Source organism: Streptomyces sp. NPDC006372 (assembly GCF_040612515.1).
Lineage (GTDB): Bacteria > Actinomycetota > Actinomycetes > Streptomycetales > Streptomycetaceae > Streptomyces.
Window position 1 is genome coordinate 1 of record NZ_JBEXQJ010000023.1, and the last position, 113,557, is coordinate 113,557.

A 113,557-nucleotide genomic window follows, 5' to 3' on the forward strand; every position below is an offset into this window, starting at 1 on the left:
GGGCGGCGGGCTGTCCGCCGTCCACCCGGCCGACCTCGGCGCCCACGTGCTGAGCGCGCTGATGGAACGCTCCGGCGGATCCGCGCACCCCGGGTCACGACTACTTCGCCTCGGAGTCGCCGTCGGTCTTCTTCGGCTCTTCGTCCGTCTTCGCCTCGCCGGCCGGAGCGTCCTCGGCGGGCTCGTCGGCCGCGTCCTTCTTACCGAGGTCGACGGCCTTGTCGTCAGCGGTGGCGTCGGCGGCGGAGTCACCGGTCTCGGTGAGGGAGGAGGCGTCGTCCGGGACGAGGTCGGCGTCGGACTTCAGGTCGTGCTCGACGCCGTGGACGATGCGGTTGTACTCGTCGTCGGTGAGGACGGCACCGATGGAGTTCTTGGCGAAGAGGAGCTCGACGCCCGGACCGGCGTCGAGGAGGACGGTGTCGTCGTTCACCTCCTTGACCGTGGCGTACATGCCCCCGATGGTGCGGACACCGCTGCCGGGCTGCATTTGGTTCCGCATGTCCACGGCCTGCTGCTGCTTCTTCTTGGCCGACCTGGTCATCAGGAACATGGCCCCGATGAGCACGATGAACGGGAGGAGGGTCAGGAGACTCACGGGTCGGTACTTCCTTCACACGACCGCGCTGTGAGCGGCCAGATGGTTGGGGGTATGTACGCCGCCGACAAAGGCGGCATCGGCGGAGTCTAAGCGAGTCCGCGCGCATGGAACAACGCTCAGCATGGCACCGGGGTTCCTGCTCCGGCCACTGACGTCGCCGTCTCGAACCGGTGACGGTGCCGTCACGCCCCGAACAGGTCCTGTTGTCCGGTTCCCGCCGTCTGGGAGCGGGGCGGGGTGAGGCCGAGATGCGCCCATGCGGCGGGGGTGGCGACCCGGCCGCGCGGGGTGCGGGCCAGCAGTCCCTCCCTCACCAGGAAGGGCTCGGCCACCTCTTCCACAGTCTCACGTTCCTCCCCCACCGCGACGGCGAGCGTGGACAGACCGACGGGACCGCCGCTGAACAGCTTGAGCAGGGCTTCGAGCACGCCCCGGTCGAGGCGGTCGAGGCCGCGCTCGTCCACCTCGTAGACGGCGAGGGCGGCCGCCGCGATGTCCCGGGTGATCAGCCCGTCGGCCTTGACCTGCGCGTAGTCCCGGACGCGGCGCAGCAGGCGGTTGGCGATGCGGGGCGTGCCCCGGGACCGGCCGGCGATCTCGGCGGCGCCGTCCGGCTCGATCCCGACCTCGAGGAGGCTCGCCGAGCGGTGGATGACGCGCTCCAGTTCGGCCGGTTCGTAGAACTCCATGTGGGCGGTGAAGCCGAACCGGTCGCGCAGCGGCGGCGGCAGCAGGCCCGCGCGTGTGGTGGCGCCGACCAGGGTGAACGGGGGCAGCTCCAGCGGGATGGCGGTGGCTCCCGGGCCCTTGCCGACGATGACGTCGACGCGGAAGTCCTCCATCGCCATGTACAGCATCTCCTCGGCGGGCCGGGACATGCGGTGGATCTCGTCGAGGAAGAGGACCTCGCCCTCCTGGAGGGAGGAGAGTATCGCTGCGAGGTCGCCGGCGTGCTGGATGGCGGGGCCCGAGGTGATGCGGATGGGGGCGCCCATCTCGGCCGCGATGATCATGGACAGGGTGGTCTTGCCGAGGCCGGGGGCGCCGGACAGAAGCACGTGGTCGGCGGTCGCGCCACGCGCGCGTGCGGCCCGCAGAACGAGGTCGAGCTGCTCGCGGACCTTTTCCTGGCCGATGAACTCGTCCAGGTCCTTGGGGCGCAGGGCGGCCTCGACGGCCTGGTCCTCACCGTCGGCGACAGAGTCCACCAGCCGCTCCGCGGAGGGGCCGGCCAGCCCCTCGCCGGCGGAGGTGTCGGTCGTGTCGTCCCAGTTCATTGATGTGCCTCAGAGGGTCGTGGATCGGCAGGCTCGGTTCAGCGGGCTCGGTTCAGCGTCTGCAGGGCCGCCTTCAGAAGCTGCCCCACCTGGGGCGTGCCCTCGGCGGCCTCGGCCTGTGGGGTCACGGCGGCGACGGCCTCGTCGGCCTCCCGGGTCGCGTAGCCGAGGCCGATCAGGGCCGCGTGCAGCTGGTCGCGCCAGCCGTTGCTCACGGGCGCGCCGACCGCGGCCGCTCCGATCGGCTCGCCGAGCCGGTCCTTCAGCTCCAGGAGCAGCTTCTGGGCGCCCTTCTTGCCGATGCCGGGGACGGCGGTGAGTGCCTTTTCGTCGCCGGTGGCGACGGCCCGGCGCAGCGCGTCCGGGGTGTGCACGGCCAGCATCGCCTGGGCGAGTCTCGGCCCCACGCCGCTCGCGGTCTGGAGCAGCTCGAAGACCTGCCGCTCGTCGTCGTCCGCGAAGCCGTACAGGGTCAGCGAGTCCTCCCGTACGACGAGGGAGGTGTGCAGCTTGGCGGGCTGTCCCGTGCGGAGCGTGGACAGCGTGTTCGGCGTGCACTGCACGGCCATGCCGACGCCGCCGACCTCGACGACCGCGGCGTCGGGGGCGAGCGCGGCGACCGTGCCGCTGACGAAGGCGATCATGCCGTACGGCCTTTCGATGTGTGCAGGGCGACGGCCTGCTGGAGTCGGTTCTGGGCGGGGGCGCGCCAGATGTGGCAGATGGCGAGGGCGAGGGCGTCCGCCGCGTCGGCGGGCTTGGGGGGTGCGCTGAGCCGGAGCAGCCGGGTCACCATCGCGCCGACCTGGGCCTTGTCGGCCCGGCCGCTGCCGGTGACGGCGGCCTTGACCTCGCTCGGGGTGTGCAGCGCCACGGGGATCCCGCGGCGGGCCGCACAGAGCATGGCGACAGCGCTGGCCTGGGCCGTGCCCATCACCGTACGCACGTTGTGCTGGCTGAAGACGCGTTCCACGGCGACGAACTCCGGTCGGTGCTCGTCGAGCCACTGCTCGATGCCCTGCTCGACGGCGACGAGGCGGTGACCGAGGTCCGCGTCGGCGGGCGTCCGGACGACGCCGACGCCGATCATGGTGAGCGGCCGTCCGGCGACGCCCTCGACCACCCCGACACCACACCGGGTCAGTCCCGGGTCCACCCCCAGTACGCGCACGCGCCCTCCCTGTCGCTCACCTGTTTGTGCAGGCTATCGGGTGCCACCGACAACGCGACGGGCCGACGGGGTGTGTCCCGTCGGCCCGTTGGCGCTGTGGAGCCCGGCGTTACGCGTCGACCTTCTCCATGACCTCGTCGCTGACGTCGAAGTTGGCGAAGACGTTCTGCACGTCGTCGCTGTCCTCGAGCGCGTCGATCAGCTTGAAGATCTTCTTGGCGCCCTCCTCGTCCAGCTCGACCTGGACGGACGGCACGAAGCTGGAGTCGGCGGAGTCGTAGTCGATGCCGGCGTCCTGGAGAGCGGTGCGGACCGCGACCAGGTCGGTGGCCTCGCTGATGACCTCGAAGGACTCGCCGAGGTCGTTGACCTCCTCGGCGCCCGCGTCCAGGACGGCCGTGAGGACGTCGTCCTCGGTCAGCTCGCCCTTGGGGACGATGATGACGCCCTTGCGGCTGAACATGTAGGACACCGAGCCCGGGTCGGCCATCGAGCCGCCGTTGCGGGTCATGGCGACGCGGACGTCGGAGGCCGCGCGGTTGCGGTTGTCGGTGAGGCACTCGATGAGCACGGCCACGCCGTTCGGCCCGTAGCCCTCGTACATGATCGTCTCGTAGTCGGCGCCGCCGGCCTCGAGACCGCCACCGCGCTTGATCGCGGAGTCGATGTTCTTGTTCGGGACCGACTGCTTCTTGGCCTTCTGGACGGCGTCGTAGAGCGTCGGGTTGCCGTCGAGGTCCACGCCGCCCATCCGCGCCGCGACCTCGATGTTCTTGATCAGCTTCGCGAAGAGCTTGCCGCGCTTGGCATCGATGACGGCCTTCTTGTGCTTCGTCGTGGCCCATTTAGAGTGGCCGGACATCTGCCTGTCTCCTTCGCGTAACCCATCTCAGCAACGAACGCAGGAATCCTACTAGGACTCGGCCGTCCGGTTCGCGCGCACCATCTCGACGAACAGGGCGTGCACGCGGTGGTCGCCGGTCAGTTCCGGGTGGAACGACGTGGCCAGAGCGTTGCCCTGGCGGACGGCGACGATGTGGCCGTCGTGCTCGGCGAGCACCTCGGCACCGGCGCCGACGGACTCCACCCAGGGGGCGCGGATGAAGACGCCCTCCACGGGGTCGCCCTCGACGCCCTCGACGTCGACGGCCGCCTCGAAGGACTCGTTCTGCCGGCCGAAGGCGTTGCGGCGCACGATCATGTCGATGCCGCCGATGGTCTCCTGGCCCGAGCGCGGGTCGAGGATCTTGTCCGCGAGCATGATCATGCCGGCGCAGGTGCCGTAGACGGGCAGCCCGTCCCGCACGCGCGCGCGGAGGGGTTCCATCACTTCGAACAGGACGGCCAGCTTGGAGATGGTGGTGGACTCGCCGCCGGGGATGACGAGGCCGTCGACCTCGGCGAGTTCTTCGGGGCGCCGCACCGGCCTGGCCACGGCGTCGGCCGCGGCCAGGGCGACGAGGTGCTCCCGTACGTCGCCCTGGAGGGCCAGGACGCCGATCACAGGTGCTTCGGTCATGGGTGTTACCAGCCGCGGTTGGCGTAGCGCTCGGTCTCGGGGAGGGTGTCGCAGTTGATGCCGACCATGGCCTCGCCGAGGTTGCGGGACGCGTCCGCGACGATCTTCGGGTCGTCGTAGAAGGTGGTCGCCTTGACGATGGCGGCGGCGCGCTTGGCCGGGTCGCCGGACTTGAAGATGCCGGAGCCCACGAAGACGCCCTCGGCGCCGAGCTGGCGCATCAGGGCCGCGTCGGCCGGGGTGGCGACACCGCCGGCGGAGAACAGCACCACCGGGAGCTTGCCGAGCTCGGCGACTTCCTGGACCAGCTCGAACGGGGCGCGCAGCTCCTTGGCGGCGGCGTAGATCTCGTTGTTGTCGCAGCCGCGCAGCTTGGCGATCTCGCCCTTGATCTGGCGCAGGTGGCGGACGGCCTCGACGACGTTGCCGGTGCCGGCCTCGCCCTTGGAGCGGATCATCGCGGCACCCTCGGCGATGCGGCGCAGGGCCTCGCCCAGGTTGGTGGCGCCACAGACGAACGGGGTGGTGAAGGCCCACTTGTCGGAGTGGTTGACCTCGTCGGCCGGGGTGAGGACCTCGGACTCGTCGATGTAGTCGACGCCGAGGGACTGCAGCACCTGGGCCTCGACGAAGTGGCCGATGCGGGACTTGGCCATCACCGGGATGGAGACGGCCTCGATGATGCCCTCGATCATGTCCGGGTCGGACATGCGGGCCACGCCACCGTCCTTGCGGATGTCGGCCGGGACCCGCTCCAGGGCCATGACCGCGACGGCTCCCGCGTCCTCGGCGATCTTCGCCTGCTCCGGCGTGACGACGTCCATGATGACGCCGCCCTTCAGCTGCTCGGCCATGCCGCGCTTCACACGGGCGGTGCCGGTTGCGGGAGCCTGGTTTTCGGAGATGGACACGGGTGACCTCGCTGAGGGGAAGGGGGGTTTCTGCAGCAACGAGGAAACGTGAGGGGGGCAGGCCACAGCAAGGGCCAATGGGAGGCCGGTGGATCGTTTTCTGTCCCGAGACGCATGCGGAAGGCCCGCCGAACGTGGTGTTCGGCGGGCCTTCCGCCCGGAGGCCGTCGCGGTCACGGACCGGACGGGTGTCAGAGCGGACGAGCGGGAGAGAGCAGGGTCAGGCCTGCTCCGGCCTCCTCACTCCTCAGCTCCGGCGACGACCTGAGGAGCTTCCCCTTGAGCGGTTCGCGCACCAGCACCCGGTCGCGGACGACCGGCAACCCCTCCCCCTCGTAGAGCACGGCCGAGTCCCATTCATCAGGGTCGCCCACTCCCCGCCGATCGACGATCACGGCGCGGGTCGGCGTCGGAAGTCCCGTCGCCGCCGCGACGACGGCTGCCTCGACCGTGTCGGCCTGTTCCTGTGTGAGGCCGTCCAGCCAGAGCGTCTGGATCTCGCAACCGAGCGGTTCATAGGAGTAGGAGTCGACGACGTCGATGTCCGCGGAGAACCACCAGTCCATGGTGATGGACGAGATGCGCAGCCCCAGGAGGCGGCCCACCTCCTCCGGAGGCATCAGGACCTGTCCCCCCTCGACGTCGAGCACCACGGCCGCACCTCTCACCGGGTGCACGAGCCCGATGCCGTGTTCCTCGAAGAGCTGCACCTGCTCGGCGAAGACCGACGTGGCCCCCGACTCCCTGTACCAGCGAATGAATCCGTCAGCCATGGCTAGCAGCTCGGCAGCGTGAAGATGTGCACATTCTCTTCTCCGAAGACCTTCTTGGCCTGTTTGATAGCGGATTCCGGGGTGTTGTCGGCCAGGTAGTAGATCGCCTTCACACCGGCCTGGTCGGCCGCGTACTTGTTGATCTTGAGGGCCGTTCCGAACTTGGACGGGTTCGCGGCCTTGGCGCCGCCGCCGACGAAGACGTACTCGCCGTTCGGCCCGATGACGTCGAGGCCACTGGATCCCACGTTGGGCATGACGATCGGGATGTCTTGCCCGTTTTCGCCCTTGGCCACCTTTCCGCCGATCAGCTTAGCGATGTACTCCTCGCGGGCGAGGCCCAGATCACCCGCGCCACTACCGCCGCCGGCCATGACCGAGGAGCTGTGCGCACCGTCCACCGACCGCGCGGGACGCTGTGCCGCGGGACCGTTCTTCTTCCTGTCGGTTACGCAGGCGGGAAGCTTTTTCCAGACGTCGTCGAGGATCTTCTCGCCCTTGTCGACCAACTTCCTCGCCTTGGCTGATTTGTCGAGGAAGTCGTTGATGCCCCAGATGACCTTGGCGATCTTCGGGAGCTTGCCGACGAGCTTGGCGGCCTTGCCCCAGGGCAGGTTGGTGACCACCGCCCACAGACAGGTCGGGATGTCGGGGTCGTTCCAGCATTCCTTGATCTCCTCGGCGGCGAGTTCGACGAGGAGTTCGGCGCCGTTCTCCTTCAGATAGTCCAGCAGGTCCTTCTGCGCGAGCGCCCGGGCCGCCTCGTACTCCGCCTCGCTGATGCCGGCGGCTTCGAGCGCCTTGCGCTCAGCCTCCTCAAGGGAGTACGCGTCGCCCTTCTCCTTGCTCCGGGCAGCCTCCTCGCGCTCCTTGCGCTCCAGTTCGCGCTGGTACTCCTCGGCCTTCTTGGCGGCCTCGTCGGCTTCCTTCGCGTAGGTGCCGGCGTTCTTGGCGGCGGTCTCGGCCGACTTGGCGTGCTCCTCGGCCGAGGTGGCGAGCTTGTCGGCGTCGGCGGCGTCCTTCTCCGCCTGGGTGGCCGCGCTCTGGGCGACGCTCGCTTCCTTCTCGGCCAGGGTGGCGGCGCTGCTCGCGGCCGCGGCGTGGTTCTCCGCGTCCGTGGCGGCTCCACGGGCGCGTGCGGCCTCGGCCTCGGCCTGGGTGGCGGCGTTGCGTGCCGCCGCCGCGTCCGCGAACGCCTCGTTGGCGGCCTGCCGGGCGAGTTTCGCGTCGGCCTGGGCCTGCGCGTCGGCCTCGTTGGCCCGTGCCGCGGCGGCTCGGGCCTTGGCTCCGTCCTCGGCTGCCTGGGCCGCCGACTTCATCGCGGCCACGGAGGAGCGCGCCGCGTCCGCGGAGGAACGCGCCGCTGCTGCTGCCGCCTTGAACGCGGGGCCCACCTCGGCGTTGGCGCGTGCGGCGGCGGCTTCGGCCGCATCGGCGGCCTTGACCGCCTCCGTCGCCCTGGCCTCGGCCTTGGTCACCTCCGCCTGCCCCATCGCCAGGGCGGCCTGCGCCACCTCCGCGGCGAAGTCGGCGTTCACGTCCGTGCCGGTGAACGGCGCTGTGAGCTGGAGGGCCGTGTTCGCCGGGTCGGCGATACCTGCGGCGGTGGTACGGGCCGAGGTGGCGGCCTGGACGGCGATGGTGGACTGGAGGCGGGCCATCGCCGCTTCCCTGGTGGCGCCGTCGGCTTCATCCCGGGTGCGGCCCGCCGCCTGAAGGGACTGGTTGGCATGGATGGCGGCCAGCCCGGCGAGCCGGGAGGCCTCGTGGGCGGCGATACCGGCCCGGGCTTCCTGCGCGGTGGCCTCGGCTGCCTTGGCATTGGCCCGCTGCGTCGCCGCGTGCGTGGCCGCGGCCTCGGACTCCGCCTTGCTCGCCGCCGCGTTCGCCGCGAACGCGGCGGCTTCGGCCTTGTTGGCGGCGGCGTTGGCCCGGGCGGCGTGCGCGGTGGCTTCACTGGCCGCCGCCCGCGCCCGCGCGGCCGCACCGGCGGCCTCGATGGCCGCGGAACGCGAGCGCACCGCCGCCGAGGACGCCTGATCGGCTGCACCACGAGCCGCGCCGGCGGCTGTCCCGGCCGCGTCCGCGGCGGACCGTGCCTCGGTGGCGGCCGTACGCGCGGTCTCGGCGTGCTCGGTGCCCTTCGCCTTGGCGGCCAGCGCTTCGGTCGCCTTGGCCCGGGCCTCCTCCGCCTTGTGGACGCGTTCGGCCTCCACCGCCTTGTTCCGGGCGTTGCGGGCCTTGGTCTCCTCGCCTCTGGCCAGGTCGTCGGCCTTGGCGGCGATGCCCTCCTGGGTCTGCGCGGTGGCCCGTTTCTCGGCCGCTTCGGCCGCGGCGGCCTGCGCGTCGGCCCGCTTGGCCGAGGCAGTCCGTGCTTCGGCCTCGGCACGCGCCCGTGCCTGAGAGGCCACGTCGCGTTCCCGTTCGGCACGCGCCCGTGCGGCCGCCGCCAGGTCGCGCTCGCGTTCGGCGATCTTCCGCTGCTCGGCTGCGATCTTGGCCTGGCGCTGTGCTTCGATCCGCGCGTCGCGCGTCTTCTGGGCGTGGTCCCACGCCTGCTTCTCGGCCTGCTCGGCATCGATCCTGGCCTGGCGGGACTTGGCCGCCGCGTCCGCCGCGATCTTCGCCTGCTTGGCCGCCGCCTCGGCGAGCCGGGCCGCCGCCTTCGCGTGCTCCTCGGCGTTCTCCCGCCACTTGGCAGCCTGCCGCGCGTGCAGTTCGGCCTGATTCTTGGAGTTCAGCCCGGCGGCGTCGGCGGCCGACGCGTCCACCGCATGCTGCGCGGTGGCCGCCGCCTTGGCCGCCGCGTCCGCCGCACCCGCGATACCGGAGGCGACCTCCGACCACTGGACACCGTGGGTGAGGCCCGTCTCGACCAGGACATCGGCCTGTACCTTGGCCTGGCCCGCCGCCACCTGCGCCTGCTTGGCCGCGTCCTCGGCGATACCGACCTGCCGGGCGATCTCGGTCTTGACCGGCCCGTAGTCGGACAGGCGCTTGCCGGCCCGGTCCGCGGCGAGCATCCGGTCGGCCTCGCGGGACTGCGCGCCCGCCGCGCTCATCGCGTTCGACGCGGTCTTGAGCGCCTTGACCGCTCTGCCGTGCGCGGCGATCAGCTTGGTACGGGCATCGGCGGCGGTGGCCGCCTTCTCCGCCAGCTCGCGCAGCCGCTCCGCCGCCTCCAGGGCCTCCTTCTGCGCCTTCTCGTGCGCGGCCCGGTCATCCGCGTCCTTCTGCGCGGCGACCAGATAACCCTTGTCCAGGAACTCGGCGATCACCTTGTCGTCGCCCGTGGCCAAGGCGGCCTGCGCGGCGCTCTTCACCGCGGGGCCGCCGACCGCGACGAGCATCTCGACCCGCTTGCGGTTCTCCGCCGCGCGGTCCTTGTCGTTCTGCTCCGTCGCCTTGTCCCGCTGCCGCGCGATCTCGGCGCCGAAGGCCAGGAAATCGGCGCGGTCGCGCGCCGTGCCCTTCAGGACCCGCTCGACCTCCGCGTTGAAGAACGGACCGCCCGTCCCCCGCATCGCCTCGATCTGGCGGCGGTTGGCGACATCGGCCGCGTCCCTCTTGTCCTTGGCGCGCTGCCGCGCCTCGGCCTCTCCCCGCTCCAGGAAGTCCCGGATCGCGTTTGGATCCGTACTCTCCAACGCCTTCCTGGCGGCCTCGCGGACTTCCTCCTCCTCGTCGAACTCCGCGAAGTCCTCCACCAATTGGCGGTCGCGGTCCGCGCTGATCTCGTCCAGTGCGGAATGGGGCGGCGCCGGGTCGGTCGCCGCTTTCGGTAAGTCGGCCAGAATCCGGGTCAGTTCGACTCTGCCCGGCTCCTCCGGTGCGACGGCGGCGGCTTCCCCGGTCACAGTGGCGAGGACGGCCAGGGCCATGACGGTCGACACCGCTTTGCCCAGCATGCCGGGCGCACGCCGGCGTAATGGCCCGGGTCTCGGCCGGTATCTCTTTCTCACGGGAACTCCTTCTGAAAAGTGGCCAGGCCAAAGGGATTCGGCAAAAACAAGCCCCTGCCCCCATACGCGGGCAGGGGTGATCTGGGCCTCGGCCGCGAAGCACGGCAGCGGTACGGAGCTGCCGTGCGGCCGTAGGCCCGGTGGGCCGGCCCGGCGTGGCGTGCGCCGGGCCGGCGCGGCGGCGTCAGCCCTTGACGCGGTTCTCGCTGTCGCGGGCCCGGTCGGCCATGTCCTTCCAGAAGGCGGCCGTCTCGGCGGCCTCCGCCTGCTCCGCGGCCCAGTCGCCCTGCCGGGCCTCGGCCGGCGCGGCGATCTTCTCCCAGACGGCGTCCGCGCTCTCCTTGGACAGACGGGCGATGTTCTGCCAGCTCTCCGCCTGTACCCTGGCCGCCTCCTGCTCGGCCAGCCAGGCCGTCTGCGCGCCGTCCGCGTGATCGGCGACCGCCCTCCAGGCCAGCTCGGCCTCGGCACGCGCCTTCGCGGCGTCGGCCGACGACTTCAACGCCTCCTCGGCGGCCACCGCCTGGGCGATCAGCGACGACAGCACGTGCTGGCGCCGCACCTCCCCGTCCGCCACCCGAAGCCGGTACGCCTCGACGTCCAACGCCGCGCCCGTCGCCCAGCCGTAGCCGAAGAACTCCGCGACGTCCGCGTCCGTGGAGCCGGACCGCAGCGCCCACTGTGCCGCCACCCGCACCTGCTCGCCCGGATCGCTCTCCGCGATCACCCGCACGAAGGCACGGTCCTTCTCGGCCACCTCCAGACGGCGCTGCGCGTCAGCCTCCCGCATCACACGGTCAGCCTGTTGGGCCTCGGCGTAACCGGTCTTCACAAACGCGGCCCGATCGGCGTCGGTGCCCCTCAGCGCCCGCTCAGCGGCCGATCGCACCTGCGGGGAGAACGCCACCGGATGCGTGCTCACCACCCGCTCGCAGAACGCCCGGTTGCGTGACCGCGCGTCACGCAGGCGCTGCTTCGCCGCGTCGTAACCGCCCCCGGGGGCCAGCCACTCCGAGATCGCCGCGTCGCCCCGCGTACTGCGCAGCGCGTTCCACGCCGAGGTGCGGATCTCCGCGGGCAGGCCCGACTTGGCCAGCCGCAGCACACGCGCCCGCGCCTCGTCCGCCGCGGCGGCGACCACCAGCGACGCCGGGTCGGCCGGGTCGACGGCCTGCACCGCGGTGTGCGCGCGGGCGGGCGCCGCCGGCACGAGCGCGCCGCCACCGGCCAGCACCCCGGCCACCAGCGCGGACACGACCCATCTCTGACGTCTCACGCCGTGACCGGCGGAATCTGCCACCACTGCTGTTCTCTCCACTGGGCCGGTGTCTCGTCAGGGCGCCAGCGGTGCGGCGATGCGCCAGGCCGCCGGGCGCACCGGCTGGGCTTCGCCCGGCTTCCCACCGGGCAGCGGGAAGGAGAATTCGGATCGGGCGTAGACCTCGGTCGTCGTGGGAGCGAGCCAGTTCACGCCGCTACCGGCGGCCTGTGTGAAAGACACACCGTTGAGCGGGCCGGGCAGCGGTCGCACAGGGAACGGCTTGCTGCACCACGTGGCACTCTTCCGGAACGCAGCGCTCCGGTCGTCCGCGGCGATCTCCACGCGCAGTCCGTTCGTCTCGGCCTTGCCGCTCCTGATGTAGTAGCCGGGCTTGCGCACGGACTCGAAGGAGTAGCAGCCGGGCCGGCTCGCGAGGGAGGGCACGATGACCCAGGTGGCGTCCTCGCGGTCGGCCAGTGCACTGGTGCTCTTGAGCGTGTCGTTGAGGACGACCTTCCCCCGGTCCGCGCTGGACTGGCGCGCGTACTCACTGCCGCTCATCGCCCTGAGGGACTGGCGCTTGAGCCGGTACTGGGTGTCCGCCTTCAGGAAGACCGCGACGTCGTCATCGCTGCCGGCGAGGGCCTTCTTGGCAGCGGCGACCAGGTGGGGGTTGACTCCGCCGTTCTCGGCGGCGGCCTGTATCTGGAGGGCGAGCTTGCGGTTCGCCTCGGCGAGCTTCTTGCGCCGGTTCTCGTCGTCGCGCTTGTACGCGGCGTCGGCGCCGGTGTGGATGTACGCCTTCCACACCGCCGGGTCGGAACTGAGGGTGGCCCGCTGCCCTTCGGTGTACAGCTCGGTGCCGTGCAGGTCGGCGGCGGCCAGGCGCAGCAGCTCGCGGATGAAATTGTCGTCGCTCAGCCCGAGCATGGCCTCGGAGGGCGTGATACGGAACAGGGCCGCCACGTTCTTGCGGGCGGCGATCTCCTTGCGGCGCTCGGCCTCCAGACGGTCCTTCTCGGCGAGGTCCTCGAGTTCCTTGGCCACGTCCCGCTTGTGCGCCTCGCGGGCGCCGTTGACGATGAACTCCCGCCAGTCCGCCGGCTCACCGAGCAGCGCCTGCAGTGCCGCGGCCCGCACCTCGGGACCGGACGCCTCGTGCCTGGCGACGGCCCGGATGAAATTGTCGTCGCTGAGGGCCAGCAGCTCGGGGGTGCTGGGGATGCCGATGGTGAGCAGGACCTGGGACTTGGCCAACCGGGCCGCCCGCTCGGCCTCGGCCTTCTCCCGCTCCCGCTGCTGGTCGAGCCGGTACGCCTCGTGGACGCCGGTCACGATGAAGCGCACGTGGTCCTCGTCGGCCGTGCTGGCCATCGCCTGCTCGGCGGCGGTGCGCACGGTGTCCAGCTTCTCGCCCGCCTCGCTGGCCTTCTGCCACAGCGCGTGGATGAAGTCGTAGTCGCTGAGCAGGAGCACCTCGGCGGTCGGGTCGAGACGCACCACCGCCGCGGCCTCGACACGCTCGGCGTCGGTCGTCCCGATGCCCGCCGCACGGGGCGCGACATCCGCTGCCGCGACGTCCGGAGCACTGTCGGCGACCGCTCCCGGCGCGACAGCTCCGGCGACGGCCGCGAGAGCGGTTGCGGTCACGAGGCCGCGCGTCATGATCCGCCCCATACGTGCGGAAGCAATGGGCTTGCTGTTCATGGTTGTGGTGAAACCTTTCCGCCGCCTCTTACGGGCAGCTCGCCAAATGAGCAGGGCGAAGGGGGAGGGTGGCTGCCGGCGCGATGCGGGGCGGCAGCCACGGCGAAGCAGGCGCAGGACAAGGGGGTACGTCGCCGGCGTGGCGGCACCCGCACTCGTACGCGCCGTTCAGTGATACGCAGATGCGAAGTCTGGGATTCTGAATGAGGCAGCGGCCTCAGGAACCCTGAAATACGAAGAAGAAGGCGAGAGAAATCAGCCAGTCCGAAAGACGCTGAAGCGTCACAGGGAAAGGCGTACGCCTACCGTGCCATGGGACGAAGACGCACTTGGTGGCGCAGCAAGACAGACGTCCGCATTTTTGATATCCCCCCGCACGAGTAAGCGCCTCGGGGAGTGTCGGGTCCGCCGAAGCATCACTGCCTTAGGGCCAAGCTGGTCAGGCCGGCCGCCAAGACGCTAACCCACATTCACAGAGCCGTGCAATCTTTTTCGTGCCGATACGAATGCGGGCGGTTCGGTTGACCAGAAAAGGCCGGTGCCGGTCTACGCGGCCCGGTCCACCAGAGCCGCCGGAGGCTCGTCGTCCATTTCGAAGGCCATCGGGAAGGGGGCGTGACCGGCCAGGCGGAACCAGCGCACCTTGCGGTGCCGGCGCAGGGCCCGGGCGGCGCGTACGGCGTCGTTGTGGAAGCGCCGGGCCATCGGGACCCTGCGGACGGCCTCGGTGAGCTCCCGGGCCGCCTCCTCTCCCCCGGGCGCCTCGCGTACCGCCTCCACCTGGGCGGCCTCGGCGAACACGGCGCGCAGGGCCTGGCTCAGCTCGCTCTCGGAGACCTCACGCTGCTCCTCCTCGGCCTGCCGGGCGGCGTGGGCGGCCTCGTAGAGGACGATCGAGGCGGCCGGATCCAGGACCCCGGACGTGGCCAGTTCCTGCGCCACCGAGGCCCGGCGCAGCAACTGCGCGTCCAGGGCGGCCCGGGCGGCGTCGATCCGGGCGTGGAGGCGGTCGAGGCGCCCGGCGGTCCAGCTCAGGTACAGCCCGATCGCGACCAGGGCGACGGCGATCCAGATGAGAGTGGTGGTCACGGGCGGCAAGGCTAGCGTCAGGGCCGGTCCGCCCGTGCACTGCGCCCCGTCGTACCACCGACGCGGGACCGTCCGAGCCTTGGTTCGAAGTGGCTCGGAACGCGCCCGCGGCCAGGCGTCGGATCGTCAGTCCCGGGTCAGCCCCAGCCGTCCCCACAGCCCCGTCGCCCGCTCGTCCTCGGCCACGGCCGCCGCTCCCGCCGTCACCGTCTCGTACACGGACAGGATGTCCGCGCCGACGGTCGACCAGTCGAAGCGCCGTACGTGGACGCTGCCCCGCTCGCGCAGTTCCGCGCGGCGCACCGGGTCCGCCAGCAGCCGTACCGCCGCGTCGGCCAGGGCGTCGGCGTCCTCGTTGGGGAACAGTTCGCCGGCCTCGCCCCGGTCCAGGACCTGCGCGAAGGCGTCCAGGTCGGAGGCGAGGACGGGGGCCCCGGCGGACATGGCCTCGACCAGGATGATGCCGAAGCTCTCCCCGCCGGTGTTGGGCGCGACGTACAGGTCGACGCTGCGCAGGAAGCGGGCCTTGTCCTCGTCGCTGACCATGCCGAGGAACTCGACGCGGGAGCGCAGCTCGGCCGGGAGCGTCTCCACCGCCTCCTCCTCGTCACCGCGTCCGGCGACCAGCAACCGGGCCTCCGGGCGCGCGGCGAGGATCTTCGGCAGGGCCCTCATCAGCACCGGCAGGCCTTTGCGAGGCTCGTCGATGCGCCCTATGAAGCCGATCGTCTCGCCCTGCCACTCGGCCTTGGGCTCGGCCCCGGCGAAGAAGTCGACGTCGACGCCGTTCGGGATCACCACCGCGTCCCCGCCGAGGTGCTCCACGAGGGTGCGGCGGGCGTACTCGCTGACCGCGATCCGCGCGCTGATCTTCTCCAGCGCGGCCTGGAGGATCGCGTAGGCGGCGATCATCGCCCGCGAGCGCGGGTTGGAGGTGTGGAAGGTGGCCACGATCGGGCCCTGGGCCGCCCAGCAGGTCAGCAGGCCGAGCGACGGCGAGGTCGGCTCGTGGATGTGGATCACGTCGAACGCGCCGTCGTGCAGCCAGCGGCGTACCCGGGCGGCGCTCAGGAAGCCGAAGTTCAGCCGGGCCACCGAGCCGTTGTACGGCACCGGCACCGCGCGCCCGGCGGAGACGACGTACGGCGGGAGGGGCGTGTCGTCGTCGGCCGGGGCGAGGACGGACACCTCGTGGCCGAGGCGGATGAAGTACTCGGCCAGGTCCCGGATGTGGAACTGGACGCCGCCCGGTACGTCCCAGGAGTACGGGCAGACGATGCCGATCCTCACGAGGTCCCCTTCGCAGGGTCGAGGTCCGCGAGCCACAAGCGCTGCAGCATGTGCCAGTCCTCCGGGTGGTCGGCGATGCCCGTGGCGAAGGCGTCGGCCAGCGCCTGTGTCATGACAGACGTCTTCTCGGCGCGCGTGCCTGACTCGGGCACCTCGACCGGCGGATGGACCCGGCCCCGCATCACGGGCGAGTCGTCGTACCAGAGCGTGACGGGCAGCAGCAGGGCGCCCGTCTGCTGGGCGAGCAGGGCCGGTCCGGCCGGCATCCGGGCCGTGTCGCCGAAGAAGCCGACCTCGACGCCGGAGGCGGACAGGTCACGGTCGGCGACCAGGCAGACCAGGCCGCCGTCGCGCAGCCGCCGGGCCAGGGTGCCGAAGGCGGTGCCGCCGCTGTGCGGCAGGACCTCCATGCCGAGGCCCTCGCGGTAGGCGACGAACCGGTCGTACAGCGTCTCCGGCTTCAGGCGCTCGGCGACCGTGGTGAACCGGATGCCCAGCTCGGTGGTGACCCAGGCGCCGGCGAGGTCCCAGTTGGCCAGGTGCGGGAGGGCGAGTATGACGCCCTTGCCGGTGGCCATGCCCTCGGTGAGGTAGTGCAGGTCCTTGGGGTCGAAGCCGCCCCTGATGCGCTCCTTGCTCCAGGCGGGCAGCCGGAACGACTCCATCCAGTAGCGCAGGTAGGACCGCATGCCCGCGCGCGAGAGCTCGGCGAGACGTTCGGGGCTCGCGCCGGGCACCACGCGCGCGTAGTTGCTCTCCAGCCGCCGTACGCCCTTGCCGCGCTGCTTCCAGGCGAGATCGGCGATGGTGTGCCCGAGCCGCACGGCGACCGGCTCGGGGAGCTTCTTGACCGTGCCCCAGCCGAGGCCGTACAGCGCGTCCGTCAGCCGGTCCTGTGCGCTCACGTGGCTGCCTCGCTCCCGTGAGAGGCGTTGTGCTGCTCGTCGCCATTGTCCTGCGCGGCCTCGGCCTCCTCGGCCTCGGCGGACTCCCGGCGGACCGTGACGACCCGCTGGATCAGGGTGACGAGGCTGCCCACGGCGACGATCCACAGGGCGATGGGCAGCAGGTACTGGATGCCGGGTACACCGAACTTGTGCAGGCCCGCGAACCCGGCCGCGACCAGCGAGATCACCAGCCGCTCGGCACGCTCGACGAGCCCGTTGACGGCGACCGGCAGGCCGATCGACTCGCCGCGGGCCTTGGTGTACGACACGACCTGCCCGCTGGCCAGGCAGAAGATCGAGACGGCGCACAGGACGAGGTCGTCGCCCCCACCGGCGTACCAGAGGATGAAGCCGCCGAAGATCGCTCCGTCGGCGACCCGGTCGAGCGTGGAGTCCAGGAAGGCGCCCCAGCGGCTGGAGCGGCCGAGCTGACGGGCCATGTTGCCGTCGACGAGGTCGGAGAACACGAACAGCGTGATCACGACCGTGCCCCAGAAGAACTCGCCCATGGGGTAGAAGACCAGCGCGCCCGCGACCACACCGGCGGTACCGATGAGTGTGACGGTGTCGGGGCTGACGCCCCGCCGGATCAGAAACGCGGCGAACGGTGTGAGGACACGCGTGAAGAATGCACGCGCGTACTTGTTCAGCATGGCCTTCCCGAGGGTCGGTGTCGCCGTCTGGCCCCTGCTGGCCACCGGCTGGCCCATCGTAGCCACGCGGGCGGGCACGCGACGGCCGGGACCCGAGGCCCGTGTCACGGCCCGGCGGAGCGTGGCGCGGGGCGGGGTGCGGGGCGCGATCACGTCGTTCGTATGGACGCACCGTGACAGGAGTGGAAAGCTCGAATAACCGCGGGCGTCGCCGGAGCCGCACCGCACGCGGATCCCGCGTCTCCGCGCCCACAGTGACCTCACCGTGCACGGGAGGCAGGATCATGGGCGACAAGGCACAGACACACCCTGGGGCCGCCGGCAGGGCACAGGCGGCCGACCACCCTCAGTCCGTACGGAATGTGGTGCTGGTCGGCCACTCCGGATCGGGCAAGACCACGTTGGTGGAAGCCCTCGCACTCACGGCGGGGGCGGTGAACCGGGCGGGCCGTGTGGAGGACGGCGGCACCGTCTCCGACTTCGACGAGATCGAGCACCGGCAGCAGCGCTCGGTGCAGCTCTCCCTGGTGCCCGTCGAGTGGGACGGCATCAAGGTCAACCTTCTCGACACCCCCGGATACGCCGACTTCGTCGGTGAGCTCAGGGCCGGTCTGCGAGCCGCGGACGCGGCCCTCTTCGTCGTCTCGGCCTCGGACGGCGTGGACGGCTCGACCCGCATGGTGTGGGACGAGTGCGCGGCCGTGGGCATGCCGCGCGCCATCGTCGTCACGCACCTGGAGGCGGCGCGCTCCGACTTCGAGGGGATGACACGGGTCTGCGCGGAGGCCTTCGGCGCGGACGACCCCGACGCGGTCCTGCCGCTCTACCTGCCGCTGCACGGCCCCCAGGCACCCGACGGGCACGCGCCGGTGACCGGTCTGATCGGGCTGCTGTCGCAGAAGCTGTTCGACTACTCGACCGGCGAGCGCAAGGAGTCCGAGCCGGGCGAGGACCAGCTGCCGCTGATCGAGGAGGCCCGCAACCGGCTGATCGAGGGGATCATCTCGGAGAGCGAGGACGAGACCCTCATGGACCGCTACCTCGGCGGGGAGCCGGTCGACGTCAGGACGCTGATCGAGGACCTGGAGCGGGCCGTCGCACGTGGTGTCTTCTTCCCCGTCCTGGCCGCCGCCCCCGCGGCCGAGGGCGCCCGGCAGGGACTCGGCACGGTGGAACTGCTGGAGCTCGTCACCCGTGGGTTCCCGACACCGCTGGAGCACGAGACGGTGCGGGTCACCACCATCGACGGCAAGCCGCGCGAGCTCAAGCCGTGCGACCCGGACGCGCCGCTGGTCGCGGAGGTCGTGAAGACGTCCTCCGACCCGTACGTCGGCCGGCTGTCGCTGATCCGTCTGTTCTCCGGCACCCTGCGCGCCGACCAGACCGTCCACGTCTCCGGGCACGGGCTGGCCGACCGCGGGCACGAGGACCACGACGTCGACGAGCGCATCGGCGCCCTGTCCACGCCGTTCGGCAAACAGCAGCGCCCGGTGTCGCACGTCATCGCGGGCGATCTCGCGTGCGTGGCCAAGCTCGGCCGCGCCGAGACCGGCGACACGCTGTCCGCCAAGGACGACCCGCTGCTCATGGAACCGTGGCAGATGCCCGATCCGCTGCTGCCGCTGGCCATCCAGGCGCACAGCAAACCGGACGAGGACAAGCTCTCGCAGGGCCTGGCCCGGCTGGTGGCCGAGGACCCGACCATGCGGCTCGAACAGAACCAGGACACCCACCAGGTCGTCCTGTGGTGCCTCGGCGAGGCACACGCGGACGTCGCCCTGGAGCGGCTGCGCAGCCGGTACGGCGTCCAGGTCGACGTCGTGCCGCACAAGGTCTCCCTGCGCGAGACCTTCGCGAGCAAGTCGGCAGGACGCGGCCGGCACGTCAAACAGTCGGGCGGGCACGGCCAGTTCGCCATCTGCGAGATCGAAGTGGAGCCGCTGCCGGGCGGTTCGGGCATCGAGTTCGTGGACAAGGTCGTCGGCGGCGCGGTGCCACGGCAGTTCATCCCGTCGGTGGAGAAGGGCGTACGGGCCCAGGCCGCCAGGGGAGTCGCCGCCGGGTATCCGCTCATCGACGTGCGCGTGACCCTCCTGGACGGCAAGGCGCACTCGGTGGACTCCTCCGACGCCGCGTTCCAGACCGCCGGCGCGCTCGCCCTGCGGGAGGCGGCCACCGACGCGAAGATCCATCTGCTGGAGCCGGTGGCAGAGGTGTCGGTGCTGATCGGTGACGACTTCGTCGGTGTCGTGATGAGCGACCTGTCGGGACGGCGCGGCCGGCTGCTCGGCACCGAGCAGACACCCGGGGGGCGCACCCTGATCCGGGCCGAGGTGCCCGAGATCGAGATCGGCCGGTACGCGGTCGACCTGCGGTCGTTGTCGCACGGCACGGCACACTTCAGCCGCCGGTACGCGCGGCACGAACCGATGCCGCCACAGGTCGCGGACCGGGTCCGCGAAGAGGAGCGCAAGGCCTCGTAACGAGCGCCGGGCGCCACCAACTGCCCCGTGAGGGCTTCTGTGCGCGTCGGCGGGCGGCTTGCGTGGCCGTCCGCCGACGGACGCCGGTGCGTGCCGATACGCTGATGACCTGATCAACAGGTGTGCGGAGCGCGGAAGTCGGGAAGGCCGCAATGCAGATGCGGCAGCGATGGGGGCGGCAGTGACGGACGGATTCGACTTCAGTCCAGGGGCCCAGGTGCCTTTGGCGGGTGCGACTGGCCAGACGGCGGCGACCTACGCTCTGGCCGCCGCGGCCTACCGTGACGACGAGGTCACCAAGATCCTGAACGCGGACAACGAGTGGCACCAGTCGAAGGTGACACCGCCGCGTTCCTGGGCGAAGATCTTCCGCCCCCGGTTCGGTGAGGCCTTCTCCCGTGCCGTCATCGACCGGATGCTGGGTGCCGGGCGCAATCCGTTGATCCAGTCCTTCGGTATCGAGCCCCAGGTCGTCGTGGAGCACTGCCTGGCGGCCCACCGCATCCGCCGCGACCGCGACAACTGGCTGTCGGCGATCACGGTGCTCTGCGGGGTGCTCTTCCTGCCGGGCTTCCTCGTGTGGCTGCTGGTGTTCACGCTGCGCACCACCATGGCCAAGCGCGAGGACAAGCGGACCGGCGCCCTCGCCACGACGCTGCTGGTCGCGGTGGGCGCGCTCGCCGTGCTGTTCCTGATCCGCATGCCGTTCACGGGTTTCTGGGCCCTGTACGGGCGCGCGGCGGTCGTCATGCCGGTCGTCGGCTGGTTCTGGGCCAAGCTGATCTGCGAGCGGACCGCCCGTGACCTGCGGGAGCGCTGGTCGGGCCTGCTGTCGGGCGGCGGTGTGGGGGCCAAGATCCCCGAGGCGGTCCCGGGCAACCCCGGCGACGCGGCCGAGCAGGTGCGCAAGGAACTGGCCCGCCTCGGCGCGGAGCAGCGATCCAACTCCGTCTTCTACGCCGGTCCCAAGGGCATACTCGGCATGGGTACGCGGTGGGGCAGCTGGCAACTGGCCGAGGAGCTGGTCTCCGCCGAGCCCGGCAAGGAGTTCCATCCCTTCCGCAGTTGGGACGTCATCGTGGCGATCCAGGGCGGACTGGCCATGCTGGAGCGCACGTCCATCAACACCGGCGGCTTCCCCAAGCCGTCCATCACCCACTGGATCGTCACGCCGATCGGCGAGAAGGCGACGGAGGTGTCCCGGCCGAGCGGCACGGACGTCGACGCGTACACGATCCGGACGCACGCCGTACAGGACATCTGCAACAAGCAGCAGTTCGGCAGCGGCGACCGGCACTACCTCGGTGTGCAGTGGACCCTGTGGGACGGCCATCTGGTGATCACGATGCTGATCACGGTGACGGTGCTGCACGACACCCTGCGCATCGAGGTCACCGGGCACGCGCTGGGGCCGGTCAACGCCTTGTTCAACGAGAAGCCCGCGGCCAAGGAGAAGACGGTCCAGAAGTCGTTGCGGTTCTGGGAGACCCGCACGGTGAAGCTCCCGCTGATCGACGCCGACGAGGTGGTACGGCTGGCCGCGCGCGCCCCGCTGACGTGGTACCCGCCGCTGCTGAACTGGCTCGGCGGCAGTCTGACGCTGCCGGAGCCGTTCGGTCTGCGGCACGCGTGGGCGGATCAGCCGTGGCGGCACCGGTTCATGGCGGACGACGCGCTGCGGGCTGCGACTCCTGTGCTGCGTGTGGTGCATGCGGCGGCGTTGAAGGTGCTGCGGGAGAACGGGGTGGATGTGGAGAAGTTCGGGTCGCGGTCTGCTGTGCTCAGTGGGGCGGTGCAGGAGGCTTCGCCGAAGAAGGCGGATGTGTACGACGCCTAGTTGGTGGGGTGCTGGCGTTTCGGCTGAGGCGCGGGTGGGTGCGCAACTCGGCGCTACGAGGTGCCGCCTGCGCCGCAGGCTAAGAGGACGGCCAGGCGTCCGCCAGCATCTTCCTCGTGTCGGCCAGGAGCTGGGGCAGGACCCGCGTGTGGCCCACCACCGGCATGAAGTTCGTGTCCCCGCCCCACCGCGGCACGATGTGCTGGTGCAGGTGCGCCGCGATGCCCGCGCCGGCGACCGAGCCCTGGTTCATGCCGATGTTGAAGCCGTGCGCGCCGGAGGCCGTGCGCAGGGCCGTCATCGCCTGCTTGGTGAGTTCGCCGAGTTCGGCGGTCTCCCCCGCCGTGAGGTCGGTGTAGTCGGCGACATGGCGGTAGGGCACGGTCATGAGGTGCCCGCCGTTGTACGGGTACAGGTTGAGCACCGCGTAGACCTGCTCGCCGCGCCGGACGACCAGCCCGTCCTCGTCGGACTTGGCCGGGATCGAGCAGAAGGGGCAGCCGTCGCCCGAGCCCGGGCCGGTCGGCTTGTTCTCGCCCTGGATGTAGGCCATCCGATGGGGCGTCCACAGGCGCTGGAACGCGTCCTGCGTCCCCACTCCCAGCTGCTGCTCCGGCTCACTCGTCATGCAGTGCAGCATATGGCGTCGAGCTGGGGGGACGGCAAAGGCCCCCGGGATCTCCCGGGGGCCCGTGCACCCTGTGATCAGACCTGCGCGCGCTCCTCGACGACCTTCTGGATCTTCGCGATGGCCTCGTCGAACGGGATGCCGTTCTCCTGCGAGCCGTCGCGATAGCGGAAGGACACGGACCCGTGGGACATGTCCTCGTCGCCCGCGATGACCATGAAGGGCACCTTCTGCTTCTGGGCGTTGCGGATCTTCTTCTGCATGCGGTCGGAGGAGGAGTCCACCTCGACGCGCAGGCCCTTCCGCTTCGCCGCCGCCGCGAACTTCTCCAGGTACTCGACGTGCGCGTCGCCGATGGGGATGCCGACCGCCTGGACCGGGGCGAGCCAGGCTGGGAACGCACCGGCGTAGTGCTCCAGGAGCACCGCGAAGAACCGCTCGATGGAGCCGAACAGCGCACGGTGGATCATGACGGGACGCTGCTTCGCGCCGTCCGCGCCGGTGTACTCGAGGTCGAAGCGCTCCGGCAGGTTGAAGTCGAGCTGGATGGTCGACATCTGCCAGGTGCGGCCGATGGCGTCCTTGGCCTGGACGGAGATCTTCGGCCCGTAGAAGGCGGCGCCGCCCGGGTCCGGGACCAGCGGAAGGCCCTGCTTCTCGGCGACCTGGCGCAGGGTCTCGGTCGCCTCCTGCCAGGCCTCGTCCGAGCCGACGAACTTCTCCGGGTCCTTGGTCGACAGCTCCAGGTAGAAGTCGGTGAGGCCGTAGTCGCGGAGCAGGTTCAGGACGAAGGTGAGCGTCTTGTCGAGCTCCACCGACATCTGCTCACGGGTGCAGTAGATGTGCGCGTCGTCCTGGGTGAAGCCGCGGGCGCGGGTCAGGCCGTGCACGACACCGGACTTCTCGTACCGGTACACCGTCCCGAACTCGAACAGGCGCAGCGGCAACTCACGGTAGGAGCGCCCGCGGGCGTCGAAGATCAGGTTGTGCATCGGGCAGTTCATGGGCTTGAGGTAGTAGTCCACGCCCTCGTCGAGCTGCATGGGCGGGTACATGCCGTCGGCGTACCAGTCCAGGTGGCCCGAGGTCTCGAAGAGCTTCCCCTTGGTGGCGTGCGGGGTGTAGACGAACTCGTAGCCCTCTTCCTCGTGGCGGCGCCGCGAGTAGTCCTCCATGACCCGGCGGATGATGCCGCCCTTGGGGTGGAAGACGGCGAGGCCGGAGCCGATCTGCTCGGGGATCGAGAACAGGTCGAGCTCGTTGCCGAGCTTGCGGTGATCGCGCTTCTCGGCCTCGGCGAGGAACTCCAGGTGCGCCTTCAGCTCGTCCTTCGTCGGCCAGGCGGTGCCGTAGATGCGCTGGAGCATGGGGTTCTTCTCGCTGGCGCGCCAGTAGGCGGCCGCGTTGCGCATCAGCTTGAACGCCGGGATGGCCCGGGTCGACGGCAGGTGGGGGCCGCGGCACAGGTCCTTCCAGCACAGCTCGCCGGTCTTGGCGTCCAGGTTGTCGTAGATCGTCAGCTCGCCGGCGCCGACCTCGACGTCCGCGCCGTCGTCGCTGGACGCGGAACCCTTGAGGCCGATCAGCTCCAGCTTGTACGGCTCGTTCGCGAGCTCCTCGCGAGCGGCCTCGTCGGTGACGGCGCGGCGGGCGAACCTCTGCCCGCGCTTCTGGATCTCCTGCATCTTCTTCTCGATGGCCTTGAGATCCTCGGGCGTGAACGGCTTCTCGACGTCGAAGTCGTAGTAGAAGCCGTCCTTGACGGGCGGGCCGATGCCGAGCTTGGCCTCGGGGAAGAGCTCCTGCACGGCCTGCGCCATGACGTGCGCGGTGGAGTGGCGCAGGATGTTCAGGCCGTCCTCGGAGGAGATCTCGACGCCCTCGACCTCGTCGCCCTCGGCCAGGGCGTACGACAGGTCCTTGAGCTCGCCGCCGACGCGGGCGGCGATGATGGAACGCTCGCCGGCGAAGAGCTCGGCGGCCGTAGTGCCCGTCGTCACCACGCGTTCTTCCCGCTCGGAATCGCGCTGGATGATCACACGGACGTCTGACACCGGTCTCTCCTGACTGAAGGTGGGGTCGCGTGCGCCATACCGGAGCGCGCGCACGAGTATGGATCGTACCGACCCCTGACCGTTCACCGCGAAATCAGTCCCCGCGGTCCCCGCCCTCCTCGCCGTCCGCCGCGCAGGCGTCCCCTCCGCAGGCCTCCTCGAAGAAGGCCGCGATCCCGGCGTTCTCCTGGAGCGACTTCATCAGCCGGTCCCGCTCGGCGTCGTCGACCTGCACCGGTGCGACGCCGTGGGCGCCGGTGAGGCGACGGAAGCCACCCCGGCTCTCCAGCCGGCCCTGGACCCGCACCGGCAGCCCTACGAGGTGGGCGTGCCCGGCGATCCGGTAGGCCTCCTCGTCCAGGGTGACCCGGACGTTCGGTACGTCGGCCCCGGCCAGCACGCGCAGCCGTACGGTGCCCTCGCCGCGCGGCCCGGACCTGCGCAGCCGCACCACCGAGCCCGTGATCCGCACCGGCACGGAGGGTTCCGCGCTCAGGTAGCGGACGCTCGCCTCGCGCAGCACGGGCAGGTCGCCGGGTGAGAACTCGACGGGCTCGGCGGAGGGGGCGCAGCCCTCGGGTACACCGGCCGCGGGTGCCCACTCGACGGCGATCCGGGCGCCCTCCGTCCCCCGGACCAGGGCGACGAGGGCCTCGGTGAGCTCGTGGCTCACGCCGGCCTCGACCGCGGTGTCGAAGGCGTCCATGCCGCCCGTGGCGCGCCGGTAGTCGATGGCCTCACGGGCGGCGTACAGCGCCTGGTGCAGGCGCACGGCCAAGGTGCGGCCGCCGGTGACGGGCACGAAGGCCGTGAGGTGGTTGTCCGTGGTGGAGCCCACCAGCACGTTCTCCAGGGACGCGGCCGCGGAGCCCCGGTGGCGGGTGCCGTGGTAGCCGGCCCGCGCACGGGCGGCGAGGGCCGCGGCGAGCAGCATCCGGCGGGCGGCGGTGCGCAGCCGGTCCTCGACGACCCAGGGTGCCGCACCGGCGGGCCCGGCGGGTACGTCGTGCCACCAGTGGATCTCGTCTCCGGCCACGGTGAGGGAGACGAGAACGTCGCGTGCGGAGGGCGAGCCGCTGCGGGACAGGGCGAGCAGGGCCTCGCCGAGCAGGTCGTCGCTGTCGGGGAAGGCGCGGCTCTCGGGCACCAGCAGACTGGTGCCGCTGCCGCTGCCGCTGCCGCCGGGGCCGGGCGGGGTCCAGCGTCCGTAGCGCCCGGGGGCGCCGCCGCGCCGCTGCCAGCCGTGCCGGCGCAGCAGGGCGGTCAGCACGGCCGGGTCGACGTCGGCGGGCTCGGGCGGGCGGCCGTGCCGGCTCGTCGTCTCGACGGGGTGCGGCCGGACCTGCCTCACCGGCTCCTCGGTGGGGCGGTGCGTCACGGTGTTCCTCCCGTCCCGACCCGCGTCATGATCTCGCACAGCGCCCGGTCGTCGAAGATGCGTGAGGTCGGTATCCGCACGGTGGTGCGGCGGCGGCCGGTGATCGGGTGGCCGGCGAGGTTGGTCCAGTAGCAGCAGTGCCTGAGGTCGAGCCGGTCGTGGCCGGCGCGCAGCCAGTCGTCCTGGGAGCGCGGCACCAGCATCACCACGAGGATCTTGTGCACGGAGACGGGCGTGCGGGCGAGTTTCGCCAGGTGGTCGTTGTCCAGCGTGAAGGCGAAGGTGCGGCCCGGCGGGTGGGGCGGCACCTGGTAGGTGGCCTTGAGCTGCACCTTGATGGTGACCTCGTCGTCGACCGTGTGCCCCGGGGCGCTGTGGCTGACGTGCCAGTCGATGCCGTTGTCGGGGAACGGCTGGGACAGCGAGCAGCCGGCCGCCGCCGCGACGGCGTGCAGATAGCCGACCTGCAGCGTCTCCATGCAGGCGGTGGTGGCGAGAGTGCCGCGAGAGGGAGCCGTGCGCTCGGGCAGCAGCCCGCCCCGTTCGGGCTGCGCAATGGCCATGGCCGACAGCCTTCCAGAACAAGTGATTCCCCGTGCGGGCCGCTGAACTGCACCGACCCGTACTCCTGTTGTCTCCTCCCGGCGTACGGCGCAAACAGCCCGGGTATTACCGAATCGGGCAGCGGACGGTGCGTCAACTGCCGAAGGTGAACGAGGGGTTGTGTGGCTATGACGACGTGCTGGTACGAGGGGCCGCTGGCCGCCTTCGACACGGAGACGACGGGCGTGGACGTCGAGACCGACCGGATCGTGTCGGCTGCCGTCGTCGTCCAGGACGCCCCGGGCGTCCGGCCGCGGGTCAGCCGCTGGCTGGTGAACCCGGGGATACCGGTGCCCGCCGAGGCGACGGCGGTGCACGGGCTGACGGAGGAACACCTGCAGCGCAACGGCCGGTGGCCGGCGCCGGTGATGTACGAGATAGCGCAGGCGCTGGCCGAGCAGGCCCACGCCGGACGTCCGGTCGTGGTGATGAACGCGCCGTTCGATCTGACCCTGCTCGACCGGGAGTTGCGCCGCCACCGCGCCTCGGCCCTGGGCCGCTGGTTCGAGTCGGAGCCGCTGTGCGTGCTCGACCCGAGGGTGCTGGACAAGCACCTGGACCGGTACCGCAAGGGCCGCCGCACCCTGACGGACCTGTGCGCGCACTACGGCGTCGCCCTGGAGGGAGCGCACGACGCGGCGGCCGACGCGGTGGCGGCACTGGAGGTCACCCGGGCGGTGGGCCGACGTTTCGCGTCCCGGCTGGAGCGGCTCGCACCCGGTGAGCTGCACACCCTCCAGGCGGTGTGGCACGCGGCGCAGGCCCGGGGGCTCCAGGCGTGGTTCGCGCGCAGCGGTGTGGAGGAGGCCGTCGACCCGGCCTGGCCGCTGCGTCCGGAGATGCCGGCGGCGGCCTGAGCCCGGGCACACAAAAGCCGGTCCGTCTGAGACGGACCGGCTGTTTCCGGTGGGCGATACTGGGTTCGAACCAGTGACCTCTTCGGTGTGAACGAAGCGCTCTCCCACTGAGCTAATCGCCCGGGAACGCACTGAACCATACAGGTCCCGGCACGCTTCCTTCAAACCGCTTCGAGGTGCCTGGCCAGTCCGCGCTCTCCCGCCCGCATCATCAGGCGGTGATTGACCCGGAAGACGGGCCGGCACGGCACCGCGAGCCGCCGCAGCAACGGCTTGCGGACGTCGACGACCTGGTCGTACCGCGCGCGAGTGCCCGTCCCGAGCGGGGTGACCGTCCAGCGCGCCCAGCCCTCGATGTCCCCGGACATCGCGATCTCCAGCACACCGGATGCGGGGTCGCGCCGCACCTCCCGTGCGGTGAAGGTCATGTCGTACGGCAGGACGGAGCGGATCCGGATCACCCCGGTCGTGTCGTCGAGGCGGGTCACCTCCCGGACCTGGCGCCACCACCGGGGATAGTCCTCGGCGCTCTCCAGCGCCGCGTACACGGTGGCGGGCGGCGCGGGCAGGGCCCAGAGACTGCGGAAGCGGTAATGGTTCCAGTCCATGACGGCAGTCTGCCCTCCTGGCCATGGGGACGGTCTGAGTACGCGCCTGAGTATCCGCACTCATGCCGTGCGAGGTGACGCGCACCACACTGCGAGGCATGACGCACCTTCCGCCCCCGGCCGAGGAGTTGCGGCTCCTCGACGCCGAACTCCGGCAACTGGAGGCCCGGCGCGGCCAGTTGCTGGCTCGTCGCGCCTGGCTGCTCGCGGCCCTGCGACAGCCGCAGACGCAGCCGCCGCAGCCACCGCAGGCGCCGCCCACCGCACCGCCCCGCCCGGAGACCGCCGCGCCCAGTGTGCAGAACGTGCTCCTGGTCCTCGGCGGTGTTCTCCTCACCCTCGCCGCCGCGGTGTTCACGCTGGTCAGCTGGGGCCATCTGGGGATCACCGGGCGGGCGCTGGTGCTCGGCGCGGTCACGCTGGCCGCGCTCGCCGCACCGGTGCCGCTGCTGAAGCGCGGGCTGCGGTCGACGGCCGAGTCCGTGGCGGGGCTCGGGCTGGCGCTGACGGTGCTGGACGCCTACGCGCTGCACGCGGCCGCCCTGGCCGGGACGGACGGCACCGGGTACGCGGCACTCGCGTCGGCGGTACTGGCGGCGGGCTGGTCGGCGTACGGTCTGCTGCCGGCCACGGCCGTGCTGCGGCTGCCCCTCCCCTGCGCCCTGTCGGCGGGCCAGTTCCCGCTGCTGCTGTGGGCCCTGGCCGGCGACGCCGGTCCGTACGTGATCACAGCCGCGCTGCTGGTGACGGCCGGACTCGACGCGGCGGTGGCGCTGCGCGTCACGAATGCTTCCGTGCGGATCACCGCCCTGGTCGCCGCGTACGCCGTGGGTGGCGGGGGCGCCCTGGCCGCCGGCTGGCTGTCCCTGGCGGCCGACGGCCCGGGCGCCGCCGCTCGTGCCGGGGCTCTCCTTCTGTTCGCGGCAGGGATCGCGCTGGCAGCGGCCTGGCGGACGCCGGGCGAGCAGCACCCCCTCGGCCTCACGATCGCCGCGGGGCTGCTCACGGTCGCCGCGCTCGGCGGAGTGGCCCGGTCCCTGCTGCCGGGGGCATGGACGGTTCCCGCCCATCTGGTCTTCGGTGTCGCCCTGTTGACGGCGGGTCGCGCCGGGCGGCTGCCGGGCCCGGTGCGGGCGGGCTTCGCCTGGGCCTGCGGTGCCGTACAGGCGCTGGCCGTGCTGTGGGCGCTGCCCGTCGTCGCCGTGGCGGTGCTGGGGCCGGCCGGGTGGCTGGGCGGGGTGTGGAGCGGTGCGCCGGTGGACGCGCGTGCGGCGGTCGCCGTCGAGGTCCCCTGGCCACCGGACGCGGCGGGAGTCCCTGTCGTACTGGCGGCCGTGGCGGCGGTTCTCGCTCTGGCGGTCCGTGCGGAGCAGTGGCGTGCGCGGGCGCGGATCGGCGCGCTGGGCCTGGTGGCGGCCACGGCGCTGGTCCTTCCGGCGGTCCTGGGGATCCCGTATGTCGCGGGGATGCTGGTTCTGGGGGTGATCACAGCGGCCTCCCTGTACGTCTCCCGGGCCGCGGTGTCCGCCGTACGGCTCGCCGCTCACGTCCTGGCCCTGGTCACCTCGGTCGGCCTTGCCCTGACGTCCCTCGCCTCGCAGACCGCGACCCTCGTCACGCTGTCTGCGCTGATCGCGATGTTCGCGGCGGCGTCGTGGCGGGCGCGCCTCGCCTCCGTCACGGCCCCGGCCGCCCTGGCGTACGCCACCGCCCTGGCCGCTGCGACGGGTGCCGCCGCGGACTGGCCGCCGGCCCGTGTCGCGCTGCTGGTCCTGGTCGTCCCCGCGGCCGCCGCCCTGCTCGCGGCGCGTCTCGGAGAGTCCCGGGCGACGGTGCCGGTCGAGGTCGCGGGAGCCGCCGCCGGCCTGCTCGCCGTGGGCCTCGCCGTCACGGACCCGCCGCTGCTCGCCCTGGTGCTGGCGCTGTGCGGCGTGATCGCCGCGGGCACGGCGGTGCGTCCGGGCCGCCGTCCCGTCGGTCACGCGGCCACGGCCCTCTTCGTGCTGGCGGCCTGGGTACGCCTGGCCGCCTGGGACGTCGGCACGCCCGAGGCGTACACCCTGCCGGTGACCGTGCCGGCGCTGCTGCTCGGCGCCCTGCGCCGGCGTCGCGACCCAGAAACCTCGTCCTGGACGGCGTACGGCGCCGGGCTCACGGCCACGCTCGTGCCGAGTCTGGTCGCGGCCTGGGCCGACCCGCACTGGACGCGCCCGCTGCTGCTGGGCACGGCCGCACTGCTGGTGACCCTGCTGGGCGCCCGGCACCGTCTCCAGGCCCCGCTGACGCTCGGCGGGTCGGTACTGGCCCTGGTCACCCTGCACGAACTCGCCCCGTACGTCGTGCAGGTGACCGGGGCGCTCCCCCGCTGGGCGCCGCCCGCCCTCGCCGGACTCCTGCTGCTCGCACTCGGGGCGACGTACGAGCAGCGGATCCGGGACGTCCGGAGGGTGCGGGAGGTGCTGGGGCGGATGAACTAGTGCCGCGGCAGGCAACGTTTGCCCGACGGGGCGGACGTTGCCTGTTTGCGGCACCAGCCGTCGGCTAGGGCATCTTGTCGCCGAGCAGCGCCAGGTTCTCGATGGCGGCGAGGCCGTACAGGGCGGTGTCGTTGGTGGACACCCAGGTGGCCTCGCTGCCCGGCACCAGCGCGACGGGGCCGCCGAGCTTCTCGGTCTTCCAGGGCGCCGACTCCTTGTAGCCGTCGGAGTTGTAGAACTTCTCCCAGGCCCGCTTGGCGAGTTTCTCGTCGCCGGTCTTGACGGCCGTGTAGGCGTCGAGGCGCGAGTGGCCCTGGAAGAGCAGCAGGCTGCCGAAGTCGGAGCCGTAGCGGGCCTTCTGCTCGGCCTTGGTGGCGTTGAAGTAGCGGCAGTAGTCGAAGTAGGCCTCGTTGAACTTCGGCATGTCGACGAGGTCGATGAGCTCGGCGCACAGCTCGTTCAGGCCGAAGACGGCCGACAGGTGGGAGACGCTCACCACGGGTTTGTCCGCGACGGCGAACTTGCCGGTGTCGAGGTCGTACAGCCCGTTGCCCTGCACGAAGCCGTTGGGCTGGGCGGCGATCGTCTCCATGGTGGACAGCACGCGCGCCTTGGCCTTCTCCCACTTCGGGCCCTTGCGTTCCCACTCTGTCAGCCACGCCGAGACGAGCCCGCTCCAGTCCGTGCCGAAGCCGATCGACAGGGCGTGCCGGTCGGGGGTGTACGGCTCGGTGCGGATCTTGCGGATGGGGTCGAGGACGAGGAACGTCTCGTCGGAGTCGACGTTGGCGTGCATGAGGTCACCGACGCGCTCGTCGGCGGTGAGGAAGTAGTAGTAGCGCCGGTAGGTGGTGTTGGCGATGCGCTGCTGCTTGGCACTGTCGGCGAAGTGCTGCACGCCGTGCCGGGTGCCGAGGCCCGCCCACTTGCCCAGGTGGTAGACGTCGACCTCGCCGGTGTGCCGGGTCATCGCCTCGGCGAAGCGGAAGATGTCGGCGCGGCCGGAGCGCAGGTAGGCGTACCAGAGCCACAGGTCCGGCGAGAGTTCGGAGTTGTCCCAGGCGTAGCCGCCGATGTCGTACCGCCACTGGTGCCGGAACGTGTCGTAGGTGTGCATGATGTCGCCGTAGTCCCAGAAGCCGTACCAGCGGCGCTGCTCCACCTGGTCCTTGTAGTAGGTGAAGAGGAAGTCGAGGTGGTCCTCGATCTTCGCCTTGGCCGGTGTGGAACGGTCGGGCTCGGAGTACAGGCCCGGTCCGAAGACCCCCGCCTCGATGAGCTGCTTGGGCGGGGCGGCGAGCTGCGGGAGCACGCGGACGGCCTCGACCTGCCGGGCGAGCGTCTCGCCGCTCGGGGTGGATTCGTTGGCCCAGAACATCAGCTCCGAGGTCCGGGCGATGCCGTACGGGGTGCCGAACTCCGGCTCGTAGTCCTCGTAGGTGATGTTGAGGCCCTCGAGCTGTTCGGCGTAGGTGTCCTGGCCCATGCCGTCGTGGTAGAAGCGCATGTCCATGGGCTGCGCCTCGGGTGACCACAGCCAGAGGGTGACCTCGGCCTCGTCGGTCTGGGCGCCCCGGATGTCGAGCTGGGCGGGGAACTTCTCCCAGAAGTCACGCAGTCCGAAGGAGAAGCCGCCGCTCGCGCCGCCGACGTAGCCGAAGCCGGAGGCGCGCCGGCCGCCGCCCGCGGCGACCCAGCCGTGCCCCTTCTTGGTGCGCTTGCGCAGCGTGAAGCCGTCGGCGGAGAGCTGGGAGAGGGTGTAGTCGCCCCACTCGGGGATGTACTGGAGGCGGGTGGTGACGCGCTGGTCCCAGGTGGCGGGATCGGGCAGCTTCTTGCCTTCGAACTGGGCCGTCTGCACGGCCGCGCCCGGGTCCCGGCGCAGTCCGGTGATGCCCTTGACGGCCTCGCGCAGCAGACCGGTGCCGTCACCGCCGATGCGGATGTGGCGGTCGTACGCCTCGTCCCGCAGGGGCACGGTGAAGCGGACTCCGAGGCCGCGGATGAAGTCGCCACTGGCCTTGCCCGGTTCCTGCTTGCCGTCGTAGGTGATGGTGTGCACCATCCGGAACGAGTCGGCGCCCGCGTAGAAGTACAGCCTGATCGAGAAGGGCAGCCAGCTGCGGCCGCCCTTGCGGTGCTTGCCGTCGATGCGGACGACCGCGCGGACCGGGCCCTCCTGCTCGACGGTGACCTTGGAGACGGCGCCGTCGAAGCGCTCGGTCTTCACCGCCCCCTGGTCCTCGTCCTCGATCTCGGGCTGGCGGATCAGGACGAGCCGGCCGTTCCTGGCGATCTCCGTCGAGCCCCGGCTGACCGACTTGACGATCGTCGAACCGGACGTGCCGATCTTCGCGGTGATGACGCCGGTCGAGATGTCGATGGTGCCGCCGCGCTGGTCGACGGTGACCTTCTTCTCGGGGGCGGCGGGCGTCCCGGCCTTGAGGGTGAGCTTGCCGTCGCCGGAACCGACCGCGTGCGCGGTCCACTTGAGGGAGCCGTCGGGCCAGTAGGCGATCGGCCACGACTGCACGGGGACGGCCTTGCCGCCCGCGTCCGTCAGCGCGAAGGTCTGGTCCTTCTGGTAGGCGCCCTTGGGCCAGGGGACGCCGACCGTGGAGCCGGGGGCCGCGCCGAGGCCGCCGTCCTCCAGCCAGTCGAGGGTCACCGGGTCGGGCTCGGCGGTCTCGGCTCCGGGGGCGGCCTGCGCGTCCTGCGCCCCCAGCGCCCAGCTGAACTGGGCGGCTGCTCCGGCGACGGCGGCCGCCTTCAGGAGGGATCTGCGGGGGATGGGAGACATAGAGATGCTGCCTTTCCTTGTCCGTGCGGAAAGCGATTCCGTGCGCTGGTCAGGGGCATGACAGTGAAGGGTGCGGCACCCGGGGGCGCCGACCCAGCGAGTGGGCACCGCCGGTCAGCGGTGCCGGTACCGCTCCTCCACGGCGACGGCCGCCGCCGCGACGGCCCCGAGGACGGGGACCGCCAGCGGCGCGGCGAACCAGGCGGACAGGGCCACGACGGCCAGCCCGGCGATGATCAGAAAAGACCCGGCCGGGTCGAGGAGGGTCCGGCGCCAGGCGACCGCGAGCAGCGTGCGCCAGCGCGCGTCCGGTTCCCAGACCGCCGCCGCGCGCAGTCCCGCCACCACGAGGGCGATCAGCGCGACGACCCCGACGGCCCCGACGAGCGGCCCGCCGGGAATCCCTGCCCGGGCCGCCTGGACGTCCACCCAGACCGCGGCGACCGCCGCCCACCCGGCGAGTCCGGCGAGCCACCCGCCGCGCAGAGCCGTACGGAAGTCGGCGACGAACTCGCGCCACCCGCCGCCCTCGTGCGCGGTACGGCGCCGCAGGTGCCGGGCCCCGGCGGCGAACGCGGCGGGATACGTGACGACACCCAGCGCGGCCACCGCGATCCAGACACCGGTGAGCAGACACTCGGCGAACACGGCGAAGCGCTCGGCGAGCGCCGACTCGCCACGTGCCTTCACCCTGGCTCCGGCCATGCCCGCCTCAGCCCTTCAGACCCGACGTGGCCATGCCGTCGATCAGATAACGCTGGAAGGCGAGGAAGAAGGCCAGCACCGGCAGCAGCGCGATCAGTGACATGGCGATCATGCCACCGTAGTTGGCCAGCCCTTCCTGGTCGACGAACATCTTCAGGCCGAGCGAGACCGTGTACTTGTCGGGCTCGTTGAGGTAGATCAGCGGGCCCATGAAGTCGTTCCAGGAGTTGATGAAGGTGAAGATCGCACTGGTGATCAGGGCCGGGCGGCTCAGCGGCAGCACGATCGACCAGTAGATGCGCAGGTGCCCGCAGCCGTCGAGGCGGGCCGCCTCGTCGAGCTCCTTGGGCATGTTCCGCATGAACTGCACCATCAGGAAGACGAAGAAGGCCTCGGTGGCAAGGTACTTCCCGAGCAGCAGCGGTGTGTAGGTGTTGATCAGCTCCATGTTGCGGAACAGCACGTACTGCGGGATCAGCAGCACGTGGTACGGCAGCAGGAGCGTGCCGATCATCAGCGTGAACAGCAGGTTGCGGCCCGCGAACCGGATCCTCGCGAAGGCGTAGGCCGTCAGCGAGCAGGACACCAGGATGCCGACGACCGACCCGACGGCGAGGAAGAGCGAGTTGAAGAAGAACGTCGAGATCGAGATGTCGGCGATGCCGTCGGCGAGGCTCGTGTAGTTGCCGAGGACCGGATCGCCCGGGAAGAGGTCCAGGCTGCCGACGATGTCCTCGCTCTTCTTGAAGGACCCGCCGATGACCCAGATCACCGGGTAGAGGATCACCGCGAGGATCAGCAGGGATCCGAGGTGCCAGGCGAGGGAGCCGGGCAGCTTGTGCCGCAGTCCGCCCGCTCGCGGGGTGACGTCGGTGGCCTGCGCACTCATCGGGCGCCCTCCTCGTAGTGCACCCAGCGCTTCTGGGACCAGAACAGCACCGCCGTGACCAGGGCGACCGCTACGAGCAGCATCCAGGCCATGGCGGAGGCCAGGCCCATGCGGCTGTTCTCGAAGCCCTGGACGTAGAGGTAGCAGGTGTAGACCATGGAGCCGTCCGCGGGGCCGCAGGCGTTGCCTCCGGCGCCGCCGCCGACGATGTACGCCGAGCTGAAGATCTGGAACGAGTGGATCGTCTCCAGCAGGACGTTGAAGAAGAGCACCGGGGAGATCATCGGCAGGGTGATGTTCCAGAACCGCCGCAGCTTGCCCGCCCCGTCGACCTCGGCCGCCTCGTACAGCTCGCGCGGGACCTGCTTGAGGCCGGCCAGGAAGATGACCATGGGGGCGCCGAACTGCCAGACGGTGAGCGCCACCAGGCTGTAGATGATCATGTCGGGGTCGCCGGTCCAGCCGCCGACGTCCATGCCGAAGAGCTTCTGCGTGCGGTCGACGATCGCGTCGTCCGAGAAGATCGCCTTCCACACGATCGCGACGGAGACGCTCGCGCCGATCAGCGACGGCGCGTAGAAGGCGGCCCGGTAGAACGCCTGCCCGCGCCGGCTCTGGGCCAGCAGCAGGGCGACTCCGAGGGCCGCGAGCAGCTTCAGCGGCGTACCGACGACGACGTACCACAGCGTGACCTGCACCGAGTGGCGCCAGCGCGGATCTCCGAACATCTCGGAGAAGTTGTCGAGGCCGATCCACCGGGGCGCGTCGAACAGGTTGTAGTCGGTGAACGCGAAGTACAGCGAGGCGACCATCGGGCCCGCGGTGAGCAGCAGGAACCCGGCGATCCACGGGGACATGAAGAGATAGCCGGCCAGGTTCTCCCGGCGCCGCCGCCGCTTGAGGGCGGCGGGGCGCTCGGGCTTCACCGGACCGTGCCGCGGCTCGGAGTCCTTGGACAGGCCCTCCGTCGCAGGGGCGTGTGTCACGGTGGTTCCCATCAGCCGGCGAGAGCCGTCTTCGACTCGGTGAAGAACTGCTTGACGGCCTCGTCCACCGAGCGCTTGCCCAGGGCGAGTTCCTCGGCGATGCGCAGGAACGCGGACTCGCAGATGTCCGCGCCGTTCGGGTGCGGCGTGATGGGCTCGAGAACGCCCGCCTTCACGAGGGACTCCTCGTAGGCGGCGATCGCCTTGTTGACCTCGTCGGTCGGCTTGTACGCGTCGTACTGGGCCTGGGTCGCGGGCACGCCCCGGTCGTAGCCCATGATCTTGGCGACCTCGGGGTCGTGCACCATGAAGTCGATGAACTGGGCGACTTCCTTGGGGTGCTGGGTGCGCTTGGAGGCGCTCAGCATGAGGGAGCCGAGGTACTGGCCGGTCTTCTTGCCGTCCGTGGTCGGGATGGGGGCGAGGCCGTACTCGCTCTTGCCCTCGCTGGTGTAGCGGACGGTGAAGTTGTCCCAGGTGAACTCGCCGCCGGCGAGCTCGGCGGCGACCGCCGACTTGGGCTTGATCTGCGCGACCTTCTTGGCGTCGGTGTAGATGCCGTCCTTCACGCCCTTCTCGGCCTTCGTCCACCAGTCCGTCAGGTCCGACTCGGTGAAGCCGAGCCCGTCCTCGGTGAAGAACGCCTTGCCGTTCTGCCGCAGGTACAGGTCGTAGAGGTACATGACGCCGTACATGCCGCTGTCGCCGGCGCGGCCCGCCTTGTCGCGGATCTTCTTCATCGCCGCGTCGAAGTCGTCCCAGGTCCAGCCCTGTTCCGGCTTCACTCCGGCACGCGTGTAGACGGGCTTGTCGATGACCAGGGCCATCGAGTTCGAACCGACCGGAACACCGAGGAGCTTGCCGTCGATCTCGCCGAACTTGTCGAGATCGGCCCGGAATCCGTCCATCGACAGGTTGCCGGCCTTCACCTGCTCACCGAGATCGAGCAGCACGTTCTTCGCGTCGTATTTACGCAGGAAGCCGATGGCATTCTGGAAGACGTCCGGCGGATTTCCGCCGGAGGCCTGGGTGTTGAACTTCTTCCAGAAGTCGAGATAGGGCTGGAAGTCCGTTTTCACCTTGATCTTCGGGTACTTCTTCTCGAAGAGCGCGATGGTCTTGTTGATGCGCTGGGCACGGTCCTCCGCACCCCACCACGCGTAACGGATCGTCACCGTCCCGTCCGCGGAAGCCCCTCCGTCGCCACCGCAGCCGGTGGTCGCGGCCAGCCCCAGTGTGGCCGCCGTGGCGCCGGCCGCCTTCAGGATCGTACGTCTCTCAACATTCCTGCCGTTCACCACGGTTGGCCTCCCCGCACGTCGTCCCGCTCGCATGAATCGTTTCAAGTAAGCGCTTGCTGGCACAAGTTACGGAGGGGCTGAGGGTGCGTCAATGATTCGGACAAGATTTTCTCACCGAGCGACCGGCGGGCGGGCGGAGGTGGTGCCGGTCCGGCGAGGCTTCCGCTCGGCGATGTCACTGGTGAGACGGGTGTGACCGGAGGGCCGAACAAGGCGGTGCGGGCCACGGGGGTTTCGGTCGCGACCGAAAGCCGAGGGCAGGATGGAGAGCGTGGGGCGGGGCGACCGGTGTCCGGTTTCCGACCGGCGATGACGGCCTGCGAGGCGCTCCGGAGTCGGACGGCGGACACCCGGAGAAGCTGGCCCTGGTACACGACGACGGCGGCCCACCCGCACATGCGTGCAGATGGGCCGCCGATCCGGGGTGGGCGATACTGGGTTCGAACCAGTGACCTCTTCGGTGTGAACGAAGCGCTCTCCCACTGAGCTAATCGCCCGGGCGCAGGAAGAACATTACCCCATGTCAGAGGGTGCCCGTGACCGGACGGCCGCCGTCGGCACCCGCGCTGCGGCTCACTGGTCCTCGATCTTCCACGGCATGACCATGCCGAACTTCCACAGGTAGAAACCGACCAGTACGCCCACGATCACCAGCCCGATCGACGTCAGGATGATGTTCCGGCGCCGCACCCTGGGATCGAGGGCGCGCTGCGCCGCCTCGGTGACCTTCCGCTTGGTCCAGCGGAGCACCAGCTGGGCCCAGACGAACTCGGTCGCCCAGATCGCCATGCCGCCGAAGATCACCACCCAGCCCGGCCCGGGCAGGGGCAGCATGATGATGCCCGCCACGACCACCGCGAGCCCGATGATGAAGACCCCGACCTGCCAGCTCACGTGCAGCGCGCGGCGCGCTTTGATGAATTCCGGAGCACGCGAGCCGAGCGCCCGCTCCGGCTCGCTGTGCACCTCGTCAGTCCCCGTCTCGTCCGACGCCACGGCCACCTCGCCCGGCTCGTTACTCCCCGTATTCATACGGACAAACACTACCCGAGCGAAACCAGTCACTGGAATGGACGCACGACGCGAACGATCTCTCGGCCGGAAGAGTTACGTAAAGGCACGCAAAACACTCAGAGGGGTTTACAACGGCACCGTAGGTGGCATGTCGATTTCGCCGACGTGCGAATCCCCGAGCGCACACTGAGCGAAAGGCCCTGGCGCTTATGAACACCACGGTCAGCTGCGAGCTGCACCTGCGCCTCGTTGTGTCGAGCGAGTCCTCCCTGCCTGTCCCCGCAGGCCTGCGGTACGACACGGCCGACCCCTACGCCGTGCACGCCACCTTCCACACCGGAGCCGAGGAAACCGTCGAGTGGGTGTTCGCCCGCGATCTGCTCGCCGAAGGACTTCACCGCCCTACGGGCACCGGAGACGTCCGCGTCTGGCCGTCGCGCAGCCACGGTCAGGGCGTCGTGTGCATCGCCCTGAGCTCACCGGAGGGCGAGGCCCTGCTCGAGGCCCCGGCGAGGGCCCTGGAGTCCTTCCTGAAGCGCACCGACGCCGCTGTGCCGCCCGGCACGGAGCACCGGCACTTCGACCTCGATCAGGAGCTCTCGCACATCCTGGCGGAAAGCTAGGGCGAGGCCCTCACAAGGCCGCCCGGCGCCGTCGACTCGGGGAGACGGCTCGGGCTCGGACAACCGCACACGGGACACACCGGCGTCGGCACCGCGCATCTCGCGGGGCGGCGCCGGTTCTCGTGCGCCCGCTCCCACCTCCGGTCGGCCGGTACCGGCCGACCGGGAACCATGACGCGCCAGGAGGCGTTGTATTCGAAGCCATGTGCGGGCATGAGGGCGGTCCGGCAGCAGTGGAGCCGTTACCATCGGCCAGCATCGGCGGGCGCCCGCCCGACCCCCCAGGCCAGGGAGCGAATCGTGCTGATCACCCACGACACCCGGTGTGCCCTCGACACCGTGGTCGATCTGGTGAACACCGCACCGGAGGACGACACGGCGTCCGACGGGCTGCCCGACGTGGCGACCCTCGCGGACTTCGTACGGAACCACGAGATCAGCGATGTCGGAGTGCTCTCGGAGTTCGACCTCTCGGCGGTGCGCAAGATCCGCGGCCGGTTCGCCTCCGTCTTCGCCGCCCCCGACCCCCGGACCGCCGCCGGCCTGATCAACGAGCTGGTCGCGGCCGCCGGCACCACCCCCCGGCTCACGGACCACGACGGCTACGACTGGCATGTGCACTACTTCGCGCCCGGTGCCTCCGTCGCCGACCACCTGGCCGCCGACTGCGGAATGGCCCTGGCCTTCTTCGTGGTCGCCGGGGAGCAGGAGCGGCTTCGGCGCTGCGAGGCGCCCGACTGCCGGCGCGCCTTCGTCGATCTGTCCCGCAACCGTTCGCGGCGGTACTGCGACAGCCGCACCTGCGGAAACCGCCTGCACGTGGCCGCGTACCGGGCGCGCCGCAAGGAGGCGGCGGGCTGAGCACGGCTGTCCTGCCGAGCGGCCTGGCCGGCGGGACTCCGGAGGGACATCGATGCCGACGCGGTCCCGGCGGATGGCGCCGGGTACCGCGGGTGAGGCTCACAGCAGCAGCAGGTCGTGCAACGAGGCCATGAGCAGCAGGCTCCCGATCACCGCAAGGAAGATCATCAGCGGTGGCTGGGAAAGGGCGAAAAGGCAACCGCGGGGCTCGTCCTGCGGTGGCGCGGGGTCGCTCTGTGTCGTGTCCAGCATCTCGCGGCGATGATGACGCAGTCGGCCGACCGGGCGCGATCAGCGCCCCTGTTCAGAGCGGGAGTGCGCCGAATCCGTGAGGTCCGGTTCGGGTTGTGATCATTTCCGCGCGTCCTCGGACCCACTGTGACGATTCAGCCGACGCGGGCCCGTCAGATGCCGTGCTTCTTGAGGATGGCCTCGATGTCGGTGAAGTCGTCGTCCCCCTTGGGAGCCGCCGCGGGGCGGGAAGCGGGGCGGGAGCCCGTGGCCAGGGAGGGCGCCGAGGCCGCCGGGGCCACCGCGTCGGGCTGGTCGGCCGCACGGGCGGCTCTGCGCTCCTTGCGGGTGCCGCCGCGGCGGCGCTCCACGACGCGCGTGGTCATGAAGAGCACCCATGCGACGCCGAGCACGCCGAAGCCGGCCCAGGCCGTCGGACTGAAGGCGGTGTCGGCCAGCCATTCGACGACTCCGGTCATCACCAGGCCGATCGGCACCAGCGAGTAGGCCGCGATGCGCGTGGCCGCGAGGAAACGCTTGCGGTACGCCGTGACGACCGCAATGCCCAGGCCTGCCGCGGACACGGCGGAGCAGACGGTCTCGGCAATCATCCGGTCCTCCAGCATGGCGCGGTCGAGCAGGGGCTTCGTCCCTTCCATCCTGCACCCGCCGCACCCCGGCGGGCCACGCCCCGGGCGGACATCAGGGACATCTCCGGGTCGTCTCCTCCGCAGGTGCCGGTGGACCCGGCCCCGGTACGTCCGATTGGGGTACGAGCCCCGAGGGCTGGAAGACTGTCGGCATGAGCGACTCCTCCCCCGCCCGTCCCGCCGCCCCCGTGCTCGAGGTCTGGTGCGACCTCCAGTGCCCGGACTGCCGTACCGCCCTGGGCGACCTCGGTGCCCTGCGCGCCCGCTACGGCGACCGTCTGGAGGTGCGGCTGCGCCACTTCCCGCTGGACAAGAACAAGCACGCCTTCGCCGCCGCCCAGGCCGCAGAGGAGGCGTGGGAGCAGGGCCGGGGCTGGCCGTACGTCGAGGCCCTGCTCGGGCGGGTCGAGGAACTGGGCCGTGCGGGAGAGCCCTTCCTGGTCGAGCTGGCCCGCGAACTTGGCCTGGACGCGGAGGAGTTCGACACCGCGCTGATCGACGGCCGGCACATCCTGTTCGTGGACGCGGACCAGGCCGAGGGCAAGGCGATCGGCGTGACCGGTACTCCGACGTACGTCATCGGCGGTGAGCGGCTGGACGGGGGCAAGAGCCAGGAGGGGCTGCGCGAGCGGATCGAGGAGATCGCGGACCGGCTGCTGGCGGGGCAGGAGCAGCAGGACTGACCGTCCGCCCCTGACCCGTGTCCCGCGCCGGGCCCTACAGGAGCGGCTTGTACATGGCGTACAGCCGGTTCTCGTAGCCCAGCGACGCGTAGAGCCGTTCCGCCGGGGCGTTGCCGGCGAAGACGTTGAGGCCGATGGTCCGCCGGCCCTCGACGATCGTCTGGGCCTCGGCCAGCAGCATGAGGGTGCGGCCGTGTCCCCTGCCCCGGTGGGCGGCGTGGGTCTCGACGTCGAAGACGAAGGCGTTGTCCTCGCGCAGCGCGAGCCACAGCGTGCCCACCGGTGTCCCCTCGTGTTCCACGATGCTGATGAGCATGCCGGGGGTGGCGAGGCCGTCGGGCAGCAGGGTGGCGTGGTCGCGTTCCGACTTGGCCCGGGCCTCGGCCTCCGGAACACCCCGTTCGATCCAGCTCTGCGCGTAGTCCTCCGTGCCCTTCTCCAGCCAGGGGCCGAACTCCGCCTCGGTCATGGGACGGGCGCGGCTGCCCTCCGGCAGGTCCGGCGGGGTGTCGCCGAGGGCCTTGTCCATGCCGCGGTTGCGCACGACGTAGCCGAGCGCCGTGGCGAGCCGGAACGCCGGCTCGGAGTCGGCGGGCACCGCCGCCTCGATACGGCGGCACCCCCAGCCGCGCACCACCTCCTCGGCGGCGAGCGCGGCCACCGTGCCCCGGCCGCGTCTGCGGTCCGGCTCCTCGATGCGCAGGCTCCGGACCTGGGCCACGGCGTCGCCGAACACGGGATGCGTGCCGAGGTGTATCGCCCCTACGGGACGGCTGTTCACGCACACCTGGTAGCGGCGTGAGCGCGTCCCGTCGGCGTTCTGCTGAAGCGGCTCGGTCGGCCGCAGGGTCGTGGTCATCAGGGGTGTTCTACCCCCGGGCCACGGCCTCGGTCAGCCGAATATCCGAGGGCTGTCAGGGGTCGAGGTCGTTCCCGGACCGCTCCTCGAAGATCCGCATGGCCTTGGCGGTCACCGGGCCCGGCGCACCCGGCAGCTCACGGTCGTCGACCCGGTGCACGGCCTGCACGTCCCGCAGCGTGGACGTGAGGAACACCTCGTCGGCCCGCTGAAGGACGTCCAGCGGCAGGTCCGTCTCCTCGGCGCCGGTCCACTCGATCGCCAGCGCGCGCGTGATGCCGGCGAGACAGCCCGAAGCGAGCGGCGGTGTGTACAGCTCGCCGTCGAGGACCACGAAGACGTTGGAGCCGGTGCCCTCGCAGAGCTGTCCCACCGTGTTGGCGAACAGGGCCTCGGACGCGTCCCGTTCGCGGGCCCGGGCGAGGGCGACCACGTTCTCGGCGTACGAGGTGGTCTTCAGGCCGGTGAGGGCGCCGCGTTCGTTGCGGGTCCAGGGGACCGTGATCACGGCGGTGGAGTCGGGGCGGCGGGTGGTGGCGCCGAGGGCGACCACGAGGGTCGGGCCGTGCTCGCCGCGGTCGGAACCCAGGGGGCCGTGGCCGCCGGTGTAGGTGATGCGCAGCCGGCCGAGCGGCGCCGGGTTGGCCTCCAGGACGGCGGCACAGGCCCGGCGTACCTCGTCGTGGTCCGGGTCCGGCAGACCGAGGCCGCGTGCCGACCGGGTCAGCCGGTCGAGGTGCCGGGTGAGCGCGAACGCCTGGCCGTGCACGGCCTTCACCGTCTCGAAGATGCCGTCGCCCACGGTCAGCCCGTGGTCGAAGACGGAGACGCGGGCGGACTCGATGTCCTGCAACCCGCCGTCGAGCCAGATCTTCACGTCAGGTCCTCTCCACTCACGTCGTACGCTCCCGACGCTATCGCGAGCAGCCGGTCCGCCTTCAGCTCGGTCTCCCGCCACTCCCCCTCGGGGTCCGAGCCCCAGGTGATGCCGGCGCCGGTGCCGAAGCGCAGCATGCCGTCGGCCCGGTCGATCCAGAAGGTACGGATGCCGACGGCCAGCTCGCCGGCCTTCCGGTCGGCGTCGACCCAGCCGATGCCGCCGCAGTACGGGCCCCTGGGCGCGGTCTCCAGCGTGTCGATGATCCGCAGGGCGCTCGACTTGGGCGCACCGGTGACCGATCCGGGCGGGAACGCGGCGCCGAGCAGGTCGGCCCAGCCGGCCCCGTCGCCCAGTTCACCGCGGACCGTCGACACGAGGTGGACCAGCCCGGGATGCTTCTCGACGGCGCACAGGTCGGGCACCGTCACGCTGCCGGTGGCGCAGACCCGCCCGATGTCGTTGCGGACCAGGTCCACGATCATCACGTTCTCGGCGTAGTCCTTCTGCAGCAGGTCCGCCTCGGTGCGGCCGGTGCCCTTGATCGGCCCGGACTCGACGACCCGGCCCTCGCGTCGCAGGAACAGTTCGGGGGACGCGGTGGCGATCTCCACGCCGTGACCGGGTAGGCGGATCGTTCCTGCATAGGGTGCCGGGTTGCCGCGGGCCAGCAGTGCGGTGAGGGCGTCCACGTCGGCGCCGGGCGGGACGGGCGCCGACAGCACCCGGCACAGGTTGGCCTGGTAGACCTCGCCGGCCGCGATGTGCTCGCGGATCCGCCGTACCGCCGCCGTGTACGCGGCGCGGTCGAGCGAGGACGTCCACTCACCCGCCGCCGGTCCGCGCCATGCCCCCGGCACGGGAGCGGGCACCCGGGCTTTCCGCACCTCGCGGAAGCGGGCGCAGGTCAGACGGCCCTCGAAGTCGGCGCAGACGGCCCAGAAGCCACTGGATTCCAGGGCCTCGGGGTCGTCGGTGACGTCGAGGAGCCCGGTGGCGACGCGGTCGCCGAAGCGGGCGAGAGGAGGGTGGTGGAGCACGCGGTCGAGTCTATGGCGGGTGTCCCGCGAGTGACCGGGGCGTGTCCCGTCGGGGGGCTCCGCGACACGCCTGAGCAGGGGAAGCGCAGCACGCTGCACAAACGCGTTTTTGTACTGGCCCCGGAATCCGCTAGAGTTCAACACGTCGCCGGGCCGCGAGAGCGGGTCGAAACGACAAGCGGACGTAGCTCAGTTGGTAGAGCGCAACCTTGCCAAGGTTGAGGTCGCGAGTTCGAGCCTCGTCGTCCGCTCGAAGGAACAGGGGGCTTCCGGGCCCCCTACACTCCTGGTGGAGTGGCCGAGAGGCGAGGCAACGGCCTGCAAAGCCGTCTACACGGGTTCAAATCCCGTCTCCACCTCCAAGGACGATTAGCTCAGCGGGAGAGCGCTTCCCTGACACGGAAGAGGTCACTGGTTCAATCCCAGTATCGTCCACTGGATCTCGTCGAAGATCCGAACCCGCGCGATTAGCTCAGCGGGAGAGCGCTTCCCTGACACGGAAGAGGTCACTGGTTCAATCCCAGTATCGCGCACGCAGTGCCCATGATCCGACGCACAGCGTGGTCATGACCCCGAGGACGATTAGCTCAGCGGGAGAGCGCTTCCCTGACACGGAAGAGGTCACTGGTTCAATCCCAGTATCGTCCACATCACACCGGAGCCCCCGGCCGAGCGAATCGGCCGGGGGCTTCTTGGCGATCACGCTCGTTGTGTCACGACGCGTGTCACGACACCTGTCACAAAACGTGTCACGACGAGAACAGCATGTGCCCGAAGCTCTTGTGGCGGTGGTGTCCGTGATGGCCGTGGTGACCGTGGCCACCGTGCGGGGCTCCCCAGGCGGGGGCCGGAGGAGCGGGGTAGGCCTGCGGGGCCGGAGGGGGCGGCGGGGCCCCCTGGGACCACTGGGACTCCAGGCGCGTCAGCGACTCCAGCTCGCCGTAGTCGAGAAAGATGCCGCGGCAGCCGCTGCACTGCTCGATCTGGACACCGTTGCGGTTGTACGTGTGCATCGGCGCATGGCACTTCGGACACTGCATGGGCGTTCAACTCCTCGCCGGTCGGTCCTGCTTCATGTGTCGCCAGGACAGACTCTGTCCGGCTGTGGTCGGTTGCACCCTACTTCGCACACTCCCGTGCCAACTGCGCGGGGACGGCAGCCATTCGGTCACAGGCCTCCACCACCGACTGCTCCACCTCGTCCAGCGGCCGGCCGGCCACGACCGCCTTGGCGACGGCCCGGGCCGCGGTCTGGACGGTGAGAGCACGGGCGGGGACGTCCAGGGCCGGCCAGGGGTCCCCCTCGGCGGGGACCGCGGGACCCCCGGCCGCCCGGTAGGCGGTGAGGAACCGGGTCCATTCGTCGGGCGGGAGCAACCCGCAGGCGTACCAGGCGGCGGGGCGGGCGAGGTCCCAGGCCGGGACGCCGACGCCGAGATCGTCCACGTCGATCAGCAGCCAGGGGCCTTCCGGGGCGGGGTGGCGTACGAGCTGGCCGAGGTGGAGGTCGCCGTGGCACAGCGTGGTGGTGTCCGGCATCGGGGCCTCGGCCCGGGCCCAGGCGGGGAGGGTGCTCCAGGCCCGGAGGACGGGGGCGGCAGCGGGATGCGGGCCGGCCTCGCGGAGCCGGACGAGGGCGCGGGCCGCCTTGGTGGGGCCCCGCATGGCGGGCAGGGCGTCCGGGGCCGGTGCGCGGTGCAGCCGGGCGAGGAGTGTGGCGGCGGCTTCCCAAGGGGCCGCGTCAGGGTCGTCCGGGTCCACGGGGGTGCCGTACGGCCAGAGCGTCACGAGCCGGTCGTGCAGGGGCGCCGGGGTCGGGGCGAGCGGGGGCAGGAGGATGTCGGGGTGGCGGGTGGCGGTGGTGAGGCGGTGGATCAGTTCGGTGGGGTCGGTGTCCGGGGGGTGGGCCTTCGCGACCGTGTCGGCGTGGCGGACGACGGTGCCGTCGGGGCGGTCGGCCAGGGTTTCTGCTCCGCAGGGGCAGGTTGGGGAGCGGGTGTGGGCGGTGGATCGGGCCTTGGTGGTGAGGGCGTGTAGGAGGGGGGCGGGGGTCACGGGGTGAGGGTACGTGTGGAGGGGGCGAGCTGTACGGGACTGTTGGGGGCAGGTGCTCTGCGTTGGGGCTGAGGGCGGGGCGTTGCGCAGCCCGGCGGAGCGGGGTGCCGCTGCGCCCACCCTCCCCCAAGCTCTCGGCTTCGCTCGAGCAGGGGGGACCCCCATCGCCCCAGCGGCACGACTGCCCGCAGCTCGGGTGGCACGACTGCCCGCAGCTCGGGTGGCACGACTGCCCGCAGCTCAGCGGGAGCGCGCCCGCGGCGATGGCGTAAGCGCTGGAGGCAAAGCAATGCCGGCGCAGCTCCCCAGCTGCGCCGGCATTTTTGCCGTCCGCCGCACCCCCGTCCCCACGGGGTTTCATGGGTGGATGTCCCCGCCCGGACCGCTCTTCCGGGCCTGGGGTCGCCGCTCAGCGCCCCAGCATCTCTCCCACGGACGACGCCTGTGTGGCCACTGTCTCCCACCCGTCGAAGACGAGGAGGAGCAGGACCGCCAGGGGAAGGGCCATCAGCGTCGCCACCACGGGGTGGCGACGGCCCTGGCGGCGGGAGCGGAACGCGGCGGCGTACGCCTTGCGTCCCTCCTCGCGGATCATCGTCCGCGGCGCCGTGTGGGCCATGGTCCCTCTCCTGACCGTTCTCAGTTGTCATGGGTAGCGGCGGGTGTCTGACCTCGGGGGACGAGTGCTGCCACCCGCCGCTTGACCTCAAATCTAGGCGTCCGGCCCATCCTGGGCGTCATGCCCTCGTACCGATTGGCGGGCCTCCGGGAGGATGAGCCGTCGCCTGCGATGTACTCCCCTGGGTGGAGACGCGGACCCGGGTCTCAGGGTGTTCCCCGAGGGGACGCCCGAGTCACCCCGCTTTGCACTGACATTTCTTCCGCAGAGTCGGCCGCTCCGCCGGCCCCGGCACCCAGTTCGCCATAAAGCGTGCCGTACGCACCACTGTCCCCGTACGCGTGACTTCGCTCACTTCCATGACACCTCGGCGTACCGCCGCCTCCCCCTTGCGGCACGTCGTGCCGCCCGCGTCCGCGACTGATTCCACACGATCACCCTGCATGGCGCCAATCTCCCTTCTGCGGCGCGCGGTTGGGGCACACCGCCGTGCGAACGCGACCTGTCCGCACGCCCCGTGACCACCTTTCACATCTCCCACCCGCCACTGACAATCCATCGCCCCGAGAGGGCGCGGCCTCTGCGCGCGGGCGGTCGTGGAAACGTAAGCTGTGGCTCGTCACAGGACCGGGCAGCGGGGATGAACATGGCGATGATGCGCCTGAGGCGCGAGGACCCGCGCGTCGTCGGCTCGTTCAGGCTTCACAGACGGCTCGGCGCGGGCGGGATGGGCGTGGTCTACCTGGGCTCAGACAAGAAGGGGCAGCGGGTCGCGCTGAAGGTCATCCGTCCCGACCTGGCGGAGGATCAGGAGTTCCGCTCGCGGTTCGCCCGCGAGGTCTCGGCGGCGCGGCGGATCCGGGGCGGCTGTACGGCCCGGCTCGTGGCCGCCGACCTCGACGCGGAGCGGCCCTGGTTCGCCACCCAGTACGTACCCGGCCCCTCTCTGCACGACAAGATCGCCGCCGAGGGACCGCTCGGGGCGGCCGACGTCGCCGCCGTCGGTGCCGCGCTGTCGGAGGGTCTGGTCGCCGTGCACGAGGCCGGGGTCGTGCATCGGGACCTCAAGCCGTCCAACATCCTGCTGTCCCCCAAGGGGCCGCGGATCATCGACTTCGGCATCGCCTGGGCCACCGGCGCCTCGACGCTCACCCATGTCGGTACGGCGGTCGGCTCGCCGGGCTTCCTCGCGCCGGAGCAGGTGCGCGGGGCCGCCGTCACGCCGGCCACGGACGTTTTCTCGCTCGGTGCCACGCTCGCGTACGCCTCGATGGGCGACTCGCCCTTCGGGCACGGCAGTTCCGAAGTGATGCTGTACCGCGTCGTGCACGAGGAGGCACAGCTGCACGGCGTGCCGGACGCGCTGGCCCCGCTCGTCCGGGCGTGCCTGGCCAAGGACCCCGAGGAGCGGCCGAGCACGCTCCAACTGTCGCTGCGGCTGAAGGAGATCGCGGCCCGCGAGTCGCAAGGCCTCACGGGTGTACGGCCGCCCGCGCCACGCGGTGCCGAGACCGAGCGGCCCGCCGACACCTACCCCGAGCGCGCCCGGCGGCCGCAGGGACAGCAGGGTGCGGGAGCGTCCGGCCTACAGCGGGGCCGGGGCACTCCCCCGCCACGGGGTTCGGCTGCCGCCGGGGACGGGTCTCCCCGGCGCGGGAACGGCGCGCAGGGCAACGGCCAACAGGCCGGACGCGGTGCCCGCGGTGGAACTCCGGCGGGCGGCGGCCCTCGCGGCGGCGCCCCCTCACGGTCCGGGTCGAGGCCGACGCCCACCGGGCGCAACGGGACACGGTCGAACAGCGGCAGCCGTCCTGCTCCGCACAGCGGGACCGGGCGCCCGGCGTCCAGGAACACGGGGACCCGGCTGCGGCCCGCCAATCCGCGGTTGCTGCGGCAGCGGCTGTTCGTGTTCGTCGTCGTCACGCTGGTCGTGGCGCTCGGCATCGCTCTCGTCCAGGGCTGCCAGGGACCGGCGCGGGGACTCGGCGGCGACGGGGGCGGCGTGCGGCAGGAGCGTGTACAGCAGGGTCACACGCCGGACGACTTCGGACCGTAGGGCATCGGCGCCGGATGTTCGGCGGGCCGTCACAGCCCGGGCAGGAGCCGTTCGGAGGTTCCCCGTCAGGCCGGGGCGGGTGGCCGTCGGCTCGCGCTGCTCCCCCGCACCTCCTACGCCTGGGGGCGGCCGGTGGCGACGGCGTAGAAGGCGACGGCGGCCGCGGCGCCCACGTTGAGGGAGTCGACGCCGTGGGACATGGGGATGCGGACCCACTCGTCGGCGGCGACCAGGGCCTGGGTGGACAGGCCGTCGCCCTCGGCTCCGAGCATCAGGGCCACCCGGTCCATGGTGTGCGGGGCGGCCTCGTCGAGGGAGCGGGCCTTCTCGTCGGGGGTGAGGGCCAGGAGCGTGAAGCCGGCCTCGCGGACCGACTCCAGACCCTTCGGCCAGCTGTCCAGCCGGGCGTACGGAACGGAGAAGACCGCGCCCATGGAGACCTTCACGCTGCGGCGGTAGAGGGGGTCGGCGCAGTCCGGGGAGAGCAGGACGGCGTCCATGCCGAGGGCGGCGGCCGAGCGGAAGATCGCGCCGATGTTGGTGTGATCGTTGACCGACTCCATGATCACGACGCGGCGGGCCGTGCGGAGGAGGTCGGCCGCCGTGGGGAGGGGCTTGCGCTGCATGGAGGCGAGCGCCCCCCGGTGCACGTGGTAGCCGGTGACCCGTTCGGCGAGCTCCGGGCTGACGGCGTAGACCGGGGCGGGGAGCTCGTCGATGACGTCGCGCATGACGTCGACCCACTTGGCCGAGAGCAGCATGGAGCGCATCTCGTAGCCGGCTTCCTTGGCCCTTCGGATGACCTTCTCGCCCTCGGCGATGAAGAGGCCCTCGGCGGGTTCGCGCTTGCGGCGCAGCTCCACGTCGGTCAGGCCGGTGTAGTCGCGCAGACGCGGGTCGTCGGGATCCTCGACGGTGATGAGATCGGCCACAGGGTGATACTGCCTTGTCCTGGGTACGGTGCCAACGGCTTGGGACGGGTTGGTTACCCGGGGTTACTCGCTCGGTGCGGTGACCGTGGGGCCGATCTTCACGACCTCGCCGATGACGATGACCGCCGGGGGCTTCACGTCCTTCGCCCGTACGGTCTCGGCGACCGTCGCGAGGGTCGCGTCGACCCGGCGCTGAGCGGCCGTGGTGCCCTCCTGGACGAGGGCGACGGGAGTGTCGGCGGGCTTTCCGTGCGCGACGAGCGTCTCGGCGATCTTTCCGATCTTGTCGACGCCCATGAGGATGACCAGCGTGCCGGTCAGCCTGGCCAGGGACGGCCAGTCGACCAGGGAGCGCTCGTCGTCGGGCGCGACATGGCCGCTGACCACGGTGAACTCATGGGCGACCCCGCGGTGGGTGACCGGGATGCCCGCGGCACTCGGGACCGAGATCGAGCTGGAGATCCCGGGAACGACCGTGCAGGCGATGCCGACCTCGGCGAGGGCCTGGAGCTCCTCCATGCCACGGCCGAAGACGTACGGGTCGCCGCCCTTCAGGCGGACGACCGACTTGCCCTGCTTCGCATGCTCGATCAGCGCGTTGTTGATGGCCTCCTGGGCCATGAAGCGACCGTAGGGGATCTTCGCCGCGTCGATCACCTCGACGTGCGGCGGGAGTTCGGCGAGGAGGTCGCGCGGGCCGAGGCGGTCCGCGATGACGACGTCCGCCTCGGCGAGCAGGCGCCGGCCGCGGACCGTGATCAGGTCCGGGTCACCGGGGCCGCCCCCGACCAGGGCGACGCCGGGGGTGCGGGTGCGGTGGTGCGGGGCGACCAGCGTGCCGTCGCGCAGGCCCTCGACGACGGCGTCCCGGATGGCGGCGGTGTGGCGGGGGTCGCGGCCACGGGCGTCCGTGGTGAGGACGGCGACCGTGACGCCCTCGCTGTGGCCGGTGGCCGGGGTCCAGGCCGTCGCCTCGTCGGCGTCGTCCGAGCGGACGCACCAGACGCGGCGGCGCTCCGCCTCCGCGGAGGCCCGGGTGTTGGCGTCAAGGTCGCCGGTGGCGATCAGGGCGTACCAGGCGTCGGTGAGGTCGCCTTCCTCGTAGGGGCGTCGGCGCCAGGTGATTTCCCCGGCGTCCGCCATGGCCTCCACGGAGGGGGTGACCTCGGGGGAGACGAGGAGGACGTCCGCGCCGGCCGCGATGAGGGCGGGCAGGCGGCGCTGGGCGACCTGACCGCCGCCGAGGACGACCACGCGGCGGCCGGTGAGGCGGAGGCCTACGGGGTAGGCGGGGTGTTCGGCCATGAGGGTGTGGCTCCTGTTGTGGCGGTGTTCGGTGCCCTGACGTGCGGATTTTAAGGCGCGAGGGGTTTCGGGGGCGAGGGTGTCCGATGGCTGGGCATCGTGGCCGGGTGCGGGTGCGTGGGTCCGTGCCCACCCGTTCCGCCCTGCGGAACGACTGCCCACAGACCCACGGACCCGTGAGCCCACGAGCCCACGAGGGCAACGGACCCGCGGGCGGCCCGGCCCGCGGGAGCCCTACTTCTCGGTGACTCCCGCCGAATCGAACGTCGCCACCTCGTGCATCGCCCTGGCCGTGCTCTGGACGAGCGGAAGGGCCAGGAGGGCGCCCGTGCCCTCGCCCAGCCTGAGGTCCAGGTCGACCAGGGGGCGCAGGCCCAGCTTGTTCAGGGCCGCCACGTGGCCCGGCTCGGCGCTGCGGTGCCCGGCGATGCAGGCCGCGAGGACCTCCGGGGCGATGGCGCGCGCCACCAGGGCGGCGGCACCGGCGCTGACGCCGTCCAGGATGACCGGCGTCCGCAGGGACGCGCCGCCGAGCAGGAGCCCGACGATGGCGGCGTGCTCGAACCCGCCGACCGCGGCCAGCACGCCGATCGGGTCGGCCGGGTCCGGCTGGTGGAGCTCCAGGGCGCGGCGGACGACCTCGGTCTTGCGGGCGAGGGTCTCGTCGTTGATGCCGGTACCCCGGCCCGTGACCTCGGCCGGGTCCGCACCCGTGAACACGGAGATCAGCGCGGCCGACGCGGTCGTGTTGGCGATGCCCATCTCGCCGGTGAGCAGGGCCTTGTTGCCGGCGGCGACCAGGTCGCGGGCGGTCTCGATGCCCACCTCGATGGCCTGCTTGGCCTCCTCGCGGGTCATCGCGGGGCCGGTGGTCAGGTCGGACGTGCCGGCACGGACCTTGCGGGGCAGCAGGCCCGGGGTCGCCGGGAGGTCGGCGGCCACGCCCACGTCGACGATGCAGACCTCGGCGCCCACCTGGGTGGCGAAGGCGTTGCAGACGGCTCCGCCGCCGAGGAAGTTGGCCACCATCTGGGCCGTGACCTCCTGCGGCCAGGGGGTGACGCCCTGGGCGTGGACCCCGTGGTCACCGGCGAAGATCGCGACGGCGGCGGGCTCCGGGATGGGCGGCGGGCACTGGCGGGACAGGCCGGACAGCTGGGCGGAGATGATCTCCAGCATGCCCAGCGCACCGGCCGGCTTGGTCATACGCTTCTGGCGCTCCCACGCCTCGCCGAGCGCCTTGGCGTCCAGCGGGCGGATCTGCGCCACGGTCTCGGCGAGCAGGTCGTGCGGTTCCTCTCCGGGCAGGGCGCGACGGCCGTACGTCTCCTCGTGCACGACCCACGACAGTGGGCGGCGCTTGGACCAGCCCGCCTGCAGCAGCTCGGGCTCGTCCGGGAACTCGTCGACGTATCCGACGCACAGGTAGGCGATGACTTCGAGGTGCTCGGGCAGGCCGAGGGCGCGGACCATCTCGCGCTCGTCGAAGAAGCTGACCCAGCCGACGCCGAGGCCTTCGGCGCGGGCGGCGAGCCAGAGGTTCTCCACGGCCAGGGCTGCCGAGTACGGCGCCATCTGGGGCTGGGTGTGACGGCCGAGGGTGTGACGGCCGCCGCGGGTCGGGTCGGCGGTGACCACGATGTTCACCGGGGTGTCGAGGATGGCCTCGATCTTCAGTTCCTTGAACTGCTTCGCCCGGCCCTTGGGGAGGGACTTGGCGTACGCGTCGCGCTGACGCATCGCCAGTTCGTGCATCGCGCGCCGGGTGTCGGCGGAGCGGATGACGACGAAGTCCCAGGGCTGCGAGTGGCCGACGGAGGGCGCGTGGTGGGCGGCCTCCAGGACACGGAGCAGCACCTCGTGCGGGATCGGGTCGCTGCGGAAGCCGTTGCGGATGTCGCGGCGTTCGCGCATCACCTTCAGCACGGCCTCGCGCTCGGCGGGGTCGTAGCCGGGTGCGGCGGGGCCGGTGGACTCTCGTGGTTCTGCCACTGCGGCCGCGCCCTCTCCCTCGTGACGTTCCTGGTCCGCCAGGTCTTCCTGTTCGGCGGCCCGGGTGTCCAGGTCGTCGGCGTTCTGTACGAGTTCGGCGTCACCCTCGCGGGGCGCGGGGACCATGACGACGGTGTCCGCCTCGACGGCGGACGGGGACTGCTGCGGGCCCTGCGGGACGGGCTGTGCGTGCTGCTCGTCGGTGGTCGGCACGGTGACGTCCTCGGCGGGGGCCGGTGGGGAGGCGACCTGCTCGGGGGCGGGCTGTGCCGTCTCCGGGGCTTCCTCGTCCGCCGGGGCGGCGGCGATCGGCTCGGGTGCCTGAGCGGGCACGGGGGTCTCCGCCGGGGAGTCGGGGGTGACCGTACCGGCGGGCTGGACGGGCACGGTTTCAGCGGTGGGCTGCGCCGGTGCGTCGGCGGGTGCCTCGGGTGCGGGCGCCTCGGCCGGCGCGGCGGGGGCCTGCGTTCCGGGGGCCGGGACGGCAGTGGCGTCGGCGGGTGCTTCGGGAGCGGCGGCGGCCTGTGCAGCCGCCCCCTCGGGGGCGTGAGCGGTTGTCCCGGCGTCAGTTGCCTCAGCGGCCTGGGGGTCGGCCTGCTGGGCGGTCTCCTCGGCAGGCTGCGTGGCAGGCTCGGTGCCGGTGGTGTCCGGCTCCTGCACTACGGGCTCGGGGGCGGGCGCGTCGGGCGCCTGCACGGCAGGGTCGGGGCCCGCGGGTGCGGCGGCCTCGGGGGCGGCAACCGTCTCCCCGGGACCGGGCTCGGGTGCCGCGACGGCGTGCTCGGGCATGACGGGAGCCTCCGGGAAGGGGACCGCTTCGGGGGCCGGTGCGGCCTCGGGGACGGGAGCGGGCGCCACGCCCTGCTCCGTGGCAGCGGCCACCGGGGCCTGTTCGGCGCCGTCGGCGGAGTCGCCTGCGGGGGCCGGGCCGGGGGCTGCGGGAGCAGCGGCGGCAAGCTCCTGCTCACCGGCCTGACCGGCACCGTCCATGACCGGCGCGGGCTCCTCGGCCTGCGCCGGTACGGCACCCGCCTCGGCGGGACCGCCTACGACGGCAGCGTCTTGGGCCGGCGGGGCCTGCTCGGTCGCGGGAGCATCGAGAGGCTCCGCTTCCGGATCGGCGCCCGTACCGGCGGCATCCGCCACCCCAGGCACGGGAACGGCCTGCCCGGCCTCGGCACCGGCCACGTCACTCGCGGGTACGGCCTGTCCCGCCTCGGCACCAGCCACGTCACTCGCGGGTACGGCCTGCCCCGCCTCGGCATCGGCAGCCTGGTCGGCTTCTGGGGCGACGCCCGTCGCATCCGGCTCGTCGGCAACTTCCGTGCCCTGTACCGGCACTGCCTGTCCGGCCTGGGCGGTCACCGCCTGACCCGCGTCGGGGCCGACGGTCTCCGTGCCCTCCGCGGGCACCGCCTGTCCGGCCTCGGCGACGGCCACCTGATCGGCGTCCGGAGCGACCCCGGGCTCACCGACGGCCTCCGTGCCCTCCGTCGGGACCGCCTGCCCGGCCTCAGGGGCAACCGCCTGGGCTGCGTCCGGGCCGGCACCCGGCTCGCCGGCGGCTTCCGTGCTCTGCACCGGCATCGCCTGCCCTGCCTCGGCGGCCACCGCCTGACCCTCGTCGGGGCCGGGGGCGGTCGCAGGGTCCGGGGACTGGGCGGGCGCCGGGAGTTGTCCGGACTCGGCGGGGTGAGCCAACGCCGGCTCGCCCGTCTCCGTCGCCCCGCCGGTCGCGACGGCCTGGGCCGTGCCCGTCGGTTGCGGAGCCGGAACAACCGTTTCCGCAGGTGCGGCCCCGGTGCCCACCGGGCCCTGGGGCACGGCCTGTGCGACCCAGGGAGCCGCCGGGGGCGAGAGGGGCTCGGCGGCGCGCGGTGCGTCGAGGTACTCGGGACCCGCCGACGCGGGTGCGGGCTGGCGTACCGGTGCGTCGGCGGGGCCGCGGTCGGCCAGGGAGCGGACCGGGCTCGCGGAGCTGTCGGGCAGCGGCGGGCCGAGGTGCAGCGGCCGGCGCGGGGTGATGGGCGGGATCGGCGGCGGGTCGGGCAGGCGGACGCCGCCGAGGTCGACCGAGCCGCTGTCGCGGCCGGAGATCTCGTGCGGGCCCGGCTGGTGCACGGTCTCGACGACCGGCTCCGGCACGGGCGGGGCGACCTCGTTGCCCCAGGCACCCTGGGAACCCGGCAGCAACAGGTCCTCTTCCTCGACGGTGTCCTCGGAGACGTAGGCGTACGCACCGTGCGCGGAGGCGCCCGGCTGCTCCACCATGCCTGCGCTCTCCGGCAGTCCCTCGCCCGGGACCTGGCCGGTGTCGGTCATGCGTACCCCTCGCCCATCGGTTAGTGCTCCTACGACCAGCTCACCCGGAACGGCGCACCGACCGCCCCGCAGTGAAGAACGAGCGTGCGTCCCCAGCGGCACGAACGGCCCGCCCGGAAAAGGCGACAAAGCCACTCACTGGCATTGTTGCGGCCGAACCGCCGTCACGGCACGTTGATCCGCGACGGTTCCTCTGTGGACTGCGCCACGTTGCGCGTCCTTCGGTTCTGCCGTACCGCACCCAGCCCAAAACGGGCGGGTTTTCCGGACATTGACCGACGAACCGTCGGGCGTCCTGGTGCGGTGCAGCGATCGGCCAGCCTACCGCGCGCAGTACGACAACCCGATCACGGGGACGGTCGCGGGGTCAGGCACCGCGGCGTGGCAGGACGCCGCTGAGCAGGAACGCGACGCTCCGTTCCTTCTCCGTCCAGGCCCGGGTGTCGAGTTCGACGGACTGGAGCAGGGCGCACTCGACGCCGTATCCGTGCTCCGTCAGGTCCCGGCCGATGAGTTCGGCGGCGTCACGGGTGGCGGCGTGGGTGACGATGCGCTGCGGGCGACGGTCGGCTACGGCGGAGACCACGGCCGCTCCCCCGCCACCGACGCGTACGACGTCGGGTTCGGGGAGGTTCTCCAGGATGTGCGGGGCGCTGCCGTGCACGATCTGGAGTTGGGCGCCGAAGCGGCGGGCGGTGGCGTCGGTGCGCGCGCACGCCGTCCGGTCGCTGTCGACGGCGATGACGGCGGCGCCGGCGCGTGCGGCCTCGACGGCGAAGGCTCCGCTGCCGCAGCCGATGTCCCACACGAGGTCGCCGATGCGCGGTCCGAGGCGGGCGAGTTGGGAGGCGCGCAGCAGGTGGGTCTCGCCCTCGCCGAACTCGCCGCCGTAGGCCTCGGCGGGCAGGGACCAGTCGCGTGGCCCGGCGGACGGGTCGCGGCCGGCGATCCAGCCGCCGGTCTCGCCCGCGGTGCCGGGACGGGCCGGGCCGCCGAGGACGATGACGACGTTGGGGTCGCGCCAGGTGTGGTCGGCTGCCTTGTCGGAGGTGACGACGGTGACGCGCTCGCGATCGGTGCCGAGTTCCTCGCAGATGACGAAGGAGCGGTGGACTCCTTCGAGGAGCAGGCCGAGTTCGGCCGGCCCGGCACCGGGCGAGGTGAGCACAGCCACCTTGGTGTGGGCTCGGCATACGTTGACCGCACGGCGCAGGGTGCGGCGGTGTGCGACGACCACCTGTGCGTCGTCCCAGGGCATACCGGCACGGGCGAAGGCGGCGGCGACCGAGGAGACGGCGGGGACGACCTCGACCTCGAGGCCGAACTCGGGGGCCCGCAGGGTGCGTACGACGCCGAAGAATCCGGGGTCGCCGTCGGCGAGCACGACGGCCGTGCCGCGGTGGGCGGCTATGCGGCGGGCGGCGAGGGCGACGCTGCCGAGGCGGATGCGCTCGGCGCCGGCGGGGACCTCCGGGAGCGCCAGGTGGTGGGCGGCACCCGCCACGAGCGTGGCGGCACCCAGGGCGGAGCGCGCCGCGTCGGTCAGCGGCGAACCGTCCCAGCCGATCACCGTGACCCGGTCGGCCATCGTCGTCAGTCTCCAGAGGGTTTCGCAGGGGGTCTGCGTGTCGTGTCGTGAGGGACCCGCGAGCGGGCTTGGTGAGAGTACCCGGTGGAGGCGACGGAGCGGGTGGCGGTGCTGCGGCGCAGGTGGCCGTCGCGGTCAGTTCCAGTCGCCGTAGGACGTGGAACCGCCGGACAGCCGGCCGCCGACGCCCTCCAGGTCCTCGGGGAGCAGGCTCCAGACGATGAAGTCGGTGCGTACGTCCGTCCACGTGCCGTCCTCGGCACGACTGCGGGCTATACAGGCGTTGCGCAGCACGCCCTCGCTGATACAGCCGATCTTCTGGGCGACCTGCTGGGAGGCGGTGTTGCCGGCCGCCGTGCGCAGTTCGATGCGTTCGAACTTCTGGTCGGAGAAGAGCCACCGGGCGGTGACGAGCGCGGCCTCGGAGGCGTAGCCCTCGCCGCGGGCCCAGGGGGCGATGATGTACGACAGTTCGGTGGAGCGTACCCGCCAGTTGGTCTTGCCGAGCTGGATGACGCCGACCAGGCGCTGGGTGAGGAACTCGGTGACCGCGAAGTCGAGGCCGCGTCCCTCGGAGCGCTCCGCGGGGGCGTACTCGGTGATCCAGGTGCGGGCGCCGTCCTCCGTGAAGGGCTGGGGGACGGAGGTCCAGGCCGCCACCTGTTCGTCGTTCATCATCGCGGCCAGGGCGGCGACGTCGTCTTCGTCAAGAGGACGCAGCACCAACCGCTCCGTGCTGATGGAGACGTTGGGAAAGGTGCTCGTCATGCGCCGCTCCGTAACCTTCGGTGAACCTTCGGTGCCTGCTGAACTGCCCAGCATGCAGCATGCAAGCACCGATCCGCACCACGGGGCCCTCCCCCGCCGGGTGAGGGAGGACGCCGTGCGTGGCGGGTGCCGGGCGTGGGCTCAGAAGGAGGCGACGACGGAGCCGGCGTACTTGTCCTGAATGAACTTCTTCACCTCGGGCGAGGTGAGGAGCTTCGCGAGCTTCTTCACCCGCGGGTCGTCCTCGTTGCCCTTCTTCACGGCGAGGAAGTTGCCGTACGGGTTGTTCTTCGGGGACTCCAGGACGAGGGCGTCCTTCGACGGCTTGAGGTCGGACTCGATGGCGTAGTTGCCGTTGACCACGGCGGCGTCCACGTCGTCGAGGGAGCGCGGGGTCTGGGCCGCCTCCAGCTCCTTGAACTTGAGCTTCTTCGGGTTCTTGGTGATGTCGGAGGGGGTCGCCTCGCTGCCGACGCCGTCCTTGAGGGTGATGAGCCCGTTGGTGGCGAGGAGCTTGAGGGCACGGGCCTCGTTGACGGTGTCGTTGGGGATGGCGACGGTCGCACCGCTCTTCAGGTCGTCGGCCTTCTTGACCTTGTGGGAGTAGAGGCCGAGCGGCTCCAGGTGGACCGTGACGACGGGCACGATGTCGGTGCCGTTCTTCTTGTTGAAGTCGTCGAGGTACGGCTTGTTCTGGAAGTAGTTGGCGCCGACGGAGCCGTCCTGCGTCGCCGTGTTCGGCGTGACGTAGTCGGTGAACTCCTTGACCTGGAGGTCGAGGCCTTCCTTCTTGGCGAGGTTGTCCTTGACGTAGTTCAGGATCTCGGCGTGCGGGACGGGGCTGGCGGCGACGATCAGGGGGCCGTCGGTGCCGGAGCTGCCCGCGCCGCAGGCGCTGAGCCCGAGGGTGAGGGCTCCGGCGGCGAGTACGGCGGTGGTGATCTTGGCGGTGTTACGCACGAAAAGTGCCTTTCCTTATGACCTTGCGGGTGGTGCGGTCCCGTCGTGGGTGAACGGGAGGTTCAGGAGGCTGCCTTGAGCAGCCTCAGCTTGGGCGCGGGGCCCGAGTGGGCGCCGCGGCGGTGCAGGGAGCGGGCCGCGTAGTCGCCGGCGAACTGGATGACCGAGATGACGACGGCGAGGATCGCGACGGTGATCCACATCAGCTGCGTCTCGAAGCGCTGGTAGCCGTAGCGGATGGCGATGTCCCCGAGGCCGCCGGCTCCGACCGTGCCCGCCATCGCCGAGTAGCCGATGAGGGCGACGATCGTGGTGGTGGTGCTGGAGATCAGCGACGGCAGGGACTCGGGCACGAGGACCTTGCGGACGACGGTCCAGGTGTTGCCGCCCATGGCCTGCACGGCCTCGACGAGCCCGTGGTCCACTTCGCGGACGGCCGTCTCCACCAGGCGCGCGAAGAAGGGGATGGCGCCGACGGCGAGCGGCACGATGGCGGCCTGAACGCCGATGGTCGTACCGGTGATCGAGCGGGTGAAGCCCATCAGCGCGACCATCAGGATGATGAACGGCAGGGAGCGGGCGATGTTCACGATCTGCCCGATGACCTTGTTGGCGGCGAGGTTCTGCAGCAGGCCGCCGCGGTCGGTGAGGACCAGCAGGATGCCGAGCGGCAGTCCGCCGACGACGGCGATGAGCGTGGACCAGCCGACCATGTAGAGCGTGTCCCAACACGCCTGTGCCAGCAGGGGCTGCATCTCGGACCAGGTCACTTGGCACTCTCCTTCACCAGCGCGGCCTTCTCCGCGGCGCCCACCACGTCGATCTGGAGGCCGTGTTCGCGCAGGAAGCCGATCGGCACGACGTTGTCCTCGTAGCGGCCGGGCAGTTCGATGCGCATGCGGCCGACCTGGAGGCCGCCGACGGTGTCGATGGCGGCGCCGAGGATCGATATGTCGATGTTGTAGGTGCGGGCGAGCTGCGAGATGACGGGCTGGGTCGCGCTCTCGCCCTGGAAGGTCACGTCGATGACGGTGCGGTCCTCGCCGGAGGCCTCGCCGCCGAGCGGGAACAGTGCGGCGGCCAGCTCGGAGCCCGGGGTCGCCAGCAGCTCGCTGACCGTCCCCGACTCGACGATGCGGCCGTTCTCCATGAGCGCGGCCGAGTCGCAGACCGACTTCACGACGTCCATCTCGTGGGTGATGAGCAGGACGGTCAGGCCGAGCTGCCGGTTCAGGTCGCGCAGCAGGGCCAGGATCGACCGGGTGGTCTCCGGGTCGAGGGCGCTGGTGGCCTCGTCGGAGAGCAGCACCTTCGGGTCGCCGGCGAGTGCGCGGGCGATGCCGACGCGCTGCTTCTGGCCACCGGAGAGCTGGGCCGGGTAGGACTTCGCCTTGTCGGCGAGGCCGACCAGGTCGAGCAGCTCCAGCGCCTTGCGGGAGCGCTCCTTGCCGGACTTGCCGAGGATCTCCAGCGGCAGTTCGACGTTGTCCTGGACGGTGCGCGAGGACAGCAGGTTGAAGTGCTGGAAGACCATGCCGATCCGGCTGCGCGCCTGCCGCAGTTCCTTCCCGGCGCGCGGGCCGCGGCCGGCCAGGGCGGTGAGGTCGTCTCCGGCGACGGTCACGGTGCCGGAGGTGGGGCGTTCCAGCAGGTTGACGCAGCGGATGAGGGAGGACTTGCCGGCGCCGGACTGGCCGATGACGCCGTACACCTCGCCTTCGCGGACGTGCAGGTCGACGCCGTCCAGGGCGGTGACCTCGCGGCCGCGTGAACGGTAGACCTTGGTCAGGTCCGTTGTGGTGATCACGTGGGTTTCCGTCACTGTCGAGTGCGCGGGCGTGGGTGTGCCCGGGCACAGCTGCATTCGTTCAGGGACGCGACACGGTTCTCGCAGGGGCGTGGAACCGGAGAGAACATGTGCGCGGGCGGCTGGGCGTCACGCACCGCTCAGGGCGCGCGGACATGCCGCGGTCTCGCTTCGGGGCGCGAGCTCAGGGGGTCGTGCGGGGGCCCTCTAGAAGGCGCACATTCGACACGTACAACGAGCACCGGGCGGCATGGTCGCCTCGGTCGCGGGGATGCGGTCGCTCGTCGTGGTCATGCGGTCAGTAAAACACGCGTACGGTCCTGACAGGCCGCCGCTGTCCGGATGGTGGACAGTGGTGGACAGGGGCCGGGACGGGTCAGCCACGGAGGGAGATCTCCACACCCTGCCGGGTGACCAGTGCGGACAGGGCCGACAGGTCCTCGACGACGAGGTCGGCCTGGAGTTCGTGTGCCTGGTGGGTTGTGGTCAACGCCACGGTGGTCATTCCGGCGGCGCGTCCGGCCGCGAGGCCGGCGGGGGCGTCCTCGAAGACGACGCAGTGGGAGGGGTCGACGCCGAGGGTACGGGCGGCGAGCAGGTAGGGCTCGGGGTCGGGCTTGCCGCGGGTGATGTCGTCGGCGGCGACGAGCGTCTTGGGCAGGATGCCGACGGCGTCCAGCCGGGCCTCGGCCAGCCGGCGGGTGGCGGAGGTGACGACGGCCCAGCGCTCGGCGGGCAGGGCGTCGAGGAACGCGAGGGTCCCGGGCAGCAGGTGCACCCCGCCGTTGGGGACGTCCTCCACTTCCAGGTCCTCGATCCGCGCGACTGCGGCCGGCACGACCTCGGCGGGCAGCAGGTCGGCGACTATCTCGGCGGCCGGCCGGCCGTGCAGCTCGACCCGGGCGAAGTCCTCGGCCGTGATCCCGTACTCGGCGGCCCACCGCGTCCAGCAGCGGTCCACGGAGGCGAGGGAGGAGACGAGGGTCCCGTCGTTGTCGAACAGCAGGGCGTGCGCGTGGATCTTCATGCCCTCGACCCTACGGGGCGGGCCAGGGCCGGGAGCATCGGGCCTTTTCGGCCGTAATAAGGTCGCAGCATGCTTGATGTCCTGACGCTGGTGACCGGGGTCGCCGCGCTGCTGCTGGCCGCCTGGTGCGGCTGGGCGGCCTACCGTGACCAGCCGACGAAGGACTGGCACTTCATCGGGATGGCCGTCGTCAGCCTGCTGTCGCTGATCCAGCTGGTGGTGGGGATCGTGCAGCTGGCGCGGGGCGAGAAGCCGGAGCAGGGCACGACGATCTTCGTGGCTTATCTGCTGGGGGCGTTCGCGTGCGTCCCGGCGGCGGGGTTCATGTCACTGGCCGAGCGCTCACGGTGGGGCTCGGTGACGGTCGCCGCGGGCGGTGTGGTGCTGGCTGTGCTGGAGGTGCGGCTCTATGACATCTGGGGAGGCTGAGGTGGGCCGGCAGCGGCTGATCAGCGGGCCGGGCACGCTGCTGGTGTGGCTGTACGGCGTGATGGTCGTGGGGGCGGTGTCGCGCTCGGTTTATCAGATCGCGACGGAGTTCGACCGGGCACCGCTGGCGTACTCGCTGTCGGCGGTGGCCGGTGTCGTGTACGGGTTCATCACGTACTCGTTGGTGCGGGGCGGGGAGACGGCGCGGAAAGCTGCGCTGGCCTGCTGTGTCGCCGAGTTGGTGGGGGTCTTGACGGTGGGGACCTGGACGTTGATCGAGCCGTCGGCGTTTCCTGATGCGACCGTGTGGTCGGATTTCGGGATGGGGTACGTGTTCATCCCGATTCTCTTGCCGGTGTCCGCCATTTACTGGCTGCGGTCTTCGCGTTCGCGGGATGAGGATGCCGCCTGAGATTCGTCAGGCGGCCGCGGGCCGTGTGTGGTTGCTCGCGCAGTTCCCCGCGCCCCTGAAAGAGGGGCGACGTCAAGCCGTCGCCGCGTAGGTGCCGGCCGGTTTCTCCAGGACGATCATCGGGACGCCGTCGGGGCCCTGGGACGTGCCCACCGTTTCGTAGCCGACCCGGCGGTAGAGGCGGAGGTTGCCCTCGCTGCGGTGGCCGGTGTGGAGGCGGAAGCGGGTGGCGCCGTGCTGGTCGGCGAGGGCCGATTCGGCCGCGCGGAGGAGGCGGGCGCCGATGCCGTGGCCCTGGAGGCGGGGGTGGACGCAGAGCTTGCCGATCGCGGCGGCGCCGCCCTCGGTGAGCGAGCCGCGGACCGAGCCCACGACCTCGTCGCCGAGCCGGGCCACGAAGACGCAGTCGCGGCCGACTTCCTCGCGGACCGAGTCGAGGGTTTGGACGAGCGGGTCGATGCGGTAGTTCCCGTACAGGGCCGCCTCCGTCTGGAAGCACAGGTACTGCAGTCTGAAGATCTGCTCCGCGTCCTGCTCGGTCGCCGCAGAGATGGTCACGCTCATGCCCATGTGCGCACGCCTCCCGCTCATCTGATCATCGGTCGTCCCCCACTCCTATCCCCGCCCTCAGTGGGCCGCAACCTCCGGTGTGAGCAATCTGCGCAGACATCCCAGGCATCTGGAACGTTCCGGGCCGAGACTGCCCTGTGAGATACCCAACTCCCCTGCGATTTCCCGGTATGTCAGGTCCTCGGGAGAGAGCAGTGCCGCCATGAGCCGCGGACAGCGGCCCGGGAGGCGGCGCACGGCCTCGCGCACGGCACGGCCGCGGGCCGCGTCGAGGGCGAGTTGTTCGGGGTCACGGCCGACACCGTCGACCGGTTCGACGCCGTACGGCCGCTCGAGGCGGCTCGTCCGGCGGGTGCGCCGGGCCTCCGAACGGACGGCCCGGCGGAGCCAACCCCGCGGGTCGCGCGGCGGGTCCTCGGCGTCGAGGCGCTCCAGCAGACGGAGCCAGACCGCCTGCTCCAGGTCGCCGGGCTCGGCTCCGGCGGCATATGCCTCCGCGGAGGCCTCGGCGGTGAGCAACGGGCGCAGGGAGGTGACCAGCTCGTGCGTCATATGCGGAGCGACGCGCCGCCCGGGCGGTGGGTTGCCCGGGCGGCCGAAGCTCACTCGACCGGGGGGTGCGATCTCGGCTGTTGACGCACTCAGCCGCGGACGAAGGCCTCGCGGGCCAGCACTCCCGTGTCCGGCTGGTCGGTGAAGACGCCGTCGATGCCGGTCGCGAAGTAGGCCTCGTAGGCGCCGAAGACGTCGCCGTAGGCGTCGGCCTCCGTGCCCTTGCGGAAGTCCGCGGGGAGGAAGGGGTTCTCGTTGCGCATGGTCCACGGATGCAGGATCAGGCCCACCTTGTGCGCGTCGGAGACGAGCGTCGTCGGCTCGGTGAGGTTGCCCTCGGCGTCGCGCGGGATGACCAGGTCCAGGGTCGGGCCGATGCCCCGCGCGTAGGAGGCGAGCTCCCGGAGGCCGGCCGGCTTGACCAGGTCGGCGACCGTGCGCGGGTCGCCCGTCTCGACGAAGTCCCAGGGGCGGGTGTCCGCGCCGGACAGCAGGACGACCAGGGGGTTGTCGACGAGCTTGTTGAGGCGTTCGATGCTGGTGGGCTCGAAGGACTGGACGATGACCGGGGAGGTCCGCTCGTCCTTGCGGTGCTTGCGCAGCGCCTTGGCGACCCGCTCCTCCAGCGGCAGGCCCTGCTTGCGGAAGTAGGTGGGGTGCTTCATCTCGGGGTAGATCCAGACCTGCTTGCCGCGCTCGCGGGTCTGCTGGTCCTGCCACCTCAGGACCTCTTCGAAGGTGGGGATCTCCCAGCGCCCGTTGTAGAGGGTGTTGTGCGGGCGGTTGGCGGGGATGCGCTCGATCGCCCGCAGCGTCTTCAGCTCGGCGAGCGTGAAGTCCTCGGTGAACCAGCCGGTGGTGGAGACGCCGTCGAGGACCTTGGTCCTCTTGCGGCCGGCGAACTCGGGGTGGTCGGCGACGTCCGTGGTGCCGCCGATCTCGGGCTCATGGCGGCAGACGAGGTGCCCGTCCTTCGTCGGCACCAGGTCGCCGGCCTCGACGATGTCGGCGCCCATGTCGAGAGCGAGCTGGTAGGAGCCGATGGTGTGCTCCGGGCGGTAGCCGCTGGCCCCGCGGTGGCCGACGATCGTCGGCTTGGGGAGGCTCCTCAGTCCGCCGCTGCCGTACCGGGCGCTGTCGGCTCTCGCCGTGCCGGTCCCACCGAGCACCGCTCCGCCGGCGCCGAGCACGGCCGCGCCGAGCAGGGCCCGCCGTCCGGTCCCGCTCGCTTGCTCGTTCGACTTCTGCGTTCCCATGAGCGCCCTCCTGCCGTCGGCTCGTCAGTGCGGGCCGATCGTACGATCGCGTACATGACCAGCGGGAGACGCCGCGCGGAACACGCGGGTGACACGTGATGTCACCGTGGCCGCCGGGGTGGCGAACTGACGGGCCGTCGAGTTCGTCGCGTCCGGGCGGATTCGGCGCGGCGGTTCTGGGAACGCGTGCGAGGCCGGTACTGGTCCACCCGGAGCGATGTCCGTCACATCGTGACGGCCGGGTCCCGCGCCGTCGACGGGGCGTCACCGCAGGTAAACACGCGTCAACAGTGTGTAAGGCCTCGGTTAAGTCGCCGTGCCCGATGTGCGCGATCCCGGGGGCCGCGAGTATCGTCCTCACCTGCACAGACTCATACAGAATCCCTTGACACCGGAGGGCCCGTTGTCCCGCTTCGCGCTCATCAAGGCAGTGCTCGGCCCGATCATGCGCCTGATGTTCCGCCCGCAGGTGGAAGGTGCGGAGCACATTCCCGGCGACGGCCCGGTCATCCTGGCCGGCAACCACCTGACGTTCATCGACTCGATGATCCTGCCGCTCGTCTGCGACCGGCAGGTCTTCTTCATCGGCAAGGACGAGTACGTGACCGGGAAGGGCTTCAAGGGCCGCCTGATGGCCTGGTTCTTCACCGGTGTCGGCATGATCCCCGTCGACCGCGACGGCGGCCGGGGCGGGGTGGCCGCCCTGATGACCGGGCGACGGGTGCTGGAGGAGGGCCGGGTCTTCGGTATCTACCCGGAGGGCACGCGGTCGCCCGACGGCCGCCTGTACCGGGGGCGTACCGGCATCGCCCGGCTCACGCTGATGACCGGGGCTCCGGTGGTGCCCTTCGCGATGATCGGCACGGACCGGATCCAGCCGGGCGGGGCGGGCCTGCCCCGGCCGGGCAAGGTCACCGTGCGGTTCGGTGAGGCGATGGAGTTCTCCCGGTACGAGGGGATGGACCGGGACCGCTATGTGCTGCGTGCCGTGACCGACTCGGTGATGGCCGAGGTCATGCGGCTGTCCGGACAGGAGTACGTCGACATGTACGCGAGCAAGGCCAAGGAAGCCGCGTAACTCTTCCGGCCGCGGCTGCGGCCGGTGGCGGCTGCGGGTGTGTGTGGGGCTGGTCCCGCAGTTCCCCGCGCCCCTGAGGGGGCGTCCCTCAGGGGCGTCGTGCGGGCAGGGGGGCCGGCCGGGTCAGGCGTGGTCCGTGCCGTTCTCCAGCCTCTGCCCCCGCAGCAGGAACCAGGCCGCCACCGCCGCGGCCAGCAGGACCGCCGCTCCGACGCCGGCCGCGAGTGCCAGTCCGTCGACGAAGGACGTGCGGGCCGCGTCCAGCATGACGGCAGAGCTGTGCGCGGGCATGTGCGCCGCGGCCTCGACCGCGCCACCCAGTGACTCATGGGCCGCGTCCGGGGTGCCCGCCGGGCCGGTGAAGTCGCGGTAGACGCCGGTCACGATCGAGCCGAGCACGGCGATACCGAGGGCGGCGCCGAGTTCGTACGCCGTCTCGGACACCGCGGAGGCGGAGCCCGCCTGCTCCTTGGGCACGCTGGAAAGGATCACGTCGGCGGTCACGGTGAACGAGAAACCGGCACCGACACCGACCACCAGCAGCGCGGTCCCGAGCAGCGGATAGCCCGTGGACTGGCCGATCACCGTGAGCGCGGCCAGCCCCAGTCCGATCGCCGCCAGACCGCAGGAGACCACGGACCGCACCGAGAAACGCCGGGCCGCCCGCCCCGCGACCAGTCCGGCCGCCACCGCCCCGATCGCGGCGGGCAGTTCGGCCAGACCCGCCTCGAACGGACGCCTGCCCTGGACGAGTTGCAGGTACTGCGAGAGGAAGAACACCAGCCCGGACAGGCCCAGGATGGTCAGCAGGTCGGCCAGGACCGCCCCGCTGAAGCCGCGGTTGCGGAACAGCCGCATGTCCAGCAGCGGAGCCGGGAGCCGGAGCTGACGGCGGACGAACCCGTACAGGGCGGCGGCGCCCAGCAGGCCGGCGGCGGTCGGGGTCCAGGCGAAGCCGTGCGCCGCGATCTCCTTGACCGCGTAGACGATGCCGACCATGCCGACCAGCGACAGCACGACGCTGCTCATGTCCCAGGGGCCGGGGTTCGCGGTGCGCGACTCGGGCAGCAGCTTCATCCCGACGAGGACCAGCACCACCATCACGGGCAGGTTGATCAGGAAGACCGAGCCCCACCAGAAGTGCTCCAGCAGGAAACCGCCGACGATCGGGCCGACGGCCGTACCCGCGGAGGCGGTGGCGCCCCAAACACCGACGGCGAGGCTGCGTTCGCGCGGGTCGTGGAAGAGGTTGCGGATCAGTGCGAGCGTGGCGGGCATCAGGGTCGCGCCGGCGACGCCGAGCAGCGCCCGCGCCACGATCATCATCTCGGGCGTGGTGGCGTAGGCGTTGAACACGGATATCGCGCCGAACGCCGTGGCGCCGACGAGCAGGATCCGCTTGCGGCCGATGCGGTCGCCGAGGCTGCCCATGGAGACGAGCAGACCGGCGATGACGAACGAGTAGACGTCGCCGATCCACAGCAGCTGCGTGCCCGAGGGCTTCAGGTCCTCGCTGATGTAGGGGGTCGCGAGGCCGAGGACGGTCGCGTCGACGGCCACCAGCAGCACGGCGAGCACGAGAACGCCGAGCGCGAGCCAGCGGCCCGGGCGCTTCACCGCCTCGTCGGTCTTCGCCGCCTGCAGGGTGCTGGTCATGATTCCTCTCTCCGTAGTGCGCCGCCGAGCAGCAGCTCGACGATCATGTGCTGGAAGTCCTTGGGCGCGCCCTTGCCGCTGTGCACCATCCAGGCGCCGGAGGCCATCAGGCCGTACAGCGCCTCGGTGAGCCACACCGGTGTGAGGTCGATGCGGAACTCGCCGGCGAGCTGGCCGCGCCGGAACAGGGCCGAGATCCGGTCGTCGATCAGGGTCCAGCCGGCGTTCTGGCCCTCGCCCTCGAACAGCTGGTTCTCGGTGTAGAGGAACGCGAGCAGTCCGGCGGCGGGCTCCATGGCCCCGACCAGCCGGCGGACGGCCTCGCTCGCCGTGCCCTCGTCGAGCCGGGCCGTGTCGAGCGCCGCCTGGCACTCCTCGATGCCCAGCGACTCCAGGGCGCGCACGAGGGCGTCACGTCCGGCGAAGTGGCGGTGCAGCGTGGCGCGGCTGATCCCGGCGGCCTTGGCGACCTCGTCCATGGTCGCGGTGGATTTGCGGGTCAGCAGGGCGGCGGCGGAGCGCAGCACATGGTCAGGGTCGACAGCCATGAGACGAGCATAGGCCATATGAGACATCAATGTCTCACTCTGGGCATGCGTGACTCATGGCTGTCGCGTCGCGGAGAGAGGGTCAGCGATCAGAAAGGTGGGTGATCAGTGCCAGGGGAGCTGCCCGCGATGCTCCCAGTACGCCTGCGGTTCCTCGGCCAGCGTGGCGAGGCGGGACAGCTGGTCGTCGTCGAGGTCGACGACCGCGGCGTGCAGGTTCGAGGCGAGCTGGTTGGTCGTGGCGGCGCCGGAGAGGACGACGCCGACCCAGGGCTGCCGCAGGATCACGGCCAGGGCGACGGCGTCACAGCCCAGTCCGGCCTGCTCGGCGACCTCCTTGACGACGTCCGGCGCGTGCGGCCCGGCGAGTCGGCCGTTGGCCATGCCCTCCTTGACGATCACGGTGAGGCCGGCGTCGTGGGCCTCGGCGAGGGCGGGCGCGGCGGAGGTCTCCAGTGCGTTGTACGTGGACTGCACCGTACGGAAGAGGGGCTCGCCGTCGACCGTCACGGCCAGGGCGGCACGGATCGCGTCCGCCTGGGCGGGGCCGCTGGTGGAGAAGCCGACGGTGAGGCCCTGGGCGGCGGCTTCCGCGAGCTTCGCGTGCAGCTCCTTGTCGGTGAGGGCCGGGCTGTCCGGGGTCACGGAGTGGATCTGGTAGAGGTCGAGCCGGTCGCCGAGCAGGGCGTCGCTCTCGGCGCGCTGCCGTTCGTAGGTGGCGAGGGTGTGGTCCTTGACCTCGTGCGTGTCGGCGTCGGTGGACCAGTCGGCGGTGTAGGTGTAGCCCCACTTGCTGCCGACGACGATGTCGTCGAGGCCGGGCTTGCTCCCCAGCCAGTCGGCGAGGAACTCCTCCGAGCGGCCGTAGGAGCGGGCCGCGTCGAAGTAGCGGACGCCTTGGGCGTAGGCGGCGTCGAGGAGTTCGTGGGTGCGGGTGCGCAGCGTTTCGACGCTGCGGTCGTCTCCGAGGTCCTGGTCTCGGCCGAGGTTGATGTAGCCGGGGCGTCCCACGGCGGCGAGACCAAGGCCGATGTGGCAGGTGGGGGTTGTGGCGTTCGCGAGACGGGCGAAGGGCATCGCTGGCTCCGTTCGGTCGGCGGCTGACGACCAACGTAACCCGCGATGACCTTCGCCTTTGAGCTCGACCGGTGCGGTGTTTCGGCGAGTGCGGGTCGTCTGCGCTTGTTCGCGCAGTTCCCCGCGCCCCTGGGGGCGAATCCCTCAGGCCTGCTTCTTGGCCACCGCCCACTCGTGCTGGGCCGCCACGTCGGCCTTCACCTCCGCCAGCTGGACGGCGACGGCGCTCGGGGCCGTGCCGCCCCTGCCGCCCCGGGAGGCCAGGGCGCCGGGGACGTTCAGCACCGTCCGCACCTCGGGGGTGAGGTGGGAGGAGATCTTCGCGAACTGCTCGTCCGTCAGCTCGTCCAGTTCCTTGCCCTCGGACTCGGCGACCTTCACGCACTCGCCGGCGACCTCGTGGGCGATACGGAAGGGGACGCCCTGCTTGACCAGCCACTCGGCGATGTCCGTGGCGAGGGAGAAGCCGGCCGGGGCCAGTTCCTCCATGCGGTCGCGGTGGACGGTGAGGGTGGCCATCATGCCGGTGAAGGCCGGCAGCAGGATCTCCAGCTGGTCGATGGAGTCGAAGACCGGCTCCTTGTCCTCCTGGAGGTCGCGGTTGTAGGCGAGGGGCAGCGCCTTCAGGGTGGCGAGCAGACCCGTCAGGTTGCCGATCAGGCGGCCGGACTTGCCACGGGCCAGCTCCGCGATGTCCGGGTTCTTCTTCTGCGGCATGATCGACGAGCCCGTCGAGAACGCGTCGTGCAGGGTCACGAAGGAGAACTCCTTCGTGTTCCAGATGATGACCTCCTCGGCGATCCGGGAAAGGTTGACGCCGATCATGGCGGTGATGAAGGCGAACTCGGCGACGAAGTCACGGGATGCCGTGCCGTCGATGGAGTTGCCCGCCGAGCCGTGTTCGAAGCCGAGGTCCTGGGCCACCGCCTCCGGGTCCAGGCCGAGGGAGGAACCCGCCAGGGCCCCCGAGCCGTACGGCGACACCGCCGTGCGCGCGTCCCACTGCCGGAGCCGTTCCGCGTCCCGGGAGAGGGACTGGACGTGGGCCAGGACGTGGTGAGCGAAGAGGACGGGCTGCGCGTGCTGGAGGTGCGTGCGACCGGGCATCGCCACGTCGGGGTGGGCCTCGGCCAGGCCGATCAGCGCGTCCTGGAGCTCGGCGATCAGGCCGCCGACGATCCGGGCGTGGTCGCGCAGGTACATGCGGAAGAGCGTCGCCACCTGGTCGTTGCGGGAGCGGCCCGCGCGCAGCTTGCCGCCGAGATCGGGGCCGAGCCGCTCCAGCAGGCCGCGCTCCAGGGCGGTGTGCACGTCCTCGTCGGCGATGGTGCCGACGAAGGAGCCGTCGGCTACGTCCGCCTCGAGCCGGTCGAGCCCCGCGATCATCCGGGTCAGCTCGTCCTCGGTGAGCAGACCCGCCTTGTGCAGCACGCGCGCGTGCGCACGCGAACCCGCGATGTCGTACGGCGCGAGCCGCCAGTCGAAGTGGACGGACGCGGACAGCTTGGCCAGGGCCTCGGCGGGACCGTCGGCGAAACGGCCGCCCCAGAGCCGGACGTCACCGCTGTTGCTGCTCACTTGCGTTGCTCCTAGGCCTCATACTGCGATCACTGACATGCATGATTATGCAGAGCTCTGCATGATTCGTCAATCGACTTCGGTCCGGGACCCTGATTCCGGCCATGCCGAGAAGAATTTGAAGATCCTTTGAACACGGGAAACCGCTTACCCGTATCTCTCGCCGAACGCAGGCGCCGCGTTGAACACTCACGACCCACCGACCCCGAGTGAGGCACCCCCATGTCCAGGGCTCTTCCGAAGTACAACAAGCGTCGCGTCACGTTCATCGGCGGCGCCGCCGCGGTGGCGCTGTCCGGCACGGTCATCGCCGGCTTCGCCCTCGCCGGGGAGTCGTCCGGGAGCGGTGCGACGAACGCCCGGACGCTGGCCGGTCCCGGCACCATCACGTGCCCGGACGTCACCGGCCAGCTGCCGGCGGTCCCGGCCTCGGCGCAGGCGGAGGTCGACCGCAACCTGGCGGAACTGAACAAGCAGATCGCGGAGGCCAACAAGCGTCTCGTCGACACCGTCGGCCAGGGCGGCCCCAACTTCGTCCAGAACGCCATCCTCGGCCCGCTGGAGGACAAGCGGACCGCGGCACTGAACCGCATCGAGACCGCCATCGGACGGGCCGCCGCGAAGCCGGAGGGCCTCGAGGCCTTCGCCGCCTGCCAGCTCAACGCCGACGGCGGGGCCGGGGCGGGCGAGGCGGCCGGTGGTGAGGCGGGCGCCGGTGCGGAGGCGGGCGCGGGCGCAGAGGCCGGAGCCGAGGCGGGTGCGGGTGCCGAGGCCGGAGCCGAAGCCGGCGCCGAGGCCGGAGCCGATGCCGAGGAGGGAGCCGGTGCCGGTGCGGGTGCGGGCGCCGAACAGGGCGGCGCGGGTGCGGGCGAGGCGGGGAACGCCGCGGCCGGCACGATCACCTGCCCGGACGTCGCCTCCCAGCTGCCTGCCGTTCCGGCCTCCGCCCAGGCCGAGGTCGACCGCAACCTGGCGCTGCTGGACACGCAGATCGCGGAGGCAAACAAGCGCCTGGTCGACACCGTCGGCCAGGGCGGCCCCAACTTCGTCCAGAACGCCATCCTCGGCCCGCTGGAGGACAAGCGGACCTCCACCGTCAACCGCATCGCCACGGCCATCGGCCGCACGGCCGAGAAGCCGGCCGGCCTGGACTCCCTGGCTGCCTGCACGCTCAACAAGTGAGGTGACAGGCGCTGTGGCCGCCCCGTGTGAGCGCCGGCCGGGGCGGCCACGGACAGGGACCTGCGCGGGATCCGGCAGAGGTGACCGGATCCCGCGCTCACACCGGAACCCGCAATCCCTTAGACAGTCGAAGGACCTGGGCACATAATCATGTGACATGGGAAAGACTTATGAGGGCATAGAGGGCCGGCTCCGCTCGTTCATCGAGGCGCAGCCGGTCTTCTTCACCGCCACCGCTCCGCTGTCCGCCGACGGCACGGTCAACCTCTCCCCCAAGGGCCTCAAGGGCTCCTTCGCCGTGCTCGACGAGCACACGGTCGCCTACCTCGACTTCGCCGGCTCCAACGCCGAGACCATCGCCCACCTGCGGGAGAACGGGCGGATCACCCTGATGTGGTGCGCTTTCCAGGGCCCGCCGAACATCGTCCGCGTGCACGGCCGCGGCGAGCCGGTCTTCCGCGACGACGCCCGTTTCGCGGAACTGCTCGCCCACTTCCCCGACATCGACCCGACGCAGCACGGCCTGCGCGCCGTCATCGTCGTCACCGCCGAACTCGTCCGCGACACCTGCGGCTACGCGGTGCCCTACATGGCGTACGAGGCGGACCGCGATCTGCACGGCAAGCGCTTCGCCCGCGAGGACGACGCCTCGCTCAGCGCCTACTTCACCAAGAAGGAGCACGTCGCGACCAGCCTGGACGGACTCCCCGGGCTGCCGTTGCCGCTGCCGCCCTCTACGGTCTGAGGCATGCGCCCCGGTGCCGTCGCCCTCGCCTTCTCCTCCCTCGTCGTGCTCGGCGCCGGGCCGCCGGCCCCCGCGCCGCTGCCGGCCCGGATGGCGGACACCGGCGGCGGTACCCAGCTCATCACCGCGGTGGCCCCGAAGAAGGCCTCGACGAGAGGCACCGTCACCTGGTGGGACCGCAGGGGCGGGCGGTGGGTGAAGGCAGGATCCGCGCCCGCCCGCTTCGGGGCGAAGGGACTCGTCCGGGGCACCTCCCGCGAACAGGGCACCGACACGACGCCCACGGGCCTGTACGGCCTTCCGTACGCCTTCGGCATCCAGGCGGCGCCGCGCGGGACGGCGTTCACGTACCGCCGGGTGGGCCGGGACTCCTGGTGGTGCCAGGACATCGGCTCCCGTTCCTACAACCGCTGGACCGAGCCCCTCGCGGCCGACTGCCGGGCCGCCGAGTCCGAGCACCTGATCGGCTACGGGGAGCGGTACGCGCACGCCCTCGTCGTCGGCTTCAACTACGAGCGCCCGGTGCGGGGGCGCGGGGCGGGCATCTTCCTGCACGTCAACGGGCGCGGTGCGACAGCCGGTTGCGTGTCCGTGCCGAAGGACGCGATGCGGCGGATCCTGGCCTGGGCCGACCCGGCGAAGCATCCCCACATCGCGGTCGGCACGACCCGCGGGATCACGGCCGTCACCCGGTACTAGGACCGTCCCCGCCCGGAACGCAGGCGTGTTACCTCCGGTCACTCCTGTCCGCACACGACTCGGCACACGACTGAACACTCCCGTGTCCCGGCACGTATGTGTGGGCCAAGGGTCAAGTCCCCACGGAGGAACCGTGACCACCACGCTCGCAGGCGGACGTGCCGCCCGCCGCCAGACGATGCGCCGCATCCGCCCGCGCCGCTCCCCGGCCGTCCCGCTGCTGATCGCCCTGTGGGCGGGCGCGGCGGCCGTACTGTGGCTGTGGTGGGACAACACACCGTCCCTCGCCGACAACACGAGCAAGATCCTGGCCGCGGGCCGGATCACGGGCCTCCTCGCCGGCTACCTCATGGCGCTGGTGGTGCTCCAGATGGCCCGGGTGCCCGCGCTGGAGCGGCGGGTGGGCACCGACCGGGTCGCGCGCTGGCACGCCATGACCGGCCGCTACACGCTCTGTCTGGTGCTGGCCCACGTCTTCCTCACCATGTGGGGCTACGCGCTCCAGGCGGGCAAGGGGCTCGGGGACGTCGTCCAGCAGACGATCGACTCCATCAACCAGCTGCCGGACATGGGCAAGGCCGCCATCGGCACGGGCCTGCTGTTCCTCATCGGGATCCTCTCGATCGGCGGGGTGCGCCGGCTGATCGGGTACGACACCTGGTACCACGTGCACCTGCTCACCTACGCGTCGGTGTACATGACGTTCTGGCACCAGATCACCACCGGCAACGAGTTCGCTGTCGAGCCCGCCGCGAAGACCTTCTGGTACGGGCTGTACGGCGTGGTGACAGCGCTGGTGCTCTGGTACCGGATCCTCACCCCGATCCGGCTGAACCTGCGGCACCGCATGCGGGTCGAGGCGGTCATCGAGGAGACCCCGGGGATCGTGTCCGTGCTGATCGGCGGGCGCAAGCTGCACCGGATGGGCGCGGAGGCCGGGCACTTCTTCCGCTGGCGGTTCAAGGCACCGGGCATGCGCTTCAGCTCCCACCCGTACTCGCTGTCGGCGGCGCCCCGCCCGGACATGCTGCGGATCACGGTCAAGGCGATCGGTGACCACACCTCCCGGCTGCGTGAGCTCGAACCCGGTACCAAGGTGTGGGCCGAGGGTCCGTACGGCGCCATGACCGCACAGCGCCGCAGCCGCGGCAAGGTGCTGCTGGTCGCGGGCGGTGTCGGGATCACGCCGATGCGGGCCCTGTTCGAGACGCTGCCGGGCGCCACCGGTGACATCACCCTTCTCTACCGGGCCAACACCACCCAGGACCTGGCGCTGTGGGGCGAACTCGCCAAGATCGCCGACGAGCGCGGCGCCCGGCTGATGTACGCGGTCAACAGCCCGGAGGGGGAACGCCCGGACATCTCCGCGGAGTCCCTCCAGCGGAAGATCCCGGACATCGACCAGCACGACGTCTTCATGTGCGGGCCGCCCGGCTTCGCGCAGTCGGTGTACGAGGCACTGCGCGGCGCGGGAGTCCCCGCCCGCCGCATCCATCACGAGTCGTTCGAGATGTGAGCGACGGGACATCAACGGCCCTTCAGGAGCTTGAGAACCATGAAGAAGAGTCACCCCGTGCGGCGTGCCGTGCTCGCCGGCGCGGCCACCGTCTCCGGAATCGTGCTGCTGCTGTCCATGAAGCCGGCCTCCGACCCGGGCAGCGCCCAGGCGGCGGGCGGCCAGCTCCCGCCCGCCGCCGCGGGGCAGGCCCCGCAGGGCGGAGTGAACGGCGCGGTCACCGGTGACGCGCAGCAGACGCAGTACGGTCCGGTGCAGGTGCGCCTGACCATGAGCGGCGGCAAGATCACCCAGGCCGAGGCGGTCCAGGCCCCCAAGGGCGGCCGCAGCGACCAGATCACCGCCAACTCGGTGCCCCGCCTCAACCAGGCGGTGGTCGCCGCACAGAGCGCGGACATCGACGCCGTCTCCGGGGCGACGTACACCAGCGCCGGCTACAAGAAGTCCCTCCAGTCCGCACTGGACAAGGCCAAGGCGTCGGCCGGCGCCTCGCAGGGCTCGGGCAACGCCCAGACGCTCACCGGCGATGTGGCGCAGACGCAGTACGGTCCGGTCCAGGTCCGCGTCACCGTCGCCGGCGGAAAGATCACCAAGGCCGAAGCCGTCCAGGCACCCAAGGGCGGCCGCAGCGACCAGATCACCTCCTCCTCCGTCCCCCGCCTCAACCAGGCGGCGGTGGCGACGGGCAACGCGCAGATCGACGCGGTGTCGGGGGCGACCTACACCAGCGCGGGCTACAAGCAGTCCCTCCAGTCCGCACTGGACCAGGCCGGTGGCTGACACCGTGGCCGACTCCGCACAGGCTCCCGCCGCGGTGCGTCATGTGGAGGAGACGATGGGGACCGTCTTCTCCCTCGACGTCCGCGGCGGGGAACCGGCCGCCGTACGCGCGGCGCTGGACGAGGTCGTCGCCGGGCTGCACCGGGTCGACGAGGTGTTCAGCACGTACCGCGAGGACAGCCAGGTCTCCCGGCTCCAGCGCGGTGAACTGACCGTCGGGGAATGCGATCCCGAGGTCGCCGAGGTGCTGGAACTGGCCGCCGAGGCGGAACGGCTGAGCGACGGCTGGTTCAGCACGTCGTACCAGGGCCGTCTCGATCCGACCGGCATCGTCAAGGGCTGGGCGGTGGAGCGGGCGGCGCGGCGGCTGGCGGCGGTGCCCGGGGTGTGCGGGGTGAACGTCAACGGCGGCGGGGACGTGCAGTTGCTGGGATCGCCGGGGGCGCAGCGGCCCTGGCGGGTGGGGGTGTCGGATCCGCTGCGGCCGGGTGGTCTCGCGGCGGTCGTCTCCGCGGCCGGTGTGGACGAACTGTCCGTGGCCACGTCCGGGACCGCCGAGCGGGGGGCGCACATCGTCGACCCGCGTACGGGGCGGACGGCGGTGACCGACCTGGTCGCCGTCACGGTGGTCGGGGCTCGGCTGACGTGGGTGGACTGCTGGGCCACGGCGGCGTTCGCGATGGGGTCGCGGGAGGGGTTGGCGTGGCTGGAGTCGCTGCCGGGGGTCGAGGCTTTACTCATCACGGGCGGTGACGAGGTGCGTTGTACCGGGGGGTTGGCGGCGCGGCTGGGGTGAGTGGGGGTTGGGGGCGGGCGGGTCCGCAACCCGGCGGAGCGGGGTGCCGCTACAGCTCGGCCTTCTTGGGGGCGCGGGGAACTGCGCGAACAGCCACTGTCCACCCGCACACACCCACGGCCGAGCAGCCCTACGGCGCTCAGTGCCCGTTCTGCGCCAAGCTCAGCAAATGGTCGGCCAGCGCCTGCCCTCCATCGGGCTCCCGGCTGATCAGCATCAACGTGTCGTCCCCGGCGATCGTCCCCAGGATGTCGTGCAACTCGGCCTGGTCGATCGCCGAGGCCAGGAACTGCGCCGCCCCCGGAGGGGTTCGCAGGACCACGAGGTTCGCCGAAGCCTCCGCGGAGATCAGCAGCTCCTGCGACAACCGCCGCATCCGCTCCTCCTTCGCCGACCCGCCCAGCGGCGCGCGCGGCGTGCGGAAACCGCCCTCGCTCGGCACCGCGTAGATCAGGTCGCCGTCGGCGTTGCGGATCTTCACCGCGTTCAGCTCGTCCAGGTCCCGGGAGAGCGTCGCCTGCGTGACGCTCAGCCCGTCGTCGGCGAGCAGCTTCGCCAGCTGGCTCTGCGACCGCACCGGCTGCCGGTTGAGGATGTCCACGATCCGGCGGTGGCGTGCGGTGCGGGTCTGCGGCACGGCGGGCCCGTTGGCCCCCGGCTGCTCGTGGTCCTGCGCCTGGCTCATCGTCGTCTCATTCCCCGGATCGTCCGTCCCCGTACGCTGCGTCGAGGACGCCGGGCAGCGCCCGGAGGAACGCGTCCACCTCGGCATCGGCGATGTTCAGCGGCGGCATGAGCCGTACGACATCGGGGGCGGGCGCGTTCACCAGGAGACCGGCGTCCTGAGCCGCCTGCTGCACCTGGGGCGCGAGCGGCTCGGTGAGCACGATACCCAGGAGGAGACCCGCACCCCGGACGAAATCGATCAACCGGTGGCCGAGGCCCTCGATTCCGTCCCGCAGCTTCTCGCTCTGCCGCTTGACGTTCTCCAGCAGCCCCTCGTTCTCGATGGTGTCGAGGACGGCGAGCCCGGCGGCGCAGGCGATGGGGTTGCCGCCGAAGGTCGTGCCGTGGTGGCCGGGCTGGAGCAGCTCGGCGGCGCGTCCGAAGGCGATGGTCGCGCCGAGCGGCAGTCCGCCGCCGAGGCCCTTGGCGAGGGTGACGACGTCGGGCAGCACGCCCTCGTGGGCCTGGTACTCGAACCAGTGGCCGGTGCGGCCGACGCCGGTCTGCACCTCGTCGAGGACGAGCAGCGCCCCGGTCGCGGCGGTGATCGCGCGGGCGGCCTTGAGGTAGCCGGCGGGCGGGACGACGACCCCGTTCTCGCCCTGGACCGGCTCGATGACGACGAGGGCCGTCTCCTCCGTCACGGCGGCGGCCAGCGCCTGCGCGTCGCCGTACGGCACGTGTGTGACGTCGCCGGGCAGTGGCAGGAAGGGTTCCTGCTTGCCGGGCTGGCCGGTGAGCGCGAGGGCGCCCATGGTGCGGCCGTGGAAGCCGCCGTGGGTGGCGACCATGTGGGTCCGGCCGGTGAGCCGGCCGATCTTGAAGGCGCCCTCGTTCGCCTCGGCGCCGGAGTTGCAGAAGTAGACCTTGCCGTCGCGGCCGAAGAGCTGGAGCAGCCGTTCGGCGAGCGCGACCGGCGGCTCGGCGACGAACAGGTTGGAGACGTGGCCGAGGGAGGCGATCTGCCGGCTCACGGCCTCGACGATCGCCGGGTGGGCGTGGCCGAGCGCGTTGACCGCGATGCCGCCGACGAAGTCCAGGTACTGCGTGCCGTCGGCGTCCCACAGCTTCGTGCCCTCGCCGCGGACGAGCGGGAGCCTCGGGGTGCCGTAGTTGTTCATCAGCGCGCCCTGCCACCGCGCGGTCAGTTCCTGATTGCCCACGACGTTGTTCACGGCCTTGTTCACGACTCCCCCTGTTCGCCCGTTCCCCCGGGCTTCTCGTCGGGCACGACCATTGTGCCGATGCCCTCGTCGGTGAAGATCTCCAGCAGGATCGAGTGCTGGACCCGGCCGTCGATGACGCGGGCGGTGGTGACCCCGTTGCGTACGGCGTGCAGGCAGCCCTCCATCTTCGGCACCATGCCGGACGACAGGTCCGGCAGCAGCCGCTCCAGCTCGGTCGCGGTGAGGCGGCTGATCACCTCGTCGCTGTGCGGCCAGTCCTCGTAGAGGCCCTCGACGTCCGTGAGGACCATGAGGGTTTCGGCGTCCAGAGCAGCAGCGAGTGCCGCAGCCGCCGTATCAGCATTGACGTTGTAGACATGTCCGTCGTCCTGGGAGCGTGCGATCGAGGAGACGACCGGGATGCGGCCGTCGGCGAGCAGGGCCTCGATCGCGCCCGTGTCGATCGCGGTGATCTCGCCGACCCGGCCGATGTCGACGAGTTCGCCGTCGATCTCGGGCTGGTGCTTGGTGGCGGAGATGGTGTGGGCGTCCTCACCGGTGAGGCCGACGGCGAGCGGCCCGTGCTGGTTGAGCAGCCCGACCAGCTCGCGCTGCACCTGACCGGCCAGCACCATCCGTACGACGTCCATGGCGTCCTCGGTGGTGACCCTGAGGCCCGCCTTGAACTCGCTGACGATGCCGTGCTGGTCGAGGGCGGCGCTGATCTGCGGGCCGCCGCCGTGCACGACGACCGGCTTGAGGCCGGCGTGGTGCAGGAACACCACGTCCTGGGCGAAGGCGGCCTTCAGGTCCTCGTCGACCATGGCGTTGCCGCCGAACTTGATGACGACGGTCTTGCCGTTGTGCCGGACCAGCCAGGGCAGCGCCTCGATGAGGATCTGGGCCTTGGGGAGCGCGGTGTGCTTCCGCGTCGGACTGCTCATGAGGAGTACGCGCTGTTCTCGTGGACGTAGTCGGCGGTGAGGTCGTTGGTCCAGATGGTGGCGGTCTCGGCGCCGGCGGCGAGGTCGGCGACGATGTGCACCTCGCGGTAGCGCATGTCGACCTTGTCGCGGTCCTCGCCGACACCGCCGTTCTTGCAGACCCAGACGCCGTTGATGGCGACGTTCAGCCGGTCGGGCTCGAAGGCGGCGGAGGTGGTGCCGATGGCGGAGAGCACACGGCCCCAGTTGGGGTCCTCGCCGTGCAGGGCGCACTTGAGGAGGTTGTTGCGGGCGATGGAGCGGCCCACCTCGACGGCGTCGTCCTCGGTCGCGGCGTTGATCACCTCGACCTTGATGTCCTTGCTGGCGCCCTCGGCGTCCCGGATGAGCTGCTGACCGAGGTCGTCGCAGACCTGCCGGACGGCCTCGGCGAACTCCTCGTGGCCGGGGGTGACGCCGGCGGCGCCGGAGGCGAGCAGCAGCACGGTGTCGTTGGTGGACATGCAGCCGTCGGAGTCGACCCGGTCGAAGGTGGTGCGGGTGGCCGCCCGCAGGGCCTTGTCCAGTACGTCGTCGTCCAGGTCGGCGTCGGTGGTGAGGACGACGAGCATGGTGGCGAGGCCGGGGGCGAGCATGCCCGCGCCCTTGGCCATGCCGCCGACGGTCCAGCCGTCCTTGGTCACGACGGACGTCTTGTGGACGGTGTCGGTGGTCTTGATGGCGATGGCGGCCTTCTCGCCGCCGTGCTCGCTCAGCGCCCCCGCGGCCTTCTCGACGCCCGGGAGCAGCTTGTCCATCGGGAGGAGGACGCCGATCAGGCCGGTCGAGCAGACGGCGATCTCGACGGCACCCCGGCCGAGGACCTCGGCGGCCTTCTCGGCCGTCGCGTGGGTGTCCTGGAAGCCCTTGGGCCCCGTGCAGGCGTTGGCGCCGCCGGAGTTGAGGACGACGGCGGACACCTGGCCGCTCTTGATGACCTGCTCGGACCACAGGACCGGCGCGGCCTTCACACGGTTGGAGGTGAAGACGCCGGCGGCGGCGCGACGGGGGCCGTTGTTGACCACGAGGGCCAGGTCGGGGTTGCCGTTCTCCTTGATCCCGGCGGCGATGCCCGCCGCCGTGAATCCCTTTGCTGCCGTCACACTCACGGCGCGACTCCGATCGTCGTCAGTCCCGTGGTCTCGTCGAGTCCCAGGGCGAGGTTCATGCTCTGCACGGCACCGCCGGCGGTGCCCTTGGTGAGGTTGTCGATGGCGCTGATCACGATGATCCGTCCGGCGGCCTCGTCGTACGCGACCTGCACCTGAACGGCGTTCGAACCGTAGACGGACGCCGTGGCGGGCCACTGGCCCTCGGGCAGCAGGTGCAGGAAGGGTTCGTCGGCGCAGGCCTTCTCGTAGACGGCGCGCAGGGACTCGCCCGTGACGCCGTCCTTCGCGGTGGCGCTGCACGTGGCGAGGATCCCGCGGGGCATCGGTGCGAGGGTCGGCGTGAAGGAGACGGAGACCCGCTCCCCCGCCGCCGCGCTGAGGTTCTGGGTGATCTCCGGCGTGTGCCGGTGCCCGCCGCCGACGCCGTACGGGGACATGGACCCCATGACCTCGCTGCCCAGCAGATGGGGCTTGGGCGCCTTGCCCGCGCCGGAGGTGCCGGAGGCGGCGACGATCACGGCCTCGGGCTCGGCGAGGCCCGCGGCGTACGCCGGGAAGAGGGCCAGGGAGACGGCGGTCGGGTAGCAACCGGGCACCGCGACGCGCTTGGACCCCTCCAGCGCGGCGCGGGCACCCGGCAGTTCGGGAAGGCCGTAGGGCCAGGTTCCGGCGTGCGGCGAGCTGTAGAACTTCTCCCAGGCGGCGGCGTCCGTGAGCCGGAAGTCGGCCCCCATGTCGATCACCAGCACGTCCGGTCCGAGCTGCTCGGCCACGGCGGCGGACTGCCCGTGCGGCAGAGCGAGGAAGACGACGTCGTGCCCGGCGAGCACCTCGGCGGTCGTCTCCTGGAGCACCCGGCCGGCCAGCGGCAGCAGATGCGGCTGCAGCGCTCCCAGTCGCTGTCCCGCGTTGGAGTTGCCGGTCAGGGCGCCGATCTCGACCTCGGGGTGCGCCAGGAGCAGACGCAGCAGTTCCCCGCCCGCATATCCACTCGCTCCGGCCACTGCCGCACGTACCGCCATGGAACCTCCTCCTTAGAGAGCATGACTATACGTTTCGCTGCACGTTTATGCAATCTCTGATCATTGGCCACGGCTCACCCATACGAGTGACTTCACTGGCTCTGGCAGGGGGAGCACGACAAGCTCACACTGTTTTTGTGCCGTTGCGGCTCGCCATCGGAGGGAGCAGAGCGTGTTCGTAGCGACGCTGGCGTCGTCCTGGTCCCGACTGGTGACGGTGCCGTCCGCGCCCCTGGACGCCGGCGCCGAGGCCTGGGTGGACCGTCTGAGGACCGCCGACCCCCGCGCGGTGCGTGACGCCGTGGTCGCCGCCGACGACGACCGTGTGGTGAGCGCGGTGATCACCCTGCTGACCAGGGCGCTCTCCGCCACAGCCGAGGAGGACGGCACGGTCCGGCTCGACGGCACCGGGCGGTTGCTGCTACGGATCGTGGCGCACGGACACGGCACCGACTTCCCGGGGGGCGGGCTGGCGCTGGCGCACGCACACTTCCTGATCGGGCTCGACGAGCATCTGACGTCCCCCAGCGAGGCGCGCCGGACCTACGAACTAGCGGCGCTCGCATATCGCAGCGACGGCGCGGAGACCTTGGGTCTGCTGGCCTGGTTCGCCTCGTCCACCGCGAGCCAGGCCGCCCTGTTCGACGCCGACTTCTCCGAAGCCCACGAGCGACTGGAACTGCTGGCGGCCGGCGACATCGACGCCGCTGCCGCCTTGCGTCGGACACTCCAGCCGTACGAGAGGGTCGTCTCCTGGGCCGCGGAGGTACGGGCCGGGCGCGCCGGGGAGGAGCCCGGTCCGGCGAACGCCGACGAGGAAGGCTCTGCCCTGCTGCACTACTTCGCGCTGTCGGCCCTCGACAACCCCCGGATGGCCGCGCGGATGTCGCGTGCCGCCGACGCCGCCCGACCGGACTCCGTGACGGCGGCGCCGAGTCTGCGGGAACTGACACGCGCCCTGTTCCGGAGGCGGCGGTGGGCCGACGCCGAGGTGTTGCTGTCCGAACTGCTGGCCAGGGACCCCGACAACAGGAAGGACCTGAAGACCCTGGCCACGGTCTACGGCTCGATGGGCCGCTGGCCTGAGGGCAGGGCACTCCTGGTCGGGCTGCTCGGCGACCCACCGGAACGGAACGACGTGCCGGTTCTCGTGGACCTGTGCATGCTGGCGCATCTGAACGGCGACACCGAGGACGCCCTGCGGTGGCGTCAGGCGATCCTGGAGCTGGACCCGGACTCCGACCCGTTCCGAGGACTACCGGGCGTCGTGGAGGAGCCGGACGAGCCCCCACCGCTGCTCGCCGCCTTCAGCGACGGCCGGCTGCACGTCAGCGAGGAGCTCTTCGAACTGCCGCAGGAGGAGATCTCCGCCCATATGACGGCGGCGGTCGTCTCGGGCAGTCCGGACGGCGGCGAACTGCTCGACACGCTGTTCCGCGACGATCCCACACTGGCCGAGCGGGTGCTGGCCCTGCTCGGACTGGTCCGGGTGACTCCCGAACAGGCCGAGGCCATGGAGCGCTTCCGCACCGCCGAGGAACACTTCGCGGCCGGCCGCCTCGACGACGCCCAGTCCGAGTACGAGGCCGCCCTTCAGCTGCAGCCCGACCACGTGCAGGCCATGACGTACCTCGGGGACACGTGGTACCGGCGGGGTGCTTACAACGTCGCTCAGGCCTACTTCGAGGAGTCCCTGGCCATCGAACCGACGCCGGAGGCCTACCGCTTCCTCGGCGACGCGCTGCGGTACGGCGGTCACGGCGCCCGACGGGCACGCCCCTGCTACGAGAACGCGCTGCGGCTCGCGCCGGAATACCGTGGCGCCCGGCAGGCACTCGCCGCTCTGGAGGAACAGGAACCGCCGGAGGGGCCGGAGCCGCCGGACACCGGTGACGTGACCGTCGCTCCGGCTGTCCGGCAGGCGCTGTCCGGAGGATCCACGCCGGCCGGTCCCGGCCCGGCGGACGCCCCCGGCACCGAGGAGCAGCCGGACCCCACCGAGCGACAGGAGTCCGTCTGGCCGTCACCGCCGGCCGAGGTGCCGCCGGGAGGTACCGGCCACGGCGACCGCCTGGTCTCCGTCCTTCTCGACCGGGAAGGCCCTGACAGCTTCGTCGGCGTGGTCGACGACGACGAGCGGTTCGCGCGCTGGATCGAGGCGACCGCTCCCGAGGATCTCGTACGGGCCGGTCTTACGGCCGTGGCCGTCAGCTTTCAGTACCACGTCAAGGATCGCGACCTGCCCCGCTGGAAGCTCTGGGTGAGGCGGGAGGTGGAGCTGGCACAGGCGTTGCCCGCAGACTTCGGCCCTGCCGACAGCCCTGTGGAACTGGGCCGCGACCGTCTCCTGGCGGACGCGCTGATGTCCCTGGCCGATGTGCGGGTGTCGGAGGGGCTGCTCCCTGAGGCACGGGCCATTTACGAGCACTGTCTCGAACTGCTGACCGCGGAGAAGAACGCCCGCGCACGTGCCGGACTGGCAGGCGAGGCACAGTTCGACCGGTTGTTCCACCAGACGAGCGTGCGGGCCCGGGTCCACGACTCGCTGGCCGAGGTCTGTCACCAGTTGGGGGACCACGTCGCCGCACGGAAACACCAGGCGGAAGCGAGGCGGCTGGATGAGTCCCGGCCCACCACCGAGGCGGAGGTCCAGGGATTCATCGCGGCTGCGGACTCGGCCCTCGACAGCGGCCTGACCGACCAGGCCCTGGGCCTGTACCGGCATGCCCTCTACGTTGCCGAGGACGACGATCCGGACCCGTTGGTACCGCGCATGCTGACCACCGCGCTGAACGGTCTGGGGCGGGGGCACCTGCGGCTGGGCACAGCGCGCGCGGCACTCGCCTGCTTCGACCGGGCCCGGCTGCTCAACGAACGGACCGGCAACGCGGATCGTCTCGCGTACGACCACATGCACATCGCCGACGTGTTGCGGCAGCGCCCCGAACTGGCCGACGCGGTGAGCACCTCCGGTGCGGCCGCCGCCCCCGAGGCGCGGGACGCGCGCGGTCACCTGGAACAAGCACTGATCTACGCGAGCGTGCCGGATCCCGGCCATGACGCGTTCGGCTGGACGGCGACGGACGGAGCGCGGTATCGGATCAGCGCGCCGAACCGTGCCTGGCCGGTCCTGTTACGGCTCGGCAGCTTCCTTCAGGAATCGGGGGACGATCCGGCCGCCGTCCGCTTTCTGACCCTCGCCACCCGGCTCGCGGACCTGATGCGGACCGGGCTGGTGGACGACCGTCAGCGGATCGCGGTGCAGAACCAGCGCATCGAGGCCTTCGCCGACCTGACAAGGGTGCTGGTACGTCTGGCGGGCAGCGACGGGCGGGAATCCGGCTTCTACGCCGAGGAGGCCTGGCTGGCCAACGAGTCCATGCGGGCCCGCGCCTTCCTCGACGAGCTGGGCGACGCCGAGCTCTCCCCTCCGCCCGGCGTTCCTGCCGACCTCCTGGAGCGGGAACGGGAACTGCTGATCCGTCGGCGCTGCCTGCGGCAGGCCGAGGAGGGCCAGGACCTCGGTTTCTGGGCGGAGTACCGGGACCTCACCCAGGGGCTCGACGGCGTATGGGAGGAGATACGCAGGACGACACCGGCCGCCGAGGGGTACGTAGAGGTGCGGCAGGCCCGGCCGGCGGATCCGGCGGACCTGACCTCGCTCCTGGACCAGGGTGACCGACGGGCCGTGCTGGCCAGTCTGGTTCGGCTCGATGACGGGCTGCTCGGCGTGATCGCGTTGCGGGGGGACCAGCCGACCCCGGTCGTGGAGACCCGTCCGGTCGACATGGCACGGCTCACGAGGTTCGTCCGGATGAACTTCGGCTCGGCCGGGCGGGTGCGGGAACTGGCGGTGGACGCCGAGGACCTGTTCCAGCACGAGATGGCGCCGGTGGCCGACCTGCTGACGGCGGTCTGCGACCCTGAGGAACTCCTGATCGTCTGCCCCGTGGGCGCCCTGCACCACGTTCCTCTGGGAGCGCTGCGGACGGGAGAGCGGATCCTGCTGGAACGGAACCCTCTCGCCCTGCTGCCGGGCGCCTCCCTCCTGCGGGCCCTGCGCTCCGCGGCCCCTGTGCCGGCCGCGACGCCCGCCGCGGTGTTCGGCGACCCGGTCGGGGACCTGCCGGGCGCACGAGCCGAAGCCGTGTCCGTCGCGGCGAGGTTCGCGACGACGCCCCTGCTCGGCCCGGACGTCTCGACGGCCGCCGTACGGCAGGCCCTGACGACGGCGGACCGGCTGCATGTCGCCGCGCACGCCCGCTTCGACCCCACGGACGCCCTGGCATCCGGACTGGTCCTCTCCGACGGTGTGCTCAGTGCTCGGGAGATCCTCAAGCTGAAGGCACCGTCGCTGTCCCTCGTCACCCTGTCCGCCTGCGAGACCGGCGTGTCCCAGACAGACGCCGCCGAGGAGCTGATCGGTCTCACCCGGGCCCTGCTTTTCGCGGGTGCCGATGCCATGGTGGTCAGCCTCTGGAAGGTTCCCGACCTGGCGACGAAGGACATGATGAGCCAGTTCTACGACGGCCTCCAGAGCGGCGGCAGCAAGGTCGACTCGCTGCGCCGTGCGGTGCTGAACGCCAGGGACACCTACGGACCGGACCGGCTGGACCGATGGTCCGGCTTCCAGCTCATCGGCGACTGGCGCTGACCGGCGGCAGCCCACGGGCAAGCGGGAGGGATCGACGGATGACGGACGACACACTTTTCACACCTCTCACGGAACTCGCCTTCGACGTGGACGAGGAGGAGACCGATCGCGCGGCCACCGAAGTGATCGACGACGCCACGCTGCGCCTGCTCAAGCGTGAGAACCGGGTGGCCATCGCCCGTGCGCCCAGCAGACGCGTGTCCGCTCCCGGCCACGCGGCGGACCGGTGCGGCCACGACGTGCCCCTGATGTTCGCGCTGCACGCCCATCCCGAGTGCACCTTCGCCTGGTCCCGGTTTCTGGTCGACCTCAGCCCGACACCCGACTGCGTCATCGCGGACATGGCCCCGCGCGCGGTCGAGGACCTGCCGGTCGAGGTGGAGACGACGGTCGGCCTCGACCTGTCCTTCTCCGTCGCCGCGTCGGTGGTCGATCTCTCCGGGACTCCGCAGGTCGGGCGGCGACGCACGATCTACCACCCGATGGTCCTCGCCTCGGGCGTCGGCTTCCGCAAGGCGTACTGGGACTTCTATCCCAAGGCGGGCGACTATCTGCACTCCGACAAGGAGCTGCGGCTACTCGTGGACGCCCCGGCCGACACGCCGGTGCACGCCGCCTTCACGGTTCGGGTCAAGGTCCGCTTCCGGGGGCTGCCACGGCTCATCCCGCTCCTCGCGCGGACCAGCACCACCGAGAGGACCGTCCGGCTCGCGTGAGTCACGCCTGACGGACAAGGCGGAAGCGCGGGCCGCCGCCTCCCGGACAGCGGCCCGCGCCCCGGTCCTACGGCTACCTCTGCTTGATCCGCAGGAACGTCACGGAGTTCGCCGGGAAGGTGTAGGTGAACTTCCCGGCCACGCCCCGGAAGGTCGACGTCACCGGTGTCACCGGTGTGTCCGTCTCGGTGTTCACGGCGTCCTCGTCGGCGGCCAGCGTGGTCACGCGAGCCGTGGAGGCGACCTTCGCGCCGCCCAGGTCGACGGCCGTACGGGCCTCGGCGGACTGGGCGTTGACGACCTTGACGATCAGGTCGCCGGTCTTGGCGTCCTCGGTGACGACCTGGCGGAACGGCTCGGCCGGCTTGTCGTCGGAGAAGCTGCCCCACTCCTTGCCGTCGAGGTAGAGAGTGACCTGACGGCCGCGGACCTTGATGTCGATGTCGTAGGCACGGCCCGTCTCGATCGACCCGGCCTTCGTCATCAGCGTGCCCTTGCCGCCGTCCACGGCCTGCTCGATCGCGGACTGGGTGTTGTTCCAGCCGCCCAGGTTCCACCAGTAGTAGTTGCCGGTGTCCTTGACGCCGAAGGCGACGAGGAAGCCCTCCTTGCCGGACTTCTTGGTGGCCTTCACATGCAGGTCGTAGTCCTTCCAGGCCGGGTCGCCCGCCGTGACCATGGTGTTCTCGGCGGCGGTGTCGGTCTGGACGTACTGGCCGTCCTGGATGCTCCAGCTGCCGGCGCCGGTGTGCTTCCACTTCGAGGCGTCACCGGAGAAGTCGTCGCCGAGCAGGGTCGAGCCGTCCGCGGAGGTGACCTTGACGTCGTCGTACGCGGCGCTGGTCGCCCACGTGGACAGGCCGACGGCACCGGTGATCGGGCCGCTGACGTTCGGCGTGGTGGTGGCCTTCGAGGGAACCACGCGGTCGCCGACGTTGTTCATGAAGAGCTTCTGGACCTCGTAGTTGGCGGAGTTCCAGGAGGCCCGGTTGTTGAACCAGACCAGGTCCGGCCGCCACTGGACGTAGTCCTCGTTGGCGAACAGCGGGGCGTACGAGGCGAGCTTGACGACGTCCGCGTTGCGCTCCAGGCCGGTCATGTAGGCGGCTTCGGAGAGGCCGTTCTTCCAGGCGTTGCCCTGGGAGGCGTACTCACCGAGGAAGACCTTGGGGCCGTTCCTGTCGTAGGAGTCGTAGCGGTCGTTGTTCTGCAGGAACCAGTTCGGGCTGTTGTAGTAGTGCTCGTCGACCATGTCGACCTTGGCGTCGCGGTTGAGCTGCCAGGCGGTGTCGAAGGTCGAGCCGGCGTCGTCCGGGCCCGAGTTGGAGATGACGGTGATGTCCGGGTACTTCGTCTCGATGGCGGCCCGGAACTGCTGGAAGCGGGCGAAGAACTCCTTGGGGAGGTTCTCCTCGTTGCCGACCTCGATGTGGGTCAGATGGAAGGGCTTGGGGTGGCCCATCCGTGCGCGGACCTTGCCCCACGTGGAGGTCGCCGGGCCGTTGGCGAACTCTATGAGGTCCAGGGTGTCCTGGATGTGCCGCTTGAGCAGCGCCTCGTTGTCGACGGCCTTGTTCTGGCCGCAGCCGGTCACCAGGGCGGGGACGACGGGCAGCGGCATGGCACCGATGTCCTCGGAGAGGCGGAAGTACTCGTAGTAGCCGAGCCCGTAGCTCTGGTTGTAGCCCCAGAAGTTCGCGTTGGTGGCGCGCTCCTCGACCGGGCCCACGGTGTCCTTCCACTGGTAGCTGCGCTTGCGCTGCCAGCCGCTCGCCTCGCTGTAGTCCTCCATGGAGCCGGTGTTGACCAGGCAGCCACCGGGGAAGCGCACGAAGCCCGGCTTCAGGGCGGCGATCTTCTCCGCGAGGTCCTTGCGCAGGCCGTTCGGCTGGTTCTTGTAGGTGTCGCGCGGGAACAGCGACACCATGTCGAGCGCGGCGGCGTTCGTGGCGGCCACGGCGAGGCGGCCGCGGTTGCTGGTGCGGGTGGCGGTGAAGGTGGCCTTGTACTTGGCCCAGCCGCCCTTCACGGCGACCTGACGGGCGGTCGCCAGCGTGCCTGCCGAGTCCTTCAGCGAGACGGTGAGCGTGCTGCCGCTCTCGGCGCGGGCCCACACGGAGAAGTCGTACCGCTTGCCCTGCTCGACCCGGATGCCGGTGTTGTAGCCGGCGTTCGTGACGGACGAACCGGCGCCCAGGGAGAGGTAGTTGCGGTTGCGCTCGTTGAGCCGGCCGGAGTCGCCGACGACCTGGGCCGTGCCGCCGACCGTCCAGGAGGTCAGGGGCGTGTAGGAGCCGTTGTCGGCGGTGGAGTACTCAAAGGAACGGTTCTGCACGAGCTCGGCGTACAGACCGCCGTCGGCGGCCCGGTTGATGTCCTCGAAGAAGACGCCGTACATCGTGTCGTCGATCTTCGCGCCCTGGGCGGACGACGGGTCGACGGTGATCGCGTAGTCGGTGACGTCCTCGGCGTGCGCGGGGGCCGGTACGAGGGCTGCTGCCGTCAGGAGGGCGGTGGTCGTGAGACCGATTCTCCATCGGGTGCGGGCGGTGCGTGGCATGGATACTCCGCGGCTCTCTGGTAGAGGAGTGTTCGAAATATCAGACGTTGGTCAGCACTTCGAACGGCAAGATAGGGAGGGGGATCAAGCGCGTCAATGGGTCGCGCAGCAACGGCCCGGACGGAGAGCGGGACGGAATGGGCGAGTTCTGGCCAGTGCCGGACGTGCTGGCGTATCTGGCCGGACACTGGCGGGTGACGCGGACGGTGCGGGATCTCGCGAGTGGCGAGGAAGGGCGGTTCTCCGGAGGCACCGACTTCGGCTCACTGCGCGACGGCGGACTGCTGCACCACGAGTCCGGCACCTTCGTCTGGCAGGGCGTCGCCCGGCCCGCCGAGCGGACGTTGCGGTTCCTGCCGTGTCCCGGCGGCACGGCCGAGGTGCGGTTCGCGGACGGGCGGCCCTTCCACGACCTGGACCTGACGTCCGGCCGGCACGTCGCCGACCACCCCTGCGCGGCGGACCTCTACCGCGGCGAGTTCACCGTCCGCGACGCGGACCACTGGCGGACGGTGTGGCGTGTGCGTGGCCCGACCAAGGACCTGGTGCTGCGTACCGACTACGTGCGCGAAGGCTGAGCGGACACCCCGTCGAGGCGCAGGTTCCAGCGCCCCGCGCGGCCCGTCACGGCGGTCGTCGACAGCGGACGGACGTCGATGTTCCAGTACGTCGAGGGCGGCGCTTTCAGCGCGTACACCAGGGCGGCGCGGATCACGGACGGCTCGGCCACCGCCACCAGCCGGCAGCCGTCCTCGACGGGCCTGGTGTCGAGCCAGCCGCCGACGCGGGTGATGAAGTCCACCAGCGACTCCCCGCCGTGCGGCGTGGCACGGGGGTCGGCGAGCCAGCTGTCCACGGCCTCCGGCTCCCGGGCCATCGCCTCGCCCAGGGTCAGCCCCCGCCACCGGCCCATGTCACAGTCGCGCAGCCCGAGTTGCACGAGTGGCGCGTATCCGAGCCCCTCCCCCGTCGCCCGGCTGCGGGGTGTCGGTGAGCAGTACCGCAGCTCGGCGGCGGCGAGCGGCAGCAGCTCGTGGGCGACGCGCTCCACCTCGCCCCAGCCGGCCTGGTCCAGCGGCCGGTCGTCCTCGAAACGTTCGGCGAGCAGCGGGGAGCTGCGCGCGGCGGCGACGAACGTGACCCTCAGTGGCATGCGGGGATGGTGCGTCCCGCAAGTGCGCAGGTCAAGAGGTGTTACCTGGGAGTTACCCAGGGTGTGCCGGCCCTCACTGGCCGAAGACGAGCGCCATCCAGTGCTCGGGGACCTCCAGCCCCGCGAACCCGACCTTCTCGTAGACGCCGTGCGCGTCGTGCGTGGCGAGCAGGATCCGGCGCACCCCGTACCGCCGCAGGTCGTCCCGTACGGCACCCCCGAGCGCGCTTCCGACGCCCTTGCCGCGCACCGAGGGGTCGACGTACACGTCGCACAGCCAGCCGAAGGTCGCCCGGTCCGTGATGACCCGGGCGTAGGCCACCTGCTCTCCCGAAGCGGAGTCGAACACCCCGAAGTTGAGCGACCCCTCGATGGCCCGGTCCTGCTTCTCGCGGGTACGGCCCAGCGCCCAGTACGCGTCGGTGGACAGCCAGTGGTGCACACGCGCGGCGTCGATACGGGCGGGGTCGGTGGAGAGTTCGTAGCCCGCGGGCAGGCTCGGCGTGTCGGTCATGACGGGGATACTCGCAGGCCGCCCGGCCACGGGTCGAACGCTTATCCCAGCACCTCGTCGCAGGCCGTACGCAGCCGCCGCACCCCCTCCGCGATCTCCCCCGCGCCGGCGACGGCGGCGAAGCTCAGCCGGATGTGCGCGGCCGGCGGCTCGGCGCTGAAGTAGGGGCGGCCGGGGGTGATCGCGACGCCGGCCCGCAGGGCGGCCGCCACCAGACCCGACTCGTCCATGCCGTCGGGCAGCCGAGGCCACAGGTGGTAGCCGCCGGACGGGACGTGCGGCAGGGGCAGTTCCGGAAGGTGCAGGGCGAGCGCTCCGGTCATCGCGTCCCGGCGCGCCTTCAACTCCGCGGAGACGGCCCGCAGATGGCGTGGCCAGGCGGCCGAGCCGACGAGTTCGAGGGCGGCCTCCTGAAGGGGCCGGGGCACGAAGAAGGTGTCGACGACCTGGATCGCGCGCAGCCGTTCCAGGACCGGGCCGCGCGCCGCCAGGGCGCTCACCCGGAAGCTCGGCGAGGTCGCCTTGGTCAGCGAGCAGACGTGCACGACGACACCGTCGGGGTCGTCGGCGGCCAGCGGGCGCGGCAGCGGCCCCGCGTCCTCGTGCACGAGCCGCCGCACGAAGTCGTCCTCGACGACGAACGCGCCCGCCTCACGGGCGATGCGCAGTACCTCGTGGCGCCGCTCGGGCGCGAGCACGGCACCGGTGGGGTTCTGGAAGAGCGGCTGGCAGACGAAGGCCGGGGCGCCGCTGGCCCGGAACGCGTCGGCGAGCAGCGCGGGTCTCACACCGTCCGCGTCCACCGGCACGGGCACCGGACGCAGGCCCGCGGCACGGGCGATGGCGAGCATGCCGGGGTAGGTCGGCGACTCGACGAGGACGGGAGCCCCGGGCGGGGCGAGGGCGCGCAGGGCGGTGGTGAGCGCGGACTGGCCGCCCGCGGTGACCAGCACCTCGGCGGCCGTGAAGGACCCGCCGATGCCCCGCGCGAACCACTCGCGCAGTTCCGGCAGGCCCTCCATGGGCGGGCGCCCCCATGCTCCGGGGCGGCGTCCCGCGCGGGACAGGGCGGCCGCCATCGCCCGCTCCGGCTGCAGCGACGGGTGCAGGTAGCCGCCGTTGAACTCGATCACGCCGGGCGGCGGGGCGGCCAGCGAGACCAGCACGCCGGAGGCGTCGACCGAGCGCGGTACGAGGTCGGCGGCACCGTCGGCGCTGAGCGCGACCTCCTGCCAGGAGGTGTCCCCGGCGGGTGCCGGTGCCGTCCGGGTTCGTGCCCGGAAGGCGCCCGCGCCGGGCCGGGTGACCACCAGTCCTTCGGCGGCGAGCCGGGCCAGTGCCCGCGACACGGTCACCGGGCTCACCCGGAACCGCTCGACGAGGGCCCGACTCGACGGGAGCTTTCCACCAGGAGAGTAGCGGTCGAGCTCCCCTCGCAGCTGTTCCACCAGTTCACCGACGCTGCTACGCTCTTGCATGAGAGCACAGAGTAGCGCTACTGCCGCGCCACGGATAGCAGTCGCCACTGCCCCGGACCGTCCCGGCCTCGGCACCCTCCAGGCCGCCCTCGGCGTCGTCGCCTTCTCCCTCACGTTCCCCGCCACCGCCTGGGGACTGGAGGGATTCGGGCCCTGGTCGCTGGTCGCCGTGCGCAGTGTGCTGGCCGCGGTGATCGCGGGCGGCTGTCTGCTCGCCGTGGGGGTCCCCCTGCCGGCCCGCCGCCACTGGCCGGGGCTCGCGGTCGTCGGGGCCGGTGTCGTGCTCGGTTTCCCGCTGCTGACCACCCTGGCGCTGCAGACCTCGACCACCGCGCACGCCGCCGTGGTGGTCGGACTGCTGCCCCTCACCACCGCGGTCTTCTCCGCCCTGCGGGTCGGCACCCGCCCGTCGCGCACCTTCTGGATCGCGGCGCTCGCCGGCGCTGCGGCGGTGCTGGCCTTCACCGTGCAGCAGAGCGGCGGCGCCCTGAGCACGGCCGACCTGTACCTCTTCGCGGCGTTGCTGGTGTGCGCGGCCGGCTACACCGAGGGCGGCCGGCTGGCCCGGGTCATGCCGGGCTGGCAGGTCATCGGCTGGGCGCTGGTGCTGTGCGTGCCGCTGACGGTGCCCGTCGCCGCACTGGCACTGGCGCAGGAGCCCGTGCGGCTCACCGCGCACAGCGTCATCGGGCTGCTGTGGGTCGCGGCGGGCTCGCAGTTCCTCGGTCTCGTCGTCTGGTACCGGGGCATGGCGGCGATCGGCATCCCGAAGGCCAGCCAGTTGCAGCTCGCCCAGCCCCTCCTCACACTGGTGTGGTCGGTGCTGCTGCTGGGCGAGCACCTGACGGTGGCCGCCCCACTGACGGCCGCGGCGGTGCTGGTCTGCATCGCCGTCACCCAGCGGGCGCGCGGCTGAGCGAGGCGGCGCACGGCCCCTGCCGACCCGCGTCCCCCGCCGTAGACTCGTGGCCACGGACCGCTCCGCACCTCGTGACCAGCCCAGGAGGAGGCCCCAGATGCGCGCAACCGTGGGCGACCAGCTTGTCCAGCACGGCAGGGTGGTCGGTCAGCACGACAAGGTCGGCGAGATCGTCGAAGTGCTGGGCCAGGAGGGCAACCCCCCGTACCGCGTCCGCTTCGAGGACGGGCACGAGGGCGTCTGCTCACCGGGGCCCGACACCGAGATCCGGCACCGGGAGACCACCACCGGGCCGTGACTCAGCGCGGCGGCAGCGCCGGCTGCCCGTAGTGGTCGGCGACCACTCGTGCCATGGCCCCGATCCGATCGGCCGCCAGGTCCTTGGCGGCGAAGAAGACGTGCCCGCGCACCTGTGCGTACCGCCCGGCCAGCGTCAGGTGCCGGGACAGCTCGGCCGGATCCTGCCAGGCCGCGGGCTGCGCCGGGTCGCCCGCCTTGTACAGCGCCTCGCCGACGTAGAGCTGCGTCGAGCTGCCGCGCGCGACCTCCGCCCACCACGGCACGAGTTTCGCGTAGTCGGCGGCGGCGAAGCCGATGTTCCAGTACAGCTGCGGGACGATGTAGTCGATCCAGCTCTCGCGCACCCACTTGCGGGTGTCCGCGTGCAGGTCGTCGTACGTCTGCACACCCGCCCGGGTGTCCGAGCCGTGCGACGGATCGGTGGCGGCGTTGCGCCACACGCCGAAGGGGCTGATGCCGAAGCGGACGCCGGGCCGGATCTGCTTGACGCGGTCCGCCGTCTCCCGCACCAGCTTGTCGATGTTGTCCCGCCGCCAGGCGGCCCGGTTCGGGAAGCCGGCGCCGTGCTCGCGGTAGGCCGTGTCGTCGTCGAAGGTCTGGCCCGCCACCGGGTACGGGTAGAAGTAGTCGTCGAAGTGGACGCCGTCCAAGGGGTACTTGGCCACCGCGTCGAGCATGGCGTTCTGCACGAAGGTACGGACTTCGGGCAGTCCCGGGTTGTAGTAGAGCTTCCCGCCGTAGGTGACGACCCAGTCGGGGTTCCTGCGGGCGGGGTGGCCGGCGGCGAGCCGGCCCGGGTCGGCGTGGGTGGCGACCCGGTACGGGTTGAACCAGGCGTGCAGCTTCAGGCCGCGGGCGTGGGCCTGCTCGACGGCCGTGCCCAGCGGGTCCCAGCCGGGGTCCTTGCCCTGAGTTCCGGTGAGGTACTGCGACCACGGCTCGTAAGGGGAGGGCCACAGGGCGTCCGCCGTCGGCCTGACCTGGAAGATCACCGTGTTGAGCCGGTCGTGGACCGCTCTGTCGAGGTGGGTGATCAGCTCGGCGCGCTGCTGCGTAGCGGTCAGCCCCGACCTCGACGGCCAGTCGCGGTTGGCCACGGTGGCCAGCCACACGCCCCGCATGCCCGAGGCGGCCCGGCCGCCCCCCTTGCCGTTTCCCTTACCGTTTTCCTTGGGCGCGGCCGACGCCGGAGGCACCATCGTGAAAGCCGACAGCGCCGCCACCGCGAACGCCCTGCGTGACACTCGTCCCATCCGCATGCCCCAGAAAGCCGCGGATCCGCCCGGTCGCGGATCGCTCCGGAGTCAGCATGCCCGACGCGGACCCGCCCCCCTCGATCGATCATCGATACTTGGGAGTAACGTGCACGAACGGAGCAGGCACCGGAACCCCGGGTCCCTGCCCGGAAGTGGATCAGCAGCGAAAGGGACGATGTGACGGACATCCCAGCGGGAGACATTGCACGCGTCGGAGTCGTGGGCTGCGGTCAGATGGGCGCGGGGATCGCCGAGGTGTGCGCCCGGGCCGGTCTGGACGTCATGGTCGCCGAGACCACCGGCGAGGCCCTGGAGATCGGCCGGACCCGGCTGTTCAGCTCCCTGGCCAAGGCCGCGGAGCGCGGCAAGATCACCGAGGAGGAGCACGAGGCCACCCAGGCCCGGCTGAACTTCACCACGGACCTCGGCGAGTTCGCCGACCGTGACCTCGTGATCGAGGCCGTCGTCGAGAACGAGCAGGTCAAGACGGAGATCTTCCAGGTGCTCGACCAGGTCGTGACCCGGCCCGACGCCATCCTGGCCTCCAACACCTCCTCCATCCCGCTGGTGAAGCTGGCGGTGGCGACCTCCCGCCCCGACCAGGTCATCGGCATCCACTTCTTCAACCCGGCGCCGGTGCAGAACCTCGTCGAGCTGATCCCGGCGCTCACCACGTCCGAGGGCACCCTCAGCCGCGCCCAGCTGTTCACCGAGAAGGTGCTGGGCAAGCACGCGATCCGCGCCCAGGACCGCTCCGGCTTCGTGGTGAACGCGCTGCTGATCCCCTACCTGCTCTCCGCGATCCGCATGTTCGAGACGGGCATCGCCAGCCGCGAGGACATCGACAACGGCATGGAGATGGGCTGCGCCCACCCGATGGGCCCGCTGAAGCTCTCCGACCTCATCGGCCTGGACACGGTCGCCTCGGTCGCCCAGTCGATGTACGAGGAGTACAAGGAGCCCCTGTACGCCGCTCCCCCGCTCCTTCAGCGGATGGTCGACGCGGGCCGGCTGGGCCGCAAGACGGGCTCGGGTTTCTACGCGTACTGAGGCTCCGGGGCACGCGTCGACGCCGCCGTTCCTCCGGCCACGGCCGGACCCGGCGGCGTCCCCGTTCCCGCGCCTGCTCGTTGAAACGGCTCCTCGTCCCGGATACCCCGAAGGCCGATTACGGACGGTCAGATTTCGGCCAACCAGCGGGCCCGGCACCGGAATTGGTGCCGGGCCCGTGGCATTCACACACCGTGTGCGCTCCGGGCTCGCATATGCCCCTCGCACACGCTTACCAGGCGCCCACCAGGCGGGTTGACTCCTCTGCGCACACCAGGGATGTGAAACGACTACGGAAAGGAGCGGACTTGTGACCGCCGATCCCGAGCATCCCGTCGTTCATGGAGAACTCGCAGAGTTACGACGCCGCCTCGATGTGGCGTACGCCCGCGTCGAGGGCGGACTGGCTCTGCTCAGCCATCGCACCGAGGAGACCGCCAAGGAGATCGAGGAGCTCAACACCCGTATCCACACGCTCGAACACGCGCGCTGGCCGCTGCCCGCGGTTGCCGCTCTCACCGCCGTGGGTGCCCTCGTCATGGCGATCTGGCAGGCATTCGGACGCTAGGGCCTGTCCGGCAGACCCCGGGTCACGTCGATTCAGGGCAACGTGTCCTGTCCGAGCCTGAGATGGTGCAGCAGAAGTAACGCGGCCGCCATGTTGGCGGCCGGGACCTCCCCGCGGGCGACCATGTCGGGGACGAGTTTGAGAGGCACCCATTCCCGGCGGTCCGACTCGAAGTCGTCCACGGGGTGCCCGACGTACTCGCCCTCGCCGGCCCAGTACACGTGGTGCCGGGCGTCGGTGAGCCCGTTGGACGGCTCCACGCTCATGAGGTGGTGCAGGGGTCCCGGCCGCCAGCCGGTCTCCTCCTCCAGTTCCCTGGCGGCCGCACGGGCGACGTCCTCACCGTCCTCGACGACGCCCGCCGCGAGTTCCCACCCCCAACTGTCCGTGATGAAACGGTGCCGCCACAGCAGCAGCACCTCGTTGGCCTCGTTGACCACCGTGGCCACGGCAACGGGCCGCAGCCGTATGAGGAAGTGGTCGAGATGCCGGCCGTCCGGCAGTTCGACATCCGCGAGATTGACGCTGAACCAGCGGTTTGAGTACACAGCTTGTTCGTTGTGTTTCGTCCACTGCACGGTTCTGCCACCTTCCGTCGAGTAAGTGGCAATATCGCAGCAGGGACGGACGGACAGCAGGCGCACAGGAAGCGGCTCGGGATCAGGCGGGCGCCGCTGCCCGGATCTACAACGGTACGCGGAGTGCTCCGTCGATGAGTTCGGCGGCCTCGGCCGTGCCCGCGCTCCCGCTGCGCACCAGGTGCTCGCGGACCGCGCGCAGCCGGTCGCGCAGCCGCTGCGACTCCATGCCGCGGGCCTGCTCGGCCATCTGCACCGCGATGGCCACCGCCTTGTCGGCGTTGCCCTGCCGCAGTTCGATGGTGCTGAGCATGGCCAGCCGGTGCACCCGGCCGCGGTCGTGCGCCGGGTTGTCGACGGCGGCGGCGGCGTGCTCCCCGGCGGCCGCGATCTCCCCCAGGCTGAGCAGCGCCTCCGCCACCTGGACGTTGACCAGCCCCGGCTGGACGTATCCGGTCTCGTCGGGCTCGTGACCGCGCCGGATCCGCTCCGCCGCCTGCTCGGCCCGCCGGATGCAGGACAGGGCGCTGGAGCCGTCGCCGAGGTGCGCGTACGCCTTGGCCTGCATCGCGTACAGGTCGGAGGCGAGCGCGGGCGTGATGTGCTTGCCGGCGGCCCGCAGCGCGGCCTCAGCGAAGGCGACGGACTGGCGGTACTCCCGCATGAACAGCGACTGGTTGACGAGCAGCGCGATCACATACGCGCCCAGCCCCCGGTCCCCACTGGCCTTCGCGAGCCGCAGGGCCTGGTGGAAGTAACGCTGGGCGAGGCCGTGCGCGTCGGAGTCGTAGGCACAGATCCCGGCGACGGCCACCAGACCGCCGGTGGCGCGGTGCAGTTGACGCCCCGTCTCGTCGGTGTAGCTGCCGCGCAGCAGCGGAGCGGCCTCGGCGTTGAGGAACCCGACGATCCGGGCCCGTGTCGCGATGCCCCCGGCCTTTCGGTACATCTGCTCGTAGTGCGTCCGGGCGGACCGCAGCATCTCCAGGTCGCCCGCGGTGACCCGGTGTCTGCCGCCGCGCGAGACGTCCACGTCCTCGGGCGGGTTCTCCCACTCCCACACCGGCATGACGGCCGGCGTGCCGGTGAGCGCGGGCGCGCCCAGTATGTGCGGGCGCTGCTGCTGGTCGGAGCGCCACAGAGCGGTGGCCCGCTCGACGAAGCCGGACAGCGAGCCGGTGTGCGGGGCGGCGGGCTCGCCGGGCACCCCGAGTCCGATGTCGTCGAGGGTGACCTGCCGCTGCAGCCGGGCGGCGAGCACCTCGCAGATCAGGTCGGGCACCTGGCCGCGGGGGCGCTGCCCCTTCAGCCATCGGGCGACGGCGGTGTGTTCGTATCGGAGGGACAGGCCGCGTGCCCGTCCCGCCTGGTTGACGTGTGCGGCCAGCCCCGCGTGCGAGATCCCGGCCTCGTCCAGGATCGCGTCGAGCAGAGTGTTGGGCTGCATGTGGGCCCCCCGGTGGCTCGGTGCGGCCAGATTAGTGGTTCCGTCTTCACACGGGGTGTGAACGGAGTGCCCGAATCCGCGCTGTGCGCGCACTGTCGCTCAGAGTCGTCGGCCGGTTGACTGAAAGGCCTCGAAAGAGGCCGGCCGGGCCGCCGGCTCCCCCTCGTACAGTGCGGCGGCCCGCACCCGCCGTCCGCCCAGCTGCCTGCCCGACACTCCGTGGCGGGGCGGACGGCATCGCCGGCCGGGCCGGGCCTGTCATCGCCGTGGTGCCAGAGGTGCATTGCCGACTGCGGGTCCGTCGTGGCTGGTCGCGCAGTTCCCCGCGCCCCTGAGGGACGTGCGTCGGTCGTTCGTGAGGACCAGCAGGGCGATGTCGTCCGGCGGTGTGCCCCGGGTGTGGTGCAGAAGAGCGGTGGAAATCCTGCCGATGACACTCTGCGAGGAGAGGGGCCCGTCCCCTGCGACGCTCTTCAGCACGGCCGGCAGCGGAAAGAACCGGCCACGGGCGTCGCGCGCGTCCTGCGCACCGTCCGTGTGAAGGAAGAGCGCGTCGCCGTGCTCCAGGTACCCCAGGTCTACGGTGGGCAGTTCGGCCGGCAGGGGGAACAGGCCGAGGGGTGGGTGCGGGTCCGCCGGCGCGAGTTGGTGCACGCTCGACTCGCCCAACCGATAGGGCCACGGATGCCCGCAGTTGAGGGCGAGCAGCTCGCCGTCGGGCCGGATCTCCACAAGCAGCAGGGTGACGAACTCCTCGGCGGCGCTCGCGGGATGCTCCTGTCGCAGATGCCGGGCCAGGGCACGGTCCAGCCGGCGCAGCACCCCGCCGAGATCCTCCTCGTCGTGCGCGGCCTCACGGAAACACCCGAGCACGGCTGCGACCGTCCCGAACGCCCCGATCCCGTGCCCGCGTACGTCGCCCATCACGGCCCGCACACCGTGCTCGGTGGCCACGACCTCGTACAGGTCCCCACCCATCGCCGCGCCGCGCTCGGCCGACACCTGCGCCGCCGCCACATCCAGCCCGTCGATCCGCGAGGGCAACGGCCGCAGCAGCGCGTTCTGCGCGGCACCCGCCACCCTGCGCAACTGCCGCAGCTCGCGCATCAGCGACTGCCGCACATGGAGGATCAGCCCGGTTCCGACGACGAAGAACACGGCACTCGAGACGATCCGCGCCACGAGGTCGGTCTCCTGGGCGAGCGGACAGGTCAGCTTGTACGTGACGGCCGCCGCGCCCCACACCACGGGCAGACCCAGACTACGCACCCGACCCCTGATGCGGATCATGCCGATGGCCCCCCAATAGGCCCTTACAGCACAGACGGACCGGCCCCGAGAGGCCGGTCCGATTCTGTCCACAGCACACCCTGAACGGGAGGCTCGCTCACCATTACCACTCAAATGAGTGAGCGAGGCCGACTGTCAGGGCGCGGGGAACTGCGCGACACGCCACGACGAACCCGCAGCCGACACCGTCGCGCAGCCCCCACGACGCTAACTCCGCAACTCGGCGCCCACGCGCTCTCCCGCAAGGGCGACCGCCGCATCCCGAGCCGCGGAAGCCTCATCCACGGTCAGCGTCCGGTCAGAGGCCCGGAACCGCAGCGCGTACGCCAGCGACTTCCGGCCCTCGCCCAACTGCTCGACGTTCTCGTAGACATCGAACAGCCGGATCGACTCCAGCAGTTCCCCGGCCCCGTCACGCAGGGCCGCCTCGACCTCCACCGCCGGAACGCCCGCGTCGACGACCAGGGCGACATCCTGCGTGGCCACGGGGAACGTGGAGATGCGCGGCGCCCGCACGGTCGCGTCGCCGGCCGACTCCACCGCGTCCAGGTCGATCTCCATCGCGCAGGTACGCGCCGGCAGGCCCAGGGCCTTCACGACCCGCGGGTGCAGCTCACCGGCATGGCCCACGACGCGCTCGGCACCGTCGACGGTGATCGCCAGCTCGGCGCACCGCCCCGGGTGCCACGGCCCGTACTGCCCGCCCCGGATGACCAGTTCCGCACCGGCCTCACGGGCCACCGCCCGGGCCGCCTCCACCGCGTCGGCCCAGTCGGCCGGACGGCCCTTGCCCCACCAGCCGGCCTGCTCGCGCGCGCCGGCGAGGACGACCGCGGCGTGCCGCGGCTGCTCGGGCAGCGCCGCGTTCAGCTCGGCGAGTTCCTCGTCGGTCGGGCGGCGGTCGACGGGGAGCACGGCGGCGATCCGCTGCTCCTCGCGCGGCCGGAAGACCAGGCCGGTCTCGAACAGCGCGAGGTCGTGCGAGCCCCGGCCGTCGTTGCGCCTCAGGGCACCCAGCAGACCAGGCAGCAGCGAGGTGCGCAGCGCCGGTTCCTCGTCGCTCAGCGGGTTGCTGAGCTTGACGACACGACGGACCGGGTCGTCCACCTCGAGGCCGAGCTGGTCGAAGACCTGCTCACCGATGAACGGGTAGTTCAGCGCCTCGACGTACCCCGCACCGGCCAGGGCGCGGCCGACGCGGCGGTGCAGCCGCTGCCGGTCCGTCAGGCCGAGGCCGGCCGGCGGCTTGGGCAGCGTGGAGGGCAGGTTCTCGTAGCCCTCCAGGCGGATGATTTCTTCGGCGAGGTCGTTCGGGTCGGTGAGGTCGGGCCGCCAGGACGGGACGGTGACGATCAGCTCGTCCTGCCCGTAGACGTCGCAGCCGATCTCCTGGAGCCGCCGGACGACGGTCTCGCGGCCGTAGGCGACGCCCGCGACCTTGTCCGGGTGGTCCGCCGGGATGGTGATGGTGCGCGGCGCGGACGGCGCGATGACCTCGGTGACGCCGGCCTCGGCGGTGCCGCCCGCGAGCAGCACCAGCAGGTCGACGGTGCGCTGCGCGGCGGCAGCGGCGGCCTGCGGGTCGACGCCGCGCTCGAAGCGCCGGGACGCCTCGGAGGACAGCTTGTGGCGGCGGGCCGTGCGCGCGATGGAGAGCGCGTCGAAGTGCGCGGCCTCGATGACGACGTCGGCCGTGGCGTTCTCGGTGTCGTCGTGGTCGGCGATCTCGGTGTTGGCGCCGCCCATGACGCCGGCGAGGCCGATCGGGCCGCGGTCGTCGGTGATCACCAGGTCCTCGGCGTCCAGCGTGCGCTCCACGCCGTCGAGGGTGGTGAGCTTCTCGCCCTGCTCGGCCCGGCGCACGCCGATCGTGCCCTGGACCAGGCCGCGGTCGTAGGCGTGCAGGGGCTGGCCGAGCTCCATCATCACGTAGTTGGTGACGTCGACGGCGAGCGAGATCGGGCGCATGCCGACCTTCTGCAGGCGTCGCTGGAGCCAGATCGGGGAGCGGGCCTCGGCGCTCAGGCCGGTCACGGTGCGGGCGGTGAAGCGGTCGCAGCCGGTGGGGTCCGAGATCTGCACCGAGTAGCCGTAGGCGTTCGGTGCGGGCACGTCGATCAGCGCCGGGTCGCGCAGCGGCAGGCCGTAGGCGGTGGCGGTCTCGCGGGCGACGCCGCGCATCGACAGGCAGTAGCCGCGGTCGGGCGTGACGGCGATGTCGAGGACCTCGTCGACCAGCTCCAGCAGCTCGACGGCGTCCTTGCCGATCTCGGTCTCCGGGGGCAGCACGATGATGCCCTTGGTGCCGTCGTCGCCCATGTTCAGCTCGTCGCTGGAGCAGATCATGCCGCGGGACATCCGGCCGTAGGTCTTGCGCTCGGCGATCTGGAAGTCGCCGGGCAGGACGGCGCCGGGCAGGGCCACGACGACCTTGTCGCCGACGGCGAAGTTGCGGGCGCCGCAGATGATCTCCTGCGGCTCGCCCGTGCCGTTGGCCTGGCCGACGTCGACGGTGCAGAAGCGGATCGGCTTCTTGAAGTCGGTCAGCTCCTCGATCGTCGCCACCTGGCCCACGACCAGGGGGCCCTTGAGGTCGGCGCCGAGGTGCTCGACGGTCTCGACCTCGAGCCCGGCCGAGACGAGCTTCTCCTGGACGTCGCGGCCGGATTCCGTCGCCGGCAGGTCGACGTACTCCCGCAGCCAAGAAAGCGGGACCCGCATCAGATCTCCATCCCGAACGGCCGGGTGAACCGGACGTCACCCTCGACCATGTCTCGCATGTCCTCGACGTTGTGGCGGAACATCAGCATCCGCTCGATACCGAACCCGAAGGCGAACCCGCTGTACTTCTCGGGGTCGACGCCGCAGGCCGTGAGCACCCGCGGGTTGACCATGCCGCAGCCGCCGAGCTCGATCCAGCCCTCGGACGAGCAGGTGCGGCAGGGACGGTCGGGGTTGCCGACGGACTCGCCCTTGCAGACGTAGCAGAGCATGTCCATCTCGGCGCTCGGCTCGGTGAAGGGGAAGTAGTGAGGCCGCAGCCTGGTCTTCATGTCCGCGCCGAACAGGGCCTGGACCATGTGGTCGAGGGTGCCCTTGAGGTCGGCCATCGTCAGGCCCTCGTCCACCGCGAGCAGCTCGATCTGGTGGAAGACGGGCGTGTGCGTGGCGTCCAGCTCGTCGGTGCGGAACACCCGGCCGGGGCAGACGATGTAGACCGGCAGCTCACGGTCGAGCAGCGCACGGGCCTGCACCGGGGAGGTGTGGGTGCGCAGGACGACGCCGGAGCCGGACTCGTCGGTGCCCTCGGGGCCCTGGACGAAGAAGGTGTCCTGCATCTGCCGGGCCGGGTGGTCGGGCAGGAAGTTCAGGGCGTCGAAGTTGAACCACTCCGCCTCGGCCTCCGGCCCTTCGGCGATCTCGTAGCCCATGGCCACGAAGACGTCCGCGACCCGCTCCATCATCGTGGTCAGCGGGTGCCGGGCGCCGGCCGGTACGCGGTCGTGGGGCAGCGTGACGTCCACGGCCTCCTCGACCAGTACGCGGGCGTCGCGCTCGGCCTCGAGTTCGGTCTGGCGGGCGGCGAGTCCCTTGTTCACGGCGCCGCGGGCCTGGCCGACGCGCTTGCCCGCGTCCGCCTTGGCGTGCGGCGGCAGGGCGCCGATCTCGCGGTTGGCGAGGGCCAGCGGGGAGGCGGGGCCGGTGTGGGCGACCTTGGCCTCGTGGAGCGCGTCGAGGGAGTCCGCGGCGGCGAAGGCGGCGAGCGCCTCGTCCCGCATGCGCTCGATCTCTTCCGGTTTCAGTGCCTCGACCTCGACAGGGTCGTACGACTTATTGGGTGCCGACATCTCTTCCCGTGCTTCCGATTGGCTGGCTGATGGTCCCCGTCACCCACTCCGCGACTCTCGCGAGGGCCGTGTGAAGGACACAGAGGTGCCAATGGCCGAGTCTAACGGGGTGGAGATGGACGAATGCGCCCGCGGGCGGCTCAGGCGAGATAGGCCGGAGCGCTCACGGGCAACGTAAATCGGAACTCGGCGCCGGCGCCGGGGGCGCGGCCGACCTCGATGGTGCCGCCGTGGGCCTCCACGATGCCTTTCACGATGTAGAGCCCGAGGCCCGTGCCGCCGCGTTTGCTGCCCCGCCAGAAGCGGGTGAAGACGCGGTTCATGGACTCCTCCGGGATGCCGGGCCCCTCGTCGCTCACCGTGACCGACGTGGCTGCGTTCTCGGCGTGCTCGCCGTCGCGGGGGGACGCCGTGGCCGTGACGTCGATCGTGACAGTTCCCTCGCCGTGCCGCACGGCATTTTCCAGGAGGTTGCTGAGCACCTGGTCGATCTTGTCGGGGTCGGCCCACAGGTCGGGCAGCGGCTGCTGGACGCGCAGCAGGAACCGGTCGGCGGGCTGCCCGGCGGCGACGTAGGCCTGGATGTGCCGTCCGACGGCGGCGCCGATGTCGACGGGCTGGCGCCGCACCTCCAGCCGGCCGGAGTCGATCCGTGAGATGTCGAGCAGTTCGGCGATGAGCCGGGTGACGCGGTCGGCGTCGGCGTCGACGGTCTCCAGCATCAGCCGTTTCTGGTCGTCGGTGAAGCGTTCCCACTTGGCGAGCAGCGTGGCGGTGAAGCCCTTGACCGAGGTGAGCGGGGAGCGCAGTTCGTGGGCGACGGTGGCGATCAGCTCGGCGTGGCTGCGCTCGGTGCGGCGCCGGGCCTCGGTGTCGCGCAGGGTGACGACGAGGCGGCGGACGGGCCCGGTGGGCCGGGTGCGGACGTAGCGCGCGGAGACCAGCACCTCACGACCGCCCGGCAGCAGCAGGTTGCGCTCGGGCTGCCCGACGCGGATGGCGAGGCCGCCGTACGGGTCGGTCAGCTGCCACCAGCGGCGCCCTTCCAGATCCTCTAACGGCAGGGCCTTCTCCAGCCGCTGCCCGAGGGCGTCCCGGGCGCGGACGGCGGTGATGCGCTCGGCGGCGGCGTTGAAACAGATGACACGGCCCTGTTCGTCGGCGACGACGAGCCCGTCGGGCAACTGGTCGGGGTCGATGCCGAGGTCGGCGAGATCACCGGGCGGCCGGGACGCGGCGGGCGGGCTCCCGGCGTCCTGGGCCCCCGGGCCGCTGCTCGTGCCGACACTCATCCCCGTACCCCACCTCTCAGGCTCCGCAGAGGGTCCCTGAGCTGGTCACCTTACTAGTTCCCGGTGACGGAGCGGCACCCTCCGGGGGCGCGCTGTGCACGCGCCGACGCATAGAGACATACGGCGGCGGCGGTGGCGAGGTTCAGGCTCTCGGCCTTCCCGTGGATCGGGACGCGTACGACGGCGTCGGTGAGGGCGCGGGTCTCCTCGGGCAGGCCCCAGGCCTCGTTGCCGAAGACCCAGGCGGTGGGACCGCCCATGGTGCCCTTGTCGAGCTCGTCGTCGAGGTCGCGGTCGCCCGCCCCGTCGGCGGCGAGGACGCGGACGCCGGCGGCCCGCAGCCCCTCGACCGCCTGCTCCACGGGCACGCCGACGGCGACGGGCAGGTGGAACAGGGAGCCGACGGAGGCCCGGACGGCCTTGGGGTTGTACACGTCGACGGAGGCGTCGGTCAGCACCACGGCCTCGGCGCCGGCCGCGTCGGCGCAGCGCAGCACGGTCCCGGCGTTGCCGGGGTCACGCACGTTCGCGAGCAGCGCGACGAGCCGGGGACGAGCCGCGAGGACCTCCTCGAACGGCGTGTCCAGGAACCGGCAGACCCCGACCAGTCCCTGGGGCGTGACGGTGGTGGAGATGTCGGCGACGATCTGCTCGGAGGCGATGTGCACCCGGGCACCGGCGTCCCGGGCGGCCCCCACGATGTCGGCGTACCGCTCGGCCGCCTCCAGCGTGGCGAACAGTTCCACGAGCGTGGCCGATCCCCCGGCCCGGTGCTCCGCGGCTTCCCGCACCGCCTGCGGTCCCTCGGCGAGGAACAACCGCTCCTTCCCCCGGAAGTTCCGCTTGGCCAGCCGCCGCGCGGCCAGGACGCGGGAGGAGCGGGGGGAGATGAGCTCGGGGGTGGGCATGCCATTCACCTTGTCACTAACTCGGACACAGCAGGACCCGCAGGCCGATCGGCCTGCGGGTCCTTCCGTCACGTCGGCTCAGTACCGGCGCGGCGTCACGCAGCCTTCGGCGCGTTGACGTCGCTCGGCAGCGCCTTCTGGGCGACCTCGACGAGCGCGGCGAAGGCGCCGGCGTCGTTGACGGCCAGCTCAGCCAGGATCTTGCGGTCGACCTCGATGTTCGCGGCCTTCAGACCCTGGATGAAGCGGTTGTAGGTCATGCCGTTGGCGCGGGCAGCGGCGTTGATGCGCTGGATCCACAGCTGGCGGAAGTCACCCTTGCGCTTCTTGCGGTCGTTGTAGTTGTAGACCAGCGAGTGGGTGACCTGCTCCTTGGCCTTGCGGTACAGGCGCGAACGCTGACCGCGGTAGCCGGAGGCCTGCTCGAGGATCGCCCGGCGCTTCTTGTGGGCGTTGACTGCCCGCTTGACGCGTGCCACTTCTTAACTCCTTGTAGCGGGGCCGCGGTGGTACTCACACGGCCCGAAATCGATTGGGTCCCGGTCCTGACGTGCGGCGCTCACGCGCCGGGCGTCACTTGCCGAGAAGCTTCTTGATCTTCTTGGCGTCGCCCGGGGCCATCTCGGCGTTGCCGGTGAGGCGACGCGTCACACGGGACGACTTGTGCTCGAGCAGGTGGCGCTTGCCGGCGCGCTCACGGAGCACCTTGCCGGAGCCGGTGACCTTGAAGCGCTTGCTGGACCCGCTGTGCGACTTGTTCTTCGGCATAGCGCCGTACTCTCCTCGTCGGTGGCGCTCCGGTGCCCGGTCGTGAAACCGGGCACGGTGGAGCGTCGTCTTGTTTCGGTTGCTTCCTGGGACTCGCGTCCCCAGGGGTCACGCCTCGGCGGGCTCCTCGGCCGGCGCCTCGACGTCAGCGTCGGCTTCCGCGGCGTTCTGCGAGCGGCCGGGGTTGGCCTTCGCCTCCGCCTTGCGGGCCTCCTGCGCCTGGCGAGCCTCGGCCATCGCCTCGGTCTTCTTCTTGTGCGGACCGAGAACCATGATCATGTTCCGGCCGTCCTGCTTCGGGTTCGACTCCACGAAACCGAGGTCCTGGACGTCCTCCGCGAGACGCTGCAGCAGTCGGTAGCCCAACTCGGGCCGGGACTGCTCGCGACCACGGAACATGATCGTGATCTTGACCTTGTCGCCCTGCTTGAGGAACCGGACGACGTGACCCTTCTTGGTGTCATAGTCGTGCGGGTCGATCTTCGGCCGGAGCTTCATCTCCTTGATGACCGTGTGCGCCTGGTTCTTGCGCGCCTCACGGGCCTTCATGGCCGACTCGTACTTGAACTTCCCGTAGTCCATGAGCTTGCACACGGGCGGACGGGCGTTCGCCGCGACCTCGACCAGGTCCAGGTCGTACTCCTGCGCAAGCTCCAGTGCCTTGGCCAGCGGGACGATGCCCACCTGCTCGCCACTGGGACCGACAAGTCGCACCTCGGGAACGCGAATCCGGTCGTTGATGCGGGGCTCGGCGCTGATGGATCCTCCTCGGTAGCACCACGCGACGGTCTGGCGGACGGCCGCGTAACGTCTCTATTCGTTAGACCTAACCGCGCCGAAGCAGAAAAAATGCCCCGGACGATCCCAGGCGGGGCTCCTCGAACTACCGGAGCACCGCCGCGGGGTGCCGCGGGGCGCGCTTTCGGACGGATCACCGCCGCTGGGACGGGACCGTCTGACCGGTGACCCGACGCCCTGAGGGCGGTCAGGTGGGAGTTCGAAAGCCTCCACTTGTGGGTCGGGCTCGCGGGCCGCTAGGCATACGGGTCCGACCGGTCGTTACACGAGATTACCAGCAAAGGCCAGGAACGGCTAATTCAGACGCCTCGGGGGCCGGTACGGCGCGCGCCCCCGCTGCGCCTATCGTGTGGGGCATGAGTGAGACCCCTCCTGAGTCCCCCGACTTCGACGCCATGGCCCGTGACATCGCCGAGGTCCCGGCGGTCGAGGTGATCGTGACGGTCGCCGTCAACCTGATGAGCGCCGCCGCCGTGAAGCTCGGTCTGACCGAGGAGGGCGACAAGCACAAGGACCTCGACGAGGCCCGCAAGCTGGTGCACGCGCTCGCCGGCCTGCTGGACGCGACCGCGACGGAGATCAGCTCGTTCCACGCGGCGCCGCTGCGCGACGGCCTGAAGTCGCTCCAGCTGGCGTTCCGCGAGGCCTCGCTCGTCCCGGACGAGCCGGGCAAGGGGCCGGGCGAGAAGTACACCGGCCCCGTCTACGGCTAGTTCCCGCCCCTAGTTCCCGCCGCGGCGGGTTTCCGCGTCAGCGTTCGTACAAGGGCTCGCCCGGTGGCGTCGCCCCGGCCGGCAGCAGTGCCAGGTCGAGGCCGCGCACCAGGCGGGCCCTCAGTGTCTCGTCGGCGGCGAGCCGCCGGGCGACGGCCTGCGCGGCCTCGGCGGGGGCCGCGGACGGGTCCAGTACCAGGGCGAGGGTGCCGTCGGCCTGTCCCGGCCCGAGGTGGGCACGCAGGACGGCGGGCTCGGCGGCCACGGCGGCGCGTACGGCCTCGGCGACGGCCGGGTCGGCGAGCGGGTCGGTGCTCGAACGGCCCTCCGCGAGGGCGAGCAGTGCGGGCCCGGTCAGTTCGAAGGGCACGGGCCCGGCCAGATCGAGCACGACCGTGTCCGCCTTCTCGTGCGCCGCCGCCTGGAGCGCCTGGTGCAGCGGTACGGCGACGGGGCGGGCCGCCGGGTCCCAGCGGGCGAGGGAGTCGGTGGAGGTGAAGGCCGGGAGGGCGGTGCGGTCTCCGGCCTTCAGGGTCGGTACGGCCATGTCGCTGGTCTTCTCGCGGCGCAGTCCCCGCTCGTCCTCCTCGATCTCGCCGAGCACGGCCACGACGGGGACCAGCAGCCGGGCGCCCTTGAGGGCCTCCAGGACCGGCCCCACGGCGCCGCGGTCCTCGGACCAGGCGGCGAGTGCCGCGGTCAGCCGGGGGTCGGCGGAGCCGTCGTCGTCGGAGAAGCCGGGGTCGGGGATGTTCTTGTTCGCCACGGTCGTCGACCCTATCGGCCGGGTACCGGCGGGTCGGCAGCGGTTCCGGTGGACCGCTGCCTAGTAGTCGTCGCGGCTCGTGCGGCGGCCGCGCCAGAGGACCACGGCCGCGACCAGCAGGACGCCGCCCGCGCCGCCCGCGAGGGGGGCGGCCCAGTCGGCGGTGTCGTCGCCGGACGCGGCCGCGTCCGGCCCGCCGCCGAAGTACTTCTCGTCGAACGCCGCCGAGTGCAGGGCCTCCGGCCTGATCCGGTCGGCGGCCTTGATGGCGGCGGCCGGGTCGACGAAGCCGAAGCCCCGGGAGTCGTCGCGGCCGCCGGCGGGGGCGTTGCGGGCGGTGTCCTCGAGAAGCTTCTTGACCTGGGCCGGGGTCAGATCGGGGTGGGCCGCCTTGACCAGGGCGGCGGCGCCGGAGACGAAGGCGGCGGCGGCGCTGGTGCCCCAGCCCTCGTAGTACTTCTGGTCGGGATCGGCGATGACGACGTCGTCTCCCGGGGCGCTCACGGTGGCGTACCAGCGGCGGGTGGAGAAGGTGGCGCGGGTTCCGGAGCGGTCGACGGCGGTGGCGGCGATGACGCCCGGGTAGGCGGCCGGGTAGGAGATGTGGTCGCCCTTCTCGCCGCCGTTGCCGGCGGAGGCGACGACGACCACGCCCTTCTTCAGGGCGTACTGGATGGCCTGGTCCTCGGTGGGTTCGGGGTGCGCGGAGGCCGAGTCGTCGCCGAGGGAGAGGTTGATGACGTCGGCTCCGTGGTCGGTGGCCCAGCGGATGCCGTCGGCGAGGGCGTTGCCACGGGTGCTGCGGGCCTTGGCGCGGGCGGAGTCGCCGTCCTCCAGGATCACGCGGACGGGGAGGATCTTCGCTTCGGGGGCGATGCCGATGACGCCGTCGGCGTTGCCCGGACCGTGTCCGTGGCCGGCGATGATGCCGGCCATGGCGGTGCCGTGCCGGGCCCAGGCGCGGTCGCCGCGTTCGGCCCCGAAGCCGACCAGGTCCTTGCCGGTGAGGACGTTGCCGATCAGGTCGGGGTGGTCGGCCTCGACGCCGGTGTCCAGGACGGCGACGGTGACGCCGTCGCCCTTCGTGGTCTGCCAGGCCTCCTGGGTGTGCATGGCCTCCAGGGCCCACTGCTGGGCGCGGATGCCGTCGGCGTGGGCGGTGGTGGCCGGGAGGACGACGAGGCCGGCGGCGAGCAGCAGGCTCAGCGCCGCGGACCGGCCGGTCCCGGCGGCTTTCCCGGACGGCTTCCTGCGGGCTTTCCCAGCCGGCTTCCTGGTGGCTTTCACGACGGCTGCTCCGAGGCCGAGCGGACGTTCTTGCGCAGGCCGCGTTCGACCCGGTCGGCGAGGCCCTGTGCCTCGTTTCCGAGGCCGGCCTGGGCCGGGGCGGTGGTGGCCCCGGACTGCATGGCGTCCTCGGCGGGCTGCGGGTCGTCGACACTGCGGCCGTCGGCCCAGCCGGAGACGGCGTAGACGACGACCGGGGCCTCGGTCAGCACGGAGACGGTCCAGGAGGCGCGCTGCTCTGCCCCGAAGCGGGCGGCGGGCGTGTCTTTGGCGGCGTACGGCAGGGGCATCAGGTCGCTGCGGCGGTCCAGGCGCTCCTTGCGGAAACGGTTCGCGAGGGAGGTCATGCCCGGGGCGTCGGCCGTGGTGAAGAGCAGGCCGACGGTGGTGACGTAGCTCTGGGTGGCGTCGGTGTAGGTGGCGCGCAGGAGCCGCTCGCAGCCGACCGGGGCCAGGGCCTTGCGCAGCAGGGGGTCGAAGGCGCCCTTGCAGCCGCTGTCCGGGGCGACGGCGATACGGGTCCAGGTGCGGTCGGCTCCGCCGGGGCCGGCGCCCTGTCCCTCCACGGTGGGCGGGAAGAGCTGGTCGACCGGGACGTTGTGCCACAGGCTCCCGGCCACGGCGAAGGTGCTGCGCGTGCCCTCCTCGCCGGAGTCCCCGACGAGCCAGCTCCCGGTGACCGCGCCCGAGATGAGTCCCAGTCCGAGCACGAGGCAGACGGCGGCCGCGGCGGCCTGCGAGGCGCCGCGCCGCCCGAGCGGCCGGGGCTGTCCGTCGCCGTCGTACCCCTCGGGCGCTCCGAACGACACGACGGGCCGCGACAGGGGGGCGCTCCAGGAGAGGGACGGGTCAGGGGGCACGGGGGTGGGCGAGGGCGACGTGTGCCGGTGGGTGGGCGTGGCGGGGGCGGGACGCCCGGTGGGCGCGGACGGCATGCGCATCCCGCGCCCGGTGGTGGCTCGGGTGTCGCCACCGGGTCCGACGCCGGCGCGCACGCCCGTGCCCGGCTGCGTTTCGTATGAGGGGGGCGCCGAGGCACCGGATCGCGTGGCACCGGCACGGTCTGCCGAGGCGGTGGCGGAGCCCGGAGCACCGGAGCGGCCGAGGGCGTCGCGCGTCTCGGTCGTCGGCCCGGCGGCCCGCTCGGCGGGGGCGGGGTCGGCGGGAACGGGGCGCAGGCGTGTGGTCGTCTCCGACGCGTCCTGCGACGGCGCGCCGGTACGGCGTGGTGGGCCGAGGCGGCCGGCCGGCCGGTTCGCCGTCTCCGACGAGGTCCCGCGCGGAGCGTCCGGGCCGTCCGACCGTCCGGAGGGCCGCGGGGGCACGTCAGGCGCCGTGGACCGCCCCTCGGCCCCGGGCCGGGTCACGCCGCCGACGCTGGGCGGCGCGTCCGGGAATCGCGCGGAGGCGCGGGGCGGGGGCGGGGTCCTGGGCTCGGTGCGCCGGGGTGCCGTGGGGGTGCCGGACTCGGTGCGCTCGGGGCTGGTGGGCCCGGCGGCGGGGCCGATGCCCGGGAACCGGGCGGTCCGGCTCGCGCCGCCGACGGAGCCGGAGGACGCCGGACCGGCCGTGCGGGAGTGCCGGTCCGCCCCACTGACCGAACCGGAGGTGTCCGGACCGGCCGTGCGAGGGTGCCTGCCCGGCGTGCCGGTCGAACCGGAGAACCCACGACCCGCCGTGCGGGCCTGCCCGTCCGAGCCGGAGGACGCCGGAGCCGCCGTGCGGGCCTGTCCGTTCGGGGTGGTGGCCGGGCCGGAGGTGTCCTCGGCCGGTGTCGAGGCACCGGCGCCGGAGCGGGCGCGGTCGTCCGTGGTCGGGGTCGCATTGTCCGCGTGGGGTTCGGAAGGCCCGCGTGGGGTGTCCGGCCGGTCCGCCGCGGTGTCTTCCGGTGCGGTCGGTGGGTGTGAGGGGCGTGGCGGGGCGCTGGGGCGAGGGGGGAAAGAGGCACGCTGTGCTTCCGTGCTCATGCACCCCCCGTTTCCTCGTGCCCGGGCCGCCTCGTGCTGTGCGGGCCGGTGTCGTGCTGCCCGAGGCCCGGCACGCAGTCGTCCCGGGCACACATACCCGTACGGACGGAGTGTCATCCCGGAGCGGACTCCGTCCGGTGTCGTTCCGCCGTACGTGCGCGTCACTCTACGGCGTGTTCCTGCGCGAACGGGAACCAGTCCACGACGCCGGGGCATCTGCCCGGAACGTCCCCCTACCCTGCGGTAATCCTGTCTGGCAGGCTGCGTCCATGACTGCGCGCGCCGCCGACCGGGCCCGTTACGACCGGGCCACAGCCCATCTCGACGCCCCTCTCGCGATCGTGGACCTGGACGCCTTTGACGCCAACGCCGCCGATCTGGTCCGTCGCGCCGGAGGCAAACCCGTCCGGGTCGCCAGCAAGTCCGTGCGGTGCCGGGCGCTGCTCGAACGCGTCCTGGCCCGCGACGGGTTCGCCGGGATCATGTCGTTCACCCTCGCCGAGTCGCTGTGGCTGGCCCGGTCGGGGTTCGACGACGTGCTGCTCGCCTACCCGTCCGCCGACCGCGCCGCGTTCGCGGAACTGGCCGGTGATCCCAAGCTCGCCGCCGCCGTCACCGTGATGGTCGACGACGTCGCCCAGCTGGATCTGATCGACGCGTCTCGGGGCGGCGGGCGTGAAGTCGTGCGCGTGTGCCTGGAGTTGGATACGTCCCTCAGGCTCCTCGGCGGGCGGGTGCGGATCGGCGCCCGGCGTTCACCGCTGCACTCCCCCGCCCAGGTCGCCGACGTGGCCCGGGCGGTGGCCCGGCGGCCGGGCTTCGAGGTCGTGGGGATCATGGCGTACGAGGGTCATGTCGCCGGTGTCGGGGACGCGGTGGCGGGCCGGCCGCTGCGGTCCCGTGCCGTTCGGCTGATGCAGGCCGCGGCCAAGCGTGAACTGGCCGAGCGGCGCGCGGAGGTGGTGCGTGCCGTGCGGGCCGTCGTGCCGGGGCTGGAATTCGTCAACGGCGGTGGCACGGGCTCGGTGCAGCACACGGCGGCCGAGGACGCGGTGACCGAGATCGCCGCCGGGTCGGGGCTGTACCTGCCGCGGCTGTTCGACAACTACACCTCGTTCAGCGGCCGTCCGGCGGCCCTGTTCGCCCAGCCCGTCGTAAGGCGGCCGGGGGTGGGGGTGGTGACCGTGCTCGGTGGCGGGTATCCCGCGTCCGGGGCGGCCGGGGCCGACCGGTCGCCCGTGCCGTATCTGCCGGAGGGGCTGCGCTACGACCCTCAGGAGGGGGCCGGTGAGGTGCAGACGCCGCTGCTCGGCTCGCCCGCCGACGACCTGCTGGTCGGCGACAAGGTGTGGTTCCGGCACGCGAAGGCCGGTGAACTGTGCGAGCGGTTCGACCGGCTGCATCTGATCGAGGGCGACGCGGTGACGGCGACCGTGCCGACGTACCGCGGCGAGGGTCACACGTTCCTGTAGCCGGAAGGCGGCACCCGTCGGCCCGATCAGTCCGACGGGCCGATGCTGCTGCCCACCCCGCCACCGGTGTCCGCGTCGCCGACCGGCCGGATGCCCTTGGTGATGCGGTCCATGTCGGCGAGCGGCGGCCCGCCCTCGCCCGCCTCGAAGACGTAGCGGACGAGGACCGGCGACTCGGTGCCGACGCTGGAGGGGAAGACCAGCGACTGCACGTAGCCGCCCGGTCCCTTCGCTGTCCGCACCCGCCAGCGCACGAAGTACCCGGCCCGGCCGGCCACCGCCACCTGCCCCGACCCGACGACCTCGTGGGACTCCATGCCCCCGTAGGGCTTGCGG

101 protein-coding genes and 7 tRNA genes (1 of these 108 cut by a window edge) are annotated in these 113,557 nt (G+C 71.6%); 31 read left to right on the top strand and 77 right to left on the bottom strand.

Annotation, left to right across the window (positions count from 1 at the left end):
• Positions 1-100 precede the first annotated feature (100 nt).
• The 15 genes from yajC to pgsA all read right to left on the bottom strand — a co-directional run bounded on the left by yajC (position 101) and on the right by pgsA (position 17,218).
• Positions 101-598, bottom strand: a complete 498-nt coding sequence (yajC, locus tag ABZ016_RS28120) for a preprotein translocase subunit YajC (protein ID WP_356919492.1) — start codon at positions 596-598, stop codon at positions 101-103.
• Positions 599-783: 185 nt separating this feature from the next.
• Positions 784-1,878, bottom strand: coding sequence for a Holliday junction branch migration DNA helicase RuvB (gene ruvB / locus ABZ016_RS28125; protein ID WP_356919493.1), 1,095 nt, complete (start codon positions 1,876-1,878; stop codon positions 784-786).
• A gap of 38 nt (positions 1,879-1,916) precedes the next feature.
• Positions 1,917-2,522, bottom strand: a complete 606-nt coding sequence (gene ruvA / locus ABZ016_RS28130; protein ID WP_356919494.1) for a Holliday junction branch migration protein RuvA — start codon at positions 2,520-2,522, stop codon at positions 1,917-1,919.
• Positions 2,519-3,049 (bottom strand): crossover junction endodeoxyribonuclease RuvC, encoded by a 531-nt coding sequence (gene ruvC / locus ABZ016_RS28135; protein ID WP_003988986.1) that lies wholly within the window; start codon positions 3,047-3,049, stop codon positions 2,519-2,521. Before ruvC ends, ruvA begins: the two co-directional genes overlap by 4 nt.
• A gap of 109 nt (positions 3,050-3,158) precedes the next feature.
• Positions 3,159-3,911: a YebC/PmpR family DNA-binding transcriptional regulator gene (locus ABZ016_RS28140; RefSeq protein WP_356919495.1), complete on the bottom strand. Its 753-nt coding sequence runs from the start codon at positions 3,909-3,911 to the stop codon at positions 3,159-3,161.
• A 51-nt stretch (positions 3,912-3,962) separates the two neighbouring features.
• Positions 3,963-4,568, bottom strand: coding sequence for a pyridoxal 5'-phosphate synthase glutaminase subunit PdxT (gene pdxT / locus ABZ016_RS28145; RefSeq protein WP_356919496.1), 606 nt, complete (start codon positions 4,566-4,568; stop codon positions 3,963-3,965).
• A 5-nt stretch (positions 4,569-4,573) separates the two neighbouring features.
• Positions 4,574-5,479: a pyridoxal 5'-phosphate synthase lyase subunit PdxS gene (gene pdxS / locus ABZ016_RS28150; protein WP_356919497.1), complete on the bottom strand. Its 906-nt coding sequence runs from the start codon at positions 5,477-5,479 to the stop codon at positions 4,574-4,576.
• 191 nt (positions 5,480-5,670) lie between these two features.
• Positions 5,671-6,252 (bottom strand): hypothetical protein, encoded by a 582-nt coding sequence (locus ABZ016_RS28155; protein WP_356919498.1) that lies wholly within the window; start codon positions 6,250-6,252, stop codon positions 5,671-5,673.
• Positions 6,253-6,254: 2 nt separating this feature from the next.
• On the bottom strand, positions 6,255-10,214 hold the full coding sequence (locus ABZ016_RS28160; RefSeq protein ID WP_356919499.1) for a hypothetical protein: 3,960 nt from the start codon (positions 10,212-10,214) through the stop codon (positions 6,255-6,257).
• Positions 10,215-10,398: 184 nt separating this feature from the next.
• Positions 10,399-11,490 carry a hypothetical protein gene (locus ABZ016_RS28165; RefSeq protein WP_356919500.1) on the bottom strand — a complete coding sequence of 364 codons (1,092 nt, stop codon included), beginning with the start codon at positions 11,488-11,490 and terminating at the stop codon, positions 10,399-10,401.
• Positions 11,491-11,547: 57 nt separating this feature from the next.
• Positions 11,548-13,182: an AbfB domain-containing protein gene (locus ABZ016_RS28170; RefSeq protein WP_356919501.1), complete on the bottom strand. Its 1,635-nt coding sequence runs from the start codon at positions 13,180-13,182 to the stop codon at positions 11,548-11,550.
• A gap of 546 nt (positions 13,183-13,728) precedes the next feature.
• A complete protein-coding gene (locus tag ABZ016_RS28175) occupies positions 13,729-14,271 on the bottom strand; it encodes a hypothetical protein (RefSeq protein WP_356919502.1) in 543 nt (180 codons plus the stop codon).
• Between the two features lie 126 nt (positions 14,272-14,397).
• Positions 14,398-15,561, bottom strand: a complete 1,164-nt coding sequence (locus tag ABZ016_RS28180; protein ID WP_356919503.1) for a glycosyltransferase family 4 protein — start codon at positions 15,559-15,561, stop codon at positions 14,398-14,400.
• On the bottom strand, positions 15,558-16,466 hold the full coding sequence (locus ABZ016_RS28185) for a phosphatidylinositol mannoside acyltransferase (protein ID WP_356919504.1): 909 nt from the start codon (positions 16,464-16,466) through the stop codon (positions 15,558-15,560). Before ABZ016_RS28185 ends, ABZ016_RS28180 begins: the two co-directional genes overlap by 4 nt.
• The gene (pgsA, locus tag ABZ016_RS28190; protein ID WP_356919604.1) at positions 16,463-17,218 is read right to left on the bottom strand and encodes a phosphatidylinositol phosphate synthase; all 756 of its coding nucleotides are present in this window, start codon (positions 17,216-17,218) and stop codon (positions 16,463-16,465) included. The genes ABZ016_RS28185 and pgsA overlap by 4 nt, the downstream gene beginning before the upstream one ends.
• Positions 17,219-17,445: 227 nt before the next feature.
• On the opposite strand from pgsA, the gene ABZ016_RS28195 reads away from it, so the two are divergent.
• Positions 17,446-19,644, top strand: coding sequence for an elongation factor G-like protein EF-G2 (locus ABZ016_RS28195; RefSeq protein ID WP_356919505.1), 2,199 nt, complete (start codon positions 17,446-17,448; stop codon positions 19,642-19,644).
• Between the two features lie 169 nt (positions 19,645-19,813).
• On the top strand, positions 19,814-21,481 hold the full coding sequence (locus tag ABZ016_RS28200; RefSeq protein ID WP_356919506.1) for a hypothetical protein: 1,668 nt from the start codon (positions 19,814-19,816) through the stop codon (positions 21,479-21,481).
• Positions 21,482-21,560: 79 nt separating this feature from the next.
• Here ABZ016_RS28200 and ABZ016_RS28205 read toward each other — a convergent pair whose 3' ends face one another.
• From ABZ016_RS28205 to ABZ016_RS28220, 4 genes are all read right to left on the bottom strand, one after another.
• Positions 21,561-22,121: an HIT domain-containing protein gene (locus tag ABZ016_RS28205; protein ID WP_356919507.1), complete on the bottom strand. Its 561-nt coding sequence runs from the start codon at positions 22,119-22,121 to the stop codon at positions 21,561-21,563.
• A 65-nt stretch (positions 22,122-22,186) separates the two neighbouring features.
• Positions 22,187-24,163: a threonine--tRNA ligase gene (gene thrS, locus ABZ016_RS28210; RefSeq protein WP_356919508.1), complete on the bottom strand. Its 1,977-nt coding sequence runs from the start codon at positions 24,161-24,163 to the stop codon at positions 22,187-22,189.
• A 94-nt stretch (positions 24,164-24,257) separates the two neighbouring features.
• The gene (locus ABZ016_RS28215; protein ID WP_356919509.1) at positions 24,258-25,541 is read right to left on the bottom strand and encodes a hypothetical protein; all 1,284 of its coding nucleotides are present in this window, start codon (positions 25,539-25,541) and stop codon (positions 24,258-24,260) included.
• A complete protein-coding gene (locus tag ABZ016_RS28220; protein ID WP_356919510.1) occupies positions 25,538-26,104 on the bottom strand; it encodes a DUF4365 domain-containing protein in 567 nt (188 codons plus the stop codon). The genes ABZ016_RS28215 and ABZ016_RS28220 overlap by 4 nt, the downstream gene beginning before the upstream one ends.
• Positions 26,105-26,272: 168 nt before the next feature.
• Here ABZ016_RS28220 and ABZ016_RS28225 point away from each other — a divergent pair, with 168 nt between their 5' ends.
• Positions 26,273-27,001 (top strand): 3'-5' exonuclease, encoded by a 729-nt coding sequence (locus ABZ016_RS28225; protein ID WP_356919605.1) that lies wholly within the window; start codon positions 26,273-26,275, stop codon positions 26,999-27,001.
• A 50-nt stretch (positions 27,002-27,051) separates the two neighbouring features.
• Here the strand turns inward: ABZ016_RS28225 and ABZ016_RS28230 are convergent.
• Both ABZ016_RS28230 and ABZ016_RS28235 read right to left on the bottom strand, forming a co-directional pair.
• Positions 27,052-27,123: transfer RNA gene (locus ABZ016_RS28230), tRNA-Val, on the bottom strand.
• 39 nt (positions 27,124-27,162) lie between these two features.
• Positions 27,163-27,609 (bottom strand): SRPBCC family protein, encoded by a 447-nt coding sequence (locus ABZ016_RS28235; RefSeq protein WP_356919511.1) that lies wholly within the window; start codon positions 27,607-27,609, stop codon positions 27,163-27,165.
• Between the two features lie 62 nt (positions 27,610-27,671).
• Between ABZ016_RS28235 and ABZ016_RS28240 the strand changes: the two genes are divergently transcribed.
• Positions 27,672-30,086 carry a hypothetical protein gene (locus ABZ016_RS28240; protein WP_356919512.1) on the top strand — a complete coding sequence of 805 codons (2,415 nt, stop codon included), beginning with the start codon at positions 27,672-27,674 and terminating at the stop codon, positions 30,084-30,086.
• 64 nt (positions 30,087-30,150) lie between these two features.
• Here the strand turns inward: ABZ016_RS28240 and ABZ016_RS28245 are convergent, their stop codons facing one another.
• The 7 genes from ABZ016_RS28245 to ABZ016_RS28275 all read right to left on the bottom strand — a co-directional run bounded on the left by ABZ016_RS28245 (position 30,151) and on the right by ABZ016_RS28275 (position 37,799).
• Complete coding sequence (locus ABZ016_RS28245) at positions 30,151-32,886, bottom strand: Tat pathway signal sequence domain protein (protein ID WP_356919513.1); 2,736 nt, start codon at positions 32,884-32,886, stop codon at positions 30,151-30,153.
• A 114-nt stretch (positions 32,887-33,000) separates the two neighbouring features.
• Positions 33,001-33,591 carry a hypothetical protein gene (locus ABZ016_RS28250; RefSeq protein WP_356919514.1) on the bottom strand — a complete coding sequence of 197 codons (591 nt, stop codon included), beginning with the start codon at positions 33,589-33,591 and terminating at the stop codon, positions 33,001-33,003.
• A gap of 7 nt (positions 33,592-33,598) precedes the next feature.
• A complete protein-coding gene (locus ABZ016_RS28255; protein WP_356919515.1) occupies positions 33,599-34,480 on the bottom strand; it encodes a carbohydrate ABC transporter permease in 882 nt (293 codons plus the stop codon).
• Positions 34,477-35,478, bottom strand: a complete 1,002-nt coding sequence (locus tag ABZ016_RS28260; RefSeq protein ID WP_356919516.1) for a sugar ABC transporter permease — start codon at positions 35,476-35,478, stop codon at positions 34,477-34,479. Before ABZ016_RS28260 ends, ABZ016_RS28255 begins: the two co-directional genes overlap by 4 nt.
• Positions 35,478-36,767: an extracellular solute-binding protein gene (locus ABZ016_RS28265; protein ID WP_356919517.1), complete on the bottom strand. Its 1,290-nt coding sequence runs from the start codon at positions 36,765-36,767 to the stop codon at positions 35,478-35,480. Before ABZ016_RS28265 ends, ABZ016_RS28260 begins: the two co-directional genes overlap by 1 nt.
• 425 nt (positions 36,768-37,192) lie before the next feature.
• Positions 37,193-37,264: transfer RNA gene (locus ABZ016_RS28270), tRNA-Val, on the bottom strand.
• A gap of 76 nt (positions 37,265-37,340) precedes the next feature.
• Complete coding sequence (locus ABZ016_RS28275; RefSeq protein WP_356919518.1) at positions 37,341-37,799, bottom strand: TIGR02611 family protein; 459 nt, start codon at positions 37,797-37,799, stop codon at positions 37,341-37,343.
• A gap of 191 nt (positions 37,800-37,990) precedes the next feature.
• On the opposite strand from ABZ016_RS28275, the gene ABZ016_RS28280 reads away from it, so the two are divergent.
• Both ABZ016_RS28280 and ABZ016_RS28285 read left to right on the top strand, forming a co-directional pair.
• On the top strand, positions 37,991-38,404 hold the full coding sequence (locus ABZ016_RS28280) for an SsgA family sporulation/cell division regulator (RefSeq protein WP_004002642.1): 414 nt from the start codon (positions 37,991-37,993) through the stop codon (positions 38,402-38,404).
• 300 nt (positions 38,405-38,704) lie between these two features.
• Positions 38,705-39,265: a CGNR zinc finger domain-containing protein gene (locus ABZ016_RS28285; protein WP_356919519.1), complete on the top strand. Its 561-nt coding sequence runs from the start codon at positions 38,705-38,707 to the stop codon at positions 39,263-39,265.
• Positions 39,266-39,364: 99 nt separating this feature from the next.
• On the opposite strand, the gene ABZ016_RS28290 is transcribed toward ABZ016_RS28285, so the two are convergent.
• On the bottom strand, positions 39,365-39,517 hold the full coding sequence (locus tag ABZ016_RS28290; RefSeq protein ID WP_167545780.1) for a hypothetical protein: 153 nt from the start codon (positions 39,515-39,517) through the stop codon (positions 39,365-39,367).
• A gap of 152 nt (positions 39,518-39,669) precedes the next feature.
• Positions 39,670-40,107 carry a hypothetical protein gene (locus ABZ016_RS28295; protein ID WP_356919606.1) on the bottom strand — a complete coding sequence of 146 codons (438 nt, stop codon included), beginning with the start codon at positions 40,105-40,107 and terminating at the stop codon, positions 39,670-39,672.
• 191 nt (positions 40,108-40,298) lie between these two features.
• Here ABZ016_RS28295 and ABZ016_RS28300 point away from each other — a divergent pair, with 191 nt between their 5' ends.
• Positions 40,299-40,829, top strand: a complete 531-nt coding sequence (locus ABZ016_RS28300; RefSeq protein WP_356919520.1) for a DsbA family protein — start codon at positions 40,299-40,301, stop codon at positions 40,827-40,829.
• 34 nt (positions 40,830-40,863) lie between these two features.
• Here ABZ016_RS28300 and ABZ016_RS28305 read toward each other — a convergent pair whose 3' ends face one another.
• The 3 genes from ABZ016_RS28305 to ABZ016_RS28315 are packed head-to-tail and all read right to left on the bottom strand — an operon-like array spanning position 40,864 to position 43,605.
• Positions 40,864-41,688 (bottom strand): GNAT family N-acetyltransferase, encoded by an 825-nt coding sequence (locus tag ABZ016_RS28305; protein ID WP_356919521.1) that lies wholly within the window; start codon positions 41,686-41,688, stop codon positions 40,864-40,866.
• Positions 41,689-41,743: 55 nt separating this feature from the next.
• Entirely contained in the window at positions 41,744-42,565 is an 822-nt protein-coding gene (locus tag ABZ016_RS28310) for an aminodeoxychorismate lyase (protein ID WP_356919522.1), read from the bottom strand.
• Positions 42,562-43,605 (bottom strand): chorismate-binding protein, encoded by a 1,044-nt coding sequence (locus tag ABZ016_RS28315; RefSeq protein WP_356919523.1) that lies wholly within the window; start codon positions 43,603-43,605, stop codon positions 42,562-42,564. Before ABZ016_RS28315 ends, ABZ016_RS28310 begins: the two co-directional genes overlap by 4 nt.
• Positions 43,606-43,783: 178 nt before the next feature.
• Between ABZ016_RS28315 and ABZ016_RS28320 the strand changes: the two genes are divergently transcribed.
• From ABZ016_RS28320 to ABZ016_RS28340, 5 genes are all read left to right on the top strand, one after another.
• Positions 43,784-43,856 (top strand) — tRNA-Gly (locus ABZ016_RS28320).
• A gap of 37 nt (positions 43,857-43,893) precedes the next feature.
• Positions 43,894-43,967: transfer RNA gene (locus ABZ016_RS28325), tRNA-Cys, on the top strand.
• Position 43,968: 1 nt separating this feature from the next.
• Positions 43,969-44,040 (top strand) — tRNA-Val (locus ABZ016_RS28330).
• Positions 44,041-44,066: 26 nt separating this feature from the next.
• Positions 44,067-44,138, top strand: a tRNA-Val gene (locus tag ABZ016_RS28335).
• A gap of 43 nt (positions 44,139-44,181) precedes the next feature.
• Positions 44,182-44,253, top strand: a tRNA-Val gene (locus ABZ016_RS28340).
• Positions 44,254-44,354: 101 nt separating this feature from the next.
• On the opposite strand, the gene ABZ016_RS28345 is transcribed toward ABZ016_RS28340, so the two are convergent.
• From ABZ016_RS28345 to ABZ016_RS28360, 4 genes are all read right to left on the bottom strand, one after another.
• The gene (locus ABZ016_RS28345) at positions 44,355-44,645 is read right to left on the bottom strand and encodes a zf-TFIIB domain-containing protein (RefSeq protein ID WP_078506820.1); all 291 of its coding nucleotides are present in this window, start codon (positions 44,643-44,645) and stop codon (positions 44,355-44,357) included.
• 79 nt (positions 44,646-44,724) lie between these two features.
• A complete protein-coding gene (locus tag ABZ016_RS28350; RefSeq protein WP_356919524.1) occupies positions 44,725-45,660 on the bottom strand; it encodes an aminoglycoside phosphotransferase family protein in 936 nt (311 codons plus the stop codon).
• 409 nt (positions 45,661-46,069) lie between these two features.
• The gene (locus ABZ016_RS28355) at positions 46,070-46,279 is read right to left on the bottom strand and encodes a hypothetical protein (protein WP_003989022.1); all 210 of its coding nucleotides are present in this window, start codon (positions 46,277-46,279) and stop codon (positions 46,070-46,072) included.
• Positions 46,280-46,514: 235 nt separating this feature from the next.
• Complete coding sequence (locus ABZ016_RS28360; RefSeq protein WP_356919525.1) at positions 46,515-46,724, bottom strand: hypothetical protein; 210 nt, start codon at positions 46,722-46,724, stop codon at positions 46,515-46,517.
• Positions 46,725-46,919: 195 nt separating this feature from the next.
• Between ABZ016_RS28360 and ABZ016_RS28365 the strand changes: the two genes are divergently transcribed.
• Positions 46,920-48,335, top strand: coding sequence for a serine/threonine-protein kinase (locus ABZ016_RS28365; protein WP_356919526.1), 1,416 nt, complete (start codon positions 46,920-46,922; stop codon positions 48,333-48,335).
• A gap of 113 nt (positions 48,336-48,448) precedes the next feature.
• On the opposite strand, the gene ABZ016_RS28370 is transcribed toward ABZ016_RS28365, so the two are convergent.
• The 9 genes from ABZ016_RS28370 to ABZ016_RS28410 all read right to left on the bottom strand — a co-directional run bounded on the left by ABZ016_RS28370 (position 48,449) and on the right by ABZ016_RS28410 (position 61,036).
• The gene (locus ABZ016_RS28370) at positions 48,449-49,267 is read right to left on the bottom strand and encodes an RNA methyltransferase (RefSeq protein WP_356919527.1); all 819 of its coding nucleotides are present in this window, start codon (positions 49,265-49,267) and stop codon (positions 48,449-48,451) included.
• Positions 49,268-49,330: 63 nt separating this feature from the next.
• Positions 49,331-50,572, bottom strand: a complete 1,242-nt coding sequence (gene cobA / locus ABZ016_RS28375; RefSeq protein ID WP_356919528.1) for a uroporphyrinogen-III C-methyltransferase — start codon at positions 50,570-50,572, stop codon at positions 49,331-49,333.
• A 234-nt stretch (positions 50,573-50,806) separates the two neighbouring features.
• Positions 50,807-54,886: a nicotinate-nucleotide--dimethylbenzimidazole phosphoribosyltransferase gene (gene cobT, locus ABZ016_RS28380; RefSeq protein WP_356919529.1), complete on the bottom strand. Its 4,080-nt coding sequence runs from the start codon at positions 54,884-54,886 to the stop codon at positions 50,807-50,809.
• Between the two features lie 367 nt (positions 54,887-55,253).
• Positions 55,254-56,474, bottom strand: a complete 1,221-nt coding sequence (gene cbiE / locus ABZ016_RS28385; protein WP_356919530.1) for a precorrin-6y C5,15-methyltransferase (decarboxylating) subunit CbiE — start codon at positions 56,472-56,474, stop codon at positions 55,254-55,256.
• A gap of 135 nt (positions 56,475-56,609) precedes the next feature.
• A complete protein-coding gene (locus tag ABZ016_RS28390; protein ID WP_356919531.1) occupies positions 56,610-57,242 on the bottom strand; it encodes a GNAT family N-acetyltransferase in 633 nt (210 codons plus the stop codon).
• Positions 57,243-57,383: 141 nt separating this feature from the next.
• A complete protein-coding gene (locus ABZ016_RS28395) occupies positions 57,384-58,202 on the bottom strand; it encodes a MetQ/NlpA family ABC transporter substrate-binding protein (protein ID WP_356919532.1) in 819 nt (272 codons plus the stop codon).
• A gap of 62 nt (positions 58,203-58,264) precedes the next feature.
• A complete protein-coding gene (locus ABZ016_RS28400; protein WP_356919533.1) occupies positions 58,265-58,972 on the bottom strand; it encodes a methionine ABC transporter permease in 708 nt (235 codons plus the stop codon).
• Positions 58,969-60,009 (bottom strand): ATP-binding cassette domain-containing protein, encoded by a 1,041-nt coding sequence (locus tag ABZ016_RS28405; RefSeq protein WP_356919534.1) that lies wholly within the window; start codon positions 60,007-60,009, stop codon positions 58,969-58,971. Before ABZ016_RS28405 ends, ABZ016_RS28400 begins: the two co-directional genes overlap by 4 nt.
• Positions 60,010-60,385: 376 nt before the next feature.
• Positions 60,386-61,036 carry an HAD-IA family hydrolase gene (locus ABZ016_RS28410; RefSeq protein WP_356919535.1) on the bottom strand — a complete coding sequence of 217 codons (651 nt, stop codon included), beginning with the start codon at positions 61,034-61,036 and terminating at the stop codon, positions 60,386-60,388.
• Positions 61,037-61,105: 69 nt separating this feature from the next.
• On the opposite strand from ABZ016_RS28410, the gene ABZ016_RS28415 reads away from it, so the two are divergent.
• Positions 61,106-61,465 (top strand): hypothetical protein, encoded by a 360-nt coding sequence (locus tag ABZ016_RS28415; protein ID WP_356919536.1) that lies wholly within the window; start codon positions 61,106-61,108, stop codon positions 61,463-61,465.
• Positions 61,446-61,877 carry a hypothetical protein gene (locus tag ABZ016_RS28420; RefSeq protein ID WP_356919537.1) on the top strand — a complete coding sequence of 144 codons (432 nt, stop codon included), beginning with the start codon at positions 61,446-61,448 and terminating at the stop codon, positions 61,875-61,877. The genes ABZ016_RS28415 and ABZ016_RS28420 overlap by 20 nt, the downstream gene beginning before the upstream one ends.
• A 72-nt stretch (positions 61,878-61,949) precedes the next feature.
• Here the strand turns inward: ABZ016_RS28420 and ABZ016_RS28425 are convergent, their stop codons facing one another.
• The 3 genes from ABZ016_RS28425 to ABZ016_RS28435 all read right to left on the bottom strand — a co-directional run bounded on the left by ABZ016_RS28425 (position 61,950) and on the right by ABZ016_RS28435 (position 64,255).
• Positions 61,950-62,447, bottom strand: coding sequence for a GNAT family N-acetyltransferase (locus ABZ016_RS28425; RefSeq protein ID WP_356919607.1), 498 nt, complete (start codon positions 62,445-62,447; stop codon positions 61,950-61,952).
• A 57-nt stretch (positions 62,448-62,504) separates the two neighbouring features.
• Entirely contained in the window at positions 62,505-62,999 is a 495-nt protein-coding gene (locus ABZ016_RS28430) for a sigma-70 family RNA polymerase sigma factor (protein WP_356919538.1), read from the bottom strand.
• 89 nt (positions 63,000-63,088) lie between these two features.
• Entirely contained in the window at positions 63,089-64,255 is a 1,167-nt protein-coding gene (locus ABZ016_RS28435; RefSeq protein WP_356919539.1) for a glycerophosphodiester phosphodiesterase, read from the bottom strand.
• Positions 64,256-64,658: 403 nt separating this feature from the next.
• Here ABZ016_RS28435 and ABZ016_RS28440 point away from each other — a divergent pair, with 403 nt between their 5' ends.
• On the top strand, positions 64,659-65,333 hold the full coding sequence (locus tag ABZ016_RS28440) for a lysophospholipid acyltransferase family protein (RefSeq protein ID WP_356919540.1): 675 nt from the start codon (positions 64,659-64,661) through the stop codon (positions 65,331-65,333).
• Positions 65,334-65,456: 123 nt separating this feature from the next.
• Here the strand turns inward: ABZ016_RS28440 and ABZ016_RS28445 are convergent, their stop codons facing one another.
• The 4 genes from ABZ016_RS28445 to argH form a co-directional block, all read right to left on the bottom strand.
• Positions 65,457-66,989: an MFS transporter gene (locus tag ABZ016_RS28445; protein ID WP_356919541.1), complete on the bottom strand. Its 1,533-nt coding sequence runs from the start codon at positions 66,987-66,989 to the stop codon at positions 65,457-65,459.
• On the bottom strand, positions 66,986-67,537 hold the full coding sequence (locus tag ABZ016_RS28450; protein ID WP_356919542.1) for a helix-turn-helix domain-containing protein: 552 nt from the start codon (positions 67,535-67,537) through the stop codon (positions 66,986-66,988). The genes ABZ016_RS28445 and ABZ016_RS28450 overlap by 4 nt, the downstream gene beginning before the upstream one ends.
• 105 nt (positions 67,538-67,642) lie before the next feature.
• Positions 67,643-68,614 carry an aldo/keto reductase gene (locus ABZ016_RS28455; protein ID WP_356919543.1) on the bottom strand — a complete coding sequence of 324 codons (972 nt, stop codon included), beginning with the start codon at positions 68,612-68,614 and terminating at the stop codon, positions 67,643-67,645.
• A gap of 144 nt (positions 68,615-68,758) precedes the next feature.
• The gene (gene argH / locus ABZ016_RS28460) at positions 68,759-70,192 is read right to left on the bottom strand and encodes an argininosuccinate lyase (RefSeq protein WP_356919544.1); all 1,434 of its coding nucleotides are present in this window, start codon (positions 70,190-70,192) and stop codon (positions 68,759-68,761) included.
• 222 nt (positions 70,193-70,414) lie between these two features.
• Here argH and ABZ016_RS28465 point away from each other — a divergent pair, with 222 nt between their 5' ends.
• The 6 genes from ABZ016_RS28465 (at position 70,415) to ABZ016_RS28490 (ending at position 75,910) form a co-directional block, all read left to right on the top strand.
• Entirely contained in the window at positions 70,415-71,374 is a 960-nt protein-coding gene (locus ABZ016_RS28465; RefSeq protein WP_356919545.1) for a hypothetical protein, read from the top strand.
• A gap of 157 nt (positions 71,375-71,531) precedes the next feature.
• Complete coding sequence (locus ABZ016_RS28470) at positions 71,532-72,119, top strand: pyridoxamine 5'-phosphate oxidase family protein (protein ID WP_356919546.1); 588 nt, start codon at positions 71,532-71,534, stop codon at positions 72,117-72,119.
• Between the two features lie 3 nt (positions 72,120-72,122).
• Positions 72,123-72,818 carry a L,D-transpeptidase family protein gene (locus ABZ016_RS28475; RefSeq protein ID WP_356919547.1) on the top strand — a complete coding sequence of 232 codons (696 nt, stop codon included), beginning with the start codon at positions 72,123-72,125 and terminating at the stop codon, positions 72,816-72,818.
• A 133-nt stretch (positions 72,819-72,951) separates the two neighbouring features.
• Complete coding sequence (locus ABZ016_RS28480) at positions 72,952-74,334, top strand: ferredoxin reductase family protein (protein ID WP_356919548.1); 1,383 nt, start codon at positions 72,952-72,954, stop codon at positions 74,332-74,334.
• A 39-nt stretch (positions 74,335-74,373) separates the two neighbouring features.
• A complete protein-coding gene (locus ABZ016_RS28485; RefSeq protein WP_356919549.1) occupies positions 74,374-75,114 on the top strand; it encodes an FMN-binding protein in 741 nt (246 codons plus the stop codon).
• 55 nt (positions 75,115-75,169) lie between these two features.
• Positions 75,170-75,910 (top strand): FAD:protein FMN transferase, encoded by a 741-nt coding sequence (locus ABZ016_RS28490; protein ID WP_356919608.1) that lies wholly within the window; start codon positions 75,170-75,172, stop codon positions 75,908-75,910.
• A 139-nt stretch (positions 75,911-76,049) separates the two neighbouring features.
• Here ABZ016_RS28490 and ABZ016_RS28495 read toward each other — a convergent pair whose 3' ends face one another.
• From ABZ016_RS28495 to argC, 5 genes are read right to left on the bottom strand one after another with little or no spacing between them, the layout of a single operon-like run.
• Complete coding sequence (locus tag ABZ016_RS28495) at positions 76,050-76,595, bottom strand: arginine repressor (RefSeq protein WP_356919550.1); 546 nt, start codon at positions 76,593-76,595, stop codon at positions 76,050-76,052.
• A gap of 7 nt (positions 76,596-76,602) precedes the next feature.
• Positions 76,603-77,799, bottom strand: coding sequence for an acetylornithine transaminase (locus ABZ016_RS28500; protein ID WP_356919609.1), 1,197 nt, complete (start codon positions 77,797-77,799; stop codon positions 76,603-76,605).
• 20 nt (positions 77,800-77,819) lie between these two features.
• Positions 77,820-78,746 carry an acetylglutamate kinase gene (gene argB, locus ABZ016_RS28505; protein WP_356919551.1) on the bottom strand — a complete coding sequence of 309 codons (927 nt, stop codon included), beginning with the start codon at positions 78,744-78,746 and terminating at the stop codon, positions 77,820-77,822.
• Positions 78,743-79,894 carry a bifunctional glutamate N-acetyltransferase/amino-acid acetyltransferase ArgJ gene (argJ, locus tag ABZ016_RS28510; protein ID WP_356919552.1) on the bottom strand — a complete coding sequence of 384 codons (1,152 nt, stop codon included), beginning with the start codon at positions 79,892-79,894 and terminating at the stop codon, positions 78,743-78,745. Before argJ ends, argB begins: the two co-directional genes overlap by 4 nt.
• A complete protein-coding gene (gene argC, locus ABZ016_RS28515; protein WP_356919553.1) occupies positions 79,891-80,919 on the bottom strand; it encodes an N-acetyl-gamma-glutamyl-phosphate reductase in 1,029 nt (342 codons plus the stop codon). The genes argJ and argC overlap by 4 nt, the downstream gene beginning before the upstream one ends.
• 172 nt (positions 80,920-81,091) lie before the next feature.
• Here argC and ABZ016_RS28520 point away from each other — a divergent pair, with 172 nt between their 5' ends.
• Positions 81,092-85,573, top strand: a complete 4,482-nt coding sequence (locus ABZ016_RS28520) for a CHAT domain-containing protein (RefSeq protein WP_356919554.1) — start codon at positions 81,092-81,094, stop codon at positions 85,571-85,573.
• A 38-nt stretch (positions 85,574-85,611) separates the two neighbouring features.
• Positions 85,612-86,289 carry a hypothetical protein gene (locus ABZ016_RS28525; protein ID WP_356919555.1) on the top strand — a complete coding sequence of 226 codons (678 nt, stop codon included), beginning with the start codon at positions 85,612-85,614 and terminating at the stop codon, positions 86,287-86,289.
• 73 nt (positions 86,290-86,362) lie between these two features.
• Here the strand turns inward: ABZ016_RS28525 and ABZ016_RS28530 are convergent, their stop codons facing one another.
• The gene (locus tag ABZ016_RS28530; RefSeq protein ID WP_356919556.1) at positions 86,363-88,849 is read right to left on the bottom strand and encodes an alpha-L-arabinofuranosidase C-terminal domain-containing protein; all 2,487 of its coding nucleotides are present in this window, start codon (positions 88,847-88,849) and stop codon (positions 86,363-86,365) included.
• Between the two features lie 137 nt (positions 88,850-88,986).
• Here ABZ016_RS28530 and ABZ016_RS28535 point away from each other — a divergent pair, with 137 nt between their 5' ends.
• Positions 88,987-89,427 (top strand): DUF6314 family protein, encoded by a 441-nt coding sequence (locus ABZ016_RS28535; RefSeq protein ID WP_356919557.1) that lies wholly within the window; start codon positions 88,987-88,989, stop codon positions 89,425-89,427.
• Here the strand turns inward: ABZ016_RS28535 and ABZ016_RS28540 are convergent.
• From ABZ016_RS28540 to ABZ016_RS28550, 3 genes are all read right to left on the bottom strand, one after another.
• Complete coding sequence (locus tag ABZ016_RS28540) at positions 89,409-90,002, bottom strand: histidine phosphatase family protein (protein ID WP_356919558.1); 594 nt, start codon at positions 90,000-90,002, stop codon at positions 89,409-89,411. The genes ABZ016_RS28535 and ABZ016_RS28540 overlap by 19 nt on opposite strands.
• A 73-nt stretch (positions 90,003-90,075) precedes the next feature.
• Entirely contained in the window at positions 90,076-90,516 is a 441-nt protein-coding gene (locus ABZ016_RS28545; protein WP_356919559.1) for a GNAT family N-acetyltransferase, read from the bottom strand.
• Positions 90,517-90,557: 41 nt separating this feature from the next.
• Positions 90,558-91,994 carry a PLP-dependent aminotransferase family protein gene (locus ABZ016_RS28550; protein ID WP_356919560.1) on the bottom strand — a complete coding sequence of 479 codons (1,437 nt, stop codon included), beginning with the start codon at positions 91,992-91,994 and terminating at the stop codon, positions 90,558-90,560.
• On the opposite strand from ABZ016_RS28550, the gene ABZ016_RS28555 reads away from it, so the two are divergent.
• Positions 91,993-92,910, top strand: coding sequence for a DMT family transporter (locus ABZ016_RS28555; protein ID WP_356919561.1), 918 nt, complete (start codon positions 91,993-91,995; stop codon positions 92,908-92,910). The genes ABZ016_RS28550 and ABZ016_RS28555 overlap by 2 nt on opposite strands.
• A 100-nt stretch (positions 92,911-93,010) precedes the next feature.
• Entirely contained in the window at positions 93,011-93,211 is a 201-nt protein-coding gene (locus tag ABZ016_RS28560; RefSeq protein WP_010045242.1) for a DUF1918 domain-containing protein, read from the top strand.
• Between the two features lies 1 nt (position 93,212).
• On the opposite strand, the gene ABZ016_RS28565 is transcribed toward ABZ016_RS28560, so the two are convergent.
• Positions 93,213-94,472 (bottom strand): family 10 glycosylhydrolase, encoded by a 1,260-nt coding sequence (locus tag ABZ016_RS28565; protein ID WP_356919562.1) that lies wholly within the window; start codon positions 94,470-94,472, stop codon positions 93,213-93,215.
• Between the two features lie 174 nt (positions 94,473-94,646).
• Here ABZ016_RS28565 and ABZ016_RS28570 point away from each other — a divergent pair, with 174 nt between their 5' ends.
• Together ABZ016_RS28570 and ABZ016_RS28575 are read left to right on the top strand one after the other, a co-directional pair.
• Positions 94,647-95,519, top strand: coding sequence for a 3-hydroxybutyryl-CoA dehydrogenase (locus ABZ016_RS28570; RefSeq protein WP_356919563.1), 873 nt, complete (start codon positions 94,647-94,649; stop codon positions 95,517-95,519).
• 310 nt (positions 95,520-95,829) lie between these two features.
• Positions 95,830-96,087: a hypothetical protein gene (locus tag ABZ016_RS28575; protein ID WP_345664543.1), complete on the top strand. Its 258-nt coding sequence runs from the start codon at positions 95,830-95,832 to the stop codon at positions 96,085-96,087.
• Positions 96,088-96,119: 32 nt separating this feature from the next.
• Here ABZ016_RS28575 and ABZ016_RS28580 read toward each other — a convergent pair whose 3' ends face one another.
• From ABZ016_RS28580 to infC, 10 genes are all read right to left on the bottom strand, one after another.
• A complete protein-coding gene (locus tag ABZ016_RS28580; protein ID WP_356919564.1) occupies positions 96,120-96,665 on the bottom strand; it encodes an NUDIX hydrolase in 546 nt (181 codons plus the stop codon).
• A gap of 106 nt (positions 96,666-96,771) precedes the next feature.
• Complete coding sequence (locus tag ABZ016_RS28585) at positions 96,772-98,112, bottom strand: transcriptional regulator (protein ID WP_356919565.1); 1,341 nt, start codon at positions 98,110-98,112, stop codon at positions 96,772-96,774.
• Between the two features lie 258 nt (positions 98,113-98,370).
• A complete protein-coding gene (locus ABZ016_RS28590) occupies positions 98,371-99,402 on the bottom strand; it encodes a PP2C family protein-serine/threonine phosphatase (protein WP_356919566.1) in 1,032 nt (343 codons plus the stop codon).
• A 207-nt stretch (positions 99,403-99,609) separates the two neighbouring features.
• Positions 99,610-102,123: a phenylalanine--tRNA ligase subunit beta gene (pheT, locus tag ABZ016_RS28595; protein ID WP_356919567.1), complete on the bottom strand. Its 2,514-nt coding sequence runs from the start codon at positions 102,121-102,123 to the stop codon at positions 99,610-99,612.
• Positions 102,123-103,250 carry a phenylalanine--tRNA ligase subunit alpha gene (pheS, locus tag ABZ016_RS28600; RefSeq protein WP_356919568.1) on the bottom strand — a complete coding sequence of 376 codons (1,128 nt, stop codon included), beginning with the start codon at positions 103,248-103,250 and terminating at the stop codon, positions 102,123-102,125. The genes pheT and pheS overlap by 1 nt, the downstream gene beginning before the upstream one ends.
• A gap of 140 nt (positions 103,251-103,390) precedes the next feature.
• Complete coding sequence (locus ABZ016_RS28605) at positions 103,391-104,542, bottom strand: ATP-binding protein (RefSeq protein ID WP_356919569.1); 1,152 nt, start codon at positions 104,540-104,542, stop codon at positions 103,391-103,393.
• Positions 104,543-104,595: 53 nt separating this feature from the next.
• Complete coding sequence (locus ABZ016_RS28610) at positions 104,596-105,450, bottom strand: RNA methyltransferase (RefSeq protein WP_356919570.1); 855 nt, start codon at positions 105,448-105,450, stop codon at positions 104,596-104,598.
• Positions 105,451-105,545: 95 nt separating this feature from the next.
• The gene (gene rplT, locus ABZ016_RS28615; protein WP_010045263.1) at positions 105,546-105,929 is read right to left on the bottom strand and encodes a 50S ribosomal protein L20; all 384 of its coding nucleotides are present in this window, start codon (positions 105,927-105,929) and stop codon (positions 105,546-105,548) included.
• A gap of 94 nt (positions 105,930-106,023) precedes the next feature.
• Entirely contained in the window at positions 106,024-106,218 is a 195-nt protein-coding gene (gene rpmI, locus ABZ016_RS28620; RefSeq protein ID WP_003989075.1) for a 50S ribosomal protein L35, read from the bottom strand.
• Between the two features lie 108 nt (positions 106,219-106,326).
• Entirely contained in the window at positions 106,327-106,977 is a 651-nt protein-coding gene (gene infC, locus ABZ016_RS28625; RefSeq protein ID WP_215124526.1) for a translation initiation factor IF-3, read from the bottom strand.
• 395 nt (positions 106,978-107,372) lie between these two features.
• On the opposite strand from infC, the gene ABZ016_RS28630 reads away from it, so the two are divergent.
• Entirely contained in the window at positions 107,373-107,729 is a 357-nt protein-coding gene (locus ABZ016_RS28630; protein WP_345664550.1) for a DUF1844 domain-containing protein, read from the top strand.
• 37 nt (positions 107,730-107,766) lie between these two features.
• On the opposite strand, the gene ABZ016_RS28635 is transcribed toward ABZ016_RS28630, so the two are convergent.
• From ABZ016_RS28635 to ABZ016_RS28645, 3 genes are all read right to left on the bottom strand, one after another.
• On the bottom strand, positions 107,767-108,495 hold the full coding sequence (locus ABZ016_RS28635; protein ID WP_356919571.1) for an SseB family protein: 729 nt from the start codon (positions 108,493-108,495) through the stop codon (positions 107,767-107,769).
• A 60-nt stretch (positions 108,496-108,555) separates the two neighbouring features.
• Positions 108,556-109,701 carry a type VII secretion-associated serine protease mycosin gene (gene mycP / locus ABZ016_RS28640; protein WP_356919610.1) on the bottom strand — a complete coding sequence of 382 codons (1,146 nt, stop codon included), beginning with the start codon at positions 109,699-109,701 and terminating at the stop codon, positions 108,556-108,558.
• Positions 109,702-109,778: 77 nt separating this feature from the next.
• A complete protein-coding gene (locus tag ABZ016_RS28645) occupies positions 109,779-110,591 on the bottom strand; it encodes a hypothetical protein (protein ID WP_356919611.1) in 813 nt (270 codons plus the stop codon).
• A gap of 1,427 nt (positions 110,592-112,018) precedes the next feature.
• Here ABZ016_RS28645 and ABZ016_RS28650 point away from each other — a divergent pair.
• A complete protein-coding gene (locus ABZ016_RS28650; protein ID WP_356919572.1) occupies positions 112,019-113,221 on the top strand; it encodes an amino acid deaminase/aldolase in 1,203 nt (400 codons plus the stop codon).
• A 26-nt stretch (positions 113,222-113,247) separates the two neighbouring features.
• Here ABZ016_RS28650 and ABZ016_RS28655 read toward each other — a convergent pair whose 3' ends face one another.
• A protein-coding gene (locus ABZ016_RS28655) for a DUF2510 domain-containing protein (RefSeq protein ID WP_356919612.1) crosses the window boundary here: on the bottom strand, positions 113,248-113,557 show its 3' portion. It continues 611 nt past the right edge of the window; the window shows 310 of its 921 coding nt (coding positions 612-921); its start codon lies off the right edge, out of view — the gene reads right to left on this strand; its stop codon occupies positions 113,248-113,250.

Coding starts and splice junctions, on each gene's coding strand:
- ruvB (WP_356919493.1), bottom strand. CDS start 1,878: ATGAACTGGGACGACACGACCGACACCTCCGCCGGCGAGGGGCTGGCC.
- ruvA (WP_356919494.1), bottom strand. CDS start 2,522: ATGATCGCCTTCGTCAGCGGCACGGTCGCCGCGCTCGCCCCCGACGCC.
- ABZ016_RS28140 (WP_356919495.1), bottom strand. CDS start 3,911: ATGTCCGGCCACTCTAAATGGGCCACGACGAAGCACAAGAAGGCCGTC.
- pdxT (WP_356919496.1), bottom strand. CDS start 4,568: ATGACCGAAGCACCTGTGATCGGCGTCCTGGCCCTCCAGGGCGACGTA.
- ABZ016_RS28155 (WP_356919498.1), bottom strand. CDS start 6,252: ATGGCTGACGGATTCATTCGCTGGTACAGGGAGTCGGGGGCCACGTCG.
- ABZ016_RS28170 (WP_356919501.1), bottom strand. CDS start 13,182: ATGAACAGCAAGCCCATTGCTTCCGCACGTATGGGGCGGATCATGACG.
- pgsA (WP_356919604.1), bottom strand. CDS start 17,218: ATGGGCCAGCCGGTGGCCAGCAGGGGCCAGACGGCGACACCGACCCTC.
- ABZ016_RS28195 (WP_356919505.1), top strand. CDS start 17,446: ATGGGCGACAAGGCACAGACACACCCTGGGGCCGCCGGCAGGGCACAG.
- ABZ016_RS28200 (WP_356919506.1), top strand. CDS start 19,814: ATGGGGGCGGCAGTGACGGACGGATTCGACTTCAGTCCAGGGGCCCAG.
- ABZ016_RS28205 (WP_356919507.1), bottom strand. CDS start 22,121: ATGCTGCACTGCATGACGAGTGAGCCGGAGCAGCAGCTGGGAGTGGGG.
- ABZ016_RS28220 (WP_356919510.1), bottom strand. CDS start 26,104: ATGGCCATTGCGCAGCCCGAACGGGGCGGGCTGCTGCCCGAGCGCACG.
- ABZ016_RS28225 (WP_356919605.1), top strand. CDS start 26,273: ATGACGACGTGCTGGTACGAGGGGCCGCTGGCCGCCTTCGACACGGAG.
- ABZ016_RS28235 (WP_356919511.1), bottom strand. CDS start 27,609: ATGGACTGGAACCATTACCGCTTCCGCAGTCTCTGGGCCCTGCCCGCG.
- ABZ016_RS28240 (WP_356919512.1), top strand. CDS start 27,672: ATGCCGTGCGAGGTGACGCGCACCACACTGCGAGGCATGACGCACCTT.
- ABZ016_RS28245 (WP_356919513.1), bottom strand. CDS start 32,886: ATGTCTCCCATCCCCCGCAGATCCCTCCTGAAGGCGGCCGCCGTCGCC.
- ABZ016_RS28250 (WP_356919514.1), bottom strand. CDS start 33,591: ATGGCCGGAGCCAGGGTGAAGGCACGTGGCGAGTCGGCGCTCGCCGAG.
- ABZ016_RS28255 (WP_356919515.1), bottom strand. CDS start 34,480: ATGAGTGCGCAGGCCACCGACGTCACCCCGCGAGCGGGCGGACTGCGG.
- ABZ016_RS28260 (WP_356919516.1), bottom strand. CDS start 35,478: ATGGGAACCACCGTGACACACGCCCCTGCGACGGAGGGCCTGTCCAAG.
- ABZ016_RS28275 (WP_356919518.1), bottom strand. CDS start 37,799: ATGAATACGGGGAGTAACGAGCCGGGCGAGGTGGCCGTGGCGTCGGAC.
- ABZ016_RS28280 (WP_004002642.1), top strand. CDS start 37,991: ATGAACACCACGGTCAGCTGCGAGCTGCACCTGCGCCTCGTTGTGTCG.
- ABZ016_RS28290 (WP_167545780.1), bottom strand. CDS start 39,517: ATGCTGGACACGACACAGAGCGACCCCGCGCCACCGCAGGACGAGCCC.
- ABZ016_RS28295 (WP_356919606.1), bottom strand. CDS start 40,107: ATGATTGCCGAGACCGTCTGCTCCGCCGTGTCCGCGGCAGGCCTGGGC.
- ABZ016_RS28300 (WP_356919520.1), top strand. CDS start 40,299: ATGAGCGACTCCTCCCCCGCCCGTCCCGCCGCCCCCGTGCTCGAGGTC.
- ABZ016_RS28305 (WP_356919521.1), bottom strand. CDS start 41,688: ATGACCACGACCCTGCGGCCGACCGAGCCGCTTCAGCAGAACGCCGAC.
- ABZ016_RS28345 (WP_078506820.1), bottom strand. CDS start 44,645: ATGCAGTGTCCGAAGTGCCATGCGCCGATGCACACGTACAACCGCAAC.
- ABZ016_RS28355 (WP_003989022.1), bottom strand. CDS start 46,279: ATGGCCCACACGGCGCCGCGGACGATGATCCGCGAGGAGGGACGCAAG.
- ABZ016_RS28360 (WP_356919525.1), bottom strand. CDS start 46,724: ATGCAGGGTGATCGTGTGGAATCAGTCGCGGACGCGGGCGGCACGACG.
- ABZ016_RS28365 (WP_356919526.1), top strand. CDS start 46,920: ATGAACATGGCGATGATGCGCCTGAGGCGCGAGGACCCGCGCGTCGTC.
- cobA (WP_356919528.1), bottom strand. CDS start 50,572: ATGGCCGAACACCCCGCCTACCCCGTAGGCCTCCGCCTCACCGGCCGC.
- cobT (WP_356919529.1), bottom strand. CDS start 54,886: ATGACCGACACCGGCCAGGTCCCGGGCGAGGGACTGCCGGAGAGCGCA.
- cbiE (WP_356919530.1), bottom strand. CDS start 56,474: ATGGCCGACCGGGTCACGGTGATCGGCTGGGACGGTTCGCCGCTGACC.
- ABZ016_RS28390 (WP_356919531.1), bottom strand. CDS start 57,242: ATGACGAGCACCTTTCCCAACGTCTCCATCAGCACGGAGCGGTTGGTG.
- ABZ016_RS28410 (WP_356919535.1), bottom strand. CDS start 61,036: ATGAAGATCCACGCGCACGCCCTGCTGTTCGACAACGACGGGACCCTC.
- ABZ016_RS28415 (WP_356919536.1), top strand. CDS start 61,106: ATGCTTGATGTCCTGACGCTGGTGACCGGGGTCGCCGCGCTGCTGCTG.
- ABZ016_RS28420 (WP_356919537.1), top strand. CDS start 61,446: ATGACATCTGGGGAGGCTGAGGTGGGCCGGCAGCGGCTGATCAGCGGG.
- ABZ016_RS28425 (WP_356919607.1), bottom strand. CDS start 62,447: ATGGGCATGAGCGTGACCATCTCTGCGGCGACCGAGCAGGACGCGGAG.
- ABZ016_RS28430 (WP_356919538.1), bottom strand. CDS start 62,999: ATGACGCACGAGCTGGTCACCTCCCTGCGCCCGTTGCTCACCGCCGAG.
- ABZ016_RS28435 (WP_356919539.1), bottom strand. CDS start 64,255: ATGGGAACGCAGAAGTCGAACGAGCAAGCGAGCGGGACCGGACGGCGG.
- ABZ016_RS28445 (WP_356919541.1), bottom strand. CDS start 66,989: ATGACCAGCACCCTGCAGGCGGCGAAGACCGACGAGGCGGTGAAGCGC.
- ABZ016_RS28450 (WP_356919542.1), bottom strand. CDS start 67,537: ATGGCTGTCGACCCTGACCATGTGCTGCGCTCCGCCGCCGCCCTGCTG.
- ABZ016_RS28455 (WP_356919543.1), bottom strand. CDS start 68,614: ATGCCCTTCGCCCGTCTCGCGAACGCCACAACCCCCACCTGCCACATC.
- ABZ016_RS28465 (WP_356919545.1), top strand. CDS start 70,415: ATGTCCAGGGCTCTTCCGAAGTACAACAAGCGTCGCGTCACGTTCATC.
- ABZ016_RS28470 (WP_356919546.1), top strand. CDS start 71,532: ATGGGAAAGACTTATGAGGGCATAGAGGGCCGGCTCCGCTCGTTCATC.
- ABZ016_RS28475 (WP_356919547.1), top strand. CDS start 72,123: ATGCGCCCCGGTGCCGTCGCCCTCGCCTTCTCCTCCCTCGTCGTGCTC.
- ABZ016_RS28485 (WP_356919549.1), top strand. CDS start 74,374: ATGAAGAAGAGTCACCCCGTGCGGCGTGCCGTGCTCGCCGGCGCGGCC.
- ABZ016_RS28490 (WP_356919608.1), top strand. CDS start 75,170: ATGGGGACCGTCTTCTCCCTCGACGTCCGCGGCGGGGAACCGGCCGCC.
- ABZ016_RS28495 (WP_356919550.1), bottom strand. CDS start 76,595: ATGAGCCAGGCGCAGGACCACGAGCAGCCGGGGGCCAACGGGCCCGCC.
- argB (WP_356919551.1), bottom strand. CDS start 78,746: ATGAGCAGTCCGACGCGGAAGCACACCGCGCTCCCCAAGGCCCAGATC.
- argC (WP_356919553.1), bottom strand. CDS start 80,919: ATGGCGGTACGTGCGGCAGTGGCCGGAGCGAGTGGATATGCGGGCGGG.
- ABZ016_RS28525 (WP_356919555.1), top strand. CDS start 85,612: ATGACGGACGACACACTTTTCACACCTCTCACGGAACTCGCCTTCGAC.
- ABZ016_RS28530 (WP_356919556.1), bottom strand. CDS start 88,849: ATGCCACGCACCGCCCGCACCCGATGGAGAATCGGTCTCACGACCACC.
- ABZ016_RS28535 (WP_356919557.1), top strand. CDS start 88,987: ATGGGCGAGTTCTGGCCAGTGCCGGACGTGCTGGCGTATCTGGCCGGA.
- ABZ016_RS28540 (WP_356919558.1), bottom strand. CDS start 90,002: ATGCCACTGAGGGTCACGTTCGTCGCCGCCGCGCGCAGCTCCCCGCTG.
- ABZ016_RS28545 (WP_356919559.1), bottom strand. CDS start 90,516: ATGACCGACACGCCGAGCCTGCCCGCGGGCTACGAACTCTCCACCGAC.
- ABZ016_RS28555 (WP_356919561.1), top strand. CDS start 91,993: ATGAGAGCACAGAGTAGCGCTACTGCCGCGCCACGGATAGCAGTCGCC.
- ABZ016_RS28550 (WP_356919560.1), bottom strand. CDS start 91,994: ATGCAAGAGCGTAGCAGCGTCGGTGAACTGGTGGAACAGCTGCGAGGG.
- ABZ016_RS28560 (WP_010045242.1), top strand. CDS start 93,011: ATGCGCGCAACCGTGGGCGACCAGCTTGTCCAGCACGGCAGGGTGGTC.
- ABZ016_RS28565 (WP_356919562.1), bottom strand. CDS start 94,472: ATGCGGATGGGACGAGTGTCACGCAGGGCGTTCGCGGTGGCGGCGCTG.
- ABZ016_RS28585 (WP_356919565.1), bottom strand. CDS start 98,112: ATGCAGCCCAACACTCTGCTCGACGCGATCCTGGACGAGGCCGGGATC.
- ABZ016_RS28590 (WP_356919566.1), bottom strand. CDS start 99,402: ATGATCCGCATCAGGGGTCGGGTGCGTAGTCTGGGTCTGCCCGTGGTG.
- pheT (WP_356919567.1), bottom strand. CDS start 102,123: ATGCGGGTCCCGCTTTCTTGGCTGCGGGAGTACGTCGACCTGCCGGCG.
- pheS (WP_356919568.1), bottom strand. CDS start 103,250: ATGTCGGCACCCAATAAGTCGTACGACCCTGTCGAGGTCGAGGCACTG.
- ABZ016_RS28605 (WP_356919569.1), bottom strand. CDS start 104,542: ATGAGTGTCGGCACGAGCAGCGGCCCGGGGGCCCAGGACGCCGGGAGC.
- ABZ016_RS28610 (WP_356919570.1), bottom strand. CDS start 105,450: ATGCCCACCCCCGAGCTCATCTCCCCCCGCTCCTCCCGCGTCCTGGCC.
- rpmI (WP_003989075.1), bottom strand. CDS start 106,218: ATGCCGAAGAACAAGTCGCACAGCGGGTCCAGCAAGCGCTTCAAGGTC.
- ABZ016_RS28630 (WP_345664550.1), top strand. CDS start 107,373: ATGAGTGAGACCCCTCCTGAGTCCCCCGACTTCGACGCCATGGCCCGT.
- ABZ016_RS28650 (WP_356919572.1), top strand. CDS start 112,019: ATGACTGCGCGCGCCGCCGACCGGGCCCGTTACGACCGGGCCACAGCC.